Source organism: Pseudactinotalea suaedae, assembly GCF_009733815.1.
Taxonomy (GTDB): domain Bacteria; phylum Actinomycetota; class Actinomycetes; order Actinomycetales; family Beutenbergiaceae; genus Pseudactinotalea; species Pseudactinotalea suaedae.
This window is the reverse complement of record NZ_WNXY01000009.1, coordinates 57,672-171,749: the sequence shown is the minus strand read 5'-3', so window position 1 is coordinate 171,749 and position 114,078 is coordinate 57,672. Positions and strand designations below refer to the sequence as shown.

The following is a 114,078-nucleotide window of genomic DNA, read 5'->3' as shown; positions in this document are numbered from 1 at the left end:
CGGTGCGGCCCGCCGAGGCCGCCGAGGCAGCGGACGTGGTCATCCTCGCGCTGCCGCTCAGCCGGTACCGCGAGCTGCCGGCTCCGCAGCTGCGGGGAAAGATCGTGGTGGATGCGATGAACCACTGGTGGGAGGTCGACGGCCCACGCGAGAGGCTCGTCCCTCCCGAGGTCTCCTCGAGCGAGCTCGTGCAGCAGCACCTGGAGGGGGCGCGCGTGGTGAAGGCGTTCAACCACATGGGCTATCACGATCTCGAGGACGTGGCGCGCCCCGACGGCGGCCGGGGACGCAAGGCGATCGCCGTCGCCGGTGACGAGCCCGCGGATGTCGCAGTCGTCTCGGAGCTGATCGAGGTGCTGGGGCTCGAGCCGGTCGTGATCGGCGGTCTCGCCGCGGGCCGTCGGCTCGAGCCCGGGACGCCCGCCTTCGGCGCGAACGTCGACGCCGACCGGCTTCGTCTGCTGACCATCGACGCGGTCACGCCGGACGGCGCCGTGCGCGCCACCTCAGGGGGCCCGGCTTGACCGTGTGCCGAGAACACGGTGTCCACTGACGCGAAGCGATATCCGACAGCGTCACCGGATCGAGGCGACGCACGAGCACCTGGAGTGCATCTCATGATCGATGACGACGCCAGCCGCCTGGCTGACGCGCTGACCGACAACCGCGGCGCGAGTGTGACGGTGGCCGTCGAGGCCGCCGACCCGGTCGGCGCCTACACGGTCGCCGTCGACGGCGGAGCTCCGGTCGGCCGGGCCGAGTACGTCGACCCGCCGGGGGCCGAGGGCGAGCGGATCTTCTTCCACACCGAGGTGCAGTCGGCCTTCGGTGGCCGGGGGTTGGCGAAGCTGCTGGTGGAGGAGGCGCTCGCGGACAGCATCCGGCTAGGACAGGTGGTCGTGCCGCTGTGCCCGTTGTTCGCCCGTCACCTCGAGCGGCACGGCGCCGAGTTCGTCGCCGCAGGGGGTGTGTTCCGGACGTCCACGCGCGAGGACATCGTCCTGGTCGGCCGCCTCACCCGACACCGTTCCTGACCTCACCGGCGGAGGACAGCTCGTGCGGTCAGTGATCCCGGACTACCTGGACGAGGTGCTCGCCGACGTCCGCGCGGACGTCTCCGGTGAGACGGCGGGCTACATCCCCGAGCTCGCCGCGGCGGATCCCCACCGGCTGGCCGCGGTCTTCGCGACGGTCGACGGCGAGGTCTACGGCTCCGGGGATGTCGATGTCGAGCTCACGATCCAGTCGATCTCGAAACCGTTCACGTACGCCCTGGCCCTCGCGGATCGCGGTGTCGACCCGGTGCTCGCGAAAGTGGGCGTCGAGCCGTCGGGCGAGGCGTTCAACCAGATCTCGCTCGAGCGCGGGACCGGGCGACCGCTCAACCCCATGATCAACGCCGGGGCGATCACCACCCACGCGCTGGCCGGCCCGGAGCACCTGGATGCCGCCGAGCGGGTGGAACGCGTGCTCGCGGGGCTGTCGGCGTTCGCGGGTCGTCGTCTCAGGGTCGACGAGGTGGTGCACGCCTCGGAGATGACGCACGCGCACCGCAACCTCGCGATCGCGCACATGCTCCGCAGCCACGGCATCATCACGGAAGACCCCGTGGACGTCGTCGATGGCTACACGCGGCAGTGCTCGGTGCTCGTGACCGCGCGGGACCTGGCGATGATGGCGGCCACGCTGGCCAATCGCGGCGTGAATCCGCTCACGAACGAGCAGGTCGTCGACCACGCCGTGGTGCGTCAGGTGCTGAGCGTCATGGCCACCTGCGGGATGTACGACGCGGCGGGCGACTGGGCCACCCACGTCGGGATACCGGCGAAGAGCGGGGTGGCCGGCGGGTTGATCGGAGCGCTGCCCGGCCAGCTGGGCATCGCGACCTTCTCGCCTCGGCTGGACGTGCACGGGAACAGCGTGCGCGGCGTGTCCCTGTTCGAGCGGTTCACCTCCGACATGGGACTGCACGTGATGGAGGTCCCGCCCACGACGCGTGCGGTCGTGCGGTGCGCCAAGGTCCGCGGCGTCGGCGATGACGCGACCTGGGTGCTGCGGCTGCAGGGTGGGATCCGCTTCGCCGGCGCCGAGCGGGTCGTTCGCGAGGTGCTCGAGACCGCCCCCGTGGAGCCCCGGGTGGTGCTCGACGTCTCGCTGGTCCACTCGATCGACGACGTGGCGCGACGCATGCTCCTCGAGGTCGCGCGTCGGCTGACGCTCGACGGTCACGAGGTCTACCTCGTGGACCCGGAGGCGATCATCCCGGAGCCCGACCCCGGCGACGGCGGTCGGCTCACCGTCGTCGACGAGCTCGAGCAGGTCGTCGGGTCGCGTCACGGCGCGGCCGAGCACCGGGGCGCGTCCACCTCCGCGAGGAACGCATGAGCACCGAACGGCTGCCACGAGTGCGCGCGTCGGAGAACGTCAGCGCGGACGCCCAGGCAGGTCGAGATGCTCGTCGTCGGGCGCCGCGGCGCGGTTCGGCGTGGGACCCCCGCACCCGGAGCGCGCGAGCCGTCGACCGCCTGCGCGCGCAGGAGGCCGTTCGCGACCCCCAGCTGTTGCCGCTGAGATACGCGCGCATGGCGTCCTCGTCATGGGCCTACCTGCGGGGCGCGGCCGCCGTCATGGCCGCCGACCTCGCTTCCGCGCCGCACTCGGGTCTGACCGTGCAGATGTGCGGCGACGCGCACGTCCTCAACTTCGGGTTCTGGGCCTCGCCCGAGCGGCGCCTGCTCTTCGACGCGAGAGACTTCGACGAGACCCTCCCGGGGCCCTTCGAGTGGGACCTGAAGCGGTTGGTGACGAGCGTCAACGTGCTGGCCGACGCGGAGCGACTCGGCGCCGCGTGCGCCGAGGATGCCGCGAGCGCCGTGCTCGAGGGCTATCGCAGCGCGATGCGCCGGTACGCCCGCATGGGGGAGCTGGACGTCTGGTACGACCAGATCACCGCCGACGTGCCCCTGCGGGGGCTGAGCTCGGAGTTCGCCGAAGCCACCGCTCGCGCGATCGAGAAGCAGTCGAGGAAGCGGACCCATCACGGTGCGGCGCGGCAGCTCGTCAGCGAGGAGAACGGGCGACGCCGGATCACCTTGGACCCGATGAAGCGGGTCGACGAGGGTGTGAGCGACGAGCAGAAGGTCCGGGCCTACGAGCAGGTCTTCGACACGTATCTCGCCTCCATCCCGGCCCATCTGCGTCGACTCGTCGACAGGTTCACCCGCATCGACTCGGTCCGGCAGATCGTCGGCGTCGGGAGCGTCGGCATGCGGGTGTGGCTGCACCTCCTCGAGGGTGACAGCGGGCACCAGCCGCTGTTCTCGCAGGTGAAGCAGGCGACCGCATCGGTGTACGAGGAGTTCCTCGGTCCCAGCGAGTTCTCGCACCACGGGGAACGCGTGGTGGTCGGGCAACGCCTGATGCAGACAGCGAGCGACATCTTCCTCGGCCACATGCGCGTCGACGGCTTCGACTACTACGTCCGGCAGTTCCGCGACATGAAGGTCATCGCGAACGGCAAGCAGGTCTCCGGGTACCTGCCCCAGTTCGCGGCGGCGTGCGGTCACGCACTGGCGAAGTCGCATGCGCGCAGCGGTGACCCCCAGGCGATCGCCGCCTACATCGGCAAGGGCCACGCCTTCGCTGACGGCATCCTCCGGTCCGGCCGCGCCTACGCCCAGCAGACCCTCACTGATCACGCCGAGCTGCGCACCTCGATCGCGGGCGGCGAGATCACCGCTGCTGAACGAGCGTGGTGAGCGACGACTCAGGTAACCCGTCGCCCGGCCGTCAGAGCGGTGGCGAAGCGCTCTGGTCCACGCGGAAGACGACCCGACCTGATCGACGCGGAGCCCCGGCGTCGATCCAGGTCGCGAGCTCGGTCCAGGGCCGAACCTCGATCTCGCCGACCTCCAGGTCGGGGAGCGCGGCCAGGTAGCCCATCTCGGAGTCCAGGTCGGGCTCCGACCCCAGGAAGAAGCTCGTGATGGAGCGATCCGCCGTCGTGGGGTCGGCGACGAAGGCTCCGTACCGGAAGATCTCGTCCGCACCGGCGGCATGTCCGAGCGCGATGACCGTTCCTCCCGGCTGGAGCAGCGCGTAGGCGTCCACGAGGTGCTCGCCACCGATCATGTCGATCGCGCCGTGCACGCGCGACGTCACGGTGGCCAGCGTGGTGTGGACCTCGCTCGCACCGAGCTGACGCAGAGCCTCGTGCTGCGCGTGGTCCCGTGCGATCGCGATGACACGTGCGCCCGATCGGGCGGCGAGCTGCACGGCCATGCTGCCGACCGCGCTGGTCGCACCCACGACCAGCACGCGCCGCCCGAGGACCGAGCCGAGGCGCCGCAACGCCCGCAGGGCGCTGGTTGCGGGAACCGGCAGCACCGCGAGCCGTTCCCACGGGGCATCGGCGGGGGCCGTGGCGGTCATCGTGTGCGGTACCGCACGACGCTGCGCCCAGCCGCCGGCGAGCCCGAGGAACAGGACGCGTTCGCCCGCCTCCGGCCCGTGACCGTCGGCGGCCGGGGCCAGCACGACACCACTTCCGTCCCACCCGGGCACCGCGCCGGCGGGAGAAGCCGCCAAGCCTTCGAGGTCCCCAGGGTTGGGGGCGAACGCCTCGACGCGCACCAACGCCTCGTGGGGGAGCGGGGCGGGCTCGGGGAGCTCGCGAAGGCTCAGTCCGCCTGACGCGCCAGGCGCCGTCGACCATCCCAGCATGTGCTTCCTTCCCTATTCTGGTTGTCGTGCACGAGCGTGCGCGCCGCCGCTGACGACATCGGAGGCGCGCAGGCCGGTACGACCGTAAACGGTCACGGGATCGGGCCTTCGTAGGCCATCCAGAAGTCGATGGCGTCGGCACGCGGGCGCGGTCTCGTCTCGCCGCCGGTAGCGAGGAACTCCATGACCTGGTCGGGTGCGCTCTCGATGGTCGGCCAGAGCGGCAGGCCCGATCCGTTCGGGTCTCCGGTGACCGCGAACGCCACCCAGTACCCGCTCATCTGGTCACGCAGGCGGTAGTCGGCCTCGGTGTAGGCCGCGTCGCTGTCGGCCCCGAGGTTGTCGTAGGCGTAGGCGACCTCGGCGCCGTGGTAGGCGCCGTACATCTCGAGCCCGGCCTCGGGCGGGGTGTGCGAGAAGAAGTACAGGTAGGCGTCGGCGTCTCCGGACTGTGTCTGCAGGTGTGCCCACCGGAACATCGCGCGGGTCATGACCCTGTCCGTCTGGGCCTGCAGCGAGGACGTCAGTGCCTGGTCCGCCGTATCGCCGGGATAGAGCTCCAGGAACCGGTCGGCCAGCTCTCCGTAGGTCTCCTGAGCCGACGACCGGTACTCCTCGACATCCAGGTCCGGGGGGAGCGCGAGCGCGAGCGAGGCCTCGTCGGCGTTGCTGCCGACGAGGATCGGCACGTCGTGCTGGTCCCCGGCGGCGTAGATCTCCGCGGGCAGGGTGGGCAGGACGTGGCCGTCGATGGCAGGCCGCCAGTGCGAGGCGAGCCCGCCCGAGGCCTCGAGGATGCGTTCGACGGGCATGACACGCATCTCCTCGATCGTGGCGCCCCCGAGCTCCTCGCTCAGCCGGCGGCCGGCGTCCTCCGCCGCCTCGCGGGTGTCGAACTGGTCACCGTCCTCGGTGTCACCGGTCGTGCCCATGCACGCGCCGCTGCCCGCGATGATGCCGTCGAGCAGACCGGCGGCGAGCGGCGTCGCACCCAGGATGCAGACGCTCTCACCGCCCGCTGACTCGCCCGCGATCGTCACCCGGTCGGGGTCGCCGCCGAAGGACGCGATGTTGTCCCGTACCCACCTCAGCGCGGCGATCTGATCGAGGATCCCGTAGTTCCCCGACGCCGCATGGTCGGACTCCTCCGCCAGCTCGGGATGGGTGAGGAACCCGAGCACACCGAGCCGGTAGTTGAGGGTGACCGTGACGACGTCGCCCCGAGAGGCGAGCGCCTCGCCGTCGTACAGGGGCAGCGCGCCCGACCCCGTGGCGAAGCCCCCACCGGGGATGTACACGAGCACAGGAAGAGCGTCGGAGTGCGGGGCCGTGCTCCGCCAGATGTTGAGCGTGAGACTGTCCTCGCTCACCTGGTAGGGGTTGAGCAACGTCTCCTCGAGGGGCACGGCCACGAGCCGGGAGAGAGCCCGGCTGGCGAAGGTGGACCTCGCCTGGACCGGCACCGCCGAGAACCGGTCGGCGACGAACACCCCCTCGCGCGCCTCGAGCGGCTCGGGTGCGCGCCACCGCAGGTCTCCGACCGGCGGCTCGGCGTACGGGATGCCCGCGAAGATCTCCACGGTGCGGGCGTCGTTGAGAACACCCCGCACGGGACCCTCCTGCGTGGCGACCTGGCCCGTGGGCGCGGGATCGCTGCCGCCCGCCGGTCGCGTGCCTGCGGGCGGATAGGCGACCACGGCCGTCGTGCAGACCAGGGCCGTGCCCAGCAGCCACGCCCCGGCCCGCAGCAACGCCCGCCGCCCCTGCAGCCTGTGCACGCCCACAGCGAGACCCGCGAGCAGCACCAGGACCAGCGCCCACCCCCACCACGGGCCCCGGTTGAGCCAGACGAGCGTGAGCGCGGCGGTGGTCGTCAGCAGCAGCAGGACCCCCTGGACCAGCGGCCGGACGAGCCGTCGAGAGCCTCGACGTGCAGGCATGGTCCGTGGTCCGCCGTCCGAGCGTCCCTGCATGATCGTCACGCCTCGCTCCTGCCCTCGGTGGTCTGTCCGGCGGGCATCACCTGGTCGGCCACGTCCCGCCGGCACCGAGTCAACGGCCTGTTCCCGGAACAGGGTCAAGCCTCGTGGCGCGATGGTCGACGCGACCTGCGGCAGAGCTTGACCGTGTGCTGGGAACACGGTCTTTCATGGAGCCATGGATTCCTCGTCGACGCTCGTGCGTGACCCCGGGCCCGCGCCCCGAAGCGTGCCTGCAAAGGGCGGTCGCGAGCGGCGTCCGTTCATGGACAAGGTCATGCCGGAGGTCTGGCAGGCGCTGCTCACGGTCTCCACGGAGCTCCGGGCGGCCGCCACGCAACGAGGGCTGTCGGTGCAGGAGTCCGAGCTCATCAAGGTGCGTGCGTCGCAGCTCAACGGCTGCGCCTTCTGCCTGGACCTGCACGGTCGTGAGGCGCGACGGATCGGGGTCCGGCAGCAGCAGCTCGACATGCTGCCGGCCTGGCGGGAGACCACGCTGTTCGACCAGCGCGAGCGAGCGGTGCTCGCGGTCGCCGAGGCGGCCACCGTGCTCCCGCTCAGCGAGGGGTCCGCTGCCGATCTGTCGGCGGCACGATCGGTGCTCGGTGAGGAGGCCTTCGTGGCGGCCGAGTGGGTCGCGGTCGCGATCAACGCGTTCAACCGGCTCTCGATCCTGAGCGGACATCCGGTGCGGCCGCGGGACATCGAGGGGAGACTGCTCCGGTGACGAACCTCGACCGGCGGCCGGACCTGGAAGTGCTGGAGCCCGGGCAGCCGTGCACGGCCGTGCAGCACCTCGAGCCGCGTCTAGTCCCTCTCGGTGGCCCGCGCGACATGACGGTGCACCGCACGCTGCCGCAGCGGGCGAGGTCGCTGGTGGGCGCGTGGTGCTTCCTGGACCACTACGGTCCCGACGACGTCGCGGCCACCGGTGGGATGCAGGTCCCGCGGCACCCGCACACCGGTCTCGCCACGGTGTCCTGGCTGTTCAGCGGGCGCGTCGAGCACCTCGACTCCGGTGGCAACGCGGCCTCGGTCGTGCCGGGAGAGCTCAACCTCATGATCGCGGGTCGAGGCATCACCCACCAGGAGCTGAGCAACCCCCAGAGCAGCACCCTGCACGGCGTGCAGCTCTGGTACGCGCTGCCGGAGGCGACCCGCTTCGGCGACAACGCGTTCGTGCACCACGTCCCGGAGCAGGTGAGGCTCCCCGGGGTGGTCGCACGCGTCTTCATCGGCGAGCTCCTCGGCTCGTCATCCCCGGTCGACACCCGCACACCCGACCTGCTCGGAGCGGAGCTGGTGCTGGAGCCGGGCGCCTCGGTGCAGCTGGACGTGCGAGCCGACTTCGAGCACGCGGTGCTCGCCGAGAGCGACCAGGTCCTGGTGAACGCGGCCGTGGTCGAGCACCGGTCGCTCGCCTACGTGCCACCGGGGTCCGGGACGCTGATCATCGCAGCGAGCACCGCGCCCGTCCGCGTGATCCTGCTGGGAGGAGTCCCGCTGGGCGAGCAGATCGTGATGTGGTGGAACTTCGTGGGGCGCGACCACGACGAGATCGCCGAGTTCCGCCGCCGCTACCAGGCCGAGCTGGGGTTCGAGCCGGCCGACCCGAGGGACGCGGGCGCGCCCGACCTGTTCGGGACCTTCCCACCGGGCCAGCCGCGACCGCTGCCCGCGCCGCCGCTGCCGACCGTGAGGCTGCGGCCGCGCGAGTGACGTCTCGTCCCGGTCAGACCTCGCCGACCACGTCCTCGGCGAGCCGAGGGTTCCCGGCCGTCAGACCGCCGTCGATCATGATCGTGGTGCCGGTGATCCACGAGGCACGGTCGGACGCGAGGAAGTGGCTGAGCTCGGCGACGTCCTCGGGCGAGCCGAGTCGCCCGGTCGGGTACCAGCGCGTCAGTCGCTCGACGATGTCGGGGTCGCGCTCGATGCGCGCGTCCCAGGCGCCCGGGGTGAGCACGGTCCCGATCCCGAGCGCGACGGACCGGACGCCGTCGGGCCCGTACCGGACCGCGATGCTGCGCGTGAGCGACTCGACGCCCGCCTTGGCGGCGCTGTAGGCCTCGTTGCCCAGGTACTGGTGCGCGTTGACCGACGCCATCGTGAGAATGACGCCGGCGCCGGCTCGCCGCATGCCCGGGAGCACCGCGCGGCTGCACAGGTACGGGGCTCGGAGCCCGATCGCCACCTGCTCGTCCCAGCGCTCGGGCGTGGTCCCGATCAGGTCCTCGTCGTAGGCGTACGCGGCGTTGTTGACCAGCACGCCGACGGCGTCCCAACGGTCCTCGACGCGCCCCACCAGGTCCTCGACCGCGTTCTCGTCGGTGATGTCGAGCACCTCGGCCAACACGGGCGCCCCGTCGCCGAGACGCTCCGCGAGCGCCGTGAGGCGGTCACCGTCACGGTCGACGAGCACCAGCGCGGTGCCAGGCTCGCGGAAGCGGCGGGACAGGGCCTGCCCGATGCCGCCGGCCGCTCCGGTGATGAGGACCACCCGGTCCGGGGACTGGCTCATGTCGGACTCAGCTCCTCAGAAGGCCGTGCGGACGGCGCCGGTGACCGTGCCGTGCTCGTCGGTCAGGGCGATCGCGCGCCACTTGTCGATGGTGGTGCACGGGTGCGAGATGCCCAGCACGAGCGCGTCGCCGATCTGCGGGACGAGCCCCCCGGTCGCCGAGCCGTCGAGCGGCAGCGACAAGTAGGTGTGCTGGTCGTTGAACCCGGTGACGGCGACGCCCGGGTCGGGCGGCTGGCGCCGACCGTCGCGGACGACCGCGAGCACGGTCGGCATGCCGGCGTCGCTCGAGACGTCGCGGCGACCGGCGTCGGCGAGCGCGAGCCCGGGCTCGGGCGCCGAGATCACCCTCGCCCAGACCTCCATGGCCGCGAGCAGCCGCGGGCGCGAGGGGTCGGCGTCGTCGGTGTTGCGGGCGTAGACGCCGTGGTCGTGCACCAGGTAGCAGCCGGGCCGGATCACGGTGCGCATCCCCGCGATCCCCGCCAGCTCGTCGGCGACCAGGTCGTAGAACAGGCTGCCGCCCGCGCTCGCGATGCCGCCCTCGGGACGCTGCACCAGGGGCTGCACCGCCACGGCGAGATCGTGCAGCCTGCGCAGGTACCCGCGGACGGCGGCCACGCCCTCGAGGGTGCGGTCGCCCGCGATCACGCCCTCGTACCCCGCGACGCCGGCGAGCACCGTGCCGTCGGTGGCGGCGACCTGCTCGGCCAGCCGCACGGCGTCGGTGTGGCTGCGCACACCAGCCCGCCCACCGGGGTGGCCCAGGTCCACGAGCACGCCGACCGGCGGGGCGCCGTCGACACCGGTGACGACGTCGCGCAGCGTCTCGAGCCCGGCACGGGAGTCGACGAGCAGCAGCACCTCCAGGTCGGCGTCCGCGCGCATCCGCTCGGCCAGCCAGCGCAAACCCGGCCTGTCGAGAGACTCGTTCGCGATCAGCACCCGGCGGGCGCCGTGCTCGATCTGCACGCGCGCCTGCCAGGCGGTGGCCGCGGTCGTGGCCCACGCGCCCGCCTCGAGCTGCATCCGCATGAGCTCGGGCGACATCGTCGTCTTCACGTGCGGTGCCAGCTCGACGTCACGCTCGCGGCACCACGCCGACATGGCGTCGAGGTTGTGCCGCAGCTCGGCCTCACGCAGCACCGCGAACGGGGTGCTGACGTCGTCGGGGACCCGCAGCCCCAGCCCGGCGAGCCCGTGCGGCTCCCGGCCGTGGGCCGCCGACGGGAAGCCCTTGTGCTCCCAGCCGATCGTCCAGGTGGTCATGCCCGCTCGGCGGCGACGACGTCGATCTCGACGAGGATGTCCATGAGGTCGGAGCCCACCGTCGTCCGCACCGGGCGGTGGTCGCCGAACCGCGTGGCGTAGACGCCGTTGAAGGCGGCGAAGTCGCGCTTGAGGTGCTCGAGGTGCACGGTCACCTTGACCACGTCGCTCAGGTCGAGGCCGACGACGGCGAGGGCTCGCTCCACGTTGTCGAGCGTCGCCGCCGTCTGGGCCTCGACGCCCTCGGGGACCGCGCCGGTGGCCGGGTCCTGGGGGCCGAAGCCCGCGGTCCACACCAGCCCGTGCGCGGCGGCGACGTGCGAGTAGGGGCCGGCGGGTGCAGGCAGGTCGGGGCTGATCTGGGTGTTCGGCATGGTGCTCACCTCTCGGTCGGGGTCATCGGTCGGTCGTACGGGTCAGTCTGGCCGCTCAGTCCTGCCAGGTCAGCGCACGACCGGGGCGGTCCTCGGTCAGCGCGCCGCCACGCAGCACCCGGGTGCCGGCCACCCAGACGTCGTCGATCCCCACCGACAGCCGGCGCGGGTCGTCGTAGGTGGCGACATCCTCGATGCGGGCGGGGTCCACCAGCAGCAGGTCGGCGGGCGCACCGGTCGCCACGCGGCCTCGGCCGCCGAGCCCGAACCGCTGGCCAGGTGCGGCCGCGAGGTGGACCGCCGCCTGCGCCCAGTCCCAGTCGCCGAGCTCCCGGACGTGACGGGACAGGTAGCGCGCGAAGGTTCCCCATGCGCGCGGGTGCGGGTGGCCACCCACGACGATGCCGTCGGACCCGCCCATGTGCGCCGGGTGCCGCAGCAGCGCACGCACGTCGCTCTCGGTGCTGGTGGCGGGCTGCTGGAACACGGCCGTGACCGCGCCGACCGTGGAGGCGATCAGGTCGAGCACCGCGGCCGGTCCGCTGCGCCCGAGCGCGACGGCGGCCGCCCGCAGCGTCAAGCCCTCCAGCTCGGGCCGGCTCGGCACCCCGGCCAGCCTGATGCGGTCCAGCTCGAGCTCGACGGCGTCGCCCCAGCCGGCCGGCATGCCCGCCAGGGCGTGGGGCGCGGAGAGCCGCTCCGCGAGCAGCTCCGGTGGTAGCCGCAGCAGGTGCCAGGGCAGCAGCGGAACGGTCAGCAGACTGAACCCGGACAGATAGGGGTAGGAGTCGAAGGTCAGGTCCACGCCGGCGGTCTCGGCGGCGGCGATCTCGGTCAGCACCACGGCGGCAGGCCCGTGCAGGTGGGAGACGTGCACGGCGGCGCCGCTGCCCCGCGCGATCGCGACGACCTCCGCCATGCCGACCGGTGACTCCGCCTCGTAGCCGCGCATGTGGGTCACGTACGGCCGGCCGGCCGCGGCCACCGGCCGCGCGAGCGCGGTGAGCTCGGCGGTGTCCGCGAGCACGCCGGGGATGTAGTGGAGTCCGGTGGACAGGCCCACCGCGCCGTCGGCGAGCCCGGCCTCGACGTCACCACGGAGGGCGGTGAGCTCCTCGGCGTCCAGCCGTTCCCGCAGCCCCGCGCGCTGGTAGCGCATCGCGCCGTGGGGGAGCAGATGGGCGGTGTTGACGCGCAACGCTCCGGCGAGCTGCTCGCGGTACTCGGCGAGCGTCGGTACCGCCTCGGCGACCCCGTTGATACCGGCGAAGTATCGCGAGCCCCACGTGCCGCCGTCGGGCCCGGCACCGGCGTGCGAGAGGCCGTCCTGGCCGGTGATCACGGTGGTGACACCCTGCCGCAGCAGCGCGTGCTGGACCGCTGGGTCGACCACGTGGACGTCGGTGTGGGAGTGGGCGTCGACGAAGCCCGGCATCACGATGCGGCCGGCGGCGTCCACGATCTCGCGCGCCTCGACGCCGTCGAGGTGCCCGACGGCGGTGATCTCGCCGTCGAGGATCGCGACGTCGCCCGGCGCGGGCACCGCACCGGTGCCGTCGACGACGGTGCCGCCGCGCAGCAGCACGTCCACCCTCATGCAGGACCGTCCGCGCTCACCCGAGCGACCCTTCCACACCCGCCGCGGCTTCACCAAGGCGGGTCGTCGCCGCTCAGGCCTCCGTCGGCCGGGTGGTGTCGGTCACAGTCGGGCGGGCTTGGTCGTCTGCGGGTTGCGCGCACGACCGTCGCGGTTCTAGTGTCATCGATGTAGACGTACTAGTTCGTCTACCTCATTCGAACGGAGACTCTCTTGACCACGATCGATGCCCCGGCCGCTGTGCCGCTGGCGAGGACGTTGCGGCGGCTCTACTTCGCCCGCTTCGGCTTCGCCGTCGTCTGGGCCCTGCTGCTGGCCGCCGTCGCTCCCGGCGGCGGCCCCCTCCTGACCGTGCTCCTCGTCCTGTACCCGCTGGTGGACGCCGCCGCGGTGCTCGTGGAGCTGCGAGGCTCGGATGCCTCGTCCGGCTCTCGCCTCAGTGCGAGGGCGAACATCTTCATCAGCGTCCTGGCCGCGATCGCCCTCGGATGGGCCTCGACGGCCTCGCTCAGCGCCGTGCTGGCGACCTGGGGCGTCTGGGCGGTGCTCTCCGGTGCCACCCAGCTGCTGACCGGCGTGAGCCGGCGGCGCCTCGGCGGTCAGTGGCCGCTGATCGTCAGCGGCGGCGTCTCGACCCTCGCCGGTGCGGCCTTCCTCGCGCAGGGGCTCCAGGGCGTGGACAGCGTCGTCTCGGTGGCGGGGTACGCAACCCTCGGCGGCCTGCTGTTCCTCGTCTCCGCGATCCGTCTCGCCCGATCGGCGCGGATCTCATGACCGCCGCGCAGAACGAGCAGGAACCCGACTACGACCTCATCGTGATCGGCGCGGGGCCCGTCGGGGAGAACGTCGCCGACTACGCCGTGAAGCGCGGTATCCGGGTCGCGGTGGTCGAGTCCGAGCTCGTGGGCGGGGAGTGCTCGTACTGGGCGTGCATGCCGTCGAAGGCGTTGCTCCGCAGCGGCCACGCCCTCCGCGCCGCCGAACGACTCGGAGGCGCACGACAGGCGATCGCCGGGCGGTTGGACGCGTCGGCTGTGCTCGCCCGCCGGGATGCATTCGCCAGCGACTGGAAGGACGACGGCCAGGTCGAGTGGCTGAGCTCGGCCGGGATCGACCTGATCCGCGGCCACGCTCGCCTCACCGGTCCCCGCACGGTCGACGTCGGTGGCCGCACCTACACCGCGCGAGCGGTCGCGGTCGCGACCGGGTCGGTCCCCGTGCTCCCCGACATCCCGGGTCTGCGCGACGTGGGTCCGTGGGGCACCCGGGAGGCGACGAGCGCCTCGAGCGTGCCGTCGCGGTTGCTCGTGGTCGGTGGCGGTGTCGCCGGGACCGAGCTCGCCACCGCCTGGGCCTCCCTCGGCTCCGCGGTGACCCTGGTCGCCCGGGACGGGCTGCTGGAGCGTGAGGAACCGTTCGCGGGGGAGCTCGTCGCCCAGGCGCTGGCGCAGATCGGCGTCGACGTGCGGATCGGTGCCTCTCCCACGCGCGTCGACCGCGACCAGGCGGGCGTCGTCACCACCGCGCTCGACGACGGCACCACGGTCGTCTCCGAGGAGATCCTGATCGCCACGGGTCGCCGCCCGCACACGCTCGACCTCGGCGTCGAGACCGTGGGGCTGACACCGGGAGACTGGCTGCGGGTCGACGACACCATGCTCGTGAGCGGGACCGACTGGCTCTACGCGGTCGGCGACGTGAACGGCCGCGCCCTGCTCACCCACCAGGGCAAGTACCAGGCACGTGCCGCCGGCGAGGTGATCGCCGCCCGCCTCACCGGCACTCCCGTCGCCGCCGAGCCGTGGGGCGCCCACGCCGCCACCGCCGACCACGCGGCGGTGCCGCACGTGATCTTCACCGACCCCGAGGTGGCCCGTGCCGGGCTCACCGAGGCGCAGGCCCGCGCCCAGGGGATCCCGGTGCGTGTCGTCGAGTACGAGCTCGGCTGGGTCGCCGGTGCCAAGCTGCACGCCGACGGCTACCAGGGTCGCGCGAAGCTCGTCGTCGACGAGGACCGGCAGGTCATCGTCGGTGCGACCTTCGTCGGCCAGGACGTGGCCGAGCTGCTCCACTCGGCCACCGTCGCGATCGTCGGAGAGGTCCCGCTGCCGCGGCTGTGGCACGCGGTCCCGTCCTATCCCACCATCGGCGAGGTCTGGCTCCGCCTCCTCGAGGAGTACGGCCGCCCCTAGCTCCGGCCCGGCACCTGCCGGGACCGCCGGGCGCCCTCACCGGCGCCGCCCATCCACCGATCCACAGACAAGGAACATCCTCATGGCCACCAAGATCACCATCATCATCGACAACCCCACCGACCCGCCGTCGTTCGAGAACGACTACACCGAGATCGCGGCGCACGCCCGACAGCTCCCGCAGCTGCGTCGGTTCGAGGCGGCGAAGGTCTGGCCCAAGGAGGACGGCACGCCGACCCCCGCGTACCGCACTCTCGACCTCTACTTCGACAGCTACGAGGACGCCTCCGCCGCGGTCGCGACACCCGCCGGTGGTGCGTTCTTCCAGCGGCTCGTCGGCTCCGGCACCTCCTTCACCGGACTGTTCTCGGACGTCGAGCAGAGCTGACGGCAGGACTCTCGATCGGTGCGGCCGTCGCGGCCGCACCGATCGGCGTATCCGGCGCCTGCCGAGGAAGTCAGTGTCCCGGGAGCGTGAGGATCTCGGCGCCGTCATCGGTGATGGCGATGGTGTGCTCGCTGTGGGCGGTCCGGCAACCGGTCGCGCTGCGCAGCGTCCAGCCGTCGGGATCGGTGACGAGCTGATCGGTGTCGGCCATGACCCACGGTTCCAGCGCGAGCAGCAGCCCGGGGCGGAGCGTGAGTCCTCGACCGGGACGCCCGGTGTTCGGCACCGCGGGATCCTGGTGCATCTGCGACCCGATGCCGTGCCCGCCGAAGTCGGTGTTGATCGAGTAGCCCGCTGCGCCGAGGACCGAGCCGATGGCGTGCGAGAGGTCGCCGATGCGTGCACCCGGCCGCGCCGCGGCGATCCCCGCCTGCAACGCGCTCTCGGTCGCGCGGATCATCGCCACGCTCTCGGCGGGCCTCGATGCGCCGACGATGACGCTGACCGCCGCATCGGCCGCGACGCCGCCGAGCGAGACCGCGAGGTCGAGGGTGAGCAGGTCGCCGTCGGCGAGCACGCGGTCGTGCGGCTTCCCGTGGAGCACGGCGTCGTTGACCGCCGTGCAGATGTGGTGCCCGAACGGACCACGCCCGAAGGAGGGCTCGTAGTCGACGTAGCAGGACCGGGCTCCGGCGTCGGCGATCATCTGCGCGGTCCAGCGGTCGATCTCCAGCAGGTTGGTGCCGACACCGCAGCGGCTCGTCAGGCTCTGCAGGATCTCGGCCACCAGCCTGCCGGTCTCGCGCGCTCGAGCCACCTCGGGGGTGGTAAGGATCTCGATCATGCCAATAACTATACCGGCCATATCATCCCGGTATTACTATCGGCCCCATGGTTCGACTTCCGCTGACCCCTGCCGAGCTCGAGCGCGGTGCGCGCCTCGGCGCCCTGCTGCGCCGCGCGCGGGGTGAGCGCACGATGCTCGAGGTCGCCCTCGACGCCGAGGTGTCCCCGGAGACGCTCCGCAAGATCGAGTCGGGACGCGTCGCCACCCCCGCCTTCCCGACGATCGCCGCCATCGCCGCGGTCCTCGGCCTGTCTCTCGACGCGGTGTGGACGGAGATCACCGAGACGGCGACCGCGGAGAAGCCCCGCGGCCCCGGTCAGCGGCTGGCCTCGTAGAGGCGGTCGAGCGCCCCAGGATCGACGAGCAGCCCCCGGTCCTCGCGGACCCACCAGACGCGGTCGCGGCGGCGCTCGGCGCGGCTCGCGTACCGATAGCGGAACACGCGCGCACGCACCCAGCGGGGTCGTTCGCCGTCGAAGGGGTCGTGGTGGAGCAGCCGCAGGATCGTCGGGTCGGCCTCGAGCAGGCGCAGCAGGAACCGCTGGAACCAGACGTGCTGCGCCGGCGAGCCGAGCGCGAGGAACCACATCCCCCAGTCCAGGCGCAGGTGGTAGGGCGCCCTCTGGCGTGGGCGCCGGTGGACCGGACCGGGCTTGCCCTTGAACTCGTACTCGCGCCACTCCCGCTCGTCCTCCGGGTCGGCGGCGAGCGATCCCTCGACCACCACCTCGTCGCGACGCCGGGTGATCGACCCGAACGCCCCGTACGCGCCGACGAGGTGCCACCGGTTGAACGAGGCGTTCATCTGCTGCCGCGGCGACAGCAGGTTCCGCACCGGCCAGAAGGAGAGCACGACGACGGCGCCCGCCATCACGAGCACGACCACAGCGAACCAGACCGGCCCCGGCGGGGCCTCGGCCGGTGAGACGGGCAGCAGGCGTGCCAGGACGTCGTCCGACACCGCGGCGAAGGCGAGCAGCAGCGTCAACCAGTTCAACCACGCGAAGTTCCCCGACACCACGAGCCACAGCTGCGTGAGGATCACGAGCGTCGCGGCCCACGTCGCCACCGGCTGCGGTGCGAACAGCAGGAACGGCACCGCGAGCTGGACCACGTGGTTGGCCGCCACCTCGACCTTGTGCAGCGGCCTCGGCAGCGCGTGGAAGTAGGGCGAGAGCGGCCCCGGCATCGGCTGCGTCTCGTGGTGGTAGTACAGGCACGTCAGGTCTCGCCAGCAGGCGTCGCCGCGCATCTTGATCAGCCCGGCGCCGAACTCCACCCGGAACAGCAACCAGCAGAAGGCGAGCAGCACGAGAGTGGGAGGTGCCACGGCGTCCGATCCGAGGCACGCGGCCAGGAACCCCGCCTCGAGCAGCAGCGACTCCCAGCCGAAGCCGTAGAAGACCTGCCCCACGTTGACGACCGACAGGTACAGCCCGAACAGCACCGCGAACGCCAGCATCGGCACCCAGGGCGGGCCCTGCTGCGGCAGCCCGGCCACCAGCGCGAGCGCCACGAGCAGCCCCACCCAGGCCACCGCCGTCAGCAACCGGTCGGAGTATCGCCATCGGAACAGTGTCGGACCGGCGCGGCTGCCGACCCGCTCGAGGTAGGCCGGCACCGGCAGCAACCCGCGCTCGCCGAGCAACGGGGTGAACTGCCGCAGCACCGCGATGAAGGCGATCGCGTACAGCAGCGCGACCCCGCGCTGCAGCGCGAACCTCGAGACCTCGTGGTCGGTGGCCCAGAACCAGCCGTTCGCCCAGTCGACGAGGTTCATCGCACCATCGTCGCGCGCCCTCGCCGCGGTGTCAGCCGATGCGATCGTGGTCTGTGGATGCGGCGCGCCGAACGTCAGCCGAACGGCACCGCCACGAACCGCCCCCAGGCGACGAACGCGGCGAGAGACAGGTACACGAGGTCACCGAAGAACGACACCCACTCGCGGCGCACCATGCGCACGGTCGCCGCACCGGTCATGAGCAGCACCAGGCCGAGCGCGGCGAGCGGGACCAGCCACGTCGCCACGCCGAGCAGCGGCGGCAGCAGCATGCCCGCCACCGCGAGCAGCTTCATGACCCCGATGACCTTGGTCGCGTTGCGGGGCAGGTCGTCCACGTAGTGCTGGCCCGACGAGATGTTGCGGAACCGCGTGGGGCTCATGATGAGCATGGCCAGCCCGCCGACTCCGTAGCCCAGGCTCAGCAGCGCGGTGACGATCCACAGGGCGGTGTTCATAGGTCCTCCTTCGCTCGAGGCACCCAGCCCTCTGCTGGTGCCGTGATCGAGGACGAGACAGCACCCGCCCGACGTGACACGGGGCGCGTGTCACACTCGTGAGGGCTGTCTCGTCCCAGGTGTCGAGGAGGTGGTCACGATCGCCGATGTGGAGGCTTTCGAAGAGCTACGAGGGTTGCTGTTCTCGATCTCCTACCGGATCCTGGGCAGCGTCAGCGAGGCCGAGGACGCGGTGCAGGAGACCTGGCTGCGGTACGAGGCGGCCGATGTCGTGCCGGAGTCGCTGCGCTCCTACCTGGCGACCGTCGTCACGCGGATCTCGATCGACGTGCTGCGCTCGGCGCGCGTGCGGCGCGAGTCCTACGTCGGACCGTGGTTCCCCGAGCCGCTGCTCACCGACGGCCTGGAGGAGGAGCCCGCCGTTCTCGAGGGCGACCCCGCCCGGGCGGCCGAGCTCGCCGACTCGGTCTCGATGGCCGCGCTGGTGCTGCTCGAGCGGCTCAGCGCGTTGGAGCGTGCGGTGTTCGTCATGCACGAGGTGTTCGGCTTCTCCTACGCCGACGTCGCCACCGCGGTGGGTCGCTCGGAGGCGGCCTGCCGTCAGCTCGGCGGACGCGCCCGACGGCACATGGCGGAGGGCCGCACCCGCTTCGAGGCCGACCGCCGCAAGCGGGAGGAGCTCGCCGACCGGTTCTTCGACGCGCTGGCCGGCGGCGAGCTGGAGGCGCTGCGGTCGCTGCTGGCCGAGGACGTGCACGCCGTCAACGACAGCGGCGGCGTGGCAGGCGGCACCGGCGGGACCTTCGGTGCGCTGCAGGCCGCACGCCTGCTGCTGGCGACCGTGCCGTCCCTCCTCGCGGCGGGCGCCTCGCTGCGGCGGCGCGAGGTCAACGGGCACCCGGGCGCGATGATCCTCGATGTCGATGGTCGGGTGCTCGGCACCTGGTCGCTGGAGATCCTCGACGGCCAGGTCATCGGCATCCGGTCGGTCACCTCACCCGAGAAGCTCGCGCACCTCGGTCCGGTCGGCGACCTCGGGGAGATGCGACGGCGCTGGCAGGAGGCCCGGCGCGCCGCCCGGGGCGCGGGCGGGGAGTAGCGCCCGGGAGGGTGCCCGACGGCGTCAGTGGCCCCGGTCGATCCACTCCTGCCGGTGCGGCGCCTCGGCGCCGATCGAGGTGTCGTCGCCGTGGCCGGTGTGGACGGTCGTCTCGGGCGGCAGGCTGAGCAGCTTGTCCGTGATCGAGTCCACGATCGTGGGGAAGTCGGAGTAGGAGCGGCCGGTCGCGCCGGGACCGCCGTTGAACAGCGTGTCTCCCGTGAAGACGCGGTGCAGGCCGGGGAGCGAGAAGCACACCGCGCCGGGGCTGTGGCCCGGCGTGTGCAGCACCACGAGGTCCTCGCCGCCGACGGCGAACCGCTGGCCGTCGGCGAGCTCGCCGTCGGGAGCCCGGTCGTGCACGACGTCCCACAGCATCCGGTCCTCGGGGTGCAGCCACACCTCGGCCTCGGTGGTCTCCGCCAGCTCGAGGGCGGCAGCGATGTGGTCGTCGTGGGCGTGGGTCAGCAGGATCGCCACCACGTCCCGGTCCCCGACGGCGGCGAGGATCGCCGTCGCGTCGTGAGCGGCGTCGATGATGACGCACTCGGTCTCATCACCCACGACCCAGACGTTGTTGTCCACGTCCCAGGTCCCGCCGTCGAGCGAGAACGTCCCCGACGTCACCACGCGCTCTACTCGGAGCGTCATCAGATCGCCTCCTCGAGCATCACGACGGAACGGAGCACGCCGCCGTCGTGCATCTTCGTGAAGGCCGCCTCGACGTCACCGAGCCCGATCTTCTCGGACACGAACTTCTCGAGCGGGAGGCGACCCTGCAGGTACAGGTCGATGAGCATCGGGAAGTCGCGGCTGGGCAGGCAGTCGCCGTACCAGGAGGACTTCAGGGAGCCGCCGCGACCGAACACGTCGAGCAGCGGCAGCTCGATCGTCATCGTCGGGTTCGGCACGCCGACCAGCACGACGGTGCCGGCCAGGTCGCGTGCGTAGAAGGCCTGCTCGTAGGTCTTCGGGATGCCGACGGCGTCGATCACCACGTCGGCGCCGTGACCACCGGTCAGGGCCTGGATGGCTTCGACCGGATCGGTCTGGCCGGAGTTGATCGTGTGGGTGGCGCCCATGTCGGTGGCCCACTCGAGCTTGGTGTCGTCGAGGTCGACGGCGATGATCGTCGCCGCGCCCGCGAGCCGGGCGCCCATGATCGCGGCATCGCCGACGCCGCCGCAGCCGAAGACCGCCACGCTGTCGCCGCGGCCCACGTTGCCCGTGTTGATGGCGGCGCCGATGCCCGCCATCACGCCGCAGCCGAGCAGCCCGGCGACCTCGGGGGCCGCCTCGGGGTCGACCTTCGTGCACTGGCCCGCGTGCACGAGCGTCTTCTCGATGAAGGCGCCGATCCCGAGCGCGGGGGAGAGCTCGGTGCCGTCCTCGAGCGTCATCCTCTGCGCCGCGTTGTGCGTGTTGAAGCAGTACCAGGGGCGTCCGCGCAGGCACGCGCGGCACTGCCCGCAGACCGCGCGCCAGTTGAGGATCACGTAGTCGCCCACCGCGACCTCGGTGACACCGTCGCCGATCGTCTCCACCACGCCCGCGGCCTCGTGGCCGAGCAGGAACGGGAAGTCGTCGTTGATCCCGCCGTCGCGGTAGTGGAGGTCGGTGTGGCAGACGCCGCACGCCTGCACCTTCACGATCACCTCGCCTGGGCCCGGGTCCGGGACGACGATCGGCACGACCTCGACCGGGGCATCCTTGCTGCGGGCGATGACGCCCTGGACAGTCTGTGGCATGCCGTCAACCTAGCCGAGAAGCCTGCGCCGCGCGGCGCTCGAGGAGCGCGCGCTCGGCACCGTTGCCGGTCTCGCGGGCTGCGCGTTCGAGCGCAGCGACGGCGTCGCGGTGCCGACCGGCCATGAGCAGCAGCTCACCCTCGACGGCGGAGCGCTGGGGATAGTCGGCGAGCCTGTCGGCCGGGAGGGTGGCCAGGATCGCGAGGCCCGCCTCCGCGCCGTGCGCGTGGCCGTGCGCGACCGCGCGGTTGAGCGTGACGACCGGGTTGCTCCAGAGCTGCTCGAGCACGTCGTACAGCGCGGCGATCTGGACCCAGTCGGTCTCCGCCGCGCTGACCGCGGTGCTGTGAGCACCGGCGATCGCCGCCTGCACGCCGTAGCGGCCCACCGTGCCGAGCCGGTGGACCCGGGCGAGCGACGCGAGACCGCGCGTGATGTGGCCACGGTCCCACCGCCGTCGGTCCTGGTCCTGCAGGAGGACCGGTGCGCCGGACTCGTCGGTGCGAGCGGCCGCACGCGCCTGGGTGAGCTCCAGCAGCGCGAGCAGGCCGTGCACCTCGGCCACGTCCGGCAGCAGGGCCGCTGTCCGACGCGCCAGCCGCAACGCCTCCCGGCTGAGCTCCGGCCGCATCCAGTCGTCGCCTGCGGTGGCGCTGTAGCCCTCGTTGAAGACGAGGTAGATCACCTCGAGCACCGAGTCGAGCCGCTGCGGCAGCTCGGCAGCGGTGGGGGCGTCGAGCTGGATCCCCCGATCGCGCAGGGCCTTCTTCGCGCGTGAGACGCGCTGCCCGGCTGCGCTGCTGGGGATGAGGAAGGCGCGGCCGATCTCGTCGGTGCTCAGCCCGCCGAGGCAGCGCAGCGTCAGGGTGACGCGGTACTCGCGGGTGAGGTCGGGGTGGCAGGCCGCGAACAGCAGTGCGAGCTCGTCGTCACCGACCGGGTCGTCCAGACGGGTCTCGACGTCGTCGTGCTCGGTGGTCCCGGTGTGCTCGTCGGTCTGGCCGCCGAGGGTCTCGACGGCGCGACGATGGAGGGCGTCGCGGCGGAACCGATCGATCGCGCGACGTTTCGCGGTGGTCATGAGCCAACCTCCGGGGTTGGGTGGCGGACCTGTGGTGGGCCACTGCTCGAGGGCGGTGACGAGGGCGTCCTGAGCCAGCTCCTCCGCCAGCGAGAGGTCACCGGTGTACCGGGCGAGCGCCGCGATCAACCGGGCGGACTCGATCCGCCAGATCGCCTCGACGGCGGCTCGCCCGGTCTCTGCCAGGTTCGCCTGCGTCACTCAGCTCGGGACGCCGGCCGGCGGTGCGGCGAAGTCCTCAGGTCCCATGACCTTGAGCACCCGAGCCTCGCCGGTCCACTCCGGCCAGTGCTCGGCGTGCAGGGCCATGAACCGCCGGGTCCACTCGACCGCCTCCTCCTTGGTGCGGGTGTCGTAGAGGCTGTAGCTGATCATCTCCTTCGACTCGGCGAAGGGGCCGTCGGTGATGGTGACGCCGGTGGCGTCCGCGCTGACGAGGGCCCCGGCGGCACTGGGAGCCAGGCCACCGTTGTCGAGCATGACGCCTGCTCGGGCGGCCTCCTCGCCCAGCTTCATGATGCCTTCCATCAGCGCTGCGGGCGGGGGAGTGGCGGGGGCGTTGCCTTCCAGGACGACGAGGTATCGCATCTCTCTCTTCTCCTTCGAACGGTGTGATTGTGTCGGTGGTGGGAATGCTGCGGGTGGGGTTTCAGCCATCGGTGTTGGGCATCTGGCGGTAGCGGTGCACCGCCAGCACCGACAGCAGCGCCATCACGGCGACCACGGCGACGACGAACGCGATGATCCCTGCCCCGCCCGACGCCGTCGAGGCCATCCCGACGAACGTCACGAGGAACGCGACGGCGACGACCCTGGTCCAGACCGCCAGGGCCGAGAAGCCCTCACGAGAGAGGCGGCGGGCGAGCACGAGCAGTCCTGCCGTCAGGCAGGTGAAGCCGACCGCGCCCGCGCCCAGGTGGACGAGGCCGCTCGTGCTGATCGTCGCCGGTGTGGGAAGGCCGTCAGGGAAGCCGCCCGCCGGGTCGACCTTGAAGATCCCCGAGACGATCATGCTCAGACCGAACACGCCGATCAGGAGCGGTGACCAGCGCGAGCCCGGCCCGGTGACCAGGGCGCGGGCGAGCCCGACGGCGAACGCGATCAGCATGGCGCCCGTCAGCACGAGGTTGACGACCTGGACCCAGCCCGGGTCACCGAGCGCGAGCTGGCTCCACGCGTGGCGGGTGAGGTCGAACCCGTCGCGCAACGAGGCCTGGACCAGGGACGTGACGACGTAGATCGGACCGGCGATGACGCCGTATCCGAGGAGGGACTTCGTGACGCGGTCGGCGGTCAGCTCCTGCGGGGTGCTGACGGTGCCGGCGCGGGTCGGGATGAGGGGGCGGGCGGTGCGGGTCGAGCTGGACATCCGAGGCCTCCGGGGCTGGGTCACCCCGGCTTCTCCGGGGCGATTCACTCCTGCTACGAACGAGCGGTGACGTTTTTGCAGTGGCACGATCCAGAGATGGCCAGATACGTCATCGATGCCGACGTCGCGATCCGACTCGCCCGGGAGGGCTTGCGGCCGGATCGGCAGCATCAGCTCGTCGCGCCGAACCTGCTGCGCTCGCAGGTGCTGAGCCAGATGTACCGGGCGGTGCGTGCGGGGAAGGTCGAGGAGGCGGAGGCACGCGCCGTGCTCGATCACGTCACGACGATGAAGATGCGGCTGCTGGGTGACCGGGTCTCCCGCGCGACCGCGTGGAAGATCGCCGCCGAGCTCGGGTGGGACGACACGCCGCTCGCCGAGTACCTCGCCGTGACGAGGCTCCAGGCCGATGCCTTCGTGACGCTCGACGGCGACCTCGCTCGGTCGTTGTCCGGCGTCGTCCCGATCGCCGCGTACGAGGCGCTCAGCCGGTCCTGACCGGATGTCGTGGAGGACCGTCGAGCCGCGGTGATCGGCGTGATCGGGCGATGTCAGTGGTCGGTGGTGACGCACCGCCACCCCGGCCCGAGGACGCCGGCCCTGGCGGGCCGGGCACCGGCAGTGACCCGCCACGGTGCTCGGGAACCGGCGAGGCCCGCGGCCCGAAGACCGCCGGGATACCGACCGGCTACCCACTCGAGGCCGATGAGTACGACGTCACCGACGGGTTCATCGACACCGGCTGACGCACGCCGTCCTCGGTCGCCGCCGGCGGCAGGACAATGGTGGTCATGGCGGATGTGCTGGTGCTGCACGGCTCTCCGGGCTCAGGGAAGAGCACCCTGGCGCGAGCTCTGTCCGAAGTGCTTCGGCCTGCGGATGTGCCGCACGGTGTCATCGACATGGACGAGCTGGAGCTCGTGCACCCGCACCCCGGCCGGTCGTTCTCGCGCGAGAACCTCCGTGCCATCTGGCCGAACTACGTCGCCGCCCACCCCGACATCAAGCTGATCATCCCGACGGTGCTCGCCGACGAGCAGGAGGTCGACCTCCTCCGCGCAGCCGTGCCCGGGGCGGACCTGATCATTTGCGAGACGACCGCACCCATCGCGGTGCTGAAGGAGCGGGTCACCGAACGCGAGCCCACCGACGAGTGGGCCGCCGCGTTGCGCACGTGGATCGACGTCTACCACGCTCGGTCCGACCTTGAGCGGATCCGGCACTTCCAGGTGGTCACCCATCCCGCCACGGTCACCGAGTCCGTCGCCGAGATCCTCGAGCGGACAGGCTGGTCCGGCTGAGCGAGCAGGCGCACCGAGCCGGCTCAGCGGCGGGTGCCTCCTCGCCAGAGCTTGGTGACCGCGACGAGGCCCGGGAGGCACGGGAGCAGCAGCAGCCAGCCCATCGCGGGGGCCAGTCCCACCTCGCCCGAGGTGTCGACCGTGGTCAGACCCGCCGCCGCGACCGCAACGGCGAACACCAGCGCGGCCGTCGCGAGCCAGCGGGTCCAGGTCTTTCCGGACCGTGCCGCTCCGATCGTGCTGAGCCAGCCGACAGCTCCCAGCCCGGTGACGGTGAGCAAGATCGCGACGTACGTCTGCGCGCCCGCCGCGACCTCCTCCTCGCCGAAGGCGGGATAGGTCGCTCGCAGATGATCGGCGAGCACCTGGGTCGTCGACCCGTCGAGCAGGACACAGACGCCGACCGCCAGGGTGAGCGCGAGCCCGATCCACAGCGTGGGCAGGGCCCGACGCTGGTGTGCCGGAGCGGTGTGAGTGGTCGTGGACATGCGGACCTCCCGGTTGGAGTTTCAGGTTGAGACAGTGACTGTCCGGAAGACATGCACTGTGCCATCGCTGTTCGAGCGAGTCAAGAGCAATCTGCGAGTCACTGTCTCAAAGGCGGATATGATGTCGGCATGGCAGGACTCCGCGAGCAGTGGCGCCGTAGCGCGATGCGCACGATCCAGGAGCGGGCGCTGGACCTCTTCGACGAACGCGGCTTCGACGCGGTCACGATCGAGCAGGTCGCGGCGGCGGCGGAGGTGTCGCCGTCGTCGGTCTACCGCTACTTCGGCACCAAGGAGGGCTTGCTGGTCGCCGATGACTTCGACGCGCTGACCGACGACCAGCTCGCGGCGACGTTCGACCCGGCCGACCCGATCGGCGGCCTGCTCGGGTCGGTGCTCCGGTACGAGGACCCCGGTGCCTCGGAGGAGCCGACCTCTCGCCGTCGGGTGCGCTACTTCTTCAGCGAGCCGTCGGTCCGAGCCGCCGTGCTCGCCACCCTCGACCGCGCCGCCAAGCGCCTCGCCCCGCTGCTCGCGAACGAGCGCACGCTCGGCCCCACCCAGGCACACGTCGTCACGCACGCACTCGCGTTCGGCTACTTCGCGGCGCTCGAGCGCTGGTTCGAGGACGGCAGCACCCGCCCGATCGCGGAGTACGTCGAGGAGGGCATGGGACCGCTCCGCGCGATCTGGGCGCCCGACTGACCCGTGTCGCACGGTGCGGCTGTCGCACCCGTCGGGTAACGTCGCCGACAACGGCGGGTCCTACGCCGAACCTCGATCGGTCCGCCCCCAGCGCGGCCCACCATCGGCCCTCGCGGCCGGTGATGTCGGGGCAGAGGGAGTCCAGTCTCAGGTCGATGGTCAGTCCGTGAACCGTGCGCTGACGTCGATGCGTCGCTGGGGGACCGCGACGCCAGCGCAGGAGTCCGGATGACAGCCAACCGCGCGTTCAAGAAGCGCGTCCGAGCTCGCGCGGCCCAGACCGGCGAGTCCTACACCGCTGCCCTCCGGCACATCCGATCCCACCGAGGAGCGACTGTGCCCACCACCGAACCGACCGACCCGATCGAGACCCCCACTCTCCGCCTCGCCGTCGCGCAGACGACACCGCTGGAGGACCCGCGCGACTCCGCCGGCATGCGTGCCCGTGGTGCCGAGATCCGCGCGCTCATGCAACGCGCCCACGACGGCGGAGCTCGCCTCGTGCATCTGCCGGAAGCAGCGCTCTGCTTCCCTTCCAAGACGCTCCTGTCGAGCCGTCCTGGAGAGATCGCCGAGTCCGACTGGACCCAGTTCGACTTCCGGACGCACGACGCCGAGATCGCGGGGATCCGTGCTCATGCCCGTGCGCTGGGGCTGTGGACCGTGATCGGTGCACCGACGCGCACATCCGATGCCTCGCCCGCGGCACGTCCCCGGCTGAGCATGCTGGTGGTCGATGCCACCGGCGCCGTCGCGGCCCGCTACGACGAGCGGCTGCTGTCCCGCACCAAGCAGACCTACATGTACGAGGCAGGGTCGCAGGGCGTGACGTTCACGATCGACGGCCTCACCTTCGGCTGCGTCAGCGGGCTCGAAGGCCTGTTCGGCGATCTGTTCAGCGACTACGAGGCCGAGGGTGTCAACGGCGTCCTCTACTCCACCGCCGGACCGTCGGACCCCGGCGCCGAGGAGTCGCTCTCCTCGTCAGCGGCGGTCGCGGCCCGGCAGAACGGGGTGTGGGTCAGCTATGCCGTCCACGCCGACAAGGCCCCCGACGCCCCGGCCGGCATCGCGGCACCCGACGGCCGCTGGGCAGCACGCTGCGTGAGCAGCGCCGAGCCGGCGCTGGCGTTCGCCGACGTCGGGCGACGCACCGAGGGCGGCCCGCGCGAGTGGCGCCGCGCGATGCTCGAGGCTCACCGCAGCGGCACGAACCGGTAACCACCGTGCTCGGTGACCTCGTCGACGGCGTCGCGGCGCACGACGAGCGTCATCGCGCCGCGCACCGGAATCACCAGCCGGGCGTCGTCGGCGAGGGCGTCGAGCAGGTCGCCCGGGATCTCCCGGGCGTCGGCCGACACCAGGATCCGGTCGTACGGAGCATGATCGGGCAGCCCGACGACGCCCGGCCGGGCGGGCTCGATCGTGGCCCACGGCCACGACCCGCGGGCGAGGTTCTCCGCGCCCCACCTCGCCAGCGCGGGCTCGATCTCGACACCCCGGACCCGCCCGGCGGGGCCGACGAGCTCGGCGAGCAACGCCGTCGTCCATCCCGAGCCCGAGCCGACGTCGAGGACGTGATGGCCGGCCTGGGGCTCCAGCAGCTCGAGCATCGCACGCACGGTGCGCGGCTGCGAGCAGGTCTGCTCGTGGCCGATCTGGATCGGCCCGTCGAAGGCGGCACGGTCCCACGCGCCCGCGGGCAGGAACCACGTGCGCGGCGCGGCAGCGAACACGGCGTCCAGGCGGTCGGTCATCGCTCGAGTCAAGCACCGCTCCGCGTCGGCGTCCCGGCATGTGGTCCACATGGCGAGAGCGCGTGACCATCACGTGGTCACCTCCTAGGGTTGTCACATCCCATCCAGAGCGGCCGAGAGTCCTGGCTCGTCGACGCCGCAGCAACCCCCAGTGGCAGGCCTGCCGAGGGAAGGGTGCTCACGCCAGGTTCGATGGAGCTTCTCTTGGCCACCAACCACCACCTCGTCCTCGAGCGTGCACGATGAGCACGGCTAGCCTCTTTTCCGTGCCCGCCACCAGCCCGACGATCTCGTTCGAGCTGTACCCGCCGCGCACCCCGAAGGGTGCCGCGGCACTGCCCGCGACCGTCGCGGCGCTGGCGTCCGTCAAGCCCGACTTCTTCTCCGTGACCTACGGCGCCAGCGGCCGTACCCGGGAGACCTCGGGAGCGCTGCTCGCGCACATCATCGAGCACACCGACGTCGCCCCGATCGCGCACCTGACCTGTGTGGGTGCGTCCGAGGCCGACCTCGAGGAGGTCGTCACCGGGCTGATCGCGATCGGCGTCCGCGACTTCCTGGCGCTGCGCGGCGACCCGCCGGAGGGGGAGCCGGACTGGCGCCCGCACCCGGAGGGCTTCACGACCGCGAGCGAGCTCGTCACCCTGCTGCGCCGGGTCGAGGCGCGCGAGCTCGCCGGCTCGGCGGACACCGCGAGCCCGCTGAGCATCGCCGTTGCCGCCTACCCCGGCGGTCGCTTCGACGAGCACGGCAACCCCGTGGTCGAGCCCGGCACCGTCGAGGCCCTGCGAGCCAAGCAGGACGCCGGTGCGGACTACGCCATCACGCAGGTCTTCTTCGATCCGGCGAGCTACGCGGGGTTCGTGCGCACCGCCCGGGAAGCCGGCGTCCACATCCCGATCGTGCCGGGCATCATCCCGCTCACCGACCCGAGGCGGCTCCGCAAGCTCGAGTCGCTCACCGGCGTGCCGGTGCCGGAGTCGCTGCTGCAGCACCTCGAGTCGGCGCCCGACCCGGAGGAGCGCTACCGCCGCGGCCTCGCCGCCGGCGTGGACCTCGTGCAGGGGGTCCTCGAAGCCGGCGCACCCGGCCTTCACATCTACACCTTCAACTCGCGTGGGCCGGCGCTCGACCTGCTGGCCGCAGCCGGGCTCCGCTCGGCTCCCGTCGAGTCTCGCTGACCCACCCGGCTCCCCAACCCCGTCCCGTCGTACCCCCTCCCGAACAGGTGGTTCTGCGCGGTACCGGTGCGCTTTGCGCCCAGAACCCCCTGCTCGCCCAGACAGAGAGAGCTCCCATGACCCGCACCCCCTTCCCCGCTGCCACGATCCTCGGCTACCCGCGCATCGGGCCACGACGCGAGCTGAAGCGCGCAGTCGAGTCGTTCTGGGCGGGCGAGTCCGACGCGGGCACCCTGCTGAGCGCCGCCGCCGGGCTCCGACGCCGCAGCCGCCGGCGGCTCGCCGAGCTCGGGCTGCCGGCCGATGACGCCTCGATCCCCTCCGACTTCACGTTCTACGACCAGGTGTGGTCGGTCGCGGCCCAGCTCGGGGCGATCCCGCCGCGCTTCGAGCACCTGCGCGACACCGAGGGAGCCCTCGACCTCGCGGGACACTTCACCGTCGCGCGGGGTGAGGGTGATCGCGCACCGCTGGAGATGACCAAGTGGTTCGACTCCAACTACCACTACCTCGTCCCCGAGATCGGCCCGGACACCGAGTTCCGGCTCGTGGAGAACGCCTCGGTGCGGTACTTCGCCGAGGCCCTGGACGACGGCGTGCTGACGCGGCCCGTCCTGGTCGGTCCCGTCACGTTCCTGCTGCTCTCGAAGCCTGCCGACGGCGCTCCCGAGGGTTTCGACCCGCTCAGCCGCCTGGACGACCTCGTCACCGCGTACGCGCAGTGGCTCGCCGCGTTCGCCCGGGCGGGCGCGACCTGGATCCAGCTCGACGAGCCCGCCCTCGTCTCGGACACCTGGTCGGTTCCCCGGGCCGAGCTGCTCGACGACGTCGCTCGCGCCTACGCGAGGCTCACCTCGGCCGCCACCCGCCCGAGCATCGCCGTGTCCGCGCCGTACGGGTCGCTCGGCGACGACGGGCTGGCCGCGCTCGCCGCCGGCGGCGTCGACGCGGTCGCGCTCGACCTGGTCCGCGGCGTCGCACCGACCGCCATCCCTGCTGACGGGCCGACCCTGGTGGCCGGCGTCGTCGACGGTCACAACATCTGGCGCACGGACCTCGACGGTGCCGCCGCCGCCCTCGACGCGCTGCGGGGGCGGGCCGCGTCCACCCCCGTCACGGTGGCGACGTCGACCTCGCTGCTGCACGTCCCGCACACCACAGCCGACGAGCCCGAGCTGCCGGCCGAGCTGCTGAGCTGGCTCGCGTTCGCGGACGAGAAGGTCGGCGAGGTCCTCGCCCTCGCGGCCGGCGAGGCCGGGGCGCCTGAGGCGTTCGGCACCAGCCGCACCGCCGTGACCAGCCGGAGCAACGCCGTCGGCGTCACGATCCCGGCGGTGCGCGAGCGCACCGCGGCGCTGACCGAGAGCGACGTCACGCGCAGCGACTACCCGACGCGGCAGGCCGCGCAGGCCGCCGTTCTCGACCTGCCACGCCTCCCCACCACGACGATCGGCTCCTTCCCGCAGACCGCGGAGCTGCGCCGGGCCCGCGCACAGCTGCGCCGGGGCGAGATCGACGACGCCACCTACGCCGAGGCGATGCAGGCCGAGATCCGCTCCGTGATCGAGCTGCAGGAGCGGCTCGGGCTCGACGTCCTCGTGCACGGCGAGCCGGAGCGCAACGACATGGTGCAGTACTTCGCCGAGCACCTCGACGGGTTCGCGACCACGCAGAACGGGTGGGTGCAGTCCTACGGTTCGCGGTGCACGCGTCCGTCGATCCTGTGGGGCGACGTCTCGCGCCCGGCGCCGATCACACCTCGATGGTCGCGCTACGCGGCATCGCTGACCGACGCCCCGGTCAAGGGCATGCTGACCGGGCCGGTGACGATCCTCGCGTGGTCGTTCGTGCGTGACGACCTGCCGCTGGCCGAGACCGCGAACCAGGTCGCGCTCGCGCTGCGGGACGAGATGGCCGACCTGGAGGAGGCGGGCATCGGCATCATCCAGGTCGACGAGCCCGCGCTGCGTGAGCTGCTGCCGTTGCGCCGCGAGCAGCAGCCGGCCTACCTCGCGTGGGCGGTGCGGTCGTTCCGGCTGGCGACCGCGGGCGTCGCCGACAGCACCCAGGTCCACACGCACCTGTGCTACTCCGAGTTCGGCGAGATCATCGACGCGATCGACGGTCTGGATGCGGACGTCACCTCGATCGAGGCGGCGCGGTCACGGATGGAGATCCTTCCCGACATCGCCGCGTCAGGCTTCTCGCGCGGCATCGGCCCGGGCGTCTACGACATCCACTCGCCCCGGGTGCCCTCGACGGCGGAGATCACCGACCTGCTCGTCTCGGCGCTGCGCTCGGTCGGAGACCGCCAGCTGTGGGTCAACCCCGACTGCGGCCTCAAGACCCGCGGGTACGAGGAGACCGTCGCGAGCCTGGAGAACCTGGTCGCGGCGGCCAGAGCCGCCCGCGGTGTCACTGCCCCAACCCCGTGAGCCGTGCGAGACTGGGCGTCGGAGCCACGACATCGGGAGGTCAGCATGAAGGGCAAGGCGGCATTCATCCTCGGGGCAGGGGTCGGCTATCTGCTCGGCACCCGTGCAGGCCGGGAGCAGTTCGAGAAGATCAAGGCCAGCGCGAAGTCCGCTCTTGAGCACCCCGCTGTCAAGGACAAGGTCGCCCAGGCCGAGACCGCGATCTCCGACGTCGTGCGTGAGCAGGGCAGCAAGGTCACCGACCAGGTCGCGAACATGGTCAAGGAGCGGTTCACGGGCGGCTCCGGGTCGTCCTCGAGCTCGCACCGCGCCACCACGGACGCCACGGACGACACCTCCAACGGCCCGACCAGCGCCTGGGACACCCCCCAGCGCTGATCGGAGAGACCTCCCAGCCCGGAGGAAAAACCGGGTCGGATGTCGGTGTGCCGCTCTAACGTGAGCCGCATGGGACATCTCGATCTCTCGCGTGTCAGCGGTCAGGTCTGGACGAAGGACCACCCGGACTACGAGAAGGCGGCGCAGCCGCACCAGCTCGCGGTTCAGCAGAGCCCGGAAGCGGTGGCGATCCCCACGGACGTCGAGGACCTGCGGGCCGTGCTGGAGGCGGTGCGCGAGGCAGGGCTGACGCTCGCGGTGCAGGCCGGCGGTCACGGGGCCAGCGAGGATCTCGCCGGTTCGGTGCTCGTCCGGATGGACTCCTTCGACCAGCTCACCGTGGACGAGCAGGGTCGGCGCGCCGTCGTGGGCGCCGGCGTGCGAGCGGAGGCGCTCGCCACCGCGCTCGCCGGGACCGCGCTGTTCGCCGCGACCGGCACCAGCCCGGACGTCTCCCTGGTGGGCCTGACGCTGAACGGCGGTCACTCGTGGCTCAGCCGCATGGTCGGCACATCGGCGCAGACCGTGCGGCGGGTCGAGCTGCTCCGTCCCGATGGCGAGCACGGCTGGGTCGACGACTCCTCCGACCCCGAGCTGATGCGGGTGCTCCGCGGCGCCGGCGGGGTGCTCGGCGTCGTGACGGCGATCGAGCTCGACCTGGTCCACGCCCCGGGCGCCATGGCCGGCTCGCTGACGTTCGCACCGGCCGACGGCCCGGCGGCCTGGCGCGCGATGCGCGATGCCGAGGTCGATGACGCGGTGTCGATCTTCGCGGCATCGATGCGGATGCCCGATGCGCCCTTCCTGCCCGAGCAGGTGCGCGGCAAGAGCTGGGTCGGGGTGCAGGCGCTGGCCCTCGACGGTCAGGTGGCCGCGATCGACGCCGTGCGTGCCGCGGCGAGCCCGCTGTCGGACCAGGTCGGGCCGATCGGCCCTGAGGGCGTCGCCGCCCTCACCAACGATCCGCGCGACGCGGGCGCGAGCGCCGGGCTGTCGGTCCTGCTCACGGGACTTCCCGACGAGGCGATCGACGCGATGCTCGGGTGGCATCGCACCGATGCCGGAGCGGCGGTGGTCCTGCTCGGCGTGCGCCGGCTCGGGGGAGCGCTCGACCGGCCGGGACGCCCGGCGATCGCCGGCACCCGGGGCGCGACGTGGCTGATGAGCGCGATCGCCCCGATGCCGCCAGGAGCAGCGGATGCCACGCGTGCCGCGCTGGCCCAGCTGGGTGAGGTCGTCGCGCCCTGGGTGGCGCCGGGCGGGCTGCCCACGTTCCTCGGGAGCACGGAGCGGCTGGACCGGGTGCTCACCGGGGAGGACCTCGCCGCCCTGCACGCGTTGCGCGAGCGACTCGGCGCCTCGGTCATCCGGCCGACACGACTGTGAGGTGAGGTCCGGCTCCTGCGCCGGAGTGCACGCCAGAATGGTGGCGCGATCGCACGACACCGCACCCGCCGACAGGAGCCCGGGATGACCGAAGGAGCTGGAACGGCGAGCGTCACGCTGCGCCGTGGCATCGGAGGCGGGCTGCTGTTCGTCTTCATTCTCGGTGACGTGCTCGGCGCCGGCGTCTACGCCCTGATGGGCGAGCTGGCCGCCGAGGCCGGGGGGATGACCTGGGTGCCGGTCCTCATCGCCCTGCTGATGGCGCTGCTGACCGCGGGCTCCTACGCCGAGCTGGTCACGAAGTACCCCAAGGCGGGCGGTGCCGCGGTGTTCGCGCAGCGGGCCTTCCGCAAGCCGCTGGTGGCCTTCCTCGTCGGCTACTCCATGCTGTGCGCCGGGATCGTGTCCGTGGCCGGGCTCGCGGTCGCCTTCGCCGGTGACTACCTGACGACGCTCGTGGCGCTGCCGGTCCCCGTCGTGGCGCCGGCCTTCCTCTGCCTCGTCGCGGCGATCAACCTGCGCGGCATCAAGGAGTCGGTCCGCTCGAACCTGGTGATGACGGCGATCGAGGTCAGCGGGCTGGTCCTGATCGTCGTGGCCGTCGCGGTGGCGCTCGCCGGAGGTGCGGGCGACCTCGGCCGGGCTGTGGAGGTACCGGCCTCGCCGTTCGCCGCGCTGCTCGGGGCGGCGCTGCTCGCCTTCTACAGCTTCGTCGGGTTCGAGACGTCGGCCAACGTGGCCGAGGAGGTCCGCGACGTCTCCAAGGTCTATCCCCGAGCCCTGTTCGGGGCGCTCGCGGCCGCGGGTGCGATCTACCTGCTGGTGGCCGTGGCGTCCTCGGCGATGCTCCCCGCGGACGAGCTCGCCGAGTCCTCGGGAGCGCTGCTCGACGTGCTGCAGGCGTCCGGGGTGGCGTTGCCCGGGTGGGCCTTCGCCGTGGTGGCGCTGATCGCGATCGCGAACGGCGCCCTGCTGACGTCGATCATGAGCTCGCGGCTGGCCTACGGGATGTCCACGGAGGGCCTGCTCCCCCCGGTGCTGTCACGACTGCTGCCGGGTCGCCGCACACCGTGGGTGGCCATCGTGGTGACGACCGGTCTGTCGGCCGTGCTGGCCGTGCTCGGGAGCCTGCAGATGCTCGCCGAGACCGTGGTCCTGTTCCTGCTGTTCGTGTTCCTGTCGACCAACGTCGCGGCCCTGGTCCTGCGCAAGGACGAGGTCGAGCACGAGCACTTCCGGGTCCCGGTCGTGATTCCGGCGCTGGGCGTGCTCAGCTGCCTCGTGCTCCTGACGCAGCAGTCGCTCCCGGTCTGGTTGCTCGCGGGCGGGCTGCTCGCGGTCGGTGTCGTGATCTACCTGGTGATGTCTCGGGCCCGGGGAAACGCGCCGGCGCCTCAGCGCGCTGACCGCTGAGGTCGAGCTGCAGCCGCTCGCAGCGGATCCCGTCAGGTGGACCGCAGAGCCTTGCGCCGCTGCATGACGAGCAGCTCCTCGACCTGCTCGATCTGACGCTCGACGTCCGCCAGCAGCGCGTTCAGCTCGTCGGTGTCGATCTGCAGCTCGGTCGACCACTCCAGCAGCGTGCGCCACCCCGACCGCTTGCCCCGCAGACCCGAGCCGAGCAGCTCGAGCTCGAGCAGCGGTGACAACGGCGACTGCTGGAAGCTGCGTCCGTTCCTCTTCAGCCGGCCGATCCGCTCGCCCACGACGGTGGCGGCGGTCTTCCAGCGGCTGAGCGTGAGCTGTCGCCCTTCCATCACCGACAGGATCCAGTTCCGCTCTCGCTCCAGGGCGTCGGCGAGCTCGGCCATCGCCGCGGCGAGCTCGCGGTCGTACGCGGCAGCCATCCGTCGGATCCTGCGCGTCATCGCGGCTGCGGCGGCCGCGTGGTCGCTCAGGTAGATCTCGACCAGGTTGTCATCGACGGTGCGATCGTTGCTCATGGGCGCTCCTCGGTTCGTCAGACCACGGTACGGGGTGCGTGCCGTTCACGCAGGTATCGAGGACGCCGACGCGCGAGCGCTCGATGCGCGCACGTGCGCTCGCTGCCCGCGCCGGCCGACCTCGATGAACGCCGCCAGATCGGCGAGCTCGCGGGCCGAGGTCGGCATCGTGCGCGTCAGCGCGGGGGAGCGGACGATCAACGCGGCCCAGCGACCGCGCGAGAGCGCCACGTTGATGCGGTTGCGGTCGAGCAGGAAGCCCAGCCCGCGGGCGGCGTCCTTGGCGGTCGAGGCCGCCAACGACAGCACCGCCACCACGGCCTCCTGGCCCTGGAACCGGTCGACCGTGCCCACCTGCACCCCGGTGAGCCCGGCCAGGTCGAGGCGCTCACGGATGGTGTGCACCTGAGCGTTGTAGGCGGCGACGACGATCACGTCGCTCGCCGCGAGGGGTCGCCGGCCCTGCTCATCGGTCCAGGTACGACCCAGCAGCGCCTCGATCTGAGCGACCACCTCGGCTGCTTCCTCGACCGAGCGCGCATGGTTGCCGCGGTGCTCGACGAGGATCTCGTGGACGCCTGGTTCGACTCCCTCGAGGTGACGTGCCGCTGCCGGCTCGGCGCTGCGGAGCCGCCCCTCGTAGGAGAGGTCGGACACGGCGAGGCACAGGTCCGGGTGCATACGCCAGGTGCGGTCGAGGAAGTAACCGAGCTCGGCGGGCAGCACATCGGCTCCCGCCATCAGCGAGCCCAGCGCCGACGCGTCGACCGGCGCGGCGTGCCGGCCCTGGCTGACCTGGGGCAGCTGCTGCGGGTCGCCGAGCAGCAGCAACCGGCGTGCCGCGGTCGCCGCGGCGATCGTGTTCGCGAGCGCGTACTGCCCCGCTTCCTCGACCACGAGCAGGTCGAGGGCTCCGGCGGGCACGCGGTTGCGGTTGGCGAAGTCCCACGTGGTGCCGCCGAGCACGCACCCACCGGTGGAGCCGTTGACGAAGTCGAGCTGGCGGGCGCCGCTCAGCGTGCGCCAGGTGCCGCCCGCACCACCGCGCTTGGCCACCAGATCGGCCGGCACCCCGGCCGCCAGCACCCGCATCAGCATCTGCTCGACGACGGCGTGCGACTGCGCCACGATGCCGATCCGCCAGCCGTGATCGCGGACGAGGCGCGACACCACATCCGCACCGAGCAGGGTCTTCCCGGTGCCGGGCGGCCCTTGCACGGCCACGTAGGAGTCGTCGGAGTCCAGGAGCGCGGCGGTGACCGCGCTCGCGCGGTCGGCGGTGCTCGGACCCGCGGCCTCGGGCAGCCGGCCGCTGCGCTGCCGCGGTGGTGTGCGGCGCAGCAGGTCGAGCGCAGCACCGGCGACCGGCTCGGCGTCCCCGAGAACGCCGCGGGCGACGGCGCTGACCGCGTCCACCAGGGTGCTCGTGCGCGGCGGTGCGCCGGGCACCACGAGCATCGGCAGCAAGGAGTGCGGCGGCACGTCCTGGTCCAACCGTTCGCGCACCTCGAGGACGTCGAGGCCGGCGTCGGAACGGCCACGCGAGACCAGGCTCGCGTAGCTGGTCGCGCGGACCTGCCCTGCGCGCGTCCGCATCCCGTACGGCAGCGGTGGCCGGTACACGCAGAACACCTCGGACCCGGCGTCGATCGAGCTGCCGGCGCCGAGCCTGCCCTCGAGCACCAGCCGGCGCCTCCACCGCCCGGTCTGGCCCTGCTCCCACGGCCCGGCCTCGGCACGATGGATGTCGAGGACGTCGCGCTCGTCGGTCCAGTCCGGCGCGTCGGCACCCAACCGCGCGCGGTGGGCCTTCCAGAACGGCTCGTCCTCCTGGCGGTGGTAGGTCAGGGCGGCGGCGAGCAACGGCAGCGCGGGGTCGTCGTTGTCCTGGGTGCGGGCCTGGACGCGCCGCGCCAGCACATCGTTCTCGCGCAGCCGCACGCCGCGCTCGGGTTCGGGCAGCAGCGCCGGTTCCTCCAGCTGGTCCAGCTCGAGGACGGGCTCGCCGCCGAGCGCCGCAGCCGCGTGCGCGACCGCCGCCTGCAGGTCCTCGCGGTGGGCGCCCTCGCGCAGCTCCAGCAACCAGTCCCGCAGCCGCAGCGTGGACTCGCAGTCGTAGCGGTTGTAGTCGGCGAGCGCTTGCAGCCGCTGCTGCCAGCCCTCGGTGTCGCCGGCATCGCGCAGCCGCACCGCCTCGGCGTACGCCACGACCGATGCGCCGCCATCGGTGACGCCATCGGCATCGCGGAGGTGCTCGCCCATGTAGAAGGGTTCGAGCTTCTTGATCGAGTACGACCGCTGTGAGACGTGCACGCCACGCTTGACCGTCTCGTACAGGTCGACGAACGCGGTGAGCGCCTCCTCGACCTCCTCCCGCGGCACCCGGTGCCGCGCGGCGAGCGTCCGCATCGCGGCCGGCTCGTAGAAGGCGTAGTGGTAGACGTGCATGCCCGGGTGGGCGGCGCGCCGCTCACGCAGGTAGGCGAGGAAGTCGATCAGCGCCTGCTTCTCCGAGGCCCGGTCGTGCGCCCAGAAGGTGACGTAGCGGCCTTCATCGGTCGGGTCCACCGGGCTCTCGAGGATCCCGAACAGGTACTCCAGCCCCCACTCGTGGCGGTTCTCGTCCACCCAGAGCGGGTCGCCCTCGAAGTCGAAGAACAGGTCGCCCGGATCGGGAGCGGGCAGGGCATCCAGCGGCGCGAGCGAGTGCACCTGCGCCGCCAGCGCCGGCGTGATCCCCGCAGCCTCGGCCCGCTCCTGCTGCACCTGCAGCCGGGCCTGCGTGCGGTAGCGCTCGAGCGCGGCCGGGTTGAGCCCCTGCACGGGACCCCGGGAGTCGGCGAGCGCGTCGATCGTGGTCAGGCCCGCTGCGCGCAGCACCTCGCGGGTGCCGGCCCGGAGCCCCCACACGAGCCGGACGTCGCGTGCCTGCTCGATCCCGTCGTGGCAGTAGTCGCACCACCCGCACGCCGTGATCCGGTCATCGCCCCACGCGATCGGCTCATCGGCTGCGGCATGCTCCTCGACGAGCTCGTCGACGCGGCGCCGCACCTCGCCGAGCACGGCCAGGCTGTCGTGCGTGCTGTGGTCGGTGACGATGTCGTTGCCCAGGTGCAGGTGCGTCGACGCGGCGAGCGGTACCCCGGCCCGCTGCAGCTGGTCGGCATACGCCGCGAGCTGCAGGATCGCGGTGCCGCGGGGGCGGCGGGCGAGCTTGGCATCGACGACGGCGTAGCGCGGCCGCCCCTCGAGCCCGCCCTCGACGCCACCCTGGCCAGCGTCCTCGCGGACCAGGAAGTCAGCACGGCCGTGGAAGCGTCCGTCGAAGAACCCGCCCTGCGCGACCACCGGAGCACCGGCCGCCAGCGCTGCGATCGTGGCATCGTGCTGGCGCTGCAGCGCCTCCCGCGTCCACTCCTCGACCGGCGCGATCTCGACCACGCCATCGCCGAACGCGGCTCGGTAGCGATCGAGCACGCGCTCCTCGTGGAGGTCCCCGAGCGCCGCCGCGCGCTCGCGCATCGGGTCGCTGGTCTCCAGCCGCGGCGCTCGCTCGAGAACCTCGTCGGCGCGACGCAGCAACGCGTACTCGCAGGTGAGCGCGACCGTGAGGTCGGTGGCCGAGATCACCACGGTGCCATCGCTCTGCTCGAGTGCGAACACGGCCACTCCTCTCCGTCGTCGTGCTCAGCCGGTGCGGCTGGGTGTCGAGGGCGAGGCTAGCCCGCGGGTCTGACAGCGGCGCTGCTCCGGGTTCGGGTGGGCACCGCCCGAGCGCCGCCGCGAGCGCCGCGTGCTCCTCGCTCGTGACGCCCAGCCCGTAGGTCGTCTTGACCAGGATCTGCTGCACCGCGTACGCGCAGTGGTAGCCGGTGTTGGGCGGCATCCAGGTGGCGGCATCGGCAGCGCTCTTGTCCTGGTTGACCACGCCCTCGGTGGGTACGAGGTTCGCGGGATCGTTCGCGAACGCCAGCGCGAGGTGGGGTGGCCAGGCGGCGCCGCCCTTGCGCCAGGCGTCGGCGAGCGCCACCACGTGGTCGATCTGCACCTCGGCGCTGGTGTCCGGGCCGCGCCGGAAGTCCACGAGGTGCCCCGTGTACGGGTCGCGGAGCGTCCCGGCCGCCACCAGGCACGGTCGCGCCGGGTCGCGCGTGACGTCGGTCAGCCATGCCGCCAGCACGTCGTTGCGGGTGTCGCACCCGTTCCCGTCGACGTCCGCCCACGGCTGCCCGAAGAACTCCCGCTGGTACCCCTCGATCGGGAGCGGCTCGGTGACCCGCACCGTGGTGAGCGCCAGCCCGGCGGCCGCCACGCGGTCGGCGTCGACCGGTGTCGGCGGCACCGGCCGCACCCGCGCCCACCACAGCGGGACCACGCACACCACGGCGGTGACCAGCACGACGGCGACCACCAGCGTGGCCAGCCCGCTCGCCCTCACCCTCATCCCACGATGGTGGGAGATCCCGGTGACGCACGCTCCGCAGTCGGGACCCTGCTGTGGACAACGGTGCATCGGGCCGCACCGGTGGACAACCCTGGCGGCTGGCGGCTCGCGCGGGTCAGGTCAGCGGCAGCTCGAGCAGGTCGACCTCGACAGGTTCCCCGTCGGCGCGCACGCGGAAGGTCCTCAGCTGGTACGGACCCCACTCGGCCTCCAGCGTGCGGTCGAGCAGCGGGAGCGCGATGCTTGCCCGGGCGCTCGCCCCGCGGGTCTCGACCGCACGCACGATCAGGTCGTCGCCGGCCTCGCCGGGATCCTCGGCACCCTTGACCGCCGTCACCATGACCGGTCCACCGCGATCGTCCACGAAGGAGTGGGTCAGCGGCAGGTGACCGTCGTGGGAGGACTCCAGCATCGCGCGCGGCGCCTGACCCAGCTCCTGCCCGCGACGGGTGGGCTCGACCTCGTGGTGGTCGCCCGCGTGCGGCGCCATCAGGTAGCTGAAGCGCTGCGTGCCCTGGTCCTGGAAGGTGTACAGACCCTCGGGGTCGAGCAGTCGCGGGTCGTGCCAGGAGTACACCGGGCTGCGCACCGCGGTGATCCCGATCGAGGCGTCCGGCGAGACGTCCCAGCCGTGCTTGTTGGTCGCGATCACCGTGAGCCCGGCGGGTGCGCCCCCGATGGTGCCGGTCAGGTCGACCCAGGTCTGCGCGGGTTCCTCGGCGCCGTCGACCGGCCGCTCGAGCTCGCCGTAGGGGATCTCATAGGTCGCCCGCGGCTCGGTCAGCGCGGTGGGGAAGCGGAGCTTGAGCAGGTGTGCCTGCTCGCGCCAGTCGAGCGTGACGTCCACGCGCAGCGTCGTCGCGTCGTGGCCCAGCAGCAGCTCCTCGATCAGCCGGGACGCGCCCCAGGTCCGCTCGATCCGCAGGCGTGCTCGCAGCGGCCCGCTCTCGCGCACCACGATGCGGTCGAGCTGCATGGGCGCGCCCTCCCACGCGTAGGAGATCACGCGGTGGCCCCAGGTGTCGGTCGGGTCCTCGCACACCTGGGTGTGCGCGCGCTCGGGACGTCCGACGACGTCGGTCCCGGTGCGCTTGTCGAGCAGCGAGGCGACGTCGCCGGTCGTCGGGTCGATCTCGACCCGCAGATGCTCGTTCTCCAGCAGGGTCTCGGTGACCGTGAGCGGCCCGGTCGCCGGCGGGGCGCCCGGCCCGGAGAGCATCCGGTAGGTCCGGTACCCGAGCGCGGGCACCTCCGCGCGGAAGACGACGGCGCCGCGCCCCTTGTCGGACGTCGTCGCCACCGACTGGGTGGTCTGGGACGGCACCTGCGCGCCATCGTCTTCAGGGACCAGGTGCACCCCGGTGGGCTGCACGCCGTACTGCAGCTCGATGTCGGCGCTGACCGGCCAGGGGTGCGGGTTGAAGACCAGCACCGGCTGCGTGCCCTCGACCAGCGGGATCGGGATCTGCCGCGCCAGCACGTTGTGGGCGCGGGTGATGATCCGCTTGGAGATCGCGATCGCCTCACCGAGCTGGTCGCGGGCGTCGTCGTAGGCGGACTCGATCGCCGAGCCCGGCAGCACGTCGTGGAACTGGTTGAACAGCACCTGCTTCCAGGCGTGCTCGAGCTCGTCCCGCGGGTAGTCCAGGCCGTCGTGGAACGCGACCACCGCTGCCCACCGCTCGGCCGAGAGCAGTGTCTGCTGCGCCTTGCGCTGCCACGCCTTGATGCCCGAGTGGGCCGAGTAGCAGCCGGGCGCGTGGTGCTGGAGGTCGTCGCGTCGCACCGGCAGCGAGTCCAGGAACCGCTCGCCCCGGGCGGTCATCTCGTCGACGTACGCGCGCGGGTGTGACATCCGCATCCTCCCGAACGAACCCATCCGGTCGTACCGGTGGATCGAGTCGATGTTGGCCTTGGTGGGTCCGCCGCCGTGGTTGCCGACGCCGTAGAACACCATCGCCTCGCCGAGCCCGCGGTCGAGCTGGGCGATGGCCTTCTCGGTCTGCCAGGAGACGTCGCCCGGCGGGCTGCAGTACTCGAACGGGATCCGGTAGCCGAGCACGCGTGAGCCGTCCGGCGACTCCCACCAGAACAGCGTGTGCGCCGAGCCGTCGGCCTCGTGCGGGCCGGGCCGCATGAAGACGTAGCTGTCCATGCGCTGCAGCCGCAGGATCTGGGGGAGCATCGCGTGGTGACCGAACGGGTCGACGTTCATCCCGACGTCGGCCATCCTGCCGAACCGGGAGGCGAGGTAGCGCTGGCCGATCAGGCCCTGCCGGGCGAAGGACTCACCCATCGGCATGTTGCAGTCGGGCTCCACCCACCAGCCGCCCACGTTGACCCAGCGACCCTCGGCGACGCGCTCCCGGATGCGCTCGAACAGCTCGGGGTCGGACTCCTCGACCCAGGACAGCAGCACGACCTGGTCGCACGTGAAGACGAAGTCCGGGTACTCCTCCATCCGCTGGATCGCGGAGGCGAAGGTCGCGCGCGCCTCGGCGTACCCCTCCTGCCACGGCCACAGCCACACCGGGTCGAGGTGCGCGTTGCCGACCATGTGCAGGGTGCGGTCCGGTGTCGCCGCGGGGCGCACACCCGCCGGCAGGCCGCGCGGCTGCGGCCCGGAGGGTGCGTTCGACAGCGGTGCCCCACTCATGCCGACGCCCCGGCTCGCGTGTCCAGCAGCGCGGGGATCGCCGTCGAGCCGCGCCGGATCATCCGGGTCGGGACGACGACGGTCCGCGGTGCCTCCTGCTCGCCGCGCAGCTCGTCGATGAGCGCGCCGACGGCGAGCGCGCCGATCGCCTCCGGGTCCTGCACCACCGCGGTGACGCCGGGGCTCACCATCGACATCCAGGACGCGTCGTCGAACGCCACCAGCGAGAGCCGGTCCGGGACGGCGATGCCGAGGTCGGCGGCAGCGCGCCAGGCGCCCTCGGCGAGCAGGTTGTTCGCCGCGAACACCGCGGTCGGCGGGTCAGGCCGTTGCAGGAGCTCGGTCGCAGCCTGACGAGCCGCCTCGGCGTCCCACCCGGTGGGCACCACCAACCGGGGGTCGATCGCGTGTCCTCCGGCTCTCAGCGCGTCGGTGTAGCCCTCGCGCCGGTCGTTGCCGGTGGTCCACTCGGTCTCGTCGAGCAGCAGCGCGATCCGGCGGTGGCCCAGTGCCAGCAGGTGCTCGGTCGTGGCGCGCGCGGCCGCCCGGTTGTCGACGACGACCGCCGAGACGGTGTCCTCCGAGAACCGGCGGTCCGCCTCGATCACCGGGATGCGGTGGCGCACGAGATACCGCGAGAGCGTCGCCGTCACGGGTGTGGCCACGACGCCGGCGACCCGCAGCGCGACGAACGTCTCGGCCGCCGAGGTCTCGTCGTCCTCGTGGCCCCAGTCGTCCAGCAGCACCATCGTATAGCCGGCGCTGCGGCAGGCGCGCGCCGCACCCGCGGCGAGCGCCGAGTAGAAGGCGTTCCGCAGGTCGCTCACCACCACGCCGATCAGGCGGCTCGACTGCTGCTTCAGGCTCCGTGCCGTCGCGTCGACCACGTACCCCAGCTCCTCGGCAGCGAGCCGGACCCGGGAGCGGACGTTCTCGGCGACGTACCCGGTGCCCGACAGCGCGCGCGAAGCGGTGGAGCGCGAGACCCCGGCCGCCTCGGCGACCTCCTTGATCGTCGCCCGGCGGGCGCCGATTCCGTCGTTCCTCACTGCTGCCCCTTCCAGACATCGACGACGACATGGGCCTGCTGCCCCAGCTTGACCTCACCCACGGTGACGTCGACCGCGACCGGCTGACGGCGCCCCGCCGTGCTCGCTCGCACGGTCAGCACGGTCTCGGCCTCGGTGTGCCCGTCGAGCTCGAGCTTGCGCTCGCCGTCGACCACGTGCCAGCCCCGCGGCGGCACCACCCGTACCAGCACCGCGGCCCAGTCCGAGAACGGGTTGCGCACGCGCGCCGTGATCGTGAGCTCCTCCCCGACCTCGATCGCGGCACGGTACGGGCTGAGCCGCACCGCCGCGCCGTCGGCTCCCAGGTCGAGGTCGTCCAGCGGCAGCAGCTCGCGGTGGCGGGCATCCAGCGCCTGCCCCTCGTCGGCGAGGTAGTCGAGATAGGCGGCCGTGACCGTGCGGGGCTGCCAGTGCCCGCTCGCCAGCAGACCCGGCGCCAGCCGACGGTACAGCTGTGCGGACGCGACGTAGTCACCGAGCCTGAACCGGTTGCGGTACTGGTAGTTGAGGACGTCGCGGCCGTGGCTGCCACGTGCGCCGTCGGGTCCGCCCATGCCTTCCTGCTGGTCGCCGGTGAACACCACGTCGATGCCGTCGACGCTCAGGCTGTAGGCCACGGCGTACATGGTGTGGCCCGGCTGGGGGTGCACGCCGATCGTGTACTCGTTCCACTCGAACGTGCCGTCGTCGGGGAGCACGCGGTCGGCGGGGATCGGGTCGTACCACTGGCACGGCAGGTCGTGCGCCCACGGATCGGCGAGGACCTCCGCCACCGCCCCCGGGATCCAGAGCTCGGTGCCCTCGACGTCGCGCAGCAGCGGCATGCCTGCGACGTGGTCGTCGTGGTAGTGCGTAGGGATCGCCACGCTGACACGGCGCACACCATGACGGCGGCGCAGCGCCGGCAGCGACTCCAGCCACGGACGCCGGGAGGAGCGGTCGTTGCCCCAGGCCGAGCCGAAGAACATGTCGTAGCCGTAGTCGATCAGCAGCGCCTCCCCGGTCTCCGAGAGCAGCACGTAGCTCGCCGACATCCAGGACGAGGTGTTGAGCAGCAGGTGCGGGGTGACGACCACGAACGGGTCGTCGAGCTTGCTGAGGCCGTCGAAGGCGTGCTCGCTGCGGCTCTCGGCGTACTCCGAGATCCGCTCGGCCAGCAGGCCCAGGGCCGCCCGCGGGTCGTCCATCGGGTCGCCGTGCGAGGGCAGCAGCAGGTCGGGTTCACGCCGGGCGAGCAGGACCGCGCTGACCGCCAGATAGCTGGGTCCCTCGCGACCGGTGTAGGTCCACTGGGTCGCCGCGAGCGACCAGACCTTGCCCGGGCTGTGGATGAGGTCACCGCTGAAGGCCAGCCGCCGTCCGCCGCGCTCCAGCAGGTAGGCGACGGAACCGACCGTGTGACCCGGCGTCGGGATCGTGGTGATCGCCGTGCCGCCGAAGTCGGCGGTGCGGTACTCGGGAACGGTGCCGGCGACCGGCACCGAGCTCGTGAGCGAGAACCAGTCCTGCCGCAGGTTGTCGTCGTTGTCCAGCTGGCGGGTCTGCCACATCTCCTCGACGGCGGCGAACAGCTCGACCTCGACCGGCGGCACGTGGATGCGGGCGCCGTGGGCGACGGCGCGTGGGAGCCCTTGACCCTGGTCGCGGTGGTGGTGGGTCATCAGCACATCGGTGACGCGTTCGATGCCCACCTCGGCGAGGTGGTCGAGCACCTCGCCGGCACCGAAGTCGATGCAGATGCCGGACGTCGGGTCGGTCTCGCTGCGGATCAGGTAGACGTGGCAGGTGTCAGGGATCCGGTAGACGCCCTCGGCGACCTCGATCACGACACCACCCGCCCGCTGTCGGGTCGGCTGCAGGATGGCGCCGGCGCGGGCGGCGCCGCGCTGTCGAAGATCACGCTGGGGACTCCTCGCTCGGGGGTGAGCGCGGTCACGAGCGCGGCCGTGGCCGCGCCGGGACGCACGCCGGAGCGAGCGATGGCGAGAGCGTGACAGGGCGCTCCGACGGCCGTGTGGGCTCGTCGAAGCTCCTTCACCAGGACCGTGCAGGGCGTGGTCGACACCGTCAGCAGGTCCGGGCGGATGCCACCTTCTGGACATCCCTCCTCCTTGCCTGACAACGATCCCATGTCCGGAGGGTCGAGCGCCACTTCGGTGGCGCGGGCGGCGACGCCGGTCCGCTCAGACGTCCTGCCAGGGCCGGGCACAGGTGTCGACGATCTCCGTGAGCCGCTCCAGGCGTGGTCGTGAGCGCTCGGCGAGCGCGGTCGGCACGTCCGCGGCGCCGACGACGTCGCTCCACAGCGCGCGACCGGCGAGGAAGCCGCTGGCGCCGGCCCGGCACGCAGCCTCGACGGCCGGCGCGAACCGGTTCTGGGGCACGCCCTGCGACAGCACCACCCATGGTCCGGTGATCACCGCAGCCAGCCGGTCGCTCGCAGCCTGCTGCTCGGCCGGCTCGCCCGCGCCGCCCAGCGGAACCTGCACCTTGGTCAGCGAGGGCCTCAGTGCGCTCAGCTCGGCGGCTGCCTCACGGATCGCGACGTCCATGTCCCAGCTGCCGTCCCTCTCCTCGGCGGGTGCGGCACGCACGACCGGCTCGAGGACCGAGAGCACGCCGTGCTCGCGCGCCGCGGCGATGAAGCGCTGGGCGAGGTCGATCCGCGCATCCCGGCGCTCGTCGCGCCGCCAGATCAGCAGCAGCTTGATCGCGTCGACCCCGTCGCGGACCGCCGCGACCGCGCCGTCGTCGAGAGCCGTGTCCTCGACCGGGCCGCCGGGTCGCTGCTCGAGGGCGTCGGTCGCGAGGATGAAGCCGCAGCTGGGCGGGAGCAGCCGATCGGCCAGGATCTCCAGGCCGCCCAGATCGCGGTCGACGAGGAAGGCCGATGCGAGCTCGCCGAGCGTGATCGCGACGTCCCGCTTGAACTGTGTGAGAACGCCGTCGGGAACACGGCCTGCGCCGGCCTGGTCGAACATGTGACGAAGGCTCTCGCGCTGATCCATCGCCACCATCGCCAGCCCACCCGAGGGCCGGGCGATCGCCTGCAGTGTCGTCGTCATCGTTCGCCTCCGGGTGACAACGTTCCCACATCCACGGCGTCCGGACCAGGGAGGCCGAGGAGTGGTTGCGTCGCCCCAACCCCGGGCTTATAGTCGGCGAGCGATGTGTGGAATCGTTACCACATCACGGACGAGGCAGTCCAGGGAGGGTGGCAGATGATCGGCAGCGAGAGGCGACCCCTGCGACAGCGCGCAGGATCACGATGACCGCCTCCCCGGCCAGCGACACGCGTCGGAAAGCACCGCGGCCGCCCATCAAGCAGCGCAAGTACAACAGGCGCGAGGCGCTCGCCGGCCTCGCCTTCATCTCGCCCTGGTTGCTCGGGTTCCTGATCTTCACGCTCGGCGCGATGCTCTACAGCCTGTACATCTCCTTCACGTACTACAGCCTGGCGACCAACACCGCCAACCCTGCCGGGTTCGCGAACTACGAGCTGCTGCTCGAGGACCCCAAGGTCATGCTCGCGCTCGGCAACACGCTCTTCTACGCCGTGCTCGCGGTGCCGCTGGAGCTGATCGTGGCGCTGTCGCTGGCGCTGCTGCTCAACAGCGTGCGCTTCGGGTCAGGGTTCTTCCGCACGGTCTTCTACCTGCCCAAGATGACGCCTGCGGTCGCGACCGCCTCCGTCTTCCTGCTGCTCCTCAACGGCAACCAGGGAGCCATCAACAGGGGGCTCGCCGCGCTCGGCATCCAGGGTCCCCAGTGGTTGCTCGACCCGGGCTGGATCAAGCCGTCGATCGTGCTGATGACGCTCTGGGCGGTCAGCGGGACCATGGTGATCTTCCTGGCCGCGCTCAAGAACGTCCCGCGTGAGCTGTACGAGGTCGCCGAGCTGGACGGCGCCGGCAAGGTCCGGCAGTTCTTCTCGATCACGACGCCGATGATCTCCGGCGCGCTGTTCTTCAACTTCATCGTGCTGACGATCGCCGCGCTGCAGGTGTTCGACCAGGCGTACCTGCTCTTCTACCGCGACAACACCGCGGCGGCCCCGGACGCGTCGCTGTTCTACGGCGTCTACCTGTTCCAGCAGGCGTTCCGGCAGTTCAACTTCGGGTTCGCCTCCGCCATGGCCTGGCTGATCTTCGTGATCATCATGGTGATCTCCGTGGTCCAGGTGCGGCTGAGCAACAGGTTCGTGTACTACGAGAGCGAGCGCTGATGGTCACCACGAAGGATCGCGTGCCGGCCGTCGTCGGGTCGCTGACCGAACCGGCGCCGCCGCCGCCACCGGGGCGCCGCCGACGGATCGCCCGCGGTGACGACGCCCCGCTGAGCACGGGCGGCAAGGTCGGTCAGGTGGTGCGGTGGATCCTGCTCATCGGGATCACCTTCATGTTCATGTACCCGTTCCTGTGGCTGCTCGCCGCGAGCTTCAAGCCGCGCGGGCAGGTGTTCGACAACCGCCTGATCCCGCTCACCTGGCAGCCCGCGAACTACGCCAAGGTCTTCGACGAGCTCCCGTTGCTCAACTGGATCGGCAACAGCGTGTTCATCGCGCTGGCGGCCGCGGTGCTGGTGACGGTCTCCAGCTCGCTGGTGGCCTTCGGCTTCGCCTACTTCCGGTTCCCGCTGCGCGGCTTCCTGTTCGGGCTCGTCCTGGCCACGATGATGCTGCCCGGTGCCGTCACGCTGATCCCGCAGTACCTGATCTGGAACAACCTCGGGCTCGTGGGCACGAACGTGCCGCTGTGGGGGGCGAACCTGTTCGGCAGCGCCTTCTACATCTTCATGCAGCGGCAGTTCTTCCTCGGGCTGCCACGTGAGACCTTCGAGGCCTCCCGCGTGGACGGTCTGAGCTACTGGGGGATGTTCTGGCGCATCGCCTTCCCGCTCTCGGTGCCCTCGTTCATCATCATCTTCCTGTTCGAGTTCCAGGCGAGCTGGAACAACCTGCAGGCGGCCCTGATCTATCTGAACGCGGGTTCCCCGGACCAGTACACGGTGCCGCTCGGCATCGCCTCGGCCATGGTGAAGTACAGCCCCACCGCGGGCGGTCACGGCGACTACCAGTACGTGATGGTGGCCTCGCTGCTGGTCACGCTGCCGATGCTCGTGCTCTTCGCGTTCGGGCAGCGCTACTTCATCCAGGGCATCGCGACCCAGGGCCGCAAGGGCTGATCCCTCCCCTCCCGGACCGTGATCAGCCGGCCTGAGCGAGCCCGGCTGGCCCGTGCGGGCGGCGGACATGACTCAGGGCGGGCACCTCGTGGTGCCCGCCCTGAGTCTTGGTGGTGAGCCTCCCCCGAGGACTCAGCCGTTGCCTGCGACCTGCCTGTCAGCCCTGCCCGGCGACAGCCTGGTCGTAGGCACGCATCGCTGCCTCCTGGGCCGCGGCGAGGGCTGCCGCCGGCTCCTGCTCCCCGAGCAACGCGGCGGTCACCGCGTTCTGCACCTCCGTCTGGATCTGCTGGCCGGCGGGGGAGGACCCGAACGACTCACCGCTCGCGGCGACGTCGTAGTAGGTCGCGATCGTCTGGTTGAAACCGGTGAAGTCGGTCTCCTGCACGTACTGCTCACGGATCGACTCGTCGGCCTCGGGCGAGCCCGTGAACAGGCCCGCGTTGATGCCGAACCGGGACGCGTCCGCGGCGGTGGTCTCGGCGCGTGCCGCCCCGGCGGCCTCCCAGGCCTCCAGCGAGGTCAGCGCGATCAGGTAGGCGCACGCGGCCGAGGGGTTGTCGGACGCCGTCGGGATGACCAACGACGAGCCGCTGGCCGCGGTGATCGGCTGCCCGTCCTGCGACATCATCGGCACACCGCCGATCTCGACCTGCTCCGCGTACGGTGTCAGCACGTTGACGTACCACTGGTCGAACACGGCAGCGCCGACCTGGTCGGCGACGTAGGAGTTGTTGTCGCCGAACACGTCGAAGCTGTCGACGAAGCTCTTGACGTTCGCGTACCCGCCCTGGGCGTCGTAGAGCTCGGTGAGGAACTCCACGGCCTCCACGTTGGCCGGGTCGTCGATCATCGGCATGCCCTCGTCGTCGATGATCCCGCCGCCGTAGCTCAAGAACCACAGCGACGCCTTGCTCACGCCCTGGGGGTCGAACCCGATCCGGGTCGGGATGCCGCCCTCGAGAACCGTCATCGCCTCAGCAGCGGCGACCAGCCCGGCGGGATCGGAGGTGTCGATCTGCTCGGGGGTGATGCCCGCTTCGTCCAGCACCCGGGTGTTCAGCAGGATCGCCGGCGGCTGGTAGAACTGCGGCACCGCCCACACCTCGTCCTGGTAGGTCACGTCCGCGACCACCTGGGGGTACCAGTACGACGTCGGATCGACGCCCTGGGCCTCGAAGCACGCGTCCAGCGGCAGGATCAGGTTCTGTGCGGCGTACGTGGCGACGAACTGCCGATCCATCAGCACCATGTCCGGCAGGCCGCCGCTCGCGGCGAGCGTGGTGAACTTCTGCGCGTCGAACGCCGAGTTGTCCTGCTCGAGCGTGACGCCCGACTCGCCGACCACCTCCTCGGCGAGGTCGATCCGCGACTGCGCGACCTCGTCCGCGTTCTCAAAACCCCACAGCTCGAGCTCGCCGGAGATCTCTGTGGAGAACTCGGCTTCCTCGCCGCCACCGCCGCCGCCGCCACCGCCGCCGTTCCCGCCTCCGCAGGCCGCGACGGCGAGGACGCCCGCACCAGCGAGCACGGCGACGAACCTCTTCCCAGGTTGCTTCATTGCATGTCCCTTCGGGCACTGCCGGTGGCGTCATCGCCGATCGGTGTGGGGTGACGCCGTGAGCCGATGTGGGAACCATCCCACATCGGGACGGTACCTGACCGAAGGTACCCCGACAAGAGATGTCCTGGCGCTGATGAAATCGTGATCCGGCCGTGATGTGGCGTGCCCCATGCATGCGGGACGAACTCGCCGACGCCTATGACATCGATCCCAGCCAGGCAGTCTGGACAGCGCGACGAACGGCCCGGGTGCTGTGCGCACCCGGGCCGCCGGTGAGAAGGGCTCGCGACTACTTCGACGCGTCCCAGGCCTCCTGGTAGATCTGCACGTACTGCTCGCTGCCGTTGGCGACGAGCGCGTCCTGGAACGCCTGCCAGTCGGCGTCGCTCTCGATGTCACGGACACCGGTGATGAACTCGGCACTCGCCTGCAGCACCACTGCCTCGACGTTGGTCTGCACCGTGGCGAGGTCCGCCGACTGCTCCTCGGGGACCCACAGGTTCCAGTAGGGGAATGCCTCGGACGGGCTGTTCTCGGCGTAGGGGAGGGTCGCCTCGAACAGGCGGCGCTCGTAGCCCGCCAGGTCGTAGACGTCCTCAGGGACGACCTGCGCGCCGCGGAACTCAGCGCTGCCGTAGTACTGCGCGAGCGGACCCCAGGCCACGTTGGCGTTCTGCGTCGCCTCGGCCCCGCTGAGGCGGTACCGGATGAACAGCGGCTCGAGCGTCTCGTCCAGCGCGACGTCACCCTCGGCGGGGTAGTCCCAGGCGGTCCCTTCCTCGCCGAACTCGGCGCGCAGGTGGTTGTCGAAGTCGACCATCCAGTCCATGATCTGCACGAGCTTGGCGGCCTCCTCGTCACCGGCGTTGTTCGTGATGACGAACGTCGCACCGGCGACCGAGGACAGCAGCTCCGAGGCAGGGGAGCCGTTCGGACCCGTCAACGGCGGGACCGCGTCGTACTGCTTGTCGCGGCCGTCCTCCTGACCGACCGTCACGAACACGCCCGGGTGCCCGACCGTGGCCGCTCCCAGGATCGGGTCGCCCGCGACGTCACCCAGCGCCAGCAGGGCGTCCTGGTTCTGCGTGAAGGCAGCCTCGTCGATCAGGCCCTCCGCGAACAGCGAGCTGACGTAGCGCAGGCCCTCGCGCCAGCCGTCGAGCGTGGGCTGCAGGGTCACCGTGTCGTCGCGCAGCGCGAGCGAGGCGGGTACCGATCCGTTGATGGTCGAGGTCGGCACGTAGACGAACGGGTTCATGAGGAACGGCAGCACCGAGTTCGCACCCGGGGTACCGGACAGCGGCACCTCGTCGGCCTGGCCGTTGCCGTTGGGGTCCTCGTTCTTGAAGGCCGTGAGCACCTCGCGGAGCTCCTCGGGTGTGGTGGGCTGGTCCAGGCCGACGGCGTCCAGCCAGGCCGAGTTCATCCACAGCTTCGAGGGGTAGGTGCAGTGGAAGCAGTCGTTCCACTGCGGCAGGCCCCAGACGTTGCCGTCCGGCGCCGTGGACAGGGCCTCCCATTCCGGCGTGGTCTCCCAGGCTGCCTGCAGGTTCGGGGCGTTCTCCTCCAGCAGGTCGTTCAGCGGGCGGATCACACCCTGGTCGCCGAGCTTGATCAGCTCGGCCTGCGAGAACTGGTTGACCCACGGGATCAGCAGGAAGGCGTCGGGGTAGTCGCCGCTCGCCAGCGTGATCTGTCGCGCCTCGCCCGCCGAGGCGGAGTCCCAGGTGGTCGTCTCGAACTGCAGGTCGACGTCGAACTCCTCCTCCAGGAAGAGCGTGAACTCGTTGGTGTTCAGGTCCGAGTCCGCGCCCTGCTGGCTGAAGATGGTGATGACGCCGTCGTCGGCGCCTCCGCCACCGTTGCCGCCATCTCCCCCGTCACCGCCGCCGCCGGGGGCACAGGCGGCGATGGTCAGGGCAACGGCGCTGACACCGACGGCGACGGTCGCCGTCGCACTCCGGGTTCGACGTGTCATCTATCTCTCTCTTCGTCGTGAGGTGACGCCACCGGGTGGTGGCGGGTACTGCGGGGGGTATGGCCGCCGCCGTCAACGTTCGACGGCGTCCGACAGGTCGATCAACCCTTCACGGCGCCCAGGAGCAGCCCCTTGGTGAAGTAGCGCGCCACGAACGGGTAGATGAGCATCACCGGGACCGTCGAGATCACGATGAGCGAGTACTTGAGCAGGTTGGCCAGCTGCTGCCGCTCCAGCGCCGAGGTCGCGTCGCCGCCGCCGTCGGTGTTGAGGATGAGAATGTTCCGCAGCACCAGCTGGAGCGGGTACAGGCTCTCGTCGCGCAGGTAGATCAGCGCGTCGAAGTAGGAGTTCCACTGCACGATCGCGTACATCAGCGCGATGACGGCGATCATGGGTGTGGCCAGCGGGAGCACCAGCGTCCACAGGATCCGCAGGTCGCTGGCGCCGTCCAGCTCGCCGGCCTCGCGCACCTCGTCGGGGATCGCGGTGCGGAAGTAGGTGATCGCGAGAATCGCCGGCCAGACCGCCACCGCGTTGGGGATCAGCAGCGCCCATCGGGTGTCGAGCATCCCCATCGCCTGGACCACGAGATAGGTGGGGATCATGCCGCCGGCGAACAGCATCGTGAAGACCACGGCGCCGGTGAGGACCTTGCGGCCCACGAAGTCCGCGCGCGAGAGCGGGTAGGCCAGCATGACGGTGAGGGTGACGCTGATCAGCGTCCCCGCAGCGGTGTAGAAGAGCGAGTTCGTGAAGCCGCGCACGATCTTCGGGCTCGAGAGCGCCACCTCGTAGCCGCGCAGCGTGAACTCGACCGGCCACAGGAACACGCGGCCGGCGGAGACCGCGGCAGGGCTGCTGAAGGAGCTCGCCACGATGTACAGCAGCGGCAGCAGCACCACGAGCAGGAACGTGATCAGCAGGGCGTAGACGCCGACGAGGAAGAGCCTGTCCACGAGGGACTCGCGCACCTTGGTCGGTCGGGTGCGCCGGCCGGCGGCTGCGGGCGCCTGCGTCGGCTCGCCCTTCTTCTCGGCCACGGTCACGGCGCTCACCACAGCCCGTTCCCCGTGACACGCTTGGAGATCGTGTTGACGCCGAGGAGCAGCGCCAGGTTGATCACCGAGTTGAACAGGCCCACGGCGGTGGCGAGGCTGAAGTCGGCGTTGAGGATGCCGAGCTTGTAGGTGTAGGTCGCGATGATCTCCGACTGCGACAGGTTCAGCGGGTTCTGCAGCAGGAACGCCTTCTCGAACCCGACCGCCATGATGCTGCCGACCGACAGGATGAGCACCACCACGATCGTGGGCATGATGCTCGGCAGGTCGACGTGCCAGATCTTCTGCAGCCGGTTCGCGCCGTCGACCTTCGCCGCCTCGTACAGGCCCGGGTCGACGCTGGCGAGGGCGGCGAGGTAGATCACCGCGGAGTAGCCGGCCGTCTGCCAGACCTCGGTCCAGACGTAGACGTGGCGGAAGAAGTCCGGCTTCGCCAGCCAGTCGGTCTGCGGAACGCCGAAGAACCCGAGCAGGTCGGAGGCGAGCCCGATGCGGGGGGACAGGATGAGGATCGCCATCGAGACGACGATCACGGTCGAGATGAAGTACGGCGCGTAGGTCACCATCTGGACCGTGCGCTTGAAGAACCGTCCACGGACCTCGTTGAGCGCGAGCGCCAGGATGATCGGGATCGGGAAGCTCGCGATCAGCGCGTACAGACTGAGGAGAAACGTGTTGCTGACGACCGTCTGGAACATCGGGTTGCCGAAGAACCGCACGAAGTGCTCGAGGCCCACCCAGTCGCTGGCCCAGATGCCCGCGATGATGTTGTAGTCCTTGAACGCGATGACCGCGTTCCCCATCGGCAGGTACTTGAACAGGGCGAAGTACAGCAGCGGAGGGATCACCAGCAGGTACAGCTGCCACCGCCGGCGGATCGATGCGCGGAGCCGACCTGGCCGTCCGCGGTCACCGACCGACGGACGGGTCGCCACCGCAGCAGCCGGTATGGGTGTCGGCGTCATCGGTGTACCCAGACCTGTGTCTGCACCCTGGGGGTTCCTCTCGATGTTCAGGCCTGGCGGCGCACCGTTGCGGGGCGGTCTGCGCACCTGTGACCTCGTCGTCAGGTGAATCGTTTGTCCGGATGCTAGCCACGGAAGCGCCCGACATGCAACCCCCGTGTCCGCACTGTGACAACGAATTTAGGCGGGGTTGCCAGAATCGCGTCGACACGGTCTATCGTGTGGGCCACCAGTAAAATCGATTCTCCGGAGTGGACAGTGTCGTCAGAGCTTTCGTCCGAGGTGGTGCCGAACCCGGCGAGGCCCGTGGCGCACCCGGTTCACCGGCTCGAGTTCTCGAGCCCCGCGACCGAGTGGGTCGAGGCGCTGCCGGTCGGCAACGGCCGTCTCGCTGCCATGGTCTACGGCGGCGTCGAGGACGAGCTGCTCTGGCTCAACGACGGCTCGGTCTGGTCGGGGCCGCCCCGCAGGCCGCAGCCGCACCCGGTCACCAGCGAGGTCGCGGCCGCCGCGATCGCCGCCTCGCGCGAGGCCGTCGCGGCCGGGGACTACGTCGCCGCCGAGCAGGCGTTGCACGCGCTCCAGCACTCCTATCCGCAGTCGTTCCAGCCCCTGGCTCGGCTGCGCCGCACGATCGGCCGCGTCCACGAACCCTCGCCGCAGGCCGAGGTCGTGCCCGCGAACGACACGGTCACCGCTCCGTCGGGACGTCACGCGCGTGGGCTCGACCTGCAGGCGGCCACCGCCTGGACCAGGGCGGAGGCTCCGGCGGGCACCGTGACGCAGCGGGTCTTCGTGAGCGCGCCGCACCAGGTGATGGTGGTGCAGGTCGAGTCGAGCGGCCAGCCGGTCGCGTTCACGCTCGACTCACCGCTGCGGCTCGAGCAGTCCGGTGCCGAGGACGGCGAGGCCTGGATGGTGCTTCGTGCTCCCGACGACGTGGTGCCCGGCTTCCAGCGCGAGCCCGACCCGATCCGGTGGGCGCAGGATCCACGTGGCGTGCAGGCGGCGGTCGTGATGCGCGCGCTGGGCGGCGAGGTCCGCGCCCGCACAGCGCCCCACGGCGTCGTGATCGAGGTCGACGGCGGGGCGACCCTGGTGATGGCGGTGCGGACCACGTTCACCCGGCTCGGGCAGGACCCCTCGGGTGACCCGGGACCCGCGCTCGCCGCGGCCAGGCAGCTGGTCGAGCAGGCGGCGGCGGCCGGGCTCGAGCAGGTGGAGCGCGAGCACGTCGCCGCGCACCGCGCTCTCTACGACCGCGCCGAGCTGCGGCTCGGCAACCGTCCCGAGCCGGCGGTGGACGCCCCGGCCGACACCGACGCGTTGCTCGAGGCCGTCGCCCAGGGTGAGACCGCGCGGGTCGGCGCTGCCCCCGAGCTCGCCGCGCTGCTCTTCCAGTACGGCCGCTACCTGCTGATCTCCAGCTCCAGGCCCGGTGGCACCCCCGCCAACCTGCAGGGCATCTGGAACCAGCAGATGCAGCCGCCCTGGAGCTCCGACTTCACGATGAACATCAACCTCGAGATGAACTACTGGCTGGCGGAGACCACCGGTCTGGTCGAGTGCCTCGAGCCGCTGTTCGCCCTGATCGAGGCGTTCGCCGAGCGCGGCACCGAGCCCGCCGAGCGGGTCTACGGCTCGCAGGGGTGGGTCGCGCACCACGCGAGCGACATCTGGGCGTTCGTGGACCCGATGGGCGACGGCACGCACGACCCTGCCTGGGCGTTCTGGCCGTTCGCCGGGGTGTGGCTGAGCTCGCACATGGTCGACCGGCTCACCTTCAGCCACGACGAGGAGGCCGCCCGACGGTTCTGGCCCACGCTGGCCGGTGCCGCGAGATTTGTGCTCGACTGGCTCGAGCCCCGCCCCGACGGCACGCTCGGCACCTCACCCTCGACCTCCCCCGAGAACCGCTTCGCGGTCGCCGGAACCGCACGGGGCTCCTCGGTCGCCGCCGACTCGACCATGGACCTCGAGCTCAGCCGCGGTCTGCTCCGCTCGCTGCTGCGGCTCGCGGAGACCTACGGCATCGCGGACGAGGCGCTGCTCCAGGAGGCCGCCGAGGCGCTGCCGCGCATCCGCCAGATCGGCGTGGACAGCGCCGGCCTGCTGCGGGAGTGGGCGGACGTCGAGGAGATGGTCGACCCGCGACACCGGCACCTCGTCCACCTGGTCGGTGTGCACCCGACCGACGCGTCGCCGTCGGCCTACATCGCGGACGCGGCCCGGCGCAGCCTCGACGCGCGCGGCGACGAGGGGACCGGGTGGTCGCTGGCGTGGAAGATGGCGATGCGCGCCCGCCTGCGCGACCCCGAGGGTGTGCAACGACTGCTGGACCTGTTCGTGCGGCGCAGCGTCGAGATCGAGCCCGGTCCCACCGGCGGCCGGTGGCGGGGTGGTCTGTATCGCAACCTGTTCTCCGCCCACCCGCCGTTCCAGATCGACGGCAACCTCGGCGTCGTGGCCGCGATCTCCGAGGCACTGCTCGCCTCGCACGCCGGTGTGCTCGAGCTCCTGCCGGCGCTCCCGCCGGACCTGCCCGACGGCGAGGTCCGCGGCCTGCGTGCCCGCGGCGGCCTGGTCGTCGACATGCGGTGGCGCGGCGGCGCCCTCACCGGCGCCCGCATCTCGTCCGACCACCCGGTCCCGCGGACCGTGCGCGTGGTCCACGGATCTCACGAGCGTGTGCTCGACATCGCCCCCGGTCAGTCCGTCCGGGTGGCCCACGACCTCTCCCTGGAGCAGTCATGACCGTTCCCTCGCCAGGACTGCCTCGGCCGCTGGAGGGTTTCCTCGTCCTCGACTTCAGCCAGTTCCTGGCCGGACCTGTCGCCGCGCTCCGGCTCGCCGATCTCGGCGCCCGCGTCATCAAGATCGAGCGCCCCGGTTCTGGGGACATCGGGCGCGGGCTCGCGTTCGCGGGCGCACGGGCAGGCACCGACACCGTGTCGTTCCACGCGATGAACCGCGGCAAGCAGAGCGTCGCGGCCGACCTCAAGGACCCCGAGCAGCTCGCGTTCGTGCGGCAGCTGGTGGAGCAGGCCGACGTCGTGGTGGAGAACTTCCGGCCCGGTGTGATGACGCGGCTCGGGCTCGACTACGAGACCGTCAAGGAGGTCAACCCCGGCGTGGTCTACGGGTCGATCACCGGGTACGGCAACGAGGGCCCGTGGCGCGACCGACCGGGGCAGGACCTGCTCGCGCAGTCGATCTCCGGGCTGCCGTGGTTGCAGGCCGACCCCGAGCCCAGCCCGTTCGGCATCTCGATCGCCGACCACCTCGCCTCCTGCCACCTCGCGCACGGCATCACGGCACTGCTGCTGCGGCGGGCGCGCACCGGCGTCGGCGGCCAGGTGGAGACCTCGCTGCTGGAGGCGATGCTCGACCTGCAGTTCGAGATGCTCTCGGTGCGGCTGACCGAGCCGGCTGCGATCACCCCGCGCCCGCGCGGTCCGCACAGCGCCCACACCTACCTGCCCGCCCCGTACGGGGTGTACCCCACCGCGGACGGCTACCTCTCGATCGCGATGAACCCGGTCCCCCAGCTCGGCAGGCTGCTCGAGATCCCCGAGCTGGTCGAGATGACCGAGCCGGAGACCTGGTGGGAGCAGCGCGGCCACATCGAGACGCTGCTCGCCGCGCGGCTGCGGACCCGCACCACCGCGGCGTGGCTGGAGGTCCTCGACGCCGCCGACGTCTGGTGCGCACCGCTGCACACGATCGACGAGCTCGTGGAGCACGACGGCTTCCGCGCGATCGACATGGTGCAGACGTTGCGACGCGACGAGGCCGACGGCTCGACGACCGACGTCACCACCACGCGGCTGCCGATCCGTGTCGACGGCGAGCGGCTGTGGGGTGGGCGGGCGGCGCCCACGCTGGGCGCCGACACCGAGGCCGTCCGGAGCGAGCTGGCTCCCACGCCCGCCGAGGTCGTGTCATGACCACCCGGCTCCGCGGCATCACGTGGGACCACGAGCGCGGCCGGGACAGCGTGGTGGCGGCCTCGCGCGCCTACGCCCAGACGCACGACGTCGAGATCACCTGGGAGGCGCGGTCGCTCCAGGCCTTCGCCGACCAGGGACTGGAGGCGCTGTGCGAGACCTACGACCTCCTGGTCATCGACCACCCGCACATCCCGCACGCCGCCCACGCCGGGCTGCTGGCCGCGCTGCCCGAGGGTGAGGGGCCGAGCGCGTTCGTCGGGCGCAGCGACGCCAGCTATCGCTGGGAGGGCGCCCGGTACGGGCTCGCGATCGACGCCGCCGCGCAGGTGGCGGCCTACCGTCCCGACCTCCTGCCCGAGCCGCCACGCACGTGGGAGGAGGTGCTCGAGCTGGCGAGCGCCGGCGTCGTGCTCTGGCCCTCCAAGCCCATCGACGCGTTCGCCTCGACCTTCACGCTCACCTCCGGTCTGCAGGGATCCGACGCCGGCCGCTCCGGCTTCGGTGACCCGGTGGCCTTCGGGCAGGCGTGGGACCTCCTGGGGCAGCTGCGCGACCTGGTTCCGCCCGAGTGTCTGGCGATGAACCCGATCCAGGTGGCCGACGCGATGGCGGCCGAGGACCGGTGGGCCTACGCCCCGCTGCTGTACGGGTACAGCAACTACGCACGCGACGGGTTCCGCGAGCACCTGGTCCGGTGGACCGACATCCCCGCGATCGACGGCGTTCCGCGCGGCTCGATGCTGGGCGGCGCCGGGCTGTCGGTGTCGGCGCGAAGCGCGCACCGCGACGACGCGATCGCGTTCGCGACCTGGGCGGCGACCGGCGAGGTGCAGGCCGGTGTCTACGCGACCGGCGGTGGCCAGCCCGGGCACGTGGCGGCGTGGGAGGACGACGCGCTCAACGCCCTCACGCACGACTTCTTCCGCGACACCCGCGCCACGCTCGACGCCGCGAGCCTGCGGCCGCAGCACCCGGGCTACATGCACGTGCAGGACGCGGCGTGCGAGCGGGTGCACCGCGGGCTGACCGGGCGGGAGCCGGCAGCTGCGGTGCTCGAGGACCTGGACCAGTTGTTCGCAGCGTGGGGAGCAGCAGATGCAGGTCGTTGACCGCTACCTGGAGGACTACCGGGTGGGTGAGGTGCGGTCCACGCTGGGCCGCCAGATCACCGAGGCCGACGTGGTGCTGCACGCGGGGCAGACCGGTGACTTCTTCCCGCACCACATGGACGAGCGCTGGGCGATCCAGGCAGGGCTGGGCGGCCGCATCGCGCACGGCACGCTGATCGTCTCGATCGCGGTCGGCATGACCGCCGGGGACGTCAACCCGCAGGCGATGAGCTACGGCTACGACCGGATCCGTTTCATCAAGCCGGTGCTCCTCGGGGACAGCATCACGGTGCAGGCCGAGATCATCGAGGTCACCGACCACCCGCGCCGACCCGAGCTGGGTCGGGTCGACGAGCGGGTGACGGTCACCAACCAGGACGGCGATACGGTGCTGTCGCTGGTGCACCTGTACGTGGTCAACAAGCGGAGCTGAACGGTGATCGACGCCCATCTGCACACCTGGGACCGCGCGCGGTCCCGCTACGCCTGGCTCGACGGCGCACCTGCGCAGCTGCAGGCGGACCACTCGTTGGACCAGGGCTTCGCCGCGCTCACGCCGTTCGGGGTGGAGCGGGCGGTGCTGGTGCAGGCGGACGAGACGCTGGCGGAGACCGCCTACCTGCTGGAGCTGGTCGCGGTCGACGCCCGGCTCGCCGGCGCCGTGGTCTACCTGCCGCTCGAGGACCCCGGCACGGTGGCCGCCCAGCTGGCGACGCTGGCCGAGGACCCCGGCTTCGTCGGCGTCCGCAACCTCACGCACGACCGGCCCGACCCCGACTGGGTCCTGGGCGCCGAGGAGCGCCGCAGCATCGGGCTGATCGAGGCCGCGGGTGTCCCGCTCGACTACGTGGCCGTGCTGCCGCGTCACCTCGAGAACCTCGTCACGCTCGCACGCGAGCACGCGGACCTGACGTTCGTGCTCGACCACCTCGGCACCGCTCCGGTGGGCCTGCCCGACGACGACTGGTCCCGTTGGCAGGGCCAGCTCGCCGAGATCGCTGCGCTGCCCAACGTCGTGGCGAAGGTGTCGGGGATCTACCGCCGGGACGTGGCCGAGGCCGCGGTGACACCCGAGCAGATGGAGGCGGTGCTGGGTGCCGCCCTCGCGGCGTTCGGTGCCGACCGCCTGCTGCTGGGGAGCGACTGGCCGGTGTGCACGATCTTCAGCGGGGCCGAGGCCACGATGCGCGCGCTCGTGGACGCGGTCGCAGCGTTGCCGGCCGCGCAGGCCCAGGCGCTGCGGTCCGGGACCGCGACGCGGATCTACGGGCTGGCGGAGTGACGTTCCCCGAGCTGACGCCGGACCCCGCGTACCTCGCCGACCTCCCGACCGCGCCGCAGCCGATCGTGCTCGTCGGCGCGGGCGGCATCGCGCGTGACGCGCACCTGCCCGCCTACGCCAAGGCCGGCTTCCCGGTCGCGGCGGTCGTCGACCGCGACCCCGGGCGAGCGGCCGAGCTGGCCGCGGCGTTCGCCGTCGAGCGGTGCTACGGGGACGTCGCCGATGCGGTGGCCGCGCACGGGACCGAGGCGATCTACGACGTCGCGGTGATGCCGGACGCCTTCGCCCCGATCCTGCAAGCGCTGCCCGACGGCGCGGCCGTGCTGCTGCAGAAGCCGCTCGGCTACAGCTACGCCCAGGCGCAGGAGCTGGCGGGGATCGTCGAGCGGAAGCGGTTGACCGCCGCCGTCAACACCCAGCTGCGGTTCGCGCCGCACGTCGCGGCGGCGCGGCGGCTCATCGCGCAGGGGGCGATCGGCGACTTGGTCGACCTCGAGGTGCTGGTGCGGGTCGAGACGCGGTGGGAGCTGTTCCCCAGCGTGTTCGGGCTCGAGCGCATGGAGATGCCGATGCACTCGGTGCACTACGTCGACCTGGTGCGCTCGTTCGTGGGCGACCCCAGCGGCGTCAGCGCCGTGACGGTGGGGCACCCCGCCAAGCCCGACCTCGCCAGCACGCGCACCGCCTACCTGCTGCACTACGCCGACCGCCCGCTGCGGGTGAGCATCAGCACCAACCACGACCACACCTTCGGGCCGGAGCACCAGGAGGCGTCGGTGCTGTGGCACGGCACCACGGGCGCGATCCGCACCCAGCTGGGCCTGCTGCTGGACTATCCCCGTGGCGGCCCGGACGTGCTGGAGATCGGTCGCGGCTCCGGATGGGAGCAGATCGACGTCGAGGGTTCGTGGTTCCCCGACGCCTTCATCGGCTCGATGGGCGCGCTGCAGCGGTTCGTGACCGGCGAGTCGTCGACCCTGCCGACCGCGGTCACCGACGTCCTGCGCACCATGGCGGTCCTCGAGGCCGCGCACTCCTCGAGCCGGGCCGGCGGCCACCCGCTCCCCTGAACCGCACCCAGCTGTTGACGCGAGAGGAAGCCCTCATGACCCTTCCACCAGGAGGCGAGCCGCGCCGCGTCAACGGGCAACCGTTCGGCGCGTGGGTGGTCAAGGCCAACCCCGCGCTCTCCGACGTCGACGCCCTGCTCGCCGCCGGCGGCACCGACATCGCCGGCTGGTGCGTGCAGCAGAACTACCGATCGCATCTGATGAGGCCGGACGACCTGGTGTTTCTCTGGATCAGCGGGGGCAGCAGGACCGTGGTCTCGGGGTTCTGGGCCGTGGGCCTTCTCGAGGATCCTCCGCTCGTGGCGGACGAGGCAGCCGAGAGCACACGGGGCGCCGCCGCGGCGCCGAAGGCCGGACTCGTGGCGCAGCTCACCCTGGCGGTCGTCGAGAGTCCGGTGTCACGCGCCGCGTGCCAGGCCGATCCCGTCCTCGCCGAGATCGAGGTGCTGAGGGTTGCGCAGATCGGCAACCCGAGCTTCCTCACGCCGGAGGGGCGCGACCGGCTGCTGGCCCTGATGCAGACCAGTGCCCCGCGCCGGATCACGTCGTCCGCGAGCAGCCGCGCCGAGACGTCGTAGCCGCCGGCGCGGTCGGTCTCGCGTCCGACGTCAGACGGTCGGCGGGGGCGCGGTCGAGGCGCGGAGGACCAGCTCCGGCGCGGGGTCGTCGACGAGGCGGGCGGTCGGGTCCGGGGCGTCGAAGCTGGCGAGCAGGACGTCGACGGCGGTCGCGCCGAGCTTGGCCATCGGGAGCTTGACCGTGGTCAGGGCGGGCGCGCAGGTGATCGCGGGCCAGATGTCGTGGATCGCCACGACCGAGAGGTCCTGCGGCACCCGGACGTCCATCTCGGCCGCCTCGGTGATCGTGCCGATGCCGGCGTTGACGTTGCCGACCACGAGCGCGGTCGGCGGGTTCTTCCGGCTCAGCACCAGCCGAGCGGCGTCGCGTGCCGACCGGTAGGTGTACCCGAGGGAGGTCGTGTGCTCAGGTGCCAGGCTCAGCCCGGCCTCGGCCAGGGTCTTCTCGACGCCGGAACGGCGTCGGTCGTTCGAGTCCGACGTCGGCACCCCGCCGATGTACCCGATGCTTCGGTGCCCCAGCTCCAGCAGGTGGCGGGTGGCGAGAGCACCGGCGGCCACGTCGTCGATCGCGATCGTCGACATGCCCTGCACCGGTCCCGAGTTGATCAGCACGGTCCGTTCGGGGTGGCTCAGCGCCCGGGCCACGAGATCGATCGGCGCGTCGTCGCCCTTCTGCAGCAGCACGCCGTCGACGAGTCGTTCGCTCAGCAGCCGCGTGAAACCGTCGCTCCCGGGTTGCATGCGCGGGCTGGAGGCGAGCAGCACCGAGTAGTCCTGGTCGAGCGCCCGCGACTCCACACCGTTCACCAGATCGGTGAAGGTGGCGTTGGTGACGTCGGGAACCACGAGCGCGAGGAGGTGGGTGCGCGAACGGCGCAACGAGCGCCCGGCCGAGTTCGGGGCGTAGCGCAGCAGCCGCGCGGAGTCGAGCACGCGGTCCCGCGTCTCAGGGCGGATCCGGATCGACGGGTCCGCGTTGAGCACCCGGGACACCACCGAGACCGACACACCCGCGTGCCCGGCCACATCTCGTAGCGTCACCATCCCTGGATCGTAATAGCGTGGGCAAGCACCTACACAAACGTTTCACCACCGCCTGGTGGTGACGAACGAGGAGTCAGCGCACGTGATCGACCGAGCAGCCGTGATCCGCCGTCACACCATCCGGTACGACGCCCCGCGACCCGAGGCCCCGCTCTCGGTCGGCAACGGCGAGCTGGCCTTCACCGTGGACCACACCGGGCTGCAGACCTTCGCCGACCGCTACGAGCGCGACGCCGCGCGCGCTCGCGGTGAGGTCGCGATGCCGCTCGGGACGCAGGCGCAGTGGGGCTACCACTGGGCGCCGAACCCCGAGGGCTGGCGGCTGAGCGACACCCTCGAGCAGTACGCGGGCCCGCACGGCCCCATCGAGTACCCCACCGCCTACGACTACATGGAGGACCGCGAGCAGTCGGCGGCGTCCGGCCGCGCCGCGGGCTACTACTACTGGGTCAACCCGCAGCGGCTGCACCTGGCCAGGATCGGCCTCCTCCTCGACGGCCGGACCCCTGAGTGGGACGAGATCACGGTGCGCTCGCAGGAGCTCGACGTGTGGACCGGCATCGTCACCAGCCGGTTCGAGCTCGTGGGTGTCCCGGTCCAGGTCCGTACCGCCGTCGACCCCGAGCGCGACGCGATCGCGTTCGCGATCGACTCGGCGCTGCTCGACGGCGGACGTCTCGCCGTCGAGATCGCCTTTCCGAGCGTCGAGGAGAGCTTCGAGGCCCCGCCGGTGTGGGACCGCCCCGAGTCGCACATCACCACGCTGCGCCGCGACGGCGGTGCCCACGTCTGGGACCGGCGCGTGGACGAGGCCACCTATCAGGTCCGCGCCGCGGGCCAGGTGGTCGTGTCGGGGGAGGGGCACCGCTGGACCCTGACGGCCGACGGCGGCCGATTGAGTGCCGTCGTCGAGCTCGCCGCGGCGCTGGGCACCGACGTGCTCGACGACGCCGAGACGGTCCTCGCCCGGTCCGAGCGCGGCTGGGCGGACTTCTGGAGCAGCGGTGCCGCGCTCGACCTCGGCGCCAGCACCGACGAGCGGGCGCACGAGCTCGAGCGCCGCATCGTGCTCTCGCAGTACCAGACCAAGGTGCACTGCTCCGGGAGCACGCCACCGCAGGAGACCGGGCTGGTGTGCAACAGCTGGGGCGGCACCTTCCACCTGGAGATGCACTGGTGGCACGCGGCGCACTTCCCGGCCTGGGGACGCCCCGAGCTGCTCGAGCGAAGCCTGGACTGGTACCGCGAGATCCTGCCGGTCGCGAAGCGGATCGCCGCCGATCAGGGCTTCCGGGGCGCCCGGTGGCCCAAGCACGTCGGACCTGAGGGCATCGAGAGCCCGAACGTCATCGGGCCGCTGCTGCTGTGGCAGCAGCCGCACGTGATCAGCTACGCCGAGATGCTGCGCATGGGTGCCGACGACGCCGATCACGCCGCCGCGGTGCGTGACCGCTACCGCGACCTGGTTGACGAGACCGCCGAGTTCCTCGCCTCGTTCGCGCTCGCGGGGGAGGCCGGGGCGTACCACCTGCCGCCGCCGCTGATGCCGGCACAGGAGGTCTACGGCGCGCGCGAGACCTGGGACCCGCTGTTCGAGGTCGCGTACGTGCGCTGGGCGCTGGAGACGGCGCTGGCCTGGCGCCGCGCCGACGACCGCGAGCAGCCCGCCGAGTGGGCGAGGGTCGCCGCCGGACTGCGACCGGTGGTCAGCGAGGACGGCCACTACGACGCCGTGCAGAACCCGCCGCGCACCGCCTACCGGGACCACCCGTCGATGCTCGGCGCTCTCGGGGTGGTCCCCGACACCGGCGCGCTCGACCACGACGCGATGCTCCGGACCCTCGAGCGTGCGTGCGCGCAGTGGGACTGGCGCAGCGCCTGGGGCTGGGACTTCCCGATGATCGCCATGTGTGCCACCCGGCTCGGCCGTTCCGACATCGCGCTCGACGCGCTGCTGCGCGGGGAGGCCAAGAACACCTACCTCGCCAACGGCCACAACCAGCAGGTGCCGCACCGGATGCCGCTGTACCTGCCGGGCAACGGCGGCCTGCTGATGGCTGCCGCGCTGCTGTTCGCCGGTTGGGTCGACCGCGACGGGTCGCCGAGGCGGGCCGACCTGCCCGAGGGGTGGGTCGCCGTCGCCGAGGGTTTCGCCGCGCGCCCGTGAGGCGGCTGAGCCGGGTCGGCTGGGTCGGCGTCACGACGGCGCCTGCCCATGCCCGCAGGACCGGGCTGCCCCAGGGGCACGGGAGTCACCATCCAACCGGCCGACGCGCAGGAGGCCGGGTCTGTTGGCAGCAGACAATCGTTATCCTCGATCCGACAAGCATGGTTCGGCAGCCATGACGTGACCTTCAGGAGGACAGCGTGAGCACCGACCCTGCGGCCAGGTTCGCGACCCCGCACAAGAGCTCGGAGCTCGTCCTCGAGCCGACGTTCGTGGCGGGCGACTGGCGCTCCCACGGTGTGGACTGCCCGTTCGTGTTCCACCTGCAGGGCCGACTCGGCATGACCGTGGTGGGGTGGGACGGCATCGGGTACCAGACGGGGCTGTCGTGGTTCGACGGGACGTCGTGGTCGGAGCCGCAGCTCGTGCTCCCGCGCGAGCCTGGCTCGGTGCACCGCCGCTACAACGCCGCGCTCACCTCGATCGTGCGCGAGCCCGACCTGCGGGGCACCGGCGAGCTGGTCGCCGTCGACGGCTGGTACTACGGGACCTATCACGCCTACCCCGGTGAGGGATACGAGTCGGGTCCCGGGGTGATCGGGATCGTGCGCAGCCGCGACCTGCTCACATGGGAGGAGCACGGCGAGCTGGTGCTCCCGGAGGACGGCGCGGAGTGGGAGCGGGGCGGGCTCTACAAGTCGTGGCTGATGCACCACGAGGGCGAGTTCTGGCTGTTCTACAACGCCAAGGACGACCGTGAGCGTGGCTGGCAGGAGCAGACCGGTGCGGCCCGCTCGGCGGACCTGCACCGCTGGGAGCGCGTCAGCGCCGAGCCGCTGGTCCGCAACGGCGAGGACGGAGCCATCGACGACCGGTTCGCCTCCGACCCCTGCGTGCTGCGCGACGGGGACCTCTGGGTGATGTTCTACTTCGGTCTCAGCAGCGACGGCCGCGCCCGCGAGACCTTCGCCACCTCCACCGACCTGCTCACCTGGGAGCGCTCGGAGCACGTGCTCATCGACGTCGGCCCGGAGGGCAGCATCGACTCCGCCTACGCCCACAAGCCGGCTGTCATCACCCACGACGGCCGCCTGGAGCACTACTACTGCGCGGTGTCGCTGCTCCGCGAGCCGGTCATGATCGGCGGCTACCGCCAGCGCGAGCGGCGGGGTATCGCCGTCGCCCGCTCCTGACCCGAGCCCTGGCGGTTCTCGTACCGTGGCGCGGTTCTCGTAGGGTGCCCGCTACGAGAACGGCGCGGCGCTACGAGAACGACGTGGTGAGCTGCTCCCACAGCAGCCGGACGTCCCAGCCGCCCAGCTCGAGCTGAGATTCCTGGGTGCCCTCGGCGTCGTGCTGGCCCTCGGGCCAGGGGATCGTGACGGGTTCGCCGGACCAGTTGAAGTACAGGTGCACGCGCTCGTCCGGCCCCGTGGCCGAGCTGTGGGTGACCGACGCCGCCTCGCACGTGAAGCGGCCCAGCCCGCTGCGCTCGGCGACCCCGGCGAGGAGGTCGACGGCGGCGCGGTCGTCCGGCACGAAGCCCACCGTGGTCACCCGACCGGGTCCCTGGGAGGCCGTGGTCGCCGCGACGAACGCGGCCAGCTCGGGGTGGTCGTAGCGCGCGAGCACCTCGGTGCTGGCGCCCGCGGGCTCGAGCAGCTCGGCCCAGCCGTGCGCGGCCCCGATCACCGCACCGTCCGGACCGGAGACCGGGACCGGCTCCCGCAGCGTGGTGAACTCCTGGTAGCCGGCGCCCGCGAGGTCGGCGAGGCCGCCCGGCTGCTGCTCGCGTCGTGCCACCGCCCACTCGTCGGCGTACCCGCTCCGCGGACCGAGCACGAGGTGACCACCGGCGGCGACGTACTCGCGCAGCGTGGCCAGGACGCCGTCGGGCGCTGAGTACAGACCCGGCACCACCAGGACCGGGTACCGCGCTGCCAGCTCGGCGCCGCTCGGCAGCGCGCGGTCGTGCAGCACGTGCGCCTGCAGCCCGGCGTCGAAGGCGCCCTTGTAGAACGCCTCGACGACGCGCTGGTAGCCCCGCGAGTGCGGCGCCGCAGCCTCGTCGGGGAACACCGGCTCGAACGCGAGCGCGTACTTCGACGGCGTGGAGAACACGAACGCGACGTCGGCGTCCGGGGTGGTGGCAGCCACCCGCTCGCCGAGCTCGCCGATCTCCTGACCCAGCTCGGCGATGTTCCGGTACACCCGGCCCGGGCGCTGGTCGTGCGGGAGCACGCCGACCCAGTGGGTCTCGGTGCCGTAGTGCAGCGTGTGCCAGTGCCAGTACTCGATCAGCCGGGCGCCGCGGCCGATCTGCGCCCAGGCGGCCTGCCGCCACTGCCCGTCCCATCCGGGCTCGCTGACGTTGGAGAAGCTGATCGCACCGGCGTTGGTCTCGGTGACGAGGAACGGCGCGTGGCGCGAGCCGAACATCCGGTCGGCCTGCAGGAACACGCTCCACGTGCCGTCGGTCATCCACGACTGGGGGCGGGTGGGCGCGGGGTGCGCCAGGCCGTCCTGCATCCGGTAGTAGGCGTTGCCGGCGGCGATGTCGAGCTCGGTGGCGATCCGGAGGTCGTCGGCCGCGACGCGGTCGTAGGCGATGCACGTGGTCAGCCACTGGTCCTCGCGGGCGAGCTCGCGCACGATGCCGGCCTGCCAGCCGATGAACTCCGCGACCACCTCGCCCTGGAACAGCCGCCACGCGAGGTCGTACTGAGGCTGGGCGTTGCCGTCCGGGAGCCACAGGTCGTCCCAGCTGCTGAGTTGGTGCGACCAGTACACCAGGCCCCAGCGGTCGTTGATCTCCCCGACGTCACGGAACCGCTCGGCCAGCCAGACCTTGAAGGCGGCGAAGACGGCCGCGTTGTGCAGCAGCAGCACACCGGGCTCGTTGTCGAGCTGATAGCCGACGACGGCGGGATGGTCGGCGAACTCGGTCACCATCGTGCGGATCACCCGCTCGGCGTAGTGCCGGAACGTCGGGTTGGTGACGTCGATCTCCTGCCGCGCACCCCACGGGCGGCGCACCCCGGTCCTGGTCTCGGCCGCGATCTCGGGATGGGCGCGAGCCAGCCAGGGCGGCGCGGCGTAGGTCGGGGTGCCGAGGATGACGTCGATACCGTGCTCGGATGCGGCGTCCAGGACCTCGCGCATCCACGCGGTCTCGAAGCGGCCGTCCTCGGGCTCCCACGTGCTCCAGGTCGACTCGCCCACGCGGATCACGGTGAACCCTGCCTCGCGCATCAGCCGCATGTCCTCCGCGAGCCGTGGCGAGGGCTGGTACTCGTGGTAGTAGGCGGCGCCGAAGCCGATCGGTGCCCTCATGCGCTCACCACGGCCAGCTGCAGGTGCAACTCGGCGGGCGTGGGGCGCAACCGGTGCTGCGGCAGCACGCCGGGCCCGCACGCCGCGCTCCCGACCCCGTGCACCGCCGCGTTGAGCGAGAGCACCAGACGCCCGGTCTCACCGAGCTCGTCCGGGTGCGCCGCGGCGTCGAGCTCAGAGTCGCTCCACGGCCGCAGCGAGAACGAGAACGGTTCGCCGGCGATCTGCAACCAGTGCTCGCCGTGCTCGATCCAGAGCGCGCGCACGTCGCTGCGGACCCCGTTGTCCTGCGGGCGCAGGTAGTGCTCCTGGAGGTCGGTCACGGTGCCATCGAACCAGCCCAGCCGCATTCCCGAGCCGGTGTCGGGATAGGTGTGATGGAAGCCGCGACCGAACCACCGCACCCGGGTCTGCGCGCCGAGGCCCGGCAGCTCGAGATCGAGGCCGAGGCGGGGAACGGTCGCATCCACGGGCCATGGCCCGAACGGCACGAAGTGGGTGTCGAGGTGCAGCACGCCTCCGTGCTGGCGCGCGTGGGTGTCCTCGGTGAAGCCGACATCCCGGCCCGCGAAGCCCCAGCGGCGGGACAGGTGCACGGCGTCGCCGTCACGGTCGAGGCGGGTGGTGCGGCCGCCGGGAGCGTGCAGGTGCAGCGCCGCCCAGGCGGCCGCCTCCGAGGTGCTGCCGAGCTCGACCTGGCGTACCGCGCGGTCGTTGTCGGTCGGGGCGCGCCAGGCGCCGAGCGTGGGACCCTCGAGCCGCACCCCACCTGCGACCAGGCTGTCGTCCTCGATCTGCCACCGCTCCGGCAGCGGCGGCCGCACCGCGGGCGTGCCCAGCAGCTGCTCCCCGAATGCGATCTCGTGCCCGGCGTCTGCCCAGCCGGCCGGCTGCGCGAGGCGGGCCACCACGGTGACGAGCGCTGCGCCGTCGGGCGGGTCGAGGGGGAGGCGGACGTGCTCGCCCGGTGCGATCGAGGGAACCTCGAGGGGCTCCTCGGTCACGACGCCGGACGCGTCCGACCACTGCGCGACGAAGGCGAGCGCTGAGGTGTCGGAGCGCTCGTACCGGTTGGTGATCGTGGCCTGCGCGGCGTCCACCCGGATCTCGACCGGCGCGTAGACGGCCTTGACGTCGAGCAGTCCCGGCCGCGGCGTGCGGTCCGGGGCGAGCAGGCCGTCGGCCACGAAGTTGCCGTCGTGGACGGCCTCGCCGAAGTCGCCGCCGTAGCCGTACCGCGGCTGCCCGTCCGGTGCGGTCGTGGCCAGTCCGTGCTCGATCCACTCCCAGACGAAGCCGCCCTGCAGCCGCGGGTAGCAGCGGAACAGCTCTTCGTACTCGCGCAGCCCGCCCGGCCCGGTGCCCATGGCATGGGCGTACTCCACGAGCACGAACGGCTTGGGTGCCAGAGCTGCGGCTTCGGCGAGGGAACGTTTCCCGACCGTGTTGGCACGGGCGCCGCTGGCGGTGCCGGCGTCGGCGTCGAACCGGCCGATCCGCTCGAGCACGTCGACGGGCGTGTACATCAGGCTCATCAGGTCGGAGTGCTCGAACGTCCAGTCGCGCTCGTAGTGGATCGGGCGGGTGTCGTCGAGGTCCAGGGCCGCCTGGCGCATGCGCTCGATGTTGCGGCCGGGGCCGCTCTCGTTGCCGAGCGACCACAGGATCACGCTGGGGTGGTTGCGGTCGCGCGCGACCATCCGCTGCATGCGGTCGACCAGCGCGTCCTCGTACGCGGGGTCGTCGGCCACGTTGGCGCGGTTGCCGATCTCCACGAAGCCGTGGCTCTCGAAGTCGGCCTCGTCGATGACCCACAGGCCGAGCTCGTCGGCCAGGTCGAGCAGGCCGGGCAGCGGCGGGTAGTGCGCGGTCCGGACGGCGTTGACGTTGTGCTGTTTCATGAGCAGCAGGTCGGTCCGGATGTCCTCGAGGGTGACGGCGCGGCCACGATCGGGGTGGTGGTCGTGCCTGTTCACCCCGCGGAACCGCACCGGCACGCCGTTGACACGCAGCTGTGCGCCGGAGATGTCGATCGTGCGGAACCCGATCCGCACCTCGGCGCTCTCGCCCGCGGTCTCGACCCGGAGCGTGTACAGGTGCGGGTCCTCGGCGGACCACGGGCGCACCTTCGGGATCGTCACGGGTTCACCGGCGCGGATGGTCCCGACCTCGACGCCGACCAGCGAGATCCGCGGCACGGGGTCCTCGGACTCGACCTCCACCGTGAGGGTGCCGCTCCCGGTGGCGACGTCGAGGTCGGCACGCACGCGCAGGTCGTCGATCGCCAGCGCGGGGCGCAGCAGCACGGCCGCGGGGCGGAAGATCCCCGAGAGCCACCACATGTCCTGGTCCTCGAGGTAGCTGGAGGCGCTCCACTGCACCACCCGGACCCGCAGGTCGTTGCGGCCGGGGCGGGCGTGGGCGGTCACGTCGAGCTCGTGAGTGTTGCGGCTGCCCTTGGTCTCGCCGACCCAGGTGCCGTTGAACCAGATCGCTGCGGCGTTGTCGATGCCGTCGAAGCGCAGCAGGACGCGCCGGCCTGCCAGGTCCTCGGGCAGCTCCACGTCGCGCTGGTAGTCGCCCGCGGGGTTGGCGTCCGGCACGTGCGGCGGGTCCACCGGGAACGGGTAGGTGACGTTGGTGTACGCCGGTGCGCCGTATCCCTGCAGCTGCCACATCCCGGGGACAGCGATCGTGTCGTCGCCGCGCTCGGGCAGCTCGGGGGCGCGGTCGGCCCGCGGGTGGTAGCGGAACCGCCACTGCCCGCCGAGGTCGATCTCGACGGCGTCGCTGCTGAACCGCGCGCGTGGACGGTTGCTGCCCCGGCCCGGGGCGGGGGAGGTGATCAACTGGTGGGTGCGATACATCCTGAGCGCGCACGCAGGTGCGTGACACGCGAACAAACGTTTTACCCCGACTGTAGCGTGCACCGCTGCAGGCGCGCAATCCCGCGAGATCGGACCTGCGGCTCGAGATCGCACCGCCGGGGTCCGATCTCGAGCCGCAGGTCCGATCTCGTCGTGCGGGGTGAGGCCGGCGTGGGGCGTGCCAGCAGGGCGTGCAACGCGGCTACGGGGTCGCGGAAGGCATCACTGCGACAGCGCCTCGACCAGCGCATCGACCGTGAGCTGTCGGTAGCTGGTTCCGGCGGCGTCGAGGTGGTGCCGGTCGAAGTAGTCCCGACCACCCATGTGCTTCATCGGTCCGATCGTGCGTAGCGTGATCCTTCCCGCGTGCTTCGCCTTGTGCCAGTCCGAGAGCGGGGCCGTGGGCCAGCGTCCGGGGAACACCAACGGCCCCAGCATGTGGGTGCGGTCCTTCGACCCGTAGAGGTGCCACACGTGCTGCACCCGCTGCAGCGCGGGGTCGTCGCTGAGCACGCCACCGATCGAGATCACCGAGATCGGCACCCCCAGCGCCGCCAGGTACCAGGAGCAGCCGAGCGCGATCTGACCACCGCCGCTGTAACCGATCACCGTGACCGGGGGCCGCGCCTCCCAGTCGTAGCCGTGCCGCGTCAGCGAGGACGCGATCTCCTGGGCGACGGCGAGGTTGTACGTCGGCCCGTAGCGCGGATCGGCGGAGACCAGCACGCGCAGCGCGTTCCGGAGGTTGATGAGATAGGACGCCACCTTGGCGACCGGGATGCGCTGCAGCCGACGCAGCACCTTCCAGAACCACATCGAGGCACGCTGGGTCAGGCCGCGGTTCTCCACCGCGTAGGGGAAGACGTCCGCGGCGATCGCCACGTCGGGCAGCTGCTCGGCGACGGCGTCGAGCACGGCGCGCTCGCGCCGCGAGCTGGTGGACCCGTCCACGGCGCCGATGCCGGAGAGGTACACGACGAACCGGCGAGGTTGAGGACTCAGGGGCGTGACGCCGTCGGGCTCGATGTCGGCGCGGGTGAGCTCGCCGAGCACCCTGTCCTCGGCCCGGCGGGCCCACCAGCGCATCGACTCCAACGGTGCGAGGAACGCGAACGCGAGCAGCAGCGCGAGCAGCCCGGCGAGCAGCATCGCGATCACGGCCGCCGCTCCTGTCGCTCGAGCGGCACGAACGTGGCACCGGTGAGGATGTCCTGGGCCGTGAGCAGCGTGGCGTGACCCGTGGCGAGCGTCCACACCCGTGAGCCGACCGCCACGAGCGGTCGGGCCAGCAGCCGCGAGAGCAGCTGGCTCAGGAACCAGCCGCCGACGGCGATCGCGAGCGCCGGCCAGCGACCGACCCCCAGCACCGGGGAGAGCAGCGCGACGAGGGCGAGCACGCTCCAGATCTCGAGCAGCCTCGCGATCCCGAGCCCGAGGTGCGGGACGAACACGAGGAAGCTCAGCACCAGCGGTGCGAGCGCGAACAGGTAGGTGATGGCGATCATCTCGCCGTCGATGCCGCCGCGGGTGATGCCCCAGGCGGCGAGCGCGATCGCGGTGGCCGACAGCATCCGCAGCACCGCCATGAACACCGCACCCAGCGCCATCCCGGCCAGCATCCGCAGCCCGCTGACCCGGTTGATCGCGAACACGACGACGTTGCCCAGCATCATCGACAGCCCCGCCAGCACGGCCACGCCGATCGCCGGCGCCCACACGGCGTCATGGGGATGCGTGAGGCGCGCAGGCGCGCGGAAGGCCCACACGTCGCCCACGGCGGCCAGCACGGCCGACAACAGCTCCAGCACCGACATCAGGGGCCATCCTCCCGGTTGAGCGCGCGGTGGGGAAGCGAGGACGACCCCGGGGTCCGGTCGGTTCGCCGTCGATGCCAGACTTGATCCCGTGACGATCTCGCCCCCGAGCCGCTCTGACATCCAGAAGTGGCGCCGCTACCTCGCCGAGGAGCGGGCCGAGGCTGCGGTGTACCGGGAGCTCGCGGCGCGCAAGGAGGGCGAGGAGCGGGAGATCCTCCACGAGCTCGCCACCGCCGAGCAGCGGCACGCGGAGCACTGGGAGCAGCTTCTCGGCACCAAGGTCGGGCTGCCGTTGCGACCCTCGGTGCGCTCGCGGCTGCTGACCTGGCTGGCGGGCAGGTTCGGGTCGGTCTTCGTGCTGGCGTTGGCTCAGCGTGCCGAGTCGAGGTCCTCCTACGCCACGGACGTGCACGCGACCGCGGCGATGGCCGCCGACGAGCAGATCCACGAGGAGGTCGTCCGCTCGCTCGCCCAACGGGGCCGGGCGCGGATGTCCGGGACGTTCCGGGCCGCCGTCTTCGGCATGAACGACGGTCTCGTCTCCAACCTCGCCCTGGTCCTGGGGATCGGCGCCACCGGCGCCTCACCCGCCACGATCCTGCTCACCGGCATCGCCGGTCTGCTCGCCGGCGCGCTCTCGATGGGGGCCGGCGAGTACGTCTCGGTGCGCTCGCAGCGCGAGCTTCTCGCCGCGTCCACGCCGAGCCCGAAGACTCACGGTGTGCTCCCCGACCTCGACGTCGACGCCAACGAGCTCGCGCTGGTCTACCGCGCTCGCGGCATGTCGCCCGAGGAGGCGGCACAACGCGCCGAGGACCGTCTCGCCGCCGCCCGCCAGGGTGTCGAGCCCGAGCGGCACGACGGCCCCTCCCACGAGGAGATCGGCTCCGCGTGGGGTGCCGCGCTGTCGAGCTTCTGCTTCTTCGCCTCGGGCGCGGTGATCCCGGTGCTGCCCTACCTCGTGGGTCTCGAGGGCCTGACGGCGGTGCTGGTCTCAGCCGGTCTCGTCGGGGTGGCGCTGATGGTGACCGGGGCGACCGTGGGCGTGCTCTCCGGCGCACCGCCGATGCTGCGCGCGCTGCGCCAGCTCGCGATCGGCTGGGGGGCGGCAGCAGCGACCTACGCCCTCGGGCTGCTGTTCGGCACGACGATCGCCTGACGCGGTCGTCCGGGCTCCCCGGAAAGCGCTTTGGGGTGTCCTGCTTCCACGTGGTGGCTGAGGACGACCCCAGATCGCTTCCGTTGGGGGTGCGCGCGGTCACCGGTCAAGCGGGCGCCGCACCGAGCGTGCTCAGGCCTCGAGGGCGCTGACGCGGGCGATCTCGTCCTCGGTCAGCTGGAAGCCGGTGACGTCGAGGTTCGCGGCGATGCGGTCGGGGTTGACCGACTTCGGGATCGCGACGACACCGGTGTCCAGGTGCCAGCGCAGCACCACCTGGGTGGGGGTGACGCCGTGCGCGGCGGCGATCTCGGCGAGCACCGCGTCGTCGAGGTTGGTCCGCTTGAACGGGCTGTACCCCTCGAGCACGACGTCGCGCTCGCGGTGGGCGGCCACGAGGTCGGCGTCGTAGTCGGCCGGGCTCCACGGGATCTGGTTGATCGACGGCGTCACGCCCGTCGCGCTGGTCAGCTCGTCGATCTGGGCGACCGAGTAGTTGCTGACCCCGATCGCGCGCGTCTTGCCGGCCTGCTGCGCGGCGATCACGTGCTCCCAGACGTCGGGGCGGGCCTCCTTGTTCGGCGGCCAGTGCACGAGCCACAGGTCGAGGTGCTCCAGGCCCAGCTTGGCCAGCGACTCGTCGATGATGCGCGGGGCGTCGTCGACCTCGTCGGGCGGCAGCTTGGTCGTCAGGAAGATCTCGGAGCGATCGAGGCCGGAGTCGGCGATCGCACGGCCCACGCCCTCCTCGTTGTCGTAGGCGCGGGCGGTGTCGATGTGCCGGTAGCCGAGGTCGAGGGCGGTGCGGACGGCCTTGTAGGCGTCCTCGGGCGGTGCCTGCCAGGTGCCGAGCCCGAGCAGCGGGATCTCGACGCCGGGGCGCAGGGTGGTCGTGGGGATCTTGGGGGTGTCAGAAGTCACCTCCCTACTCTGCCATCTCCGGTTCGCCTAGGCTCGACACATGGGCGACGAGGACCTGAAGCCACTGCCGGAGGACTGGGACAGCGCGCTCGCGATCGTCGCGCACCCGGACGACATGGAGTACGGCGCCTCGGCCGCCGTCGCGCGTTGGACGGCGCAGGGCAAGACCGTGAGCTACCTCTTGGTCACGCGTGGCGAGGCCGGTATCGACACCATGCCGCCCGAGGAGACCATCCGGGTGCGCGCCGCCGAGCAACGGGCGGCGTGCGACGCCGTCGGGGTCACCACCCTGGAGTACCTCGAGCATCCCGACGGCACCATCCACGACATCATGCAGCTGCGCCGTGACGTCGCGGCCGCGGTCCGCCGGCACCGGCCCGACGTCGTGCTCACGGGCTCGCCGCGGGACTTCTTCCCGAACGGCATGTACAACATGGCCGACCACCGCGTGGTCGGGTACGCGGTGCTCGACGGCGTCCGCGACGCCGCCAACCGCTGGGTGTTCTCCGACCTCACCGGGCCCGACGGCGAGGTGCTGGAGCCGTGGGACGGCGTGCGTTTCACAGCCCTGAGCGGCTCGACCGAGCCGAGCCACGCCGTCGAGGTCACCGACTCGATCGAGGCGGGGATCGCCTCGCTCCGCGCCCACCAGGCCTACCTGGCCGCGTTGGACTGGCACCCGGACCCGGAGCAGATGATCCGGTCCTTCGCCGACGAGGTCGCACCCCGGTTCGGCGGCGTGCCCGCGATCGCCTTCGAGGTGATCGGGCTGCAGGACTAGCCGTTCTCCTCCAGCGCTCGGCGCAGCTGCGGGGCGAGCTCACGCCCATCGGCGCCGGAGACCTCGGGGATCGACGCACTCATCGGTGTCCACAGCGTGTCCATCGTCGCGATGGGCGTTCCGTGCGCGAGGACCTGCTCACCGGGGGTCAGCTGCCGGATCGCGATCGCGGCGACGCGGTCGGGGTGCTCGGTGGCGAACTCGCGGTAGATCATCGGGTCGTGCTGCCCGTCGTCGCCCACGAGCACCCACCGGATGTGCGGGAACTCGGCCCGGAGCCTGCGCAGCATCGACCGCTTGTGCTCCTGCCCGGAGCGGAACCACCCGGTGTTGGTGGGACCCCAGTCGGTCATCAGCAACGCACCGGCCGGGTAGCCGCCGGACCGCAGCACCTGCACGAGCGTCGGGAGGATGTTCCATGCGCCGGTCGAGAGGTAGAACGTGGGCGCGCCGGGGTGGCGGGCGATGACCTCGTCGTACATCGCCGCCATGCCGGGCACCACGCTGCGGGCGCTGCCGTGCCGGACGAACGTGTTCCAGACGGCGATGAACGGCCTCGGTACCAGCGTCACCATCACGGTGTCGTCGATGTCGCTGACCAGCCCCACCTCGGCGTCTGCGGCGACGACGTTCACGCGCGCGATCTCGGGCCGGGCGGCGCGGGCGGCGATCGTGACGTCGTGCCACCCGGGCTCCAGGCCGTGGTCACGGATCTCGACGTCGATGTAGCCGGACCGGTCGGTCTTGGTGCGGTACTCGACGTCGCCGACGTGGATCGTCACCGGCAGGTACCCGACCGGGGCCGTCACGTAGGACCGCCAGCCGCGCTGGGTGAAGACCGCTTCCGCGAGCTCCTCGGGCGTCGCCGCGGAGTCGGCGTGCGACTCGGCCTCGATGTGACGTCCCAGCACCACCCGGCCGAGCACCCGCAGGAACCCCTCGCCGCCGTACCCGATGTACGGGATGGTGCGGGGGCGCCACCCTCTCGACCGGAGGAACGGGGTGAGCCGACGGTGGAACGAGTCCTCCCAGCGGGCAGCGACATGTGTTCCAGCCATGTCGGCCAGCGTATCGAGGTGCTGCGACGCACCGGGTCCCCCGACCGGCACCGATGACCTTGGTCCCAGATCTTCGGCGTCCTGACGCGGAACCATGGGGGTATGAGCACGGCAACAATCACCCGCGACACCCGCCCGATCCTCGTGGGCGTCGACGGATCGTCGACGTCGGTCGAGGCCCTGCGAACAGCCGGCCGCCTCGGAGCCGCGCTGAACCTCCCGATCCGCGCGGTCACGACCTGGGTCGTGGACCCAGGGTTCGGTGGCTATGTCCCGATCGACGTGACGGGGCCGCAGGAGGTCGCGCAGGAGATCCTCGACCGCGCGCTCGCCGTAGCCTTCGACGGTGAGCCGCCCGTCGATCTTGAGGCCGCGCTCGTCTACGGTCCTGCTGCACCCACCCTCATCGAGCAGAGCGAGACCGCTTCGATGATGATCGTGGGCAGCCGCGGCCTCGGAGGCTTCCGCGGCATGCTCCTCGGATCGGTGAGTGTGGCGTGCGTGCATCACGCACACTGCCCGGTGCTGGTGATCCGGCCCGAGGAGCGCACGGCCGACTCGGCCTGAACGTGGGCACTTCTGCCCACCGGTGACGCGCGGCGCAGCCGCGCGACACACTCTCGTCAGGAACGCGACGGGAGCAGCTGACATGGGCAAGGCACACGTATGGCCGATCATCGCGCTCAGTGCCGCGATGCTGTGCGGGACGGCAGCATGCGGGGTCGGCGGCGGCGGTGAACCGACCGCCCGTTGCACCGACGAGACCCGCACGGCCGGCGAGCCCGGTGACGCCGAGCCGCTGCTGTTCTTCGGCGAAGCGACCTACGCCCCGACCGTCGTCTACGCCGACGGCGCCGTGGTCATCCCGACCGCGGCCGTCGACGGCATCGGAGCACAGGGCGCCGCGGGCTACCTGCACCTGCCGATGATGGCGCCGGGATTCACCGGTGAGCAGCCCGGCGGGTTCGTGGCTGGCTGGCTCTCGGACTGCGAGCTGGACGTCGTGATCGAGAAGGCCGAGCCGCTGTTCGCCCCCGGCGTCGACTTCGGGGAGCCGCAGATCACGGACCAGGCCAGCACGTCCTTCCGCCTCGACGGCACGACGATCTCCCTGTACGCCTTCGACCGCAGCGACCCGGGGCACGGCATCGGTGGCGCCCAGGCCCGCGCCCGGCAGGACCTTGCCGACCTGTGGACGCTCGTGGAGGACGCGACCGAGCTCACCGAGCAGGTCGAGGTCGACCGGCTGTTCGTGCACACGTACGGCCCGATCGCCGACGAGGAGGTGACCGACTGGCCCCTCGCGACACCGATCTCCGAGATGCCCCGGTACGGCTGCACGTCCGTCGACGACCCGGCCGAGGTCGAGGCCGTGCTCGCCTGGGCAGGCGGTTCGGGGCTCGACGACCTCGACTGGCGGCTCGCCGTGGTGGCAGCCGCGCCGGGGGTGCCGGACTGCGAAGGGTGAGCCCGGCGGTCAGCCGAAGTCGACGCCCTGCGCGAGCGGCAGCTCGGTCGAGTAGTTGATCGTGTTGGTCGCCCGGCGCATGTAGGCGCGCCACGCGTCCGACCCCGACTCACGGCCGCCGCCGGTGGTCTTCTCGCCACCGAACGCGCCACCGATCTCAGCACCGGAGGTGCCGATGTTGACGTTGACGATGCCGCAGTCGGAGCCGTCGGCGGCCATGAACCGCTCCGCCTCCCGCTGGTCGAGCGTGAAGATCGAGCTCGACAGACCCTGCGGGACCGTGTTGTGCAGCTCGATCGCCTCGTCGAGGTCGTCGTAGCTCATGACGTAGAGGATCGGGGCGAACGTCTCGCGATGCACGACGTCGGACTGGGCCGGCATCCGGACGAGCGCGGGCGTGACGTAGGCGGCACCGGGGGCGCCGTCGACCTCGACCGGCTCACCGCCGACGACGACCTCGCCGCCCTCGGCTCGGGCCTGCTCCAACGAGGCCATCATCCGATCCCGCGACGCCGCGTTGATGAGCGGCCCCACCAGGGTGCTCTCGTGGCGGGGGTCGCCGATCGGGAGCTTCTCGTAGGCGCGCTGCAGGCGAGCCACGACGTCGTCGACGATCGAGCTGTGCACGATCAGCCGGCGCAGCGACGTGCACCGCTGGCCCGCGGTCCCGACCGCGGAGAACACGATCCCGCGCACCGCGAGGTCGAGGTCCGCCGAGGGCGCGATGATCGCGGCGTTGTTGCCGCCGAGCTCCAGCAGCGAGCGCCCGAACCGGGCTGCCACGACCGGTCCGACCTCGGCGCCCATGCGCTCGGAGCCGGTGGCCGAGAGCAGCGCGACGTCCCGGTTGGCCACCAGCGCCTCGCCGGCCTCGCGGGCACCGAGCACGACGGCGGAGACGCCCTGCGGCGCGCCCGCCTCGGCCAGGGCCCGGTCGAGCAGGGCAGCGCTGGCCAGGGCGGTCAGCGGCGCCATCTCCGACGGCTTCCACACCACGGTGTCGCCGCACACCAGGGCGATCGCGGTGTTCCACGCCCACACCGCGGCGGGGAAGTTGAACGCCGAGATGACGCCGACGACGCCGAGCGGGTGCCAGGTCTCCATCAACCGGTGACCGGGGCGCTCGGAGGGCATCGTCTGCCCGTACAGCTGGCGCGAGAGCCCGACCGCGAAGTCGCAGATGTCGATCATCTCCTGGACCTCGCCGCGCGCCTCCGCCGTGATCTTCCCGGCCTCGAGGGTCACGAAGCCGGCGAGGTCGTCCTTGTGCTCGCGCAGCAGGTCCCCCCACGCCTTGACGACGGCGCCGCGCGCCGGGGCGGGGACGGTGCGCCACGTGGTGAAGGCCGTCTTGGCGCGCGCGACGACGGCGTCCACCTCGGCCGCACCGGCCTGGGGGAGCGTCGCGATCGGCTCTCCGGACAACGGCGAGAGGACCTCGAACGTGACTCCGCCGTCGGCGATGACAGGAAGGGTGACTCCGAGGCGCTCGAGCGCCTCGGTCGCGGCGGCGCGCAGATCGGTTCCGGCGGTGAGGGTCACGGGGAGCTCCTAGCGGTTCGGTGGTCGAGGGCGGCGCGGGAGGCTGACTCCTGCGCGGCGTACAGGTCGAAGGGGTCGTGCAGGTCGCGGCCCAGGGCACCGGCCATCCAGTCCGCGTCGAGCGCGGTGGCCTCCTGGGTGGTGTCCTTGGACCCGTCGGAGGTGAGGTTGGACTGGAAGATCCCGGCTGCGCTCGCGGGCAGGAAGTCCTCGTAGACGATCGGGGTGCGGGTGGGGTTGCCGGCCCCGTCGACGCCGTGGGTGAAGTACGCCAGACCGCGCTCGGCCAGGCCGTCCTCGGTGCTCGGGAAGTCGCGGCGCCAGAGCTCACGCAGCACCTCCTGCCGACCCTCGGCGCTGGTGATGCCACGCTCGGCGCCGAGACGCTTGGCCTCCACGATCGCGTTGTCGTAGATGTCGCGGCCGGCGCGTGTGAGCGCGATGCCGCGGGCCTCCACCTCGCCGAACCGGACCCGCAGCGCGTCCTGGGTGATCGAGCCGTCGGGCATCCGGAAGGTGCGCGGCTCGGCCAGCGCCCGGAACGAGGTCTGCCGCAGCAGCACGTCCGGACCCTCCCAGCGGGGCGGGCCCTGGATGTCGTCGATCATCGTGATGCCGCGCGCCTGCATGCGCTCGTAGAGAGCGTCGATGTCCAGCACTCGCGGGGTCAGGTGGTTGATGTGCGTGGAGCCGACACCGCCGATGTCCGCGGCGACCGCGCTCACCTGCTCCAGCTCGTCGTACCAGGCGCGGTCGACCGGCTCGGGCGAGAGCTCGAACACCGCGGTCGCGAGCTCCAGGAACCGCTGCGCCTCGTCGCTCGGCAGGCCCCGCTCGGCCTCCGCGCGATCGGCCAGGTCCAGCAGCTCGGGCGGAAAGATCTCACGCCGTCCGAGGAAGTTCTGCAGACGCTGCTGCAGGTCGGGGGAGAAGAACCGCCGGTCGCTGGAGGTGATCACCGAGGTGAAGACGCGGAACGGGTTGCGCGCCAGCTCCTCCGCCTCGATGGGGCGGAACGCGGTGGAGACGACCGGCACCGCCGACGTCGCGGCCTCGCGCAGGTCGTAGAAGCCGACCGGGTGCATCCCGATCGCCCCGAACACCCGCGCCACCTGCTGCATCTCCGCCGGGGTGCCCAGCCGGATCGCGCCGTGCCGCTCCGCGGTGACCCGGTCGATGCTGCCCAGCCGTTGCGCGGCGTCCGCGTCGGCGGCCATCACATCGGCGTTGACCTCGTGGCTGACCTCCAGCAGGGTCGTGTACGCGGGGACCTCGGTGCCGTACATGTCCGACAGGCTGCGTGCGAACGCTGCCCGCAGCTGCCATTGCTCCACGAACCCGCGCTGGCTCATCCGACCCTCTCCTCGACGTTCGCGCGCGCAGCGGCGCGCCCGCGCCATTGTGCACCGCAGGTCCACCATGTGGACATCGGCGCCACGCTTCGGTCGCCCGCGTCTCAGCCGCCGGGCTGCCCCGACGCGGCGGCCGGCTCGACGCCGACCGGACCGCTCCGGATCAGCGGTCGATGTACAGGCAGAACGGGTGTCCGTCGGGGTCGAGGAGCACCCGGACGTCCTCCTGCGGCTGGAACTCGGCCAGCTGGGCGCCCAGCGCGAGCGCGTCCTCGACGGCCGGCTCCAGGTCATGGACGCCGATGTCGAGGTGCATCTGCATCTGCTGCGTGCCCGGCTCGCCGGGCCACACCGGCCGGACGTGGGTCTCCTCGAGCTGGAACGCGAGGTTGCTGGTGGTGGGGCGGCCCTCGGGGTCGCGCATCACCATCGTGACCCACGTGGGATCGGAGGTCTTGAGCTCCCACCCGAGCAACGCCGAGTAGAACCGCGCCAGCGCGACCGGGTCGCTGCTGCCGAGGACGACGCCGACCCAGGACGTGAAACCGCGGATACCAGCCATCACCTCACGGTACGCCCGCCCGGCCGTGGTGCAGGAGCCTTCCAGCCGCGCCACAGGGCGAGGATCCGGACCACCGCGATCGCGGCACCGGCCAGGACGATCAGCGGGCCGCCGTCGAGCCCTGTCGTCGAGGCGACCGCCAGCAGAGCGCACCCCAGCACGGCGGGGACCACGTACAGCTGGGTGTCGCGGCGCAGCACCGAGGGGATCTCGCCCGCGAGCACGTCGCGCAGCACACCGCCCGCCACGCCGCCGACCGTGCCGACCAGGATCGCCTCGAGCTGTCCGAGGCCCACCTGCAGCGCGATCGTCGTCGAGGTGGCGCAGAACAGCCCGAGCCCGACGGCGTCGCACAGCAGCACCGCGCGACGCAGCCGGTCGACCACGCGGCTGAAGAAGAACACGATCAAGGTGGCCACCGCGACGATCAGCCACCACCACGGGTTCTGCAACGCCGCCGGCCGCAGCCCGAGGAGCAGGTCGCGCGTGAGCCCGCCGCCCACGGCCGTCACGGCCGCCAGCACGAACATGCCGACGACGTCCATCTCCTTGCGCACCGCCATCAGCGCGCCCGAGAGCGCGAACGCGAAGACGCCGATCGCCGTCAGACCGATCTCGACCGTGGACACCGGTCCAGTCTCCCGGGTCGCCGGTGAGGTAGCGCCCACCCTGGCGGGGGTAGCGGTGGGTTAGCGCCCATCTGCAGGGGTGGCGGTGAGTTAGGGCCCACCTGGCGGGGTTGGCGGTGAGTTAGCGCCCACGACGGCGTTCCGCGTGGGCCCTATCCCACCGCCCCGTGCACGCGCGGGGTGGCGGTGACGTAGCGCCCACCTGGCGGGGGTGGCGGTGAGATTGGGCCCACCTGGCGGAGGTGGCGGTGAGTGAGGGCCCATCTGGCGGGGGTGGCGGTGAGTTAGGGCCTACGACGGCGTTCCGCGTGGGCCCGATCCCACCGCCCCGTGCACGCGCCGGGGTGGCGGTGAGGTAGCGCCCATCTGGCGGGGGTGGCGGTGAGATAGCGCCCACCCGGCGGGGGTGGCGGTGAGTTAGCGCCCACGACGGCGCACCTTGTGGGCCCTAACTCACCGCCCCGTGCAGGCGCGAGGCGCGGTGGAATAGCGGCCACTCGGCGGGGTTGGCTGCAGTGAGCGCCCACCTGGCGGGGGTGGCGGTGACGTAGCGCCCACCTGGCGGGGGTGGCGGTGGGATAGCGCCCACCTGACGGAGGTGGCGGTGAGATAGCGCCCAGACCGGCGCACCTCGTGGGCGCTATCTCACCGCCCAGGGGGTCGGCTGGGGAAGGATGGTGGCGTGGTGCAGACAGGACCGACGGCGGTCGTAGCCGGAGCGGGGATCGCCGGGCTGGCGTCGGCGCTCGGGCTGGCGCAGGCCGGGTGGCAGGTCACCGTCCTGGAGCGGGCGGCCGAGCTCGGGGAGGTCGGCGCGGGCGTCGCGCTGTCACGCAACGGCGTCGCCTCGCTGCGCGGCTTGGGGCTCGACGACGAAGCGATCTCCTCGATCGGCGTCTCCACCCGTGCGGGCGGCACGTTCGACCTGCGGGGCGGGCCGATCATGCCGATCGAGGCATCGGCCGCGCACGCGGAGGCCGTGACGATGCGCGGTGTCTACCGGCCGCGGCTGCACGACGCGCTCCTCGACCGGGTCCGAGCGCACGATGTGCACGTGAAGACCGGCGCGGCCGTGACCGATGTGGTCGCCGGGTCACCCGACGGCGAGCAGGCCGTCGTCACGGCCGGCGGCACCGACCACCGCGCCGACCTGGTGATCGCGGCCGATGGCGTCAACAGCGCGGTGCGCACCGCACTCGCGCCCCAGCAGCGTCCCGTGTACTCCGGCTACTCCAGCTGGCGCGCCGTGGTCCCGGTCGCGATCGACCCCGCGGTGCTCACCCAGTACTGGGGTCCGCACGCGGAGTTCGGCACGATGCCGGTCGGTCCCGAGCTGACCTACTGGTACGGCTACGTCGCGATGCCGCAAGGGTCCCGGCTGCTCGACGAGCACACGGCCGCGCGCGAGCGCTTCGCGGGCTGGGCCGAGCCCGTCCGCGACATCATCGACGCCACGCCGCCGGCTGCGGTGCTCCGCCATGACGTCGTGCACCTGCCCGGCGGCATGCGCCGGTATCACCTCGGCCGCGTGCTCGCAGTCGGTGACGCCGCGCACGCGATGCTGCCGACAATGGGCCAGGGCGCGGCGACGGCGCTCGAGGACGGCGTCTGCGTCGCTCGTCTCGTGGCCGAGCCCGTCGCCTCCGGTGGCGAGCTCGCCGGTGCGCTCGCCGAGTTCGACGCGGTCCGCCGGCCGCGCTGCCGCACGATCGCCAGGGCAGCGCTGGCCTCTGCGCTCATCGGGTCCCACCTGGGGCCGTTCTGGCAGGGTGCGCGCAACGCGCTGATGCGCCGCACTCCGAGCAGCGTCATCTCGCGCGGCGCCCATGCCGTGATGGACTGGACGCCGCCGCCGCCGAGGCCCTGATCTCGAGGTGACCGGGCACACACCGGGCACCGATCCACTGCCCGATCGGGCCGACGTGTATCCGCGGCCCGGTGTCGCACGGCAAAGCCAGGACGCCCGGCGAGCCGCCGTCGGTGCGCCAGAACACTGAATCCGGTGGTCTTGGCGACGAGATCGAAGCACGCACCAGGACACCCCGAACCGGGCAAAGATCGGTCATCCGGTGAGGCGCATTCCCACTTGGGGTGTTCGCAGTACCGGGCTACAACTGGGTGAGGCACTGACGCCCGACCCCGATGAAGTGGAGGCAACGATGCCTGATCAGGCCGGCAATGCCCGCCGCGCAGCCATCCTCACGCAAGCCCGCGAGGAAGGATCCGTCTCGGTCGCCGAGCTCTCGACGGTGCTCGAGGTCGCCACCGAGACCGTGCGCCGCGACCTGCGCGCCCTCGTCGACGCCGGGTTGCTCCGCCGTACCCACGGGGGAGCCAAACCTGTTGAGGGCGCGGGATTCGAGACAGCGCTCGCGCACCGGGCGACGTCGATGCTGCCGGAGAAGCAGCGCATCGCCGACGCGATCCTGGACGAGCTCGGCAACGCCGAGTCCGTCTACATCGACGAAGGCTTCACGCCCGACCTCGTCGCGCGTGGCCTGGGCAGGATCAGCCGACCGCTGGCCGTCGTGACCAGCTCGCTGTCCGCCGCCCAGCACGTCAGCGAGTTCACCCAGCACACGGTCTACGTGCTCGGCGGCAGGGTGCGGGCACGCACGCAGGCGTCGGTCGACGAGTGGGCGCTGCGGATGCTCCGCGAGTTCACCCTCGACGTCGCCGTGCTCGGCGCCAACGGCGTCAGCCAGGCCCGCGGGCTGACGACGCCGGACCCCGTGGTCGCCGCCGTCAAGCGCGCCGCGGTCGCCGCCTCGCACCGCCGGATCTTCGGCGGCATCCACACCAAGTTCGGGGTGCGCAGCTTCGCCCACTTCGCCGACATCGCCGACTTCGAGCTCATGGTCTCCGACACCGGGCTCAGCTCGGCAGAGGCGCACCGGCTGACCGCGCTCGGACCGCGCGTCATCCGTGTCTGAAGGAGGAACCGGTCCTGACTCACAGCTCGCCCAACGGATGCAAAGACGAACGAAGGAGGCAGACATGACGAACAGATCGCAGCGACGACACCGCGCGGTCGCGGTCGGCGGCATGGCGGTCGCGGCACTCGTGACCGGGTGCACCGCGGGCGCGGGAGGCTTCGACACCTCGGAGCACTCGATCAACGTGCTCATGGTGAACAACCCCCAGATGATGGACCTGCAGGCACTCACCGCTGAGCACTTCACCGCCGAGACCGGCATCACCGTGAACTTCACCGTGCTCCCCGAGAACGACCTGCGGGACAAGGCGTCCTCGGAGTTCGCCAACCAGGCAGGCCAGTACGACATCGCCACGCTGTCCAACTTCGAGATCCCGATCTACGGGCGCAACGGCTGGCTCACGCCGCTCAACCAGTACACCGATGCCGACGTCGAGTTCGACCAGTCGGACATCTTCCCCGCAGCCGCGGAGGCGCTCAGCGTCGACGGCACCATCTACGGGGAGCCGTTCTACGGCGAGTCCTCCTTCCTCATGTACCGCACCGACGTCTTCGAGGAGGCGGGCATCGAGATGTCCGACCGCCCCACGTGGGACGAGGTCGCCGAGGCGGCCGCCACAGTCGACACCGCGCGCGACGACATGGCGGGCATCTGCCTGCGCGGGCAGCCCGGCTGGGGACAGGTCATCGCGCCGCTGACCACGGTGGTCAACACCTTCGGCGGCACCTGGTTCGAGGAGGACTGGACCCCCGCCGTCGACTCGCCCGAGTTCACCGAGGCCGTGCAGTTCTACGTCGATCTCGTCCGTGAGCACGGCGAGGCAGGCGCCCCCAGCGCCGGCTTCACCGAGTGCCTCAACGCGATGATCAGCGGCCAGGTGTCCATGTGGTACGACGCCACCTCCGCCGCCGGCAGCCTCGAGGCCGAGGGCTCCCCGATCGCCGGGAACGTCGGATACGCGCAGGCACCGGTCGTCGAGACCGACTCCTCCGGGTGGCTGTTCCTGTGGTCGTGGGCGATGCAGGCCCGCATCGCGGAGGAGGACCCGGAGCGGGCCGCCGATGCCTGGGAGTTCATCTCGTGGGCGTCCTCGGCGGAGTACGAGGCGCTCGTGGGTGACGTCTACGGCTGGGAGCGCGCACCGGCAGGCAAGCGCCAGTCCACCTACGAGAACCCGGACTACCTCGACGCCGCAGGCGCGTTCGCGGAGGCGACACGGACGGCGATCCTCGAGGCCGACCCCAACGACCCGGGTGTGCAGACACGTCCCGCGCCCGGGATCCAGTTCGTCGGCATCCCCGAGTTCACCGACCTGGGTACGAAGTTCAGCCAGTACATCTCGAGCGCGATCGCAGGGCGAACATCCGTGCCCGACGCCCTCGCCCAGGGCCAGACCCTCGCGCAACGCGTGGCCGACACCTACCAAGAAGACTGAGAGGGGGACGCACCATGACCACCACAGCTCCCGCCGTCGAGCGGAGCGCACCGACGATGCGAGCGTCGCAGACGGACGCCCAGGGATACCCGACTGAGCCGCGCGCCCGATGGGTCCGCCGGGCACCGCTCGTGCCGGCCTTCGTGTTCATGATCGTGGTCACCCAGCTGCCGTTCGTGGCCACGCTGGTGATCTCGTTCTTCCGCTGGAGCGCGTTCCGGCCCGACGACCGTGGGTTCGCGGGCTTCAGCAACTACGTCGAGGTCTTCGTCGACGCCGACCTGCGCGCCTCGGTGCTCACCACGATCGTCCTGACGGTGAGCGTGGTGCTGCTCAGCCTCGTCTTCGGCCTGGGCGTCGCCTTGCTGCTCAACCGCAGGTTCTTCGGTCGTGGCCTCGTGCGCACGATGATCATCGCGCCGTTCCTCGTGGTCCCGGTGGCGGCCGCGCTGCTGTTCAAGCACGCGATCTACAACCCGACCTTCGGGCTGATCAACGGTGTGCTCGGATGGTTCGGCCTCGAGGGCGTGGACTGGATCACCCAGTTCCCGCTGGGCTCGATCATCTTCCAGCTGGTCTGGCAGTGGACGCCCTTCATGACGCTGATCCTGCTCGCCGGTCTGCAGTCCCGTGATCACGAGGTTCTGGAGGCCGCCGGTCTCGACGGCGCCAGCAGCTGGCAGATGTTCGTCTTCATGACGCTGCCGCACATGCGGCGCTACCTCGAGCTCGCCGGGCTGCTGGGTGCGATCTACATCGTGCAGAACTTCGACGCGGTGTTCACGATCACATCCGGCTCGCTCGGCACGGCCAACCTGCCCTACACGATCTACCAGACCCTCTTCACCGCCCAGAACTACGGGCTCGCATCCGCTCAGGGTGTGCTCGTGGTGATCGGCACGATCATCGTGTCGACCTTCGCGCTGCGTTCGGTGTCGAGCCTGCTGAAGGAGGAGGCGTCCCGATGACCGCCGTCGCTGCTGCACCCCGAACCCGCCGCGTCCGCGCGGCGTCCGCACCGGGCCGCACCCGGGAGTCCCGTGGCACCCGCCTCGGGCTCGGTCTGGCTGCCTGGGCCGTCGGCCTGCTGTTCGTGCTCCCGCTGGTCTGGATGGTGCTGACCAGCTTCCACTCCGAGACCGACGCCGCCAGCCCGTCACCGCAGGTGTTCGCACCGCTCACGCTCGAGGGCTACCGCTCGTTCTTCGGTGCCGAGTCCGGGGCCAACCCCTGGCCGACGCTGATCAACTCGCTGTGGGCCGCCGGGGTCAGCACCCTGGTGGTCATCCTGCTCGCCGTGCCGGCCGCCTACGCGCTGTCGGTGAAGCCGGTCCGCAAGTGGTCCGACGTGATGTTCTTCTTCCTCAGCACGAAGTTCCTGCCCGCGGTGGCCGGCCTGATGCCGCTCTACCTGATCGCCGGCCGGCTGCAGATCCTCGACAACATCTGGTTCCTGCTGATCATCTACGCCGCGATGAACCTGCCGATCGCGGTGTGGATGCTGCGCTCGTTCCTGGTGGACATCCCGCCGGCGCTGTTCGAGGCGGCCTCGCTCGACGGTGCCGGGCTCATGACCACGCTGCGGAGCATCATCCTGCCGATCATCTCGCCCGGGGTGGCGGCGACGGCGCTGATCTGCTTCATCTTCGCGTGGAACGAGATGCTGTTCGCGCGGGTGCTCACGGGCGTCACCGCAGGCACGGCGCCGGTGTTCCTGACGGGTTTCGTCACCTCCCAGGGCCAGTTCCTCGCCCAGGTGTGCGCGGCCGCGACCATCGTGTCGTTGCCGGTTCTCATCGCGGGGTTCGCCGCACAGGACAAACTGGTGCAAGGACTCTCGATGGGAGCAGTGAAGTGACGATGAGCACCACACCGATCCCGCTGCGGTCGGACACCCTCGCAGCGATCGCTGAGCGCGGCGTCGCGGTACCCGGCTATGACCGCAGCACGGTCACTGCCGGCATCGTGCACCTCGGGGTCGGCGCGTTCCACCGGGTGCACCAGGCGGTCTACACCGACGACCTGCTCGCCGCGGGGGAGACCGAGTGGGGCATCTGCGGAGTCGGCGTGCTGCCGCAGGACGCCGCGATGGCACAGGTGCTGCGCTCGCAGGACCACCTGTACACGGTGATCGAGAAGGGCGGCGACGACGTCTCCGCCCGGGTGGTCGGCTCGATCGTCGACTACCTGCTCGCCCCCGAGGACCCGGAGGCGGTGGTGGCCCGGATCGCCGACCCGGCCACCAGGATCGTGTCGCTGACCATCACCGAGGGCGGCTACAGCGTCAACGAGGCGACGGGCTCGTTCGACCCCACGCCCGAGGTGCTGGCCGACCTCGAGCCGGGAGCGACGCCGTCGACCGCCTTCGGTCTGGTCGTCGCGGGACTCGCCCGGCGCCGAGAGAACGGCGCCGGGCCGCTCACCGTGATGTCCTGCGACAACCTGCCAGGCAACGGCGATCTCGCCCGGCTCGCGTTCGGGGCGTTCGCCGAGCGCCTCGACCCCGAGCTGGGGCAGTGGGTGCGTTCCGAGATCGCCTTCCCGAACACGATGGTCGACAGGATCGCGCCCGTCACGACCGACGCCGACCGGGCGCTGCTGCTGGAGCAGCGCGGCATCGTGGACGGCTGGCCCGCGGTGTGCGAACCCTTCACCATGTGGGTGATCCAGGATCGGTTCGCGGCGGGCCGGCCGCCCTGGGAGAACGCCGGGGCCACCCTGGCGCAGGACGTGCGGCCGTACGAGCTGATGAAGCTCGGGCTGCTGAACTCCTCGCACCAGGCGCTGGCCTACTTCGGACACCTGCTCGGGCACGTCTACGCCGACCAGGCCGCGGGCGACCCCGACATCGCCGAGCTGGTCCGGCGGTATCTCGACGAGGCCACACCCGCCATCCCCCGAGCCGAGGAGATGGATCTCGAGGGCTTCCGCGACGAGCTGTTGCCACGCTTCTCCAACGCCGCGATCGGCGACACCGTGGCGCGGCTCGCCGCGTTCTCCTCCGACCGCATCCCGCAGTGGCTGGTCCCGGTGATCCGGACCAACATCAGCGAGGGCCGACCGGTGAGGTTCGCCGCGGCGATCGTCGCGAGCTGGGCGCGGTACGCCGAGGGCATCGACGAGAACGGGCAGCCGATCGAGGCGGTCGACCGGCGCTGGGACGATCGCCACGCCGCCGCGCTCGCCCAGGCCGAGGACCCGCTGGCGTTCGTGCGCGAGACCAGCATGTTCGGGTCGCTCGCCGAGAAGCCCGCCTTCACCGAGCCCTACCTCGCCGCCCTGACGGCGTTGCGCACCACGGGCGCTCGGGCGACGCTCCAGCAGCTGCTGGCCCGCTGAGGTCGACGCCGGCGCTGCGGCGACCGATTCGCCGCAGCGCTCGCGTGTCGCTAACCTGTGCGAGTGGTCGAATCGATTCATGGGTTGCGCGGCGTCGGCTTCGGAGGCGACTACAACCCCGAGCAGTGGCCCGATGACGTGCGACTGGCCGACCTCGACCTGATGCGCGAGGCCGGCGTCACGATCGTGAGCCTGGCGATCTTCGGCTGGGCGAGCATCGAGCCGCGCGAGGGCAGCTACGACTGGTCCTGGCTCGACGACACCATGGACCGGTTGCACGAGGCCGGCATCCGCGTCTCGCTCGCGACCGCGACCGCGTCGCCGCCACCGTGGCTGACGCGCAAGCACCCGGAGATCCTGCCCCGCACGGCCGACGGCAGCGTGCTCTCACCCGGGGCGCGGCAGTCCTACTCGGTCAGCTCGCGGATCTGGCGGGACTACGCCGTCGGCCTCGCGGTCGCCGTCGCCCGCCGCTATGCCGACCACCCGGCCCTGACGCTGTGGCACGTGGACAACGAGATCGGCTGCCACGTCCCTCACGACTTCTCTGACAGCGCGGCCGCGGCGTTCCGGCGGTGGCTGCGAGCACGGTACGGCGACATCGACTCCCTCAACGCCGCGTGGGGGACAGCGTTCTGGTCGCAGCGGTACGGCGACTTCGAGGACGTGCTGCCGCCGCGGGCAGCCCCGAGCCACTCCAACCCGACCCAGCAGCTCGACTTCGCCCGGTACAGCTCCGACGAGCTGCTGTCGTACTACGTCGAGCTCCGCGACGCGATCCGGCCGATCACGCCGGAGATCCCGATCACCACCAACTTCATGTGCACGAGCGCCACGAAGTGGATGGACTACCGGCGCTGGGCCGCCGAGGTCGACATCGTGGCGAACGACCACTACACGATCGCCGCGGACGCGGAGCGGGAGATCGAGCTCGCGCTCTCGGCAGACCTCACCCGCGGGGTCGCGGGCGGGCGGCCCTGGCTGCTGATGGAGCACTCCTCCGGAGCGGTCAACTGGCAGCCGCGCAACCGGGCGAAGGGCCCGGGCGAGCTGATGCGGAACTCGTTGGCGCACGTGGCGCGTGGCGCGGACGCGGTGATGTTCTTCCAGTGGCGCGCCTCGCAGGCCGGCGCCGAGAAGTTCCACTCGGCGCTCGTGCCGCATGCCGGTCGTGACAGCCAGGTGTTCCGCGACGTCGTGGCCCTGGGCGCCGCGGTCGGCTCGCTGGCCCCGCTGACCGGGTCGGTGGTGCAGGCGCGGGCGGCCTTGATCTGGGACTACGAGGCGTGGTGGGCCGTGGAGCTCGACGCGCACCCGAGCGCCGACGTCGTCTACATGGACCGGATGCGGGCGCTCCACGCGGCGCTGTGGCGTCGCGGCATCACGACCGACGTGGTCGCCTCCACCGATGACCTCGACGCGTACGACCTCGTCCTGGTGCCGACGCTGTACCTGGTCTCCGACGAGGGCGCGGCCAACATCGCCGCCGCTGCCGAGCGCGGCGCCTCGGTCGCGATCACCTACTTCTCCGGGATCGTCGATCCGAACGACCACGTCCGGCTCGGCGGCTACCCCGGTGCGTTCCGTGAGCTGCTCGGGGTGCGGGTGGACGAGTTCTTCCCGCTGCTCGACGGCGAGACGACCATGCTCGACGACGGCACCACCGCAGACCTGTGGAGCGAGCGGGTCGAGCTGGCCGGAGCCGAGGCGGTCCGGATGTTCACCGACGGCGCGATGGCTGGTCGGCCGGCGGTCACCCGTCGCCAGGTCGGCTCCGGTGCCGCGTGGTATGTGGCGACCCGGCAGGACGAGAGCGGCACGGCCGCCCTCGTCGACGCGCTGCTGGCCGAGTCGGGTGTGGCACCGGTGCTCGACGTCCCGGCGGGGATGGAAGCCGTTCGTCGCGTGGGGGAGCAGGGGAGCTTCGTGGTGGTCGTCAACCACACCGACGAGGTCGTCGCGCTCGACCTGAACGGCTCCGAGCTGATCACCGGCTCGCTCGTGGAGCCGGGGTTCAAGGTCCCGGCCGGTGGCTGCGCGGTGGTCCAGGAGGTCTGACCGGTCGCCGTCGAGCACGAGGTCGACGGCGTCGATCCTCGCGTCATGTCTCAAACGTATGTTCCAATGGAGTCATGCGGTGGGACAGCCAGCTGGTCGACGCCTCGGACGGCGACGCGCTCCCGGGCCTGGAGGGCAGCCGGGGGCTGATCCGCCGTTTCGACACCCCCGAGTTCCGGGGCATGGAGTTCCTCGAGGTCACCTCGCGCAGCGCCCTGAACAAGGTGCCGGGCAACGGCTTCATGGGTGGGGCGTGGACGATCAATCCGTACCGGGGCTGCCAACATGCTTGCGTGTACTGCTTTGCCCGCAACACCCACACCTACCTCGACCTCGACGCCGGAGCGGACTTCGACAGCCGCGTGGTGGTCAAGGTCAACGTGGCAGACGCGCTCGACGCCGAGCTCACGCGCAAGCGGGAGCGCCCCGAGCGGGTACTGCTGGGCACCAACACCGACCCCTATCAGCGGGCCGAGGGCCGGTACCGCCTGATGCCCGGCATCATCGGCACGCTCGCGCGGCACGGTGTGGGGATCTCGATCCTCACCAAGGGATCGCTGCTGCGCCGCGACATCCCGTTGCTCGCCGAGGCGGCCGAGCGGGTCCCGGTCGACCTCGCGATGTCGATCGCCGTCTTCGACGATGCGCTGCAGGCCTCGGTGGAACCCGGGACGCCCACCACCGCCGCACGGCTCGCCACGGTCCGGGCGATCCGCGACGCGGGCCTGGCCTGCACGGTGCTCATGATGCCGGTGCTGCCCTGGCTCACCGACTCCGAGGAGCACCTCGACCAGGCGTTCGCCGCGCTCGCGGAGGCGGGGGCCACCGCGGTGCACACGACCGCGCTGCACCTGCGCAGCGGCGCCCGCGAGTGGTACCTGGCGTGGTTGCGACGCGAGCACCCGCACCTGGTCTCTCGGTACGAGGAGCTCTACACCGGCGGCGCCAACGCCACGCGGGACTACCAGGACTGGCTGCGCGACCGGGTCCGGGACGTGCGGCGCCGGCACCGCCTCGAGGTCCACGAGGAGCGCCGCCGTAGGCATCCGGCGCCCGTTCCGGCGGCGGTCGAGGAGATCGAACCCACCTTGTTCTGATGCCAGACTCGGGCCCGTGAACCAGGAGGAGGTCGTCGCCCGGTTGCGCGCAGCCGGGTGCGTGTTCGCCGAGGACGAGGCCGCGCTCCTGCGGGAGCAGGCCACCTCGACGGCGGAGCTCACCTCGTTGCTGGAGCGCCGGGTCGCGGGGGAGCCGCTCGAGCACGTCCTCGGCTGGGTCGAGCTGGGCGGGGCGAGGTACGCCGTCGGGCGCGGCGTCTTCGTGCCCCGGCAGCGCTCGCGCGTCCTGGTCGAGGCGGCACTGGAGCTCCTGAGGGGCCGCGACGCCCCTGTCGTCGTGGAGGTCTGCTGCGGCGTGGCCGCGATCGCCGCAGCGATCGGCCAGGCCCGACCGGACGCCGAGGTGTGGGCGACCGACGTCGACCCGGCCGCCGTCGAGATGGCGCGCCGCAACCTGCGCCCCGACCGCGTGGTCCGGGGCAACCTGTTCGACGGGCTACCGGAGTCGTTGCTCGGCCGGGTAGACGCGATCGTGGCGAACGCGCCCTACGTCCCCACAGACGAGATCGCGATGATGCCGATCGAGGCGCGCGAGCACGAGCCGCGCCGTGCCCTCGACGGCGGCCGTGACGGTGCCGACCTCCACCGCCGTATCGCCGCCGGTGCGGTGCGGTGGCTCGCTACCCAGGGTGCGGTCGTGATCGAGACCAGCCGCCGACAGGCGGGCCTCACCCGTGCCGCGCTCGAAGCACAGGACCTGACCACGACGCTGCGCCGGGACGAGGCGATCGACGGGACCGCCGTCGTCGGCCGCCGGTGATGGGGAGTTATATCCCGCGAGGATGCGCCGGCGGGGCGTGACGTGTCGTAGCGTCGGCGCCGTGACTACCACCAAGACCACGAACCGATTCCTGTACCTGGCGGCCGCGACCGCCCTCGGTCTGACCCTGGCCTCGTGCTCCGGCGACGGCGGCGGCGAGGAGACCAGCGGCGCGGAGGGCGGCGGCGACGCCACCTCCGAGCAGACCGAGGAGACCACCACCGAGGGTGACGAGGAGACCGAGGACGCGGGCGGCGGCGACGCCGCTGCCGGCCCCGAGTGCCTCGTCGGCACCTGGGAGATGACACCCGAGGCCATGGAGGAGCAGGTCCTGGCCCAGCTCGGCGGTGAGGGCGAGGTCACTGTCGAGGGCACCTCGACCATGACCTTCGACGGCTCGACGATGACGACCGACGCGCAGAACTCCAGCTCCTACTCCGCCGAGGTCGAGGGCACCGCGGTCGAGGGAGCGACCACGACCGACGCCACTGTCGTCGTCAGCTACACCGCCGACGACACGACGCTCAGCTACGACGAGGTCGTCTCGGCAGAGGGCGCCATCAGCGTCACGGTCGCCGGTACCACCGAGGAGCAGGACATCGCCGACACCGCGAGTGCGATGGCGGGGCAGACGCAGAACTACACCTGCACCGACGCGGAGCTGACGCTCAGCATCGAGATGCAGGGGATGGAGTTCAGCCAGACCTTCACGCGGGCCTGATCCACCGCAGTCAGCAACGAGGAAGCCCCCGGCACGATGCCGGGGGCTTCCTCGTTCTTCAGGTGCGGCTGATCAGACGTTGAGGTCGGCGAGCAGGGCCGCCTTGCTCTTGCTGTAGTAGCCGGGCACCTTGCGGTTCTTCGCCTCGTCGCGCAGCTGGGCGACGGTCCAGGAGGCGTTCGGAGCCCCCGAGGCAGTCGCTGTACCGGCACCACGGGCTGCCCGCGGGGCGCTGGCGGGACGGGCGGCGCGCTTCGACGCCGCACGGCGCGTCACCGGGGCAGCAGCCGCCGTCGACGTCGGAGCTGTCTCGACCGCGGTCGCGGTGGCCGGCTTCGCAGCGGCGGCCTTGCGCGCCGGGGACTTGCGGGTCCGTGCAGGCTTGGTGGCCGGCGGGCGCGCTGCCGAACCACCGGCACCGACGGAGGATGCGGGCCCTGCGGGCTTGGCGGCCGACGGGCGTGCCGCCGAACCACCGGCGCCGACGGGCGATGCAGACGTCTCAACCTCGCGGCCCGACGTCACGTTCGCAGCGCCGGTCTCCTTCGCGCGGGACTTCCACTTGTCCTTCTTCGCGTTGGCCTTCTTGACGTCCTTCTTGGCCTGGGTCTTGGTGTCCTTCAGCTTCTTCTCGAGCTTCTTGACGGTGGCCTTCAGGCCCTTGCTGTCGGCCTTCTTGTCAGCCTTCTTGGTCTTCGCCATGGTGATTCCTTTCGTGGGCGATATTCCATCTTGCCTCATGTGCGGCAGATGCACCGTGTGATGGCTGGGTGTCGTCTCGTGGTGGGCATCCCACGTTGAAGCCTGCACATGCTCTTCACATCTGGTCGACGGCCTTCACCCCTTCGGGCTTCACCGCCGTCGGTCGGCTCCGGGGCGGCTGAGTGCAGCCGTCACGTGCGCGGGTAGCTCACCGCGTGCGACGTCGTCGATCGTGGTCTCTTCGAGCACCTCGCGCAGCGCGACCCGCGTCGCGAGCCACACCTCACGCAGGGCCGAGGCCGCGCCTTGGTAGGAGAGATCCTCCGGGGGTGTCCCGTGCACGTCGGCGAGAGGACCCTCGACCGCACGGATGACGTCGGCGATCGAGATCTCAGCGGGGCTCCGCGCGAGCTGGTGGCCGCCGAGTGCACCGCGATGGCTAGTGATGAGGCGCGCGGTGCGCAGATCGGCGAGAATCTTGATGAGGAACGCGCCTGGGATCTCTTGATCGGACGCGATCGACTCGGCTGTTATCGGCGCTTCCGCGCCGCGAGCGGTCAGGGCCACCATGGCCCGCACCGCGTAATCCACCTTCGCCGTGATGCGCACGCGACCGATTGTGCCGCATGCGCCCGATCGGAAGATGTAGACATAACAGGTCTACTTGAACTAGAGTTCAGAGGTCCAATTCGACCACTAAGCAATCTCGGCCCCAGGAGCAACCCATGGAACGCGTGATCATCTTCGCCCTTGTGGGCCTTGCGGCTCAGCTCGTCGACGGCTCGTTGGGAATGGCGTACGGCGTCACGTCCAGCACCCTCCTGCTCGCTGCAGGTATCGCACCGGCGGCGGCCTCGGCGTCGGTGCACCTGGCGGAGATCGGCACCACGGCGGTGTCCGGGTTCTCGCACTGGCGGTTCGGGAACGTCGACTGGGGCGTGGTCGTGCGGATCGCGCTCCCGGGAGCGATCGGTGCCTTCCTCGGCGCGACCGTGCTGACGAACCTGTCCACCGAGTCGGCCACGCCCTGGATGGCGCTGATCCTGCTCGCGCTCGGCATCTACATCATCAGCCGGTTCGTGTTCCGCAGGCAGCCCACGGTGACGCTGGGCGTTCGCCCGCGGACCGCTTTCCTCGCACCGCTCGGCCTGTTCGCAGGGTTCGTCGACGCCACCGGTGGCGGCGGCTGGGGCCCGGTCGCCACGCCGTCGCTGCTCTCCACCGGCCGCCTCGACCCGCGCCGGGTGATCGGCTCGGTCTCGGCCGCCGAGTTCGCGGTGACCGTCGCCGCGAGCCTCGGGTTCATCACCGCGCTGGGGACGCAGGGCGTCCAGCCCTCGATCGTGCTCGCCCTGCTCGTTGGTGGCGTCATCGCAGCGCCGTTCGCGGCATACCTGGTGCGGCGGTTGTCGTTGCCGATGCTCGGTGCGCTCGTGGGCGGCGTCATCCTCGTGACGAACACCCGCACGATCATCCGTGCCTTCGAGGTCGAGCAGGTGTGGATCTACGTGGTGCTCGCCGCGATCTGGGCGACGCTGCTCGCCATCGCCGTCCGCAAGAACAACGAGCTCAAGGCCGAGAAGGCCGCCGAGGAGACGTCCGAGCCCGCGCCCGTGGCCTCCTGACCCGCTCGGGGCCTGGTGATGCGGATCCGATGCACCTGGTGCGTCGGATCCGCATCACAAGCGACACACCCTCATCCGGCGAGCGTCCGCAGCGTCCGGACGGCGACCGACAACGTCGCGATCCCCGGGTCTTCCACCTCGCGCACGGCGGCGAGGGCGTCGAGGGCGCGGGTGGTGGCGGTGCCGCCGGTCTGCGCCCAGTCGTCGATGCGCTGCGACGCGGAGGCCTCGGAGGACGTGGCCGCAAGGACCGAACGCGTCAGCGCGATCAGCACCGAGGACAGGTCGTCGCGCATCGCCGCGCGGGCCATCGAGTCCCACCGGTCGTCCTGCGGCAAGGCGTTGACCCGCTGCATCAGGTAGTCGAAGCCGATCTGGCTCGACAGCGCGTAGTAGACGCGAGCGACCTCGTCGACGGCGGCCGGCTCCTCGTCCGCCGTCGCCACGATGTCGAGCAGCGACAGCGATGCCAGCAGCGCGGCGCCGCGCTCGGCGAACGTGTCCGTGAAGCCCGCCTCCTGCAGCTCGGCGACCTTCGCCCGGTGCCGCGCGGCGTCCTCGCCCTGCAGGAGCTCACCCATCCGGTACGTCCAGGTCTGCACCGGCCCGGCGAACGTCTCGACCTCGGCAGCGACGTCGACCATGTCCGGCCGGTTCAGCACGAACCAGCGCGAGGCGCGGTCGAGCAGCCGCCGGAACGTCAGGTACAGGTCGGTCTGCACGAGCGTCGGTGCGACGTTGTCGGTCTCCTCGACCTCGCGCACGAAGCTCTGCAGCCCGAAGATCTCCCGCGAGGTCACGAACGCCCGGGTGATCTGCTCGACCGACCCGCCGGTCTCGTCGGTGGCACGGTACGCGAACGTGATGCCACCGCGGTTGACCATCGAGTTCACCACCGAGTTCACGATGATCTCGCTGCGCAGCGGGTGCGACGCCAGCTCCTCGGCGTACCGCTCCCGCACGGGCTCCGGGAAGTACTCGGCGAGCGTGCGCTCGAACCACGGCTCCTCGGCCAGCGTGGTGGTGGCCAGCTCGTTCTTGAGCGCGAGCTTGGCGTAGGCCAGCACGACGGCGAACTCGGGTCGGGTCAGGCCCTCACCGGCGGCGACCCGCCGCTCGATCTCGTTCTCGTCGGGCAGGAACTCCAGCTCGCGGTCGAGATCGCCGCGCTCCTCCAGCCAGCTGATCAGGCGGCTGTGCACGGGAAGCATCACGGCGCTGTTGGCGCGGCTGTTCCCGAGCAGCACGTTCTGCTCGTAGTTGTCCCGGAGCACCTGAGCGGCCACGGCGTCCGTCATCGAGGCGAGCAGCTCGTTGCGGTGCTCGAGGGTCAGTCCGCCGGACCGCACCGGTTCGGCCAGCAGGATCTTGAGGTTGACCTCCTTGTCTGAGGTGCCCACGCCGGCGGAGTTGTCGATGGCGTCGGTGTTGATGTGCACACCGGCGTGCGCGGCCTCGATGCGGCCGCGTTGCGTCGCCCCGAGGTTGCCGCCCTCACCCACGACCCGCGCCCGGAGCCGGCCGCCGTCGACGCGGATGGCGTCGTTGGCGCGGTCGCCCACCTCGCCGTGGGTCTCGGTGGCGGCCTTGATGTAGGTGCCGATGCCGCCGTTCCACAGCAGGTCGACCTCCGCGAGCAGCACCCGGTGGATCAGCTCGGCCGGCGTCAGCTCCTCCACACCCGGCTCGATCGCCAGAGCTGCGCGCACCTGCGGCGTGATCGGCACCGACTTCGCCGACCGCGGGTAGACGCCACCGCCCTCGCTGATCAACGTGCTGTCGTAGTCGGCCCAGCTCGAGCTCGGCAGGTCGAACAGGCGCCGCCGCTCCGCGAACGAGGTCGCGGCGTCGGGCTCGGGGTCCACGAACACGTGCCGGTGGTCGAAGGCCGCTACCAGCCGGATGTGCTCGCTCAGCAGCATCCCGTTCCCGAACACGTCACCGCTCATGTCACCGACACCGACGACCGTGAAGTCCTCCTCCTGCGTGTTGACGCCGAGCTCGCGGAAGTGCCGCTTCACCGACTCCCATGCGCCGCGTGCGGTGATGCCCATGCCCTTGTGGTCGTACCCGGCGGACCCACCGGAGGCGAACGCGTCGTCGAGCCAGAACCCGTACTCGCGCGAGATCTCGTTCGCGACGTCGGAGAACGAGGCCGTGCCCTTGTCCGCCGCGACCACGAGGTAGGGGTCGTCGGCGTCGTGCCGCACCAGCCGCTCCGGCGGCACCACGTCCGCGCCGACGCGGTTGTCGGTCAGGTCGAGCAGCCCACGGATGAAGGTCCGGTAGGCGGCCTTGCCGGCCTCGACCCACGCGCCCCGGTCCGCGGCCGGGTCCGGCAGCTGCTTGGCGACGAACCCGCCCTTGGAGCCGGTGGGCACAATCACGGCGTTCTTCACCATCTGCGCCTTCACGAGCCCCAGCACCTCGGTGCGGAAGTCCTCACGCCGGTCGCTCCACCGCAGGCCACCGCGCGCAACCTTCCCGAACCGCAGGTGCACACCCTCGACCGAGGGTGCGTAGACCCAGATCTCGGCCATCGGGTGCGGCTGCGGCAGGTTGGGGACCCGGCGGCAGTCGAGCTTCATCGACACGTACGGCTTGACGCCCCCCGGTGCGCTCTCGTCCCGCTGGAAGAAGTTGGTGCGCAGCGTGGCGCGCACGATCCCGATGAAGGAGCGCAGGATCCGGTCCGCGTCGAGGCTCGCGACGTCGTCGAGCGCGTGCAGCAGGTCCTGCACCTGGGTGGCGGTCTCCTCCTCGCGCGCTGTCGCGTCCCCGGGCCGGTCGGGGTCGAACCGCGTCTCGAACAACCGCACCACGCCGGCCGCGAGGCGCGGGTTCGCGATCAGCGCCTCCTCGATGTAGTCCATCGAGAACGCCGACCCGACCTGACGCAGGTACCGCCCGATCGCGCGCAGCACCACGATCTCGCGCCAGCTCAGCCCGGCGGTGAGCACGAGCGCGTTGAGCGCGTCCGACTCGGCGGCGCCGCTCCGCACGGCGGTGAACGCCTCCTCGAACGGCGCGCCGTCCTCGTCCCAGATCTCGGGTCGCGCACGCAGCCCGAAGTCGTAGATGTGCAGGCCGTCGTCGGACCGGCCTGAACCCGGCGAGGCGATCGAGTAGGGGCGCTCGTCGACCACCTCGACACCCAGATCGGTCAGCACGGGCAGCACGCGGGTCAGCGACAGCGGCTCGTCGGAGAACACCTTGAAGCGCCGCTCGCCCGGCCCCTCGCCGGCGGCGAGATGGACGGACCGGCCCGACGACGACAGCTCGCCCAGGCGGATCAGGTCACCGACCGCGTCGGCCGGGTCGATGTCCTCCTTGTAGGCCTCCGGGAACCGGAACCGTGCCAGCAGGTCGTTGGCGACGTCCTCGCCGTGACCGGCGTCGTGGACGGCGTCGGCGAGCTGCTCGTCCCAGGTGCGGATCGCGTCGAGGACGCGTTCCTGCAGCGCCGTCACGTCGACATCCGGCACCGACTGCCCGGTGCCGGCGCGCACCACGAAGTGCAGCTGCGCCAGCGGGGAGTCGGAGAGCCGCGTGGTGTAGTCGACGTGCTCGGCGTCGAACGCCTCCCGCAGCATCGACTCGATGCGCAGCCGCACCGCCGTGGTGTACCGGTCGCGGGGCACGAACACCAGCGCCGAGGCGAACCTGCCGAACTCGTCCTTGCGGACGAACAGCTTCGGACGGCGGCGCTCGGCCAGGTAGGCGACCTCCTGCACGGTCTGGGTGAGCCGGTCCACGCCGACGGCGAACAGCTCGTCCCGCGGGTAGGCCTCGAGGATCTGGGCGAGGTCCTTGCCGGAGTGGCTGCTGGCGGCGAAACCGGAGCGGTCGAGCACGGCCTCGGCCTTGGCGGCCGCGATCGGGAGCCGGAAGACCGACTCGGCGTACGCCGTCGAGGTGAACAGCCCGAGGAAGCGCTTCTCGCCGGTGACGGCGCCGTCGGCGTCGAACGTGCGGATGCCGATGTAGTCCAGGTAGACCGGGCGGTGCACCGTGCTGCGCGAGTTCGCCTTGGTCACGGTGAGCAGTCGTGGCTCACGTGCGGTCGCCTGCGCCTCCGGGCGCAACCGGGTGTACGGGGCGTCCGGGGTACGCAGGATGCCGAGCCCGGAGCCCTCGACGGGCCGGAGCACGAGCTCGGTGCCGCCGTCGACGTCGGCCTCCTCCAGGTGGTACTCGCGGTAGCCGACGAACGTGAAGTGGTCGTCGGCGAGCCAGCTGAGGAACTCCTGGGTGGGCTGGACCTCCGCCTGATCGACGGTGGGTGGGACGCCGCGCTCGAGGTCGGCCACGACCGCCTCGCACGCGCTCTTCATCTCGCGCCAATCCTCGACGGCGGCGCGGACGTCGTCGAGCACGTCCCGCAGGTGCGTGGCCAGGGCGTCCTGCGCCTCCGCCGTGGTGAGCCGGTCGACCTCCAGGTGCATCCAGGACTCGGTGACGCCCACCGTGGCCGGCGGGCGCTCGTCGCGGACATCCTCGAGCGAGCCGCTCTCGGAGCGACGCACCACGAGCAGCGGGTGCACGATCAGGTGCACGGCCAGCTCGTCCTGGGCGATCGCGGCCGTGACCGAGTCGACGAGGAACGGGGAGTCGTCCGTGCAGATCTGCACGATGGTGCGCCGGGAGGTCCAGTCGTTCTCCCGCAGCGAGGGCGAGAACACCCGCACCAGCGTCTGCCGGGGCTCGCGGGTCGCGGCGAGCTCGCGCAACGACCGTACGGCGCCCACGAGGTCGCGCGGCTCCCGCTCCAGCAGGTCCTCGGTGGCGACGTGCTCGAGCACCCGCTCGATCACGGGCGCCAGCTCCGGCTCACCACCCTCCGCGGTCAGCTCGGCGGTCTGCCTGAAGACCCGGTCACGGATCGCGTCGCTCTCGGTCCCAGCAGTCGCCACAGCCTCGCTCCTTCGCACGACGGTGTCCCTGGCGCCGAGTCTAGGAGCGCTGTCGAGGGGTGGGGTGCCGGGTGTCTGAGGCGCGGTACTGCAGTGACCGCCTGGTGGTCAGGCTCGTTGCCAGAGCTCTCCGACGATCTCGAGGAAGACCCACACGTCACCCTTGCTGTAGGTCTCGGGCGCGCCGCTGCCGCCGAGCATCGGATAGGGGACGGGCATGTACACCTCTTCGGGGCCGATCGGACCGAGCCGCTCGACGACCGAGCGCACCAGGCTGGGCGGGAAGATCCAGCTCTGGAAGCCGGGGTCGTCGGTCACGGTACGGCGGAACTCGGTGAGCGAGGCGGCCGGGTAGGCCTTGCTGCCGCCCTCCAGCGGGTAGACGGCGCAGAACTGCTGCTGGTCCTCGTCGGAGAGGAAGACGTGGCCGAACCGTGAGAAGCCGTGCAGCAGCGGGTAGGGCCCGTGCAGTCGGGGCCAGGTCGGCATCATCTCGGCCGTCGGCGCCGGCTCCTCGGCGAAGGTGTACGGGTGCCATCCGGGAAGGTCTGCTGGTGCGGGTGTGGTCATGGGGCGAGCGTAGGGATCCGCTGCCTCGGCACGACAGGGCAGAGGTGCCTACGCTGGTCCGGTGATCGAGCTCGGTGTGGACACGTTCGGAGATGTCACGGTCGACCAGGACGGTCGACCGGTCCCGCACCACCAGGTGATCAGGGACGTCGTCGAGGAGGGCGTCCTCGCGGAGGAGGTGGGGCTCGACTTCTTCGGGGTGGGCGAGCACCACCGGGACGACTTCGCCGTGTCAGCACCGGACGTGGTGCTGACGGCGGTCGCAGCGCGCACCGAGCGGATCCGGCTCGGCTCCTCGGTGACCGTGCTGTCCTCCGACGACCCGATCCGGGTGTTCCAGCGCTTCTCCACCCTGGACGCGGTCTCGAACGGCCGCGCGGAGGTCACCCTGGGCCGGGGCTCGTTCACCGAGTCGTTCCCGCTGTTCGGGCTCGACCTCGCCGACTACGAGGTGCTGTTCAGCTCCAAGCTGGACCTGTTCGCCGCGCTGCTGCAGGGCGGCCCGATCAGCTGGTCCGGGCCGACCCGGCCGCCGCTGGAGGGCGTGACCGTCTACCCGCCGACGGCGAGCGGCTCCCTGCGCACCTGGATCGGCGTGGGCGGCAGCCCCGAGTCAGTCATCCGTGCGGCCAGCTACGGGTTGCCGCTGATGCTCGCGATCATCGGGGGTGACCCGGTGCGGTTCGCGCCGTTCGTCGAGCTGTTCGGCGACGCCCTCGCCCAGCACGGCCGCCCGATGCTGCCCGTGGGCGTGCACGCGCCCGGCTACGTGGCGGCCACCGACGAGCAGGCGCGCGAGGAGTACTTCCCGCACTACGCGACGATGCTGGGTCGCATCGGCCGGGAGCGCGGCTGGCCGCCGCTCACGCGCTCGCGGTTCGAGGCCGAGGCCGGTCCCGAGGGTGCCTTGTTCGTCGGGTCGCCCCGCACCGTCGCCGCCAAGATCGTGCGCACGGCGACGGCGTTGGGGCTGTCCCGGTTCGACCTCAAGTACAGCGCGGGGACCCTCCCGCACCACCTGACCACCTCGTGCATCGAGCTGTACGGGACCGAGGTCGCGCCGCTCGTGCGCGAGGCGCTGGCGTAGACGCTCAGCTCATGAGGCCCTTCTCGCGCATGAGCCGCACGAGGTTGTCCGGGATCCGGGTCTCGAAGTCGTACACACGCGCCCACGTCGGCGTGAGGGTGATCTTGGCCATCCGGTCGTAGAGGGCGGTGACCTCCTCTCGAAAGGCCGGGAGCGCGTCGTCGCCCAACGTGCGGCGAGCACCTTCCAGGTACTCGGGGACCACGCCGTCGACCATCTCGACCTCGACCGTGCCGCGCACCAGCAGGATCAGCGGCGGGTGGGTGTCGGTGTCGATGGTCAGCGCCACCGCCGGGTTCTGCTGGAGTGCGGCGATCTTGGGTGCGCCCTCGGAGGTGGCCATCACGAAAGCGGTGCCGTCGAAGTGGTAGCCGATCGGTATCGCGCGGGGCGTGCCGTCGGTGGCGACGTATGCCAGCCGCGCGGGGATCGGGGCGGCGAGCAGCTGCTGCGCGAGCGGGTCCTCGTTGAGTAGCCGGCGCACCTCGTCCCCGGTCATGCCGCCACCCATCGGCTGAGGCTCGCGAGGGCCTCGTCCCAGCCGTCGTAGATGAAGCCGTCGCCGGGCGCGCCCTCGACCCCCTGCAGCGTGAACGTCATGCGGGTGCGGCCGCCGACCGGCTCAAGGTCGACGGTGATCTGCATCGCGTCCTCGATGCTGTCGGTGGGGTGGCCCCAGGACATCACCAGCCGGTGGGGCGCCTCCAGCTCGATGTACTCGCCACCGGTGGGGTAGGTAGCGCCGGTCTCGTCGTTGATCATCGTGTACGCGTACCTGCCGCCCACGCGCAGGTCCACGGAGATGCTCTCGCGCGGGGTGCTGACGCCGTCGGGCAGCCAGTGGGCCATCTGGTCCGGTTCGACCCACGCGGACCAGATCCGGTCCGGGGTGGCGTCGAACTCGCGCACGATGGTGAACTCCTTGCTGGTCATGCGTTCCTCTCCTCGTCCGGCGCCGTCCGGCGCAGGTGCTGGTCCAACTTCTCGAACCGTCGCTCCCAGGCGGCGCTGTGCTGCGCGATCCATGCCGACGCCTCGTCCATGCCCTCCGGCCGCAGGTGGCAGGGGCGGTACTGCGCGGCCGCCGACCGCGTGATGAGGCCGGCCTCCTCGAGCACCGTCACGTGCTGCGAGACCGCCGGCCGACTCATCGAGTACGGCGCGGCGAGCTCGGTCACCGAGAGCGGACCGGTCTCCAGACGGCTGAGGATGTCCCGCCGCGTCGGGTCCGCGAGCGCCGCGAAGATCCGGCTCAAACCATCGGTCGTGACCGGCATCCGTTCCTCCTAGGTAAGCAAGATCTTACGTAAGAGGATGCTTACACATGAGGGGCTCGCAGTCAAGCGCGTGCCAGAAGTGCGTTGAAACCCCTGGAGGCGCAGAAGTGCGTTGAAACCTCTGCGGGGGCGGAAGTGCGTTGAAAGCGGTTCAGGAGTCGGGGATGGCGGGCTCGGGCTCGACGCCGACGTCGCTGACGCCGGACCGTTCGTCGGCCTTGACGGCGATCACGCCGGCGAGGATGAGCACGCCGCCGACCAGCTGGATCGGGCGGGGCAGCTGGCCGAGGAGCGCCCAGGCGATGAGCACGGCGAACAGCACCTCGGTGAGGCCCACGAACGAGGCGACCTTGGAGCCGAGCACACGCGCGGCGCCGACGCCGGAGCTGTACGCGATCGCCGTCGAGATCAGCCCCAGTGCGCCGACCAGCACCCACCACGGCAGCGACTGCCCGGCGAGCGTGACGTCCGCCGCGGTGAACCGCATCGGCAGGATGCCGATCGCGCCCACCAGCCCGAGCGTCACGGCCCCGGTCAGGAGCCCGGCCGCGGCGAGCGCCACGGGAGGGATCGGGGTGCGGGCGTCGGCCGAGGTCACGAAGTAGGTCGCCAGCCCGACCGCCGCGATCAGCCCCCAGACCACCCCGAGCGGGTTGACGCTCGCACCGCTGGCGACGTCCAGCACCCCCACCAGGCCCACGAGCGCGACCACCCCGCCGGCGATGCTGAGCGGCCGCGGTCGCTGCCCGTGCCGCAACCACAGCCAGAGCACCACCAGCAGCACGCCCAGGTACTCCAGCAGCAGTGCCACGCCCACCGAGACGTGCTGCACGGCCTGGAAGTACGCCAGCTGGGTGACGCCGACGGCCATCACGCCGAACAGCAGCACCGTGCGCCAGCCCGTCAGCAGCAGCCGCCAGCGACCCCGCATCGCGATGCTCGCCGGCACCGCCAGCAGCACGGCGGCGATCGCGGCGCGGGCCGTGACGGCTGCTGCGGGTGACCAGCCGGCGTCGAGCAGGCCTTTCGCGATCGCTCCCGAGGTGCCGAAGGCGAGCGCGGAGACGAGTGCGAGCGCCATGCCGGCGCCGGTGCTGCGCTGCCTCATGCGGTCGGTCGCACGGCGGCCAGCACGCGGGGGTCGGCGCAGCCGCGCGCGAACCCGGCGATTCTGCGGTCGATGTCGCGCTGCAGCAGCCAGGTCCCGATCCGTTCGGCCAGCGGTGCGAGCCACGCGGGCCGGCACCCGAAGCTGTACTTCCAGGTGGCCTGCGTGCCGCCGTCGGTGGCCTTGAAGCGCCAGCCGCCTGCGAGGTTGGTGAAGAACCACGGTCCGGTCACCATCCGCATGCCGACGTTCGACGGCGGAGCGTACGAGACGTACTCGCTCACCATGGTCATCCCCGAGGTGTGCTGGGTGAAGGTGCGCACGCCCTTCGCGGGCGCGGTCGCCCCGTCGAGGAAGTGCTGACGCCGGATGAAGGGGTCCCAGCTCAGCCGCGTGGGCCCGGTGGTCTGCGAGACCGCGAACGCGGTCGCGGGGTCGACGGGCACCACCACGGACGACTCCACCACGGGCACGGCGGCTCCTCCCTCACACGGCACAGCACAGCACGGCACGGCACGGCACGGCACGAGGTCGTACCTCCGGCTCGAGATCGCACCGTTGGCGGTGCGATCTCGAGCCAACGGTACGACCTCACCGACATGGAGGTGCGAGCGCACGCGCGGGCGCAGGTGCGCGCTCGCAGGCGGGTGCTCGCGGACAGGTGGCAGACGGGCGCTCGCCGGCGGATGCGTGGAGAGCGACGCGTCGCCGCGTCAGACCACCTCGATCTGCGGCGCGTAGAGCCGCATCACGGACAGGGCGCTCTCGTGGGCCTCGAGGCTCGACCCCGCGCACCCGGCCGCGACGACCCGGACCCGGGCGCCGCCGTCCGCGGCCGCGAGAGCGGTCGAGATGACGCAGCAGTCGGTCGAGACACCGACGAGGGTGATCGTGGGGGCCGGTCCGGTGATCGCCTCGAGCTCGGGACCCCACTTGCCGAAGGTCGGCCGGGTGAGCACGTGCGGGGCGGCGAGCGCGCGCGCCTCGTCGACGAGGTCGAACAAGGCGTCGTCGGCCGGCTTGTCGGCGAACGGCCAGGCCTCGAAGTAGTCGGTCCAGGACCCGATGCGGGCGGCGCCGGTGGCCGGCACCCAGCGCGTCAGGACCACCCGGTCACCGTGCTCACGCGCGAGCTCAGCGACTACCGGAACGGTGTCGGCGAACATCGGCGAGCCCCAGTCGGAGCCAGGGTCGGCGAAGACGCGCTGGTGGTCGATCACCACCAGCCAGGGGGCCTCGCTCACGAGCCGGTCTCCTGGCGGCGGACCGCGCCACGCTGCAGCAGGAGGTAGCCGAGGAGCCCGATGAGCAGCGCGAACAGCACACCGAGGTTCGCCCAGGCCCAGTCGCCGTCGCGACCGCCCAGGCCCAGCGGGCCGAGGAGGTAGCCCTGCCAGTTGTTCCACGGCGCGGCGTCGGCGAAGTTGTTGATCACCAGGCCCCACCCGATCACCGACGCGACCGCCATCAGCGCGATCGAGGTCCAGTTCCAGCTGCCGTAGCGGCCGCGGGGGTCGAAGAGCGCCTGGTCGTCGTAGTCGCGGCGGCGCAGCAGGGTGTCGGCCATCGCGATGCCCGCCCACGCGGCGATCGGGACGCCGAGCGTGATGAGGAACGACTGGAACGGGCCGAGGAAGTCCTGCGCGAAGAACACCACCCAGATGGCACCGACGGTGAGGATGGCGCCGTCGATCGCTGCGGCGACCGGGCGCTTGACCCGCAGGCCGAGGCTCAGCAGCGTCAGGCCCGAGGAGTAGATGCCGAGCACGGCACCGGAGACCAGGGCGAGCACGGCCGCGACCAGGAACGGCACCAGGAACCAGGTGGGAAGCAGCGTGGCCAGGGTTCCGATCGGGTCGGCGGAGATGCCGTCCATGAGGTCGGGCCGGGTGCCGATCAGCGCGAGCCCGTAGAGCACCAGCATGATCGGGGCGATCGCGCCGCCGAAGGTGTTCCAGAAGACGATCGCACCGCCGTTGGCGTCGCGGCGCTGGTAGCGCGACCAGTCGGCGGCGATGTTGACCCAGCCGAGCCCGAAGCCGGTGAGCACCATGACCAGCGCGCCCACCATGGCCTGACCCGAGCCGGCCGGGATGGCAGCGGCGGCACCGAGGTCGATCTCGCTGACCGTCAGCACGATGTAGGCGAGGGTGACCGCGCCGGTGACCCAGGTGAGCACCGACTGCAGCTTCATGATCAGGTGGTACCCGGCGACCGAGGCGCCCACGATCAACGCGGCGACCACGAGCATGGCCAGGACCTTGGTGGTGGTGCCGCCGCCCCACTCCAGGCGCGTGAAGATCGTTGCTGTGGCGAGCACCGCCATGATCGCGAGGAAGGTCTCCCACCCCATCGAGATCAGGTAGGAGAACACGCCGGGGACCTTCTGGCCCGCCACGCCGAACGAGGCGCGCGAGAGGATCATCGTGGGCGCCGAGCCCCGCTTGCCGGCGAGCGCGATGACGCCGCACGCCAGGAAGCTCAGCGTGATCCCGATGACGGTGACGATCGCCGCCTGGCCGAAGCTGACGCCGAACCCGTAGACGAACGAGGCGTAGCTGACACCGAACACCGAGATGTTCGCGGCGAACCAGGGCCAGAACAGGTCGCGCGGCTTCGCGGTCCGTTTGTCCGGCGTGACGATCTCGATGCCGGTGGTCTCGATACGGGTGTCCTGCTCGAGCGCGGTGCTGCCCTCGGGTGCGGACGTCGTCTCTGTCATGGCGGGAGCGTGGCACACCCCGCCGTCGTTGGCGAGGAACATCGCCTCTCACGCCTCACTGCACGCCCCCGGCGATGCGGCGCGCGGCCGCCAGCAGCTCCTGCCGCTCGGGCTGAGCGACGTGACGGCCGTCGACCACCACGGCGTCGATCGACCGGGTGTTCCGGATGTCGTCCAGCGGGTCGGCATCCAGGATCACCAGATCGGCCAGGCGGCCCTGCTCGACCGTGCCGGCCAGCTGCTCGCGGCCCAGGAACCTGGCCGGTTCCAGGGTGGCGCACTGCAGAGCGCGCATCGGGGTGAGGCCTGCCGCGACCAGCAGCTCGAGCTCGACATGCAGGCTGAACCCGGGGAACAGACCGGGACCGACGCAGTCCGTGCCGGCGAGCAGCCGCACTCCGGCCTCGTCCATCGCCGCCACGGTCGCGAGACGCCAGCCGTGCAGGGCGCGATGCCGGCCCACCTCTTCCTCCGATCGGCCACCTCCGCAGTAGATCTGGGTCTGGAGGAAGTCCCAGGACTCGGGGGTGCCGGGGACCATGTAGCCCATGCGCGGATCGTCCGCGTCGACGGACTCCGGGTGGTCGATGACTGCATGCACCGCGAGCGTCGGCGTGTACGCCACGTCGGCCGCCACCATCCGTTCGAAGATCGACGCAGCCCTGGTGGAGCTGTAGCTCGCGAGAGCGTCCCACTCGACCCGGCTGACCTGCTTGAGCCAGCTGCCGAGGTGGAACTCCGGAGTGGTCTCTATCCGCGCCATGGCCGCCTCGAGCCTGTCCACGTCCGACGACGCGGCCGGCCAGATCCCGCCGAACAGGTGCTCGAAGGAGCGCTGTCCCGACTCGATCTGCTCCAGGAACGGCACGTGGTCCGACCGGTGGCCGGCCACGGTGATGCCCCGGAGGTGGGACTCGGCGAGGACGGCGCGGTACGCCTCGGGGCCGAGCCGGGAGTACACCTTGATGAAGTCCGCGCCGCCGTCGATGGCCTCGGGCACGGCACGGCGGGCCTGCTGGGGTGAGCTGATGGTCACGATCGGGGAGTCCGGCACGTCGGACCACAAGGCGGGTTCGCCGTCGAGAAGCGGGCTGGCGATCGTCATCCGTGGCCCGAGCAGCTGACCGGACTCGATCATGCGGCGGATCCGGTGCAGCCGGGGTCGGCCCCACATCTCACGGACGGCGGTGATGCCGTTGGCGACGTAGAGGCTGGCGAAGTGCCGCGGGTCGTCGGTCTCGGACTCGCTGTGCACGTGCATGTCGGTGAGACCGGGGATGACGTACTTCCCGCGGACGTCGTGGACGAGGGCGCCGCAAGGAATCGGGACCTGGCTCGCGGGACCCACGGCCACGATCGTCCGGTCGCGCACGACCAGGGTCTGGTCGGGTCGGGGTGGGGCGCCGGTGGCGTCGATCACCGTGGCGCCGACGTAGGCCTGGACGTCGCGGCGAGGGGTGTCGCCCACCATGTCAGTGCCCCCCGGCCTCGGTCACCTGCTGCGCGGTCACGTTGCGCAGGGTGATGCCGGCGCCGACGGCGGCCGCTGTGAGAACGACGGCACCGGCGATCGCCGAGACCACGAAGCCGTGCGTGTACGCGTCGAAGGCATCGCGGAGCAGCCGCTCGGCGACCTCGGGCGGGAGCTCCTGCGCGATCGCGACCGCTGCCCCGATCGTGTCGGCTGCAGCCTCGGTGCCCGGCACGGGGTCGGCTGCCATCGTGTTCCGGTAGGTCGCTCCGGCGAGGGTCCCGAGGACAGCGATGCCGAGCGCGCCACCGAACTCGCTGCTCGTCTCGGCGAGGGCCGACGCGGCACCGGCCTTCTCGGGCGGGGCTGTGGTGAGCACGAGCGAGGTGACCATCGTGGCGGTCATGCCGACGCCGAGGGTGAGCACGCTGTAGGCGGCGATCAGGAGGCCGACAGGTGAGTCGGGGGTGACGAGGCTGACGAGGGCGAAACCGGTGGCGGCGACCAGCAGACCCAGCGTGACCAGCCGTGCGGGAGGGATGGTGCGTGCGAGCAGGGAGGCGATGGCGACGCCGACGAAGCTGCCCGCGACCGTGGGCAGCATCCAGAGCGCGGCCGCGACAGGGGCGAAGCCGAGCACGGTCTGCATGAACGTCACGGAGAGAAGGCCCATGCCCGCCGTGGCGAACACGACGATCGCGTTGGCGATGATCGACCCGCTGAACGACGGACGGGCGAACAGGCGCACGTCGATCATGGGGTTCGCTGCCGTGCGCTGCCGGACCACGAAGAGTCCCGCTAGCAGGATGCCGACCGCGATCGCGGCGATCGAGGTGCCGCCCGCGCCGTCCTCGGCCACGCCCTTGATCCCGTAGATCGCGGACAGGATCGCCGCCAACGACAGCCCGGCCCCGATGAGGTCGAACCGGCCGGGCCGCGGGTCGCGCGACTCGCGGATGACGATAGGTGCGACCATCAGCAGCAGGAGCATCACCGGGAGGTTGATGAGGAAGACCGAGCCCCACCAGAAGTGCTCCAGCAGCAGCCCGCCGACGATGGGTCCGACGGCGATCCCGCCGGTGAAGGCACCGGTCCAGATGCCAACCGCGGTACGGCGCTGGTTCTCGTCCAGAAACATCCCGCGGATGAGCGAGAGGGTGGACGGCGCGAGCGTCGCACCGCCCAGACCGAGGAGGGCGCGGGCGGCGATGAGTGTCTCGGGGCTGGACGCAAACGCTGCCAGCAGCGAGGCTGCGCTGAAGGCGACGGCGCCGATGAGCAGCAGCTTGCGCCGCCCGATACGGTCGCCGACGCTGCCCATGGTGATCAGCAGGCCGGCCATCACGAAGCCGTAGATGTCCATGATCCACAGGTGCTGGCTGGCGGTGGGCGCCAGGTCGGCGCTGATCCAGGGCGAGGCCATGAACAGCACGGACAGGTCCATCGAGGCGAGCAGCGCCGGGAGGACCAAGACGGCCATGCCGAGCCAGTCCCGGGTGGATGCGCGCGGGGGAGCGGAGATCATGTTCATTCCGGCAGAATACACACGTCTAATACACCCGTACAACACGCGCGTATGAACGCGGCGTATCATCGGACCATGGGCCAGCGTCACGACCTCCTCGCCGGGGCGAAGCTCTGCATCGCCGAGAAGGGCTACTCGCGCACGACTGCTCGCGACATCACCGCGGCCTCGGGTGCGAACCTCGCAGCCATCGGCTATCACTTCGGCTCGAAGGAGGCGCTGATGAACGCCGCCATCCTCGAGTCGTTCGAGGGGTGGGGCAACGCGATCGAGCAGGTCTGCGTCGACGCCGGCTGCGACCCGCTCGATCGGTTCGAGCGGTTCCTCGCGGGCTTCCTCGAGGGCTCGGCCACGCAGCGGGCGACGCTCGTGGCGAGTGCGCAGGCGTTCGCCGAGGCCGAGTTCGTCCCCGCGGTCAGGCAGCAGCTCGCGGACACCTACGAGAGGAGCCGCGAGAGCATCGCGGCGATGTTGCTCGGGGTGGAAGCCGCCGAGGTGGACGAGGACGCGCGGCGGCTCGGTTCGCTGGTCCTGGCGATCATCACGGGCACGGCGCTGCAGTGGCTCGTCGAGCCGGAGGCGACGCCCTCGGCCGCCGACCTCGCCGGCGGCCTCAGAGCCCTCGTCCGCACCGACTGAGCGCTGCGGCGCGAGTCCTCCGGAGCTAGATCCTGACGACGATCTTCATGACGTCGGCATCGCCGTTGCGCTTCATGGCGGCCTCGAGATCCTCGAGCCCGACGGCGGCGCTCACCAGGGAGGCCACCTCCACCCGCCCCGAGCTCACCAGGGCGATCGCCGTCGGCCAGGTGTCGACGTACCGGAACAGGCCCTCGACGCGCAGCTCGCGACTCTGCACCCGGAACAGGTCGAGGTCGATGCGGTCCGAGCCCATGCCGACCATGACGGCGATGCCACCCGCACGCAGCGCTCGGATGCCGGCGTCGATGGCTCGCGGTGCGCCGGAGGCGTCGATGAGGGCGTGGAAGTGCTCTTCGGGCACCGGCTGCGTGGTCGGATCGAGCACGGCCGTGGCGCCGTGGGCGAGCGCGACCTCGCGGCGGCTCGCGAGCAGGTCGGACACGACCACCTCGGTGGCGCCGAACGCGGCCGCGGCGGCCGCCGTCAGCACCCCGATCGGACCGGCCCCGGTGACGAGCACGCGCGAGCCGGGCACGACGCCCGCCTTGCGTACGGCCGCGATGCCGACGCTGAGCGGCTCGAGGAGCGCGGCCTCGTCGTCGGACATCCCCTCGGGGAGCACGAACGCGAAGTCGGCGGGTACGGCGATGTAGCCGGCGAACGCCCCGTGAACCGGGGGAGCGGAGGGGAACTCCACGTCGCGGCACAGGTTGTAGCGACCGCCGAGGCAGTAGCCGCAGCGGCGGCAGGGTCGTTGTGGGTCGACGGCGACCCGCTCACCGATCCGCGCGGGGTCGACGCCCGGGCCGACCGCGGCGATCACGCCCGCGACCTCGTGCCCGAGGATCAGCGGCTCCTCGACGACCAGGTCACCGACGCGGCCGTGCTGCCAGAAGTGCACGTCCGAGCCGCAGAGCCCGACGGACGTCGGTCGCACGAGCACCTCGTGCGGGCCCGGCTGCGGGGTCGGGGTGTCGCGGACGACGATCTGCTGCGGGGCGTCGAGGAACGCGGCACGCATGGTCGGGGGGACGGGTGCCGGCGTGGCCATCGCAGCAGCCTACGAGGGCCGTCGACGGCGCGGTGCGAGCAACGGGGGCGGTTCGCCCAGCAGGAAGTCGAGCAGGATCGCGTGACACAGCTCCGGCTTCTCCCAGAGCAGGCCGTGCGAGGTGCCGGGCACCACGGCCAGCTCCGCACGTGGCATCGCGCGGTAGGCGGCGCTCGCGTGCTCGAGGGTCACCTCGTCGTCGTCGGCGACCATCAGGAGGGTCCGGACGTCGACGGCGGCGAGCTCGGTGGTGGTCATCGCCGGCTCACGTCGGTGCAGCTCCGCGAGCTTGCGCGCCAGGATCGGGTAGTGCTCCGCGCCGTCGGGAGAGACCTCGCCGTGGCTCCGCGCCATGGCGGCGGGCGGCCCCTCGTCGAGCTCGTCGAGCACGCCGTCGGCCCAGCCG

Annotated in this window: 101 protein-coding genes, 1 pseudogene and 1 riboswitch (2 of these 103 running past the window's edge); of the genes and pseudogenes, 49 read left to right on the top strand and 53 right to left on the bottom strand. The window is 71.6% G+C overall.

Annotated elements, in window-relative coordinates:
* The 4 genes from GPA04_RS15625 to GPA04_RS15610 form a co-directional block, all read left to right on the top strand.
* A protein-coding gene (locus GPA04_RS15625) for an NADPH-dependent F420 reductase (protein WP_156225123.1) crosses the window boundary here: on the top strand, positions 1-524 show its 3' portion. Its footprint begins 151 nt before the window's first position; only the last 524 of its 675 coding nucleotides appear in the window; its start codon lies beyond the left edge, outside the window; the stop codon is at positions 522-524.
* 93 nt (positions 525-617) lie between these two features.
* Positions 618-1,034: a GNAT family N-acetyltransferase gene (locus GPA04_RS15620; RefSeq protein ID WP_241680840.1), complete on the top strand. Its 417-nt coding sequence runs from the start codon at positions 618-620 to the stop codon at positions 1,032-1,034.
* 22 nt (positions 1,035-1,056) lie between these two features.
* On the top strand, positions 1,057-2,385 hold the full coding sequence (locus GPA04_RS15615; RefSeq protein WP_156225122.1) for a glutaminase: 1,329 nt from the start codon (positions 1,057-1,059) through the stop codon (positions 2,383-2,385).
* Positions 2,382-3,758, top strand: coding sequence for a DUF2252 domain-containing protein (locus GPA04_RS15610; protein WP_156225121.1), 1,377 nt, complete (start codon positions 2,382-2,384; stop codon positions 3,756-3,758). The genes GPA04_RS15615 and GPA04_RS15610 overlap by 4 nt, the downstream gene beginning before the upstream one ends.
* Positions 3,759-3,789: 31 nt before the next feature.
* Here the strand turns inward: GPA04_RS15610 and GPA04_RS15605 are convergent, their stop codons facing one another.
* Both GPA04_RS15605 and GPA04_RS15600 read right to left on the bottom strand, forming a co-directional pair.
* A complete protein-coding gene (locus tag GPA04_RS15605; protein ID WP_156225120.1) occupies positions 3,790-4,722 on the bottom strand; it encodes a zinc-binding dehydrogenase in 933 nt (310 codons plus the stop codon).
* A 92-nt stretch (positions 4,723-4,814) separates the two neighbouring features.
* Positions 4,815-6,662, bottom strand: coding sequence for a carboxylesterase/lipase family protein (locus tag GPA04_RS15600; RefSeq protein ID WP_156225119.1), 1,848 nt, complete (start codon positions 6,660-6,662; stop codon positions 4,815-4,817).
* Positions 6,663-6,966: 304 nt separating this feature from the next.
* On the opposite strand from GPA04_RS15600, the gene GPA04_RS15595 reads away from it, so the two are divergent.
* Positions 6,967-7,428, top strand: coding sequence for a carboxymuconolactone decarboxylase family protein (locus GPA04_RS15595; protein WP_156225118.1), 462 nt, complete (start codon positions 6,967-6,969; stop codon positions 7,426-7,428).
* Entirely contained in the window at positions 7,425-8,420 is a 996-nt protein-coding gene (locus GPA04_RS15590) for a pirin family protein (protein ID WP_156225117.1), read from the top strand. The genes GPA04_RS15595 and GPA04_RS15590 overlap by 4 nt, the downstream gene beginning before the upstream one ends.
* Positions 8,421-8,433: 13 nt before the next feature.
* Here GPA04_RS15590 and GPA04_RS15585 read toward each other — a convergent pair whose 3' ends face one another.
* From GPA04_RS15585 to GPA04_RS15570, 4 genes are read right to left on the bottom strand one after another with little or no spacing between them, the layout of a single operon-like run.
* Entirely contained in the window at positions 8,434-9,222 is a 789-nt protein-coding gene (locus GPA04_RS15585) for an SDR family NAD(P)-dependent oxidoreductase (protein WP_156225116.1), read from the bottom strand.
* A gap of 15 nt (positions 9,223-9,237) precedes the next feature.
* A complete protein-coding gene (locus tag GPA04_RS15580; RefSeq protein ID WP_156225115.1) occupies positions 9,238-10,491 on the bottom strand; it encodes a type III PLP-dependent enzyme domain-containing protein in 1,254 nt (417 codons plus the stop codon).
* Positions 10,488-10,865: a RidA family protein gene (locus GPA04_RS15575; RefSeq protein WP_156225114.1), complete on the bottom strand. Its 378-nt coding sequence runs from the start codon at positions 10,863-10,865 to the stop codon at positions 10,488-10,490. The genes GPA04_RS15580 and GPA04_RS15575 overlap by 4 nt, the downstream gene beginning before the upstream one ends.
* Before the next feature lie 55 nt (positions 10,866-10,920).
* Entirely contained in the window at positions 10,921-12,462 is a 1,542-nt protein-coding gene (locus GPA04_RS15570; protein WP_156225113.1) for an N-acyl-D-amino-acid deacylase family protein, read from the bottom strand.
* Positions 12,463-12,675: 213 nt separating this feature from the next.
* Here GPA04_RS15570 and GPA04_RS15565 point away from each other — a divergent pair, with 213 nt between their 5' ends.
* The 3 genes from GPA04_RS15565 to GPA04_RS15555 all read left to right on the top strand — a co-directional run bounded on the left by GPA04_RS15565 (position 12,676) and on the right by GPA04_RS15555 (position 15,042).
* Positions 12,676-13,236 carry a hypothetical protein gene (locus GPA04_RS15565; RefSeq protein ID WP_156225112.1) on the top strand — a complete coding sequence of 187 codons (561 nt, stop codon included), beginning with the start codon at positions 12,676-12,678 and terminating at the stop codon, positions 13,234-13,236.
* On the top strand, positions 13,233-14,654 hold the full coding sequence (locus GPA04_RS15560; RefSeq protein ID WP_156225111.1) for a dihydrolipoyl dehydrogenase family protein: 1,422 nt from the start codon (positions 13,233-13,235) through the stop codon (positions 14,652-14,654). The genes GPA04_RS15565 and GPA04_RS15560 overlap by 4 nt, the downstream gene beginning before the upstream one ends.
* 82 nt (positions 14,655-14,736) lie before the next feature.
* Positions 14,737-15,042 carry an EthD family reductase gene (locus tag GPA04_RS15555; protein WP_156225110.1) on the top strand — a complete coding sequence of 102 codons (306 nt, stop codon included), beginning with the start codon at positions 14,737-14,739 and terminating at the stop codon, positions 15,040-15,042.
* A 70-nt stretch (positions 15,043-15,112) separates the two neighbouring features.
* On the opposite strand, the gene map is transcribed toward GPA04_RS15555, so the two are convergent.
* Entirely contained in the window at positions 15,113-15,886 is a 774-nt protein-coding gene (gene map, locus GPA04_RS15550) for a type I methionyl aminopeptidase (RefSeq protein WP_156225109.1), read from the bottom strand.
* Between the two features lie 47 nt (positions 15,887-15,933).
* Between map and GPA04_RS15545 the strand changes: the two genes are divergently transcribed.
* On the top strand, positions 15,934-16,224 hold the full coding sequence (locus tag GPA04_RS15545) for a helix-turn-helix domain-containing protein (protein ID WP_156225108.1): 291 nt from the start codon (positions 15,934-15,936) through the stop codon (positions 16,222-16,224).
* Here GPA04_RS15545 and GPA04_RS15540 read toward each other — a convergent pair.
* Both GPA04_RS15540 and GPA04_RS15535 read right to left on the bottom strand, forming a co-directional pair.
* Positions 16,206-17,669 (bottom strand): lipase maturation factor family protein, encoded by a 1,464-nt coding sequence (locus tag GPA04_RS15540; RefSeq protein WP_156225107.1) that lies wholly within the window; start codon positions 17,667-17,669, stop codon positions 16,206-16,208. The two genes, GPA04_RS15545 and GPA04_RS15540, sit on opposite strands and share 19 nt — an antisense overlap.
* 74 nt (positions 17,670-17,743) lie before the next feature.
* Entirely contained in the window at positions 17,744-18,127 is a 384-nt protein-coding gene (locus tag GPA04_RS15535; RefSeq protein WP_156225106.1) for a DoxX family protein, read from the bottom strand.
* 130 nt (positions 18,128-18,257) lie between these two features.
* On the opposite strand from GPA04_RS15535, the gene sigJ reads away from it, so the two are divergent.
* Entirely contained in the window at positions 18,258-19,226 is a 969-nt protein-coding gene (gene sigJ / locus GPA04_RS15530; RefSeq protein ID WP_241680839.1) for an RNA polymerase sigma factor SigJ, read from the top strand.
* 24 nt (positions 19,227-19,250) lie between these two features.
* Here the strand turns inward: sigJ and GPA04_RS15525 are convergent, their stop codons facing one another.
* The 5 genes from GPA04_RS15525 to GPA04_RS15505 all read right to left on the bottom strand — a co-directional run bounded on the left by GPA04_RS15525 (position 19,251) and on the right by GPA04_RS15505 (position 23,424).
* Positions 19,251-19,877, bottom strand: a complete 627-nt coding sequence (locus tag GPA04_RS15525; RefSeq protein WP_156225105.1) for an MBL fold metallo-hydrolase — start codon at positions 19,875-19,877, stop codon at positions 19,251-19,253.
* The gene (locus GPA04_RS15520; protein ID WP_156225104.1) at positions 19,877-20,974 is read right to left on the bottom strand and encodes an S-(hydroxymethyl)mycothiol dehydrogenase; all 1,098 of its coding nucleotides are present in this window, start codon (positions 20,972-20,974) and stop codon (positions 19,877-19,879) included. The genes GPA04_RS15525 and GPA04_RS15520 overlap by 1 nt, the downstream gene beginning before the upstream one ends.
* Positions 20,975-20,978: 4 nt before the next feature.
* On the bottom strand, positions 20,979-22,256 hold the full coding sequence (locus GPA04_RS15515) for an RNA polymerase sigma factor (protein ID WP_241680838.1): 1,278 nt from the start codon (positions 22,254-22,256) through the stop codon (positions 20,979-20,981).
* Entirely contained in the window at positions 22,257-22,643 is a 387-nt protein-coding gene (locus GPA04_RS15510) for a YciI family protein (RefSeq protein ID WP_156225103.1), read from the bottom strand.
* 61 nt (positions 22,644-22,704) lie between these two features.
* Positions 22,705-23,424 (bottom strand): DUF998 domain-containing protein, encoded by a 720-nt coding sequence (locus tag GPA04_RS15505; RefSeq protein ID WP_156225102.1) that lies wholly within the window; start codon positions 23,422-23,424, stop codon positions 22,705-22,707.
* A 96-nt stretch (positions 23,425-23,520) separates the two neighbouring features.
* Between GPA04_RS15505 and GPA04_RS15500 the strand changes: the two genes are divergently transcribed.
* The 3 genes from GPA04_RS15500 (at position 23,521) to GPA04_RS15490 (ending at position 24,725) form a co-directional block, all read left to right on the top strand.
* Positions 23,521-23,922 carry a PIN domain-containing protein gene (locus tag GPA04_RS15500; RefSeq protein ID WP_156225101.1) on the top strand — a complete coding sequence of 134 codons (402 nt, stop codon included), beginning with the start codon at positions 23,521-23,523 and terminating at the stop codon, positions 23,920-23,922.
* 50 nt (positions 23,923-23,972) lie between these two features.
* Positions 23,973-24,170 carry a hypothetical protein gene (locus GPA04_RS15495; RefSeq protein WP_156225100.1) on the top strand — a complete coding sequence of 66 codons (198 nt, stop codon included), beginning with the start codon at positions 23,973-23,975 and terminating at the stop codon, positions 24,168-24,170.
* A 156-nt stretch (positions 24,171-24,326) separates the two neighbouring features.
* Entirely contained in the window at positions 24,327-24,725 is a 399-nt protein-coding gene (locus GPA04_RS15490) for a hypothetical protein (protein ID WP_156225099.1), read from the top strand.
* 23 nt (positions 24,726-24,748) lie between these two features.
* On the opposite strand, the gene GPA04_RS21240 is transcribed toward GPA04_RS15490, so the two are convergent.
* Complete coding sequence (locus GPA04_RS21240; RefSeq protein ID WP_206674248.1) at positions 24,749-25,213, bottom strand: hypothetical protein; 465 nt, start codon at positions 25,211-25,213, stop codon at positions 24,749-24,751.
* A gap of 129 nt (positions 25,214-25,342) precedes the next feature.
* Between GPA04_RS21240 and GPA04_RS15480 the strand changes: the two genes are divergently transcribed.
* Both GPA04_RS15480 and GPA04_RS15475 read left to right on the top strand, forming a co-directional pair.
* On the top strand, positions 25,343-25,918 hold the full coding sequence (locus GPA04_RS15480) for a TetR/AcrR family transcriptional regulator (protein ID WP_156225098.1): 576 nt from the start codon (positions 25,343-25,345) through the stop codon (positions 25,916-25,918).
* Positions 25,919-26,146: 228 nt separating this feature from the next.
* The gene (locus GPA04_RS15475) at positions 26,147-27,139 is read left to right on the top strand and encodes a carbon-nitrogen hydrolase family protein (protein WP_156225097.1); all 993 of its coding nucleotides are present in this window, start codon (positions 26,147-26,149) and stop codon (positions 27,137-27,139) included.
* Here GPA04_RS15475 and GPA04_RS15470 read toward each other — a convergent pair.
* Positions 27,115-27,675 (bottom strand): protein-L-isoaspartate O-methyltransferase family protein, encoded by a 561-nt coding sequence (locus GPA04_RS15470; protein ID WP_156225096.1) that lies wholly within the window; start codon positions 27,673-27,675, stop codon positions 27,115-27,117. The genes GPA04_RS15475 and GPA04_RS15470 overlap by 25 nt on opposite strands.
* Positions 27,676-27,772: 97 nt before the next feature.
* Positions 27,773-27,874, top strand: a riboswitch (SAM riboswitch).
* A gap of 67 nt (positions 27,875-27,941) precedes the next feature.
* Between GPA04_RS15470 and GPA04_RS15465 the strand changes: the two genes are divergently transcribed.
* From GPA04_RS15465 to GPA04_RS15445, 5 genes are all read left to right on the top strand, one after another.
* Positions 27,942-28,856, top strand: coding sequence for a methylenetetrahydrofolate reductase (locus GPA04_RS15465; RefSeq protein ID WP_241680837.1), 915 nt, complete (start codon positions 27,942-27,944; stop codon positions 28,854-28,856).
* A gap of 116 nt (positions 28,857-28,972) precedes the next feature.
* Complete coding sequence (gene metE, locus GPA04_RS15460; RefSeq protein ID WP_156225094.1) at positions 28,973-31,291, top strand: 5-methyltetrahydropteroyltriglutamate--homocysteine S-methyltransferase; 2,319 nt, start codon at positions 28,973-28,975, stop codon at positions 31,289-31,291.
* A 45-nt stretch (positions 31,292-31,336) separates the two neighbouring features.
* Positions 31,337-31,669 (top strand): YtxH domain-containing protein, encoded by a 333-nt coding sequence (locus GPA04_RS21365; protein WP_241680836.1) that lies wholly within the window; start codon positions 31,337-31,339, stop codon positions 31,667-31,669.
* Between the two features lie 69 nt (positions 31,670-31,738).
* Positions 31,739-33,055 (top strand): FAD-binding oxidoreductase, encoded by a 1,317-nt coding sequence (locus tag GPA04_RS15450; protein ID WP_162458635.1) that lies wholly within the window; start codon positions 31,739-31,741, stop codon positions 33,053-33,055.
* An 84-nt stretch (positions 33,056-33,139) separates the two neighbouring features.
* On the top strand, positions 33,140-34,468 hold the full coding sequence (locus GPA04_RS15445) for an APC family permease (RefSeq protein WP_156225092.1): 1,329 nt from the start codon (positions 33,140-33,142) through the stop codon (positions 34,466-34,468).
* A 32-nt stretch (positions 34,469-34,500) separates the two neighbouring features.
* Here GPA04_RS15445 and GPA04_RS15440 read toward each other — a convergent pair whose 3' ends face one another.
* The 7 genes and pseudogenes from GPA04_RS15440 to GPA04_RS15410 all read right to left on the bottom strand — a co-directional run bounded on the left by GPA04_RS15440 (position 34,501) and on the right by GPA04_RS15410 (position 46,233).
* Positions 34,501-34,998, bottom strand: a complete 498-nt coding sequence (locus tag GPA04_RS15440) for a hypothetical protein (RefSeq protein ID WP_156225091.1) — start codon at positions 34,996-34,998, stop codon at positions 34,501-34,503.
* Between the two features lie 45 nt (positions 34,999-35,043).
* Positions 35,044-38,661: a TM0106 family RecB-like putative nuclease gene (locus GPA04_RS15435; RefSeq protein ID WP_156225090.1), complete on the bottom strand. Its 3,618-nt coding sequence runs from the start codon at positions 38,659-38,661 to the stop codon at positions 35,044-35,046.
* Between the two features lie 127 nt (positions 38,662-38,788).
* Positions 38,789-39,442 (bottom strand): annotated as a pseudogene (locus tag GPA04_RS15430) (HNH endonuclease family protein); the annotation flags it as partial.
* A 115-nt stretch (positions 39,443-39,557) separates the two neighbouring features.
* Positions 39,558-42,098, bottom strand: coding sequence for an alpha-mannosidase (locus GPA04_RS15425; protein WP_156225089.1), 2,541 nt, complete (start codon positions 42,096-42,098; stop codon positions 39,558-39,560).
* The gene (locus GPA04_RS15420) at positions 42,095-43,147 is read right to left on the bottom strand and encodes a LacI family DNA-binding transcriptional regulator (protein WP_156225088.1); all 1,053 of its coding nucleotides are present in this window, start codon (positions 43,145-43,147) and stop codon (positions 42,095-42,097) included. The genes GPA04_RS15425 and GPA04_RS15420 overlap by 4 nt, the downstream gene beginning before the upstream one ends.
* Entirely contained in the window at positions 43,144-44,994 is a 1,851-nt protein-coding gene (locus GPA04_RS15415) for an MBL fold metallo-hydrolase (RefSeq protein WP_241680835.1), read from the bottom strand. Before GPA04_RS15415 ends, GPA04_RS15420 begins: the two co-directional genes overlap by 4 nt.
* Before the next feature lie 357 nt (positions 44,995-45,351).
* Positions 45,352-46,233: a hypothetical protein gene (locus GPA04_RS15410; RefSeq protein WP_156225086.1), complete on the bottom strand. Its 882-nt coding sequence runs from the start codon at positions 46,231-46,233 to the stop codon at positions 45,352-45,354.
* 197 nt (positions 46,234-46,430) lie between these two features.
* Here GPA04_RS15410 and GPA04_RS15405 point away from each other — a divergent pair, with 197 nt between their 5' ends.
* Both GPA04_RS15405 and GPA04_RS15400 read left to right on the top strand, forming a co-directional pair.
* Positions 46,431-47,393: a carbohydrate ABC transporter permease gene (locus GPA04_RS15405; protein ID WP_170299368.1), complete on the top strand. Its 963-nt coding sequence runs from the start codon at positions 46,431-46,433 to the stop codon at positions 47,391-47,393.
* The gene (locus GPA04_RS15400; RefSeq protein ID WP_156225084.1) at positions 47,393-48,352 is read left to right on the top strand and encodes a carbohydrate ABC transporter permease; all 960 of its coding nucleotides are present in this window, start codon (positions 47,393-47,395) and stop codon (positions 48,350-48,352) included. Before GPA04_RS15405 ends, GPA04_RS15400 begins: the two co-directional genes overlap by 1 nt.
* A 157-nt stretch (positions 48,353-48,509) precedes the next feature.
* On the opposite strand, the gene GPA04_RS15395 is transcribed toward GPA04_RS15400, so the two are convergent.
* From GPA04_RS15395 to GPA04_RS15380, 4 genes are all read right to left on the bottom strand, one after another.
* Entirely contained in the window at positions 48,510-49,913 is a 1,404-nt protein-coding gene (locus GPA04_RS15395) for an ABC transporter substrate-binding protein (protein WP_156225083.1), read from the bottom strand.
* Between the two features lie 292 nt (positions 49,914-50,205).
* On the bottom strand, positions 50,206-51,894 hold the full coding sequence (locus tag GPA04_RS15390; protein ID WP_156225082.1) for a type 2 periplasmic-binding domain-containing protein: 1,689 nt from the start codon (positions 51,892-51,894) through the stop codon (positions 50,206-50,208).
* A gap of 101 nt (positions 51,895-51,995) precedes the next feature.
* Positions 51,996-52,952: a carbohydrate ABC transporter permease gene (locus GPA04_RS15385; protein ID WP_206674247.1), complete on the bottom strand. Its 957-nt coding sequence runs from the start codon at positions 52,950-52,952 to the stop codon at positions 51,996-51,998.
* A complete protein-coding gene (locus tag GPA04_RS15380; protein WP_156225081.1) occupies positions 52,949-53,920 on the bottom strand; it encodes an ABC transporter permease in 972 nt (323 codons plus the stop codon). The genes GPA04_RS15385 and GPA04_RS15380 overlap by 4 nt, the downstream gene beginning before the upstream one ends.
* 306 nt (positions 53,921-54,226) lie before the next feature.
* On the opposite strand from GPA04_RS15380, the gene GPA04_RS15375 reads away from it, so the two are divergent.
* The 7 genes from GPA04_RS15375 to GPA04_RS15345 are packed head-to-tail and all read left to right on the top strand — an operon-like array spanning position 54,227 to position 61,909.
* Positions 54,227-56,674, top strand: a complete 2,448-nt coding sequence (locus GPA04_RS15375) for a glycosyl hydrolase family 95 catalytic domain-containing protein (protein WP_162458634.1) — start codon at positions 54,227-54,229, stop codon at positions 56,672-56,674.
* Positions 56,671-57,867 carry a CaiB/BaiF CoA transferase family protein gene (locus GPA04_RS15370; protein WP_156225079.1) on the top strand — a complete coding sequence of 399 codons (1,197 nt, stop codon included), beginning with the start codon at positions 56,671-56,673 and terminating at the stop codon, positions 57,865-57,867. Before GPA04_RS15375 ends, GPA04_RS15370 begins: the two co-directional genes overlap by 4 nt.
* Positions 57,864-58,979: an extracellular solute-binding protein gene (locus GPA04_RS15365; protein ID WP_156225078.1), complete on the top strand. Its 1,116-nt coding sequence runs from the start codon at positions 57,864-57,866 to the stop codon at positions 58,977-58,979. The genes GPA04_RS15370 and GPA04_RS15365 overlap by 4 nt, the downstream gene beginning before the upstream one ends.
* Entirely contained in the window at positions 58,966-59,412 is a 447-nt protein-coding gene (locus GPA04_RS15360; RefSeq protein WP_156225077.1) for a MaoC family dehydratase, read from the top strand. Before GPA04_RS15365 ends, GPA04_RS15360 begins: the two co-directional genes overlap by 14 nt.
* A gap of 3 nt (positions 59,413-59,415) precedes the next feature.
* Entirely contained in the window at positions 59,416-60,261 is an 846-nt protein-coding gene (locus GPA04_RS15355) for an amidohydrolase family protein (RefSeq protein ID WP_156225076.1), read from the top strand.
* Positions 60,258-61,331: a Gfo/Idh/MocA family protein gene (locus GPA04_RS15350; RefSeq protein ID WP_156225075.1), complete on the top strand. Its 1,074-nt coding sequence runs from the start codon at positions 60,258-60,260 to the stop codon at positions 61,329-61,331. The genes GPA04_RS15355 and GPA04_RS15350 overlap by 4 nt, the downstream gene beginning before the upstream one ends.
* 35 nt (positions 61,332-61,366) lie before the next feature.
* Positions 61,367-61,909: an EVE domain-containing protein gene (locus GPA04_RS15345; protein ID WP_156225074.1), complete on the top strand. Its 543-nt coding sequence runs from the start codon at positions 61,367-61,369 to the stop codon at positions 61,907-61,909.
* A 30-nt stretch (positions 61,910-61,939) separates the two neighbouring features.
* Here the strand turns inward: GPA04_RS15345 and GPA04_RS15340 are convergent, their stop codons facing one another.
* Positions 61,940-62,956, bottom strand: a complete 1,017-nt coding sequence (locus GPA04_RS15340) for a LacI family DNA-binding transcriptional regulator (RefSeq protein ID WP_156225073.1) — start codon at positions 62,954-62,956, stop codon at positions 61,940-61,942.
* An 82-nt stretch (positions 62,957-63,038) separates the two neighbouring features.
* Here GPA04_RS15340 and GPA04_RS15335 point away from each other — a divergent pair, with 82 nt between their 5' ends.
* Positions 63,039-65,123, top strand: a complete 2,085-nt coding sequence (locus GPA04_RS15335; RefSeq protein ID WP_156225072.1) for a hypothetical protein — start codon at positions 63,039-63,041, stop codon at positions 65,121-65,123.
* A 200-nt stretch (positions 65,124-65,323) separates the two neighbouring features.
* Positions 65,324-66,316 carry a glycoside hydrolase family protein gene (locus GPA04_RS15330; protein ID WP_156225071.1) on the top strand — a complete coding sequence of 331 codons (993 nt, stop codon included), beginning with the start codon at positions 65,324-65,326 and terminating at the stop codon, positions 66,314-66,316.
* A gap of 70 nt (positions 66,317-66,386) precedes the next feature.
* Here GPA04_RS15330 and GPA04_RS15325 read toward each other — a convergent pair whose 3' ends face one another.
* From GPA04_RS15325 to GPA04_RS15310, 4 genes are all read right to left on the bottom strand, one after another.
* Positions 66,387-68,456: a beta-galactosidase gene (locus tag GPA04_RS15325; protein WP_156225070.1), complete on the bottom strand. Its 2,070-nt coding sequence runs from the start codon at positions 68,454-68,456 to the stop codon at positions 66,387-66,389.
* A complete protein-coding gene (locus GPA04_RS15320; protein WP_156225069.1) occupies positions 68,453-71,323 on the bottom strand; it encodes a glycoside hydrolase family 2 TIM barrel-domain containing protein in 2,871 nt (956 codons plus the stop codon). Before GPA04_RS15320 ends, GPA04_RS15325 begins: the two co-directional genes overlap by 4 nt.
* 222 nt (positions 71,324-71,545) lie before the next feature.
* Positions 71,546-72,481: a hypothetical protein gene (locus GPA04_RS15315; protein WP_156225068.1), complete on the bottom strand. Its 936-nt coding sequence runs from the start codon at positions 72,479-72,481 to the stop codon at positions 71,546-71,548.
* Entirely contained in the window at positions 72,478-73,137 is a 660-nt protein-coding gene (locus GPA04_RS15310) for a hypothetical protein (protein WP_156225067.1), read from the bottom strand. The genes GPA04_RS15315 and GPA04_RS15310 overlap by 4 nt, the downstream gene beginning before the upstream one ends.
* Positions 73,138-73,228: 91 nt before the next feature.
* Here GPA04_RS15310 and GPA04_RS15305 point away from each other — a divergent pair, with 91 nt between their 5' ends.
* Positions 73,229-74,299 (top strand): VIT1/CCC1 transporter family protein, encoded by a 1,071-nt coding sequence (locus GPA04_RS15305; RefSeq protein ID WP_156225066.1) that lies wholly within the window; start codon positions 73,229-73,231, stop codon positions 74,297-74,299.
* Positions 74,300-74,431: 132 nt separating this feature from the next.
* On the opposite strand, the gene GPA04_RS15300 is transcribed toward GPA04_RS15305, so the two are convergent.
* A complete protein-coding gene (locus GPA04_RS15300; protein WP_206674246.1) occupies positions 74,432-75,220 on the bottom strand; it encodes an aldo/keto reductase in 789 nt (262 codons plus the stop codon).
* Positions 75,221-75,260: 40 nt separating this feature from the next.
* Here GPA04_RS15300 and GPA04_RS15295 point away from each other — a divergent pair, with 40 nt between their 5' ends.
* Positions 75,261-76,001, top strand: coding sequence for a PIG-L deacetylase family protein (locus GPA04_RS15295; protein ID WP_156225065.1), 741 nt, complete (start codon positions 75,261-75,263; stop codon positions 75,999-76,001).
* Here the strand turns inward: GPA04_RS15295 and GPA04_RS15290 are convergent.
* Positions 75,998-77,059, bottom strand: a complete 1,062-nt coding sequence (locus tag GPA04_RS15290) for an App1 family protein phosphatidate phosphatase (RefSeq protein ID WP_156225064.1) — start codon at positions 77,057-77,059, stop codon at positions 75,998-76,000. The genes GPA04_RS15295 and GPA04_RS15290 overlap by 4 nt on opposite strands.
* Before the next feature lie 102 nt (positions 77,060-77,161).
* Here GPA04_RS15290 and GPA04_RS15285 point away from each other — a divergent pair, with 102 nt between their 5' ends.
* Both GPA04_RS15285 and GPA04_RS15280 read left to right on the top strand, forming a co-directional pair.
* A complete protein-coding gene (locus GPA04_RS15285; protein WP_156225063.1) occupies positions 77,162-77,626 on the top strand; it encodes a universal stress protein in 465 nt (154 codons plus the stop codon).
* 82 nt (positions 77,627-77,708) lie between these two features.
* The gene (locus GPA04_RS15280) at positions 77,709-78,527 is read left to right on the top strand and encodes a hypothetical protein (protein WP_156225062.1); all 819 of its coding nucleotides are present in this window, start codon (positions 77,709-77,711) and stop codon (positions 78,525-78,527) included.
* 9 nt (positions 78,528-78,536) lie between these two features.
* Here GPA04_RS15280 and amaB read toward each other — a convergent pair whose 3' ends face one another.
* The 4 genes from amaB to GPA04_RS15260 form a co-directional block, all read right to left on the bottom strand.
* Complete coding sequence (amaB, locus tag GPA04_RS15275; RefSeq protein WP_156225061.1) at positions 78,537-80,069, bottom strand: L-piperidine-6-carboxylate dehydrogenase; 1,533 nt, start codon at positions 80,067-80,069, stop codon at positions 78,537-78,539.
* Entirely contained in the window at positions 80,066-81,421 is a 1,356-nt protein-coding gene (gene hglS / locus GPA04_RS15270) for a 2-oxoadipate dioxygenase/decarboxylase (protein ID WP_156225060.1), read from the bottom strand. Before hglS ends, amaB begins: the two co-directional genes overlap by 4 nt.
* 163 nt (positions 81,422-81,584) lie before the next feature.
* Positions 81,585-81,983, bottom strand: coding sequence for a VOC family protein (locus GPA04_RS15265; RefSeq protein ID WP_156225059.1), 399 nt, complete (start codon positions 81,981-81,983; stop codon positions 81,585-81,587).
* On the bottom strand, positions 81,983-82,612 hold the full coding sequence (locus tag GPA04_RS15260) for a trimeric intracellular cation channel family protein (RefSeq protein ID WP_206674245.1): 630 nt from the start codon (positions 82,610-82,612) through the stop codon (positions 81,983-81,985). Before GPA04_RS15260 ends, GPA04_RS15265 begins: the two co-directional genes overlap by 1 nt.
* 682 nt (positions 82,613-83,294) lie before the next feature.
* Between GPA04_RS15260 and GPA04_RS15255 the strand changes: the two genes are divergently transcribed.
* The 10 genes from GPA04_RS15255 (at position 83,295) to GPA04_RS15210 (ending at position 94,979) form a co-directional block, all read left to right on the top strand.
* Positions 83,295-84,479: an FAD-dependent monooxygenase gene (locus tag GPA04_RS15255; protein WP_241680834.1), complete on the top strand. Its 1,185-nt coding sequence runs from the start codon at positions 83,295-83,297 to the stop codon at positions 84,477-84,479.
* Between the two features lie 292 nt (positions 84,480-84,771).
* Positions 84,772-85,545 (top strand): DeoR/GlpR family DNA-binding transcription regulator, encoded by a 774-nt coding sequence (locus tag GPA04_RS15250; RefSeq protein ID WP_156225058.1) that lies wholly within the window; start codon positions 84,772-84,774, stop codon positions 85,543-85,545.
* Between the two features lie 64 nt (positions 85,546-85,609).
* On the top strand, positions 85,610-86,983 hold the full coding sequence (locus GPA04_RS15245; protein WP_156225057.1) for an ABC transporter substrate-binding protein: 1,374 nt from the start codon (positions 85,610-85,612) through the stop codon (positions 86,981-86,983).
* A 14-nt stretch (positions 86,984-86,997) separates the two neighbouring features.
* Positions 86,998-87,951, top strand: a complete 954-nt coding sequence (locus GPA04_RS15240) for a carbohydrate ABC transporter permease (RefSeq protein WP_206674244.1) — start codon at positions 86,998-87,000, stop codon at positions 87,949-87,951.
* Complete coding sequence (locus GPA04_RS15235) at positions 87,948-88,841, top strand: carbohydrate ABC transporter permease (protein ID WP_156225056.1); 894 nt, start codon at positions 87,948-87,950, stop codon at positions 88,839-88,841. The genes GPA04_RS15240 and GPA04_RS15235 overlap by 4 nt, the downstream gene beginning before the upstream one ends.
* Positions 88,842-88,843: 2 nt before the next feature.
* A complete protein-coding gene (locus tag GPA04_RS15230; RefSeq protein WP_156225055.1) occupies positions 88,844-90,322 on the top strand; it encodes a mannitol dehydrogenase family protein in 1,479 nt (492 codons plus the stop codon).
* A gap of 63 nt (positions 90,323-90,385) precedes the next feature.
* Positions 90,386-92,380: a beta-galactosidase gene (locus GPA04_RS15225; protein WP_277754319.1), complete on the top strand. Its 1,995-nt coding sequence runs from the start codon at positions 90,386-90,388 to the stop codon at positions 92,378-92,380.
* A gap of 74 nt (positions 92,381-92,454) precedes the next feature.
* Complete coding sequence (locus tag GPA04_RS15220; protein WP_156225054.1) at positions 92,455-93,477, top strand: Rv2578c family radical SAM protein; 1,023 nt, start codon at positions 92,455-92,457, stop codon at positions 93,475-93,477.
* Positions 93,478-93,493: 16 nt separating this feature from the next.
* On the top strand, positions 93,494-94,258 hold the full coding sequence (locus GPA04_RS15215; RefSeq protein WP_156225053.1) for a putative protein N(5)-glutamine methyltransferase: 765 nt from the start codon (positions 93,494-93,496) through the stop codon (positions 94,256-94,258).
* Positions 94,259-94,319: 61 nt separating this feature from the next.
* Positions 94,320-94,979, top strand: coding sequence for a hypothetical protein (locus tag GPA04_RS15210; protein ID WP_156225052.1), 660 nt, complete (start codon positions 94,320-94,322; stop codon positions 94,977-94,979).
* Positions 94,980-95,051: 72 nt separating this feature from the next.
* Here the strand turns inward: GPA04_RS15210 and GPA04_RS15205 are convergent, their stop codons facing one another.
* The gene (locus GPA04_RS15205; protein ID WP_156225051.1) at positions 95,052-95,681 is read right to left on the bottom strand and encodes a hypothetical protein; all 630 of its coding nucleotides are present in this window, start codon (positions 95,679-95,681) and stop codon (positions 95,052-95,054) included.
* 150 nt (positions 95,682-95,831) lie between these two features.
* Entirely contained in the window at positions 95,832-96,290 is a 459-nt protein-coding gene (locus GPA04_RS15200; RefSeq protein WP_156225050.1) for an RrF2 family transcriptional regulator, read from the bottom strand.
* A gap of 116 nt (positions 96,291-96,406) precedes the next feature.
* On the opposite strand from GPA04_RS15200, the gene GPA04_RS15195 reads away from it, so the two are divergent.
* Entirely contained in the window at positions 96,407-97,306 is a 900-nt protein-coding gene (locus tag GPA04_RS15195; RefSeq protein ID WP_156225049.1) for a sulfite exporter TauE/SafE family protein, read from the top strand.
* A gap of 71 nt (positions 97,307-97,377) precedes the next feature.
* Here GPA04_RS15195 and GPA04_RS15190 read toward each other — a convergent pair whose 3' ends face one another.
* Both GPA04_RS15190 and GPA04_RS15185 read right to left on the bottom strand, forming a co-directional pair.
* A complete protein-coding gene (locus GPA04_RS15190) occupies positions 97,378-102,219 on the bottom strand; it encodes an NAD-glutamate dehydrogenase (RefSeq protein ID WP_241680833.1) in 4,842 nt (1,613 codons plus the stop codon).
* A 108-nt stretch (positions 102,220-102,327) separates the two neighbouring features.
* Positions 102,328-102,789, bottom strand: a complete 462-nt coding sequence (locus tag GPA04_RS15185) for a T6SS immunity protein Tdi1 domain-containing protein (protein ID WP_156225048.1) — start codon at positions 102,787-102,789, stop codon at positions 102,328-102,330.
* A gap of 64 nt (positions 102,790-102,853) precedes the next feature.
* Between GPA04_RS15185 and GPA04_RS15180 the strand changes: the two genes are divergently transcribed.
* A complete protein-coding gene (locus tag GPA04_RS15180) occupies positions 102,854-103,876 on the top strand; it encodes an LLM class flavin-dependent oxidoreductase (RefSeq protein ID WP_156225237.1) in 1,023 nt (340 codons plus the stop codon).
* 4 nt (positions 103,877-103,880) lie between these two features.
* Here GPA04_RS15180 and GPA04_RS15175 read toward each other — a convergent pair whose 3' ends face one another.
* The 9 genes from GPA04_RS15175 to GPA04_RS15135 form a co-directional block, all read right to left on the bottom strand.
* Complete coding sequence (locus GPA04_RS15175; RefSeq protein WP_156225047.1) at positions 103,881-104,375, bottom strand: pyridoxamine 5'-phosphate oxidase family protein; 495 nt, start codon at positions 104,373-104,375, stop codon at positions 103,881-103,883.
* The gene (locus tag GPA04_RS15170) at positions 104,372-104,809 is read right to left on the bottom strand and encodes an SRPBCC family protein (protein WP_156225046.1); all 438 of its coding nucleotides are present in this window, start codon (positions 104,807-104,809) and stop codon (positions 104,372-104,374) included. Before GPA04_RS15170 ends, GPA04_RS15175 begins: the two co-directional genes overlap by 4 nt.
* Positions 104,806-105,153, bottom strand: coding sequence for an ArsR/SmtB family transcription factor (locus GPA04_RS15165; protein WP_156225045.1), 348 nt, complete (start codon positions 105,151-105,153; stop codon positions 104,806-104,808). The genes GPA04_RS15170 and GPA04_RS15165 overlap by 4 nt, the downstream gene beginning before the upstream one ends.
* 151 nt (positions 105,154-105,304) lie before the next feature.
* Positions 105,305-106,261 carry an EamA family transporter gene (locus GPA04_RS15160; protein ID WP_156225044.1) on the bottom strand — a complete coding sequence of 319 codons (957 nt, stop codon included), beginning with the start codon at positions 106,259-106,261 and terminating at the stop codon, positions 105,305-105,307.
* The gene (locus GPA04_RS15155; RefSeq protein WP_156225043.1) at positions 106,258-106,734 is read right to left on the bottom strand and encodes an SRPBCC family protein; all 477 of its coding nucleotides are present in this window, start codon (positions 106,732-106,734) and stop codon (positions 106,258-106,260) included. The genes GPA04_RS15160 and GPA04_RS15155 overlap by 4 nt, the downstream gene beginning before the upstream one ends.
* 240 nt (positions 106,735-106,974) lie before the next feature.
* Positions 106,975-107,505 (bottom strand): cysteine hydrolase family protein, encoded by a 531-nt coding sequence (locus GPA04_RS15150; RefSeq protein ID WP_156225042.1) that lies wholly within the window; start codon positions 107,503-107,505, stop codon positions 106,975-106,977.
* Entirely contained in the window at positions 107,502-108,983 is a 1,482-nt protein-coding gene (locus GPA04_RS15145; RefSeq protein WP_156225041.1) for a purine-cytosine permease family protein, read from the bottom strand. Before GPA04_RS15145 ends, GPA04_RS15150 begins: the two co-directional genes overlap by 4 nt.
* Positions 108,984-109,038: 55 nt before the next feature.
* Positions 109,039-110,451 carry an amidohydrolase family protein gene (locus tag GPA04_RS15140; protein ID WP_206674243.1) on the bottom strand — a complete coding sequence of 471 codons (1,413 nt, stop codon included), beginning with the start codon at positions 110,449-110,451 and terminating at the stop codon, positions 109,039-109,041.
* Positions 110,452-110,455: 4 nt separating this feature from the next.
* Positions 110,456-111,985 (bottom strand): MFS transporter, encoded by a 1,530-nt coding sequence (locus GPA04_RS15135; RefSeq protein WP_156225039.1) that lies wholly within the window; start codon positions 111,983-111,985, stop codon positions 110,456-110,458.
* A gap of 69 nt (positions 111,986-112,054) precedes the next feature.
* Between GPA04_RS15135 and GPA04_RS15130 the strand changes: the two genes are divergently transcribed.
* Positions 112,055-112,618: a TetR/AcrR family transcriptional regulator gene (locus GPA04_RS15130; RefSeq protein WP_162458633.1), complete on the top strand. Its 564-nt coding sequence runs from the start codon at positions 112,055-112,057 to the stop codon at positions 112,616-112,618.
* A gap of 25 nt (positions 112,619-112,643) precedes the next feature.
* Here GPA04_RS15130 and GPA04_RS15125 read toward each other — a convergent pair whose 3' ends face one another.
* Together GPA04_RS15125 and GPA04_RS15120 are read right to left on the bottom strand one after the other, a co-directional pair.
* Positions 112,644-113,672 (bottom strand): NAD(P)-dependent alcohol dehydrogenase, encoded by a 1,029-nt coding sequence (locus tag GPA04_RS15125; RefSeq protein WP_156225037.1) that lies wholly within the window; start codon positions 113,670-113,672, stop codon positions 112,644-112,646.
* Positions 113,673-113,681: 9 nt separating this feature from the next.
* Positions 113,682-114,078, bottom strand: the 3' portion of a protein-coding gene (locus GPA04_RS15120) for an alpha/beta fold hydrolase (protein WP_156225036.1). It continues 359 nt past the right edge of the window; the window shows 397 of its 756 coding nt (coding positions 360-756); the start codon falls outside the window, past its right edge; it ends in the stop codon at positions 113,682-113,684.

What these genes read in the sequence shown, in the direction of transcription:
- GPA04_RS15290 (WP_156225064.1), bottom strand. Translation starts at nt 77,059, where the DNA reads ATGGCTGGAACACATGTCGCTGCCCGCTGGGAGGACTCGTTCCACCGT.
- GPA04_RS15285 (WP_156225063.1), top strand. Translation starts at nt 77,162, where the DNA reads ATGAGCACGGCAACAATCACCCGCGACACCCGCCCGATCCTCGTGGGC.
- GPA04_RS15195 (WP_156225049.1), top strand. Translation starts at nt 96,407, where the DNA reads ATGGAACGCGTGATCATCTTCGCCCTTGTGGGCCTTGCGGCTCAGCTC.
- GPA04_RS15605 (WP_156225120.1), bottom strand. Translation starts at nt 4,722, where the DNA reads ATGCTGGGATGGTCGACGGCGCCTGGCGCGTCAGGCGGACTGAGCCTT.
- GPA04_RS15175 (WP_156225047.1), bottom strand. Translation starts at nt 104,375, where the DNA reads ATGACCGGGGACGAGGTGCGCCGGCTACTCAACGAGGACCCGCTCGCG.
- GPA04_RS15170 (WP_156225046.1), bottom strand. Translation starts at nt 104,809, where the DNA reads ATGACCAGCAAGGAGTTCACCATCGTGCGCGAGTTCGACGCCACCCCG.
- GPA04_RS15545 (WP_156225108.1), top strand. Translation starts at nt 15,934, where the DNA reads ATGGTTCGACTTCCGCTGACCCCTGCCGAGCTCGAGCGCGGTGCGCGC.
- GPA04_RS15500 (WP_156225101.1), top strand. Translation starts at nt 23,521, where the DNA reads ATGGCCAGATACGTCATCGATGCCGACGTCGCGATCCGACTCGCCCGG.
- GPA04_RS15365 (WP_156225078.1), top strand. Translation starts at nt 57,864, where the DNA reads ATGACCACCCGGCTCCGCGGCATCACGTGGGACCACGAGCGCGGCCGG.
- GPA04_RS15570 (WP_156225113.1), bottom strand. Translation starts at nt 12,462, where the DNA reads ATGAGGGTGGACGTGCTGCTGCGCGGCGGCACCGTCGTCGACGGCACC.
- GPA04_RS15340 (WP_156225073.1), bottom strand. Translation starts at nt 62,956, where the DNA reads ATGGTGACGCTACGAGATGTGGCCGGGCACGCGGGTGTGTCGGTCTCG.
- GPA04_RS15600 (WP_156225119.1), bottom strand. Translation starts at nt 6,662, where the DNA reads ATGCCTGCACGTCGAGGCTCTCGACGGCTCGTCCGGCCGCTGGTCCAG.
- GPA04_RS15425 (WP_156225089.1), bottom strand. Translation starts at nt 42,098, where the DNA reads ATGAGTGGGGCACCGCTGTCGAACGCACCCTCCGGGCCGCAGCCGCGC.
- GPA04_RS15560 (WP_156225111.1), top strand. Translation starts at nt 13,233, where the DNA reads ATGACCGCCGCGCAGAACGAGCAGGAACCCGACTACGACCTCATCGTG.
- GPA04_RS15595 (WP_156225118.1), top strand. Translation starts at nt 6,967, where the DNA reads ATGGACAAGGTCATGCCGGAGGTCTGGCAGGCGCTGCTCACGGTCTCC.
- GPA04_RS15125 (WP_156225037.1), bottom strand. Translation starts at nt 113,672, where the DNA reads ATGGCCACGCCGGCACCCGTCCCCCCGACCATGCGTGCCGCGTTCCTC.
- GPA04_RS15525 (WP_156225105.1), bottom strand. Translation starts at nt 19,877, where the DNA reads ATGACGCTCCGAGTAGAGCGCGTGGTGACGTCGGGGACGTTCTCGCTC.
- GPA04_RS15540 (WP_156225107.1), bottom strand. Translation starts at nt 17,669, where the DNA reads ATGAACCTCGTCGACTGGGCGAACGGCTGGTTCTGGGCCACCGACCAC.
- GPA04_RS15580 (WP_156225115.1), bottom strand. Translation starts at nt 10,491, where the DNA reads ATGACCACCTGGACGATCGGCTGGGAGCACAAGGGCTTCCCGTCGGCG.
- GPA04_RS15510 (WP_156225103.1), bottom strand. Translation starts at nt 22,643, where the DNA reads ATGCGATACCTCGTCGTCCTGGAAGGCAACGCCCCCGCCACTCCCCCG.
- GPA04_RS15380 (WP_156225081.1), bottom strand. Translation starts at nt 53,920, where the DNA reads ATGACGCCGACACCCATACCGGCTGCTGCGGTGGCGACCCGTCCGTCG.
- GPA04_RS15265 (WP_156225059.1), bottom strand. Translation starts at nt 81,983, where the DNA reads ATGGCTGGTATCCGCGGTTTCACGTCCTGGGTCGGCGTCGTCCTCGGC.
- GPA04_RS15360 (WP_156225077.1), top strand. Translation starts at nt 58,966, where the DNA reads ATGCAGGTCGTTGACCGCTACCTGGAGGACTACCGGGTGGGTGAGGTG.
- GPA04_RS15345 (WP_156225074.1), top strand. Translation starts at nt 61,367, where the DNA reads ATGACCCTTCCACCAGGAGGCGAGCCGCGCCGCGTCAACGGGCAACCG.
- metE (WP_156225094.1), top strand. Translation starts at nt 28,973, where the DNA reads ATGACCCGCACCCCCTTCCCCGCTGCCACGATCCTCGGCTACCCGCGC.
- GPA04_RS15325 (WP_156225070.1), bottom strand. Translation starts at nt 68,456, where the DNA reads ATGAGGGCACCGATCGGCTTCGGCGCCGCCTACTACCACGAGTACCAG.
- GPA04_RS15320 (WP_156225069.1), bottom strand. Translation starts at nt 71,323, where the DNA reads ATGTATCGCACCCACCAGTTGATCACCTCCCCCGCCCCGGGCCGGGGC.
- GPA04_RS15395 (WP_156225083.1), bottom strand. Translation starts at nt 49,913, where the DNA reads ATGAAGCAACCTGGGAAGAGGTTCGTCGCCGTGCTCGCTGGTGCGGGC.
- GPA04_RS15310 (WP_156225067.1), bottom strand. Translation starts at nt 73,137, where the DNA reads ATGTCGGTGCTGGAGCTGTTGTCGGCCGTGCTGGCCGCCGTGGGCGAC.
- GPA04_RS15400 (WP_156225084.1), top strand. Translation starts at nt 47,393, where the DNA reads ATGGTCACCACGAAGGATCGCGTGCCGGCCGTCGTCGGGTCGCTGACC.
- GPA04_RS15610 (WP_156225121.1), top strand. Translation starts at nt 2,382, where the DNA reads ATGAGCACCGAACGGCTGCCACGAGTGCGCGCGTCGGAGAACGTCAGC.
- GPA04_RS15185 (WP_156225048.1), bottom strand. Translation starts at nt 102,789, where the DNA reads ATGACCACACCCGCACCAGCAGACCTTCCCGGATGGCACCCGTACACC.
- GPA04_RS15535 (WP_156225106.1), bottom strand. Translation starts at nt 18,127, where the DNA reads ATGAACACCGCCCTGTGGATCGTCACCGCGCTGCTGAGCCTGGGCTAC.
- GPA04_RS15280 (WP_156225062.1), top strand. Translation starts at nt 77,709, where the DNA reads ATGGGCAAGGCACACGTATGGCCGATCATCGCGCTCAGTGCCGCGATG.
- GPA04_RS21240 (WP_206674248.1), bottom strand. Translation starts at nt 25,213, where the DNA reads ATGTCCACGACCACTCACACCGCTCCGGCACACCAGCGTCGGGCCCTG.
- GPA04_RS15240 (WP_206674244.1), top strand. Translation starts at nt 86,998, where the DNA reads ATGACCACCACAGCTCCCGCCGTCGAGCGGAGCGCACCGACGATGCGA.
- GPA04_RS15145 (WP_156225041.1), bottom strand. Translation starts at nt 108,983, where the DNA reads ATGACAGAGACGACGTCCGCACCCGAGGGCAGCACCGCGCTCGAGCAG.
- GPA04_RS15470 (WP_156225096.1), bottom strand. Translation starts at nt 27,675, where the DNA reads ATGACCGACCGCCTGGACGCCGTGTTCGCTGCCGCGCCGCGCACGTGG.
- GPA04_RS15135 (WP_156225039.1), bottom strand. Translation starts at nt 111,985, where the DNA reads ATGAACATGATCTCCGCTCCCCCGCGCGCATCCACCCGGGACTGGCTC.
- map (WP_156225109.1), bottom strand. Translation starts at nt 15,886, where the DNA reads ATGATCGAGATCCTTACCACCCCCGAGGTGGCTCGAGCGCGCGAGACC.
- GPA04_RS21365 (WP_241680836.1), top strand. Translation starts at nt 31,337, where the DNA reads ATGAAGGGCAAGGCGGCATTCATCCTCGGGGCAGGGGTCGGCTATCTG.
- GPA04_RS15165 (WP_156225045.1), bottom strand. Translation starts at nt 105,153, where the DNA reads ATGCCGGTCACGACCGATGGTTTGAGCCGGATCTTCGCGGCGCTCGCG.
- GPA04_RS15245 (WP_156225057.1), top strand. Translation starts at nt 85,610, where the DNA reads ATGACGAACAGATCGCAGCGACGACACCGCGCGGTCGCGGTCGGCGGC.
- hglS (WP_156225060.1), bottom strand. Translation starts at nt 81,421, where the DNA reads ATGAGCCAGCGCGGGTTCGTGGAGCAATGGCAGCTGCGGGCAGCGTTC.
- GPA04_RS15440 (WP_156225091.1), bottom strand. Translation starts at nt 34,998, where the DNA reads ATGAGCAACGATCGCACCGTCGATGACAACCTGGTCGAGATCTACCTG.
- GPA04_RS15505 (WP_156225102.1), bottom strand. Translation starts at nt 23,424, where the DNA reads ATGTCCAGCTCGACCCGCACCGCCCGCCCCCTCATCCCGACCCGCGCC.
- GPA04_RS15520 (WP_156225104.1), bottom strand. Translation starts at nt 20,974, where the DNA reads ATGCCACAGACTGTCCAGGGCGTCATCGCCCGCAGCAAGGATGCCCCG.
- GPA04_RS15480 (WP_156225098.1), top strand. Translation starts at nt 25,343, where the DNA reads ATGGCAGGACTCCGCGAGCAGTGGCGCCGTAGCGCGATGCGCACGATC.
- GPA04_RS15370 (WP_156225079.1), top strand. Translation starts at nt 56,671, where the DNA reads ATGACCGTTCCCTCGCCAGGACTGCCTCGGCCGCTGGAGGGTTTCCTC.
- GPA04_RS15220 (WP_156225054.1), top strand. Translation starts at nt 92,455, where the DNA reads ATGCGGTGGGACAGCCAGCTGGTCGACGCCTCGGACGGCGACGCGCTC.
- GPA04_RS15130 (WP_162458633.1), top strand. Translation starts at nt 112,055, where the DNA reads ATGGGCCAGCGTCACGACCTCCTCGCCGGGGCGAAGCTCTGCATCGCC.
- GPA04_RS15205 (WP_156225051.1), bottom strand. Translation starts at nt 95,681, where the DNA reads ATGGCGAAGACCAAGAAGGCTGACAAGAAGGCCGACAGCAAGGGCCTG.
- GPA04_RS15555 (WP_156225110.1), top strand. Translation starts at nt 14,737, where the DNA reads ATGGCCACCAAGATCACCATCATCATCGACAACCCCACCGACCCGCCG.
- GPA04_RS15160 (WP_156225044.1), bottom strand. Translation starts at nt 106,261, where the DNA reads ATGAGGCAGCGCAGCACCGGCGCCGGCATGGCGCTCGCACTCGTCTCC.
- GPA04_RS15490 (WP_156225099.1), top strand. Translation starts at nt 24,327, where the DNA reads ATGGACGAGCTGGAGCTCGTGCACCCGCACCCCGGCCGGTCGTTCTCG.
- GPA04_RS15295 (WP_156225065.1), top strand. Translation starts at nt 75,261, where the DNA reads ATGGGCGACGAGGACCTGAAGCCACTGCCGGAGGACTGGGACAGCGCG.
- GPA04_RS15410 (WP_156225086.1), bottom strand. Translation starts at nt 46,233, where the DNA reads ATGACGACGACACTGCAGGCGATCGCCCGGCCCTCGGGTGGGCTGGCG.
- GPA04_RS15585 (WP_156225116.1), bottom strand. Translation starts at nt 9,222, where the DNA reads ATGAGCCAGTCCCCGGACCGGGTGGTCCTCATCACCGGAGCGGCCGGC.
- GPA04_RS15495 (WP_156225100.1), top strand. Translation starts at nt 23,973, where the DNA reads ATGTCAGTGGTCGGTGGTGACGCACCGCCACCCCGGCCCGAGGACGCC.
- GPA04_RS15390 (WP_156225082.1), bottom strand. Translation starts at nt 51,894, where the DNA reads ATGACACGTCGAACCCGGAGTGCGACGGCGACCGTCGCCGTCGGTGTC.
- GPA04_RS15475 (WP_156225097.1), top strand. Translation starts at nt 26,147, where the DNA reads ATGACAGCCAACCGCGCGTTCAAGAAGCGCGTCCGAGCTCGCGCGGCC.
- GPA04_RS15235 (WP_156225056.1), top strand. Translation starts at nt 87,948, where the DNA reads ATGACCGCCGTCGCTGCTGCACCCCGAACCCGCCGCGTCCGCGCGGCG.
- GPA04_RS15450 (WP_162458635.1), top strand. Translation starts at nt 31,739, where the DNA reads ATGGGACATCTCGATCTCTCGCGTGTCAGCGGTCAGGTCTGGACGAAG.
- GPA04_RS15445 (WP_156225092.1), top strand. Translation starts at nt 33,140, where the DNA reads ATGACCGAAGGAGCTGGAACGGCGAGCGTCACGCTGCGCCGTGGCATC.
- GPA04_RS15575 (WP_156225114.1), bottom strand. Translation starts at nt 10,865, where the DNA reads ATGCCGAACACCCAGATCAGCCCCGACCTGCCTGCACCCGCCGGCCCC.
- GPA04_RS15250 (WP_156225058.1), top strand. Translation starts at nt 84,772, where the DNA reads ATGCCTGATCAGGCCGGCAATGCCCGCCGCGCAGCCATCCTCACGCAA.
- GPA04_RS15620 (WP_241680840.1), top strand. Translation starts at nt 618, where the DNA reads ATGATCGATGACGACGCCAGCCGCCTGGCTGACGCGCTGACCGACAAC.
- GPA04_RS15230 (WP_156225055.1), top strand. Translation starts at nt 88,844, where the DNA reads ATGAGCACCACACCGATCCCGCTGCGGTCGGACACCCTCGCAGCGATC.